Source organism: Curtobacterium sp. NPDC098951 (assembly GCF_044759965.1).
Taxonomy (GTDB): domain Bacteria; phylum Actinomycetota; class Actinomycetes; order Actinomycetales; family Microbacteriaceae; genus Curtobacterium.
Genome location: NZ_JBIWAG010000001.1, coordinates 1 through 109,996 on the forward strand (window position 1 = coordinate 1; position 109,996 = coordinate 109,996).

The following is a 109,996-nucleotide window of genomic DNA, read 5'->3' on the forward strand; positions in this document are numbered from 1 at the left end:
AAGGGGGACCTTGTGGGAGAGTAGGACGCCGCCGGACTCAACGTTGGTAACACCAGGGAACCCCTGACCAGTACTGGTCAGGGGTTTTCTGCGTTTCCAGGCGATGTACGTTCGCCGCCAGAGCGAACCGGATCCGAGCGCGCCAGCCGGATTCTGGTCGGGCTCGTGCAGGAGCCGTGGTGGCCTGCCAGATAGCGGGGGTCGTCGTCCGGGACGGGCAGCGTGGTGTGCACCGGATTGTTCTGCGGGAGTTGACCGTTCTGGTTCGCGATCGTCGGCGATCGCGAACCAGAACGGTCACTCGTGCAGCACGAAGGGCGGACCCCGTCGGAGTGCACGCGTCAGCCCCGCTGGAGGAGGTGGGGGAGGAGCAGGGGCGGAGTCAGCGGAGGAGGCCGAGCTCCATCGCCCGGGTCACGGCGCGCGTGCGGTCGTTGACGCCGAGCTTCTCGAACACGTGCCCGAGGTGCGTCTTCACGGTGGTCTCGCTGAGGAAGAGGGTGCGGCCGATCGCCGGGTTCGAATTGCCCTGCGCGACGAGCTGCAGGACCTCGAGCTCGCGCGGCGACAGGGACGGACCGGGAGCGGGCTTGCCCGTCGTGCGGCGCACCAGGGCGGCCGCGGCCGAGGGGGCGAGTGCCGTCTCACCGCGGGCCGTGGCGCGGAGGCCCGCGAGGATCTCCGACTGCGGCGCCGCCTTCAGCAGGTAGCCGGCGGCCCCTGCTTCGATCGCGGCGAGGATCTGGTCGTCGGACTCGTACGTCGTGAGGATGAGCACCCGGACGTCCGGCGCCCGGGCGAGGATCCGGGCGGTCGCGTCGTCGCCGTTCAGCCCCGGCATCCGCAGGTCCATCAGGACGACGTCCGGTCGTTCGGCCAGCGTGACCGCCACGGCGGCCTCGCCGTCGCTCGCCTGCCCGACCACCTCGACGTCGTCGGCGTCCTGCAGCAGCGCGACGATGCCGGCGCGCACGATCGGGTGGTCATCGGCGACGACGACGCGGATCACCGGGTCACCTCGGACACGGGCTGGGGGACCGCCCGAGAGCGCGGTTCGGCCGCGCTGGGCAGCGTCACCTCGACGACGGTGCCGCGTCCGACCGCGCTGGCGATCGTGCAGGTACCGCCGGCGAGGGCGAGCCGTTCGCGCAGCCCGCGGAGTCCGTGCCCGGCCGTCGGGCGGGAGGCGTCGAAGCCCGCGCCGTCGTCGGTGATCCGCAGGCCGACCCGGTCGGCGGCCACGTGCAGTGCGATCCGCGCCGAGGCTGCGTGGGCGTGCGCGCGGACGTTGGCCAATGCCTCCTGGGCGGTGCGGAGCAGCACCACCTGCGCATCGCGGTCGAGGGCGCAGTCCGCCGCGTCGACGGTGACCGGGACGCCGGTCTCGCGCGTGAAGCGTTCGCCGAGTCGGTGCAGGGCGGCTCCGAGCCCGTCGCCAGCGACCCCGGCGGCACCGGCCGCGACGAGGGTACGGGACTCTTCGAGGGCGGCGCGTGCCGACTCCTCGAGGACGGTGAGGCGTTCGTCGAGCCGGCCGACGCGGTCGGCGGCGAGGTCGCCACGGGCGCGTTCGGTGAGCATGACGATGCCGGCGAGGTTCTGCGCGACGGTGTCGTGGATCTCGCGGGCGAGGCGTTCGCGTTCGCTCGTCACGCCCGCGGCGCGGTTCGCCTCGGCCAGGGAGTCCTGCGTCGCGCGGAGCTCGTCGATGAGTCGGCGTCGTTCGTCGGAGAGCTCGGCGATGCGCGTGATCCAGAGGCCGAGCGCGCAGGCACCCGCGATGCTCACCCCTTCGATGAGGACCGTGCTCACGAGGCCGCTCGGACCGCTGGCGATCTGCAGGCCGATGCCCGCGGCGACGCCGATCGCCACGGACACCGCCACCGAGGTGCGGACGCGGTCGAGCTGGCACCACGCCACCGGGAAGAGGATGCACTGGATGAACGCGGTGCTCGGCACGACTGCGGGCAGGACCAGCGCCGCGAGGACCAGCAGCGGGACGAAGCCGGCGGCCGCACGGCGGTCCTCGTAGCCGCGCCACCCGAACGCCCAGTACGCGACCGCCAGCACGCCGAGCATCGCGAACGCCGGCCACCGGACGGACCACGGCGACCACCCGAGCACGGCGATCACCGCGACGAGGGCGACCGTGACGCCGAACGCCACGTGGAGCCCCCAGTTCCGGTGCGCGGTGATGCGGTCCATCGCCCCAGCATCCCACCCTCCGGCGGCTCCTCGGGAGTTCTCCACAGGGGACATCACGCGTCCTTGCGGTTCCACCGGAATGTCAGCAGGCAGGCCACCGCGCCCACGACCAGCCATGCTGCCAGGACGAGGGCTCCGAGGCCGAGGTGCCACGCGCCTCCCGGCTCGGCCGACGCGAACGCGTCGGGCAGGAAGACCGACCGCATGCCGGACGCCATCCACCGCAGGGGGAAGACGGACGCGACGTTCTGGAGCCAGTCGGGGAGCTGGGTGAAGGGCAGGTACACGCCGGAGATGAACTGCAGGACGAGCACCACGGGGACGATCGTCGCGGTGGCACGTCGGCCCTCGCGGGGGAGCGCCGAGATCGCGATGCCGAGCACGCAGCTCGTCGCGACGCCGAGGAGCATGATGCCGGCGAAGCGTGCCCATGCACCGCCGTCGGTGGGGAGGTCCACGCCGAACACCAGGCTCGCGATCGCCAGCAGCAGGGCCGTCTGCACGATCGTGGTGACCAGCACCATGCCGATCTTGCCGATGAAGTAGCTCACCACCGGCAGCGGGGTGCCGCCCAGGCGCTTCAGCGTGCCGTCGCTCCGCTCACCGGCGATGTCGACGCCGAGGGACTGGGTGCCCGAGAGCAGGATGCCCGTCGCGACGAGGCCCGGCAGGTAGTACGTGGCGTAGTCCACGCTGACGTTCGGACCGGCCTGGATGTCGGGCGCGCTGCTGAACGCCACGGAGAACAGCGCGAGCATGACGATCGGGAAGAGGAAGGTGAAGAAGACGGCGTCGGGCGCGCGGAAGTACGAGCGGAGCTCGTAGCCGATGCGGGCGGCGCCGATGCTGACGGGGTTCGTTGCGGTCATCGTGTTGGCCTTGTCGGTCGTGTTGGCTGTCGTCGCGGTGCTCATCTGTGGCCGACCATTCCGAGGTAGACGTCCTCGAGGGACGGGCGGATGACTTCCAGGTCGTGCATGGGCGATGTCGTGCTCCTGACCAGACCTGCCGGGTCGATGGTGCGTTCGTCGTGCCCCTGGCCCGCGTCGTCGCGCCAGCGCACTCGGGGCGTCCGGGCCTCGGCGCCGCCGATCTCGTCGATCGGGGCGATGTCGAGCAGGGTCCCGTCCGCGATCACCGCCGCGCGGTCCGCGAGGTGCGCGGCCTCGTCGAGGTAGTGCGTGGTGAGGAGGATCGTCGTGCCCTCGCGCTTCACCTCGTCGATGAGGTCCCAGAACTGCCGGCGGGCCTCGGGGTCGAAGCCCGTGGTCGGCTCGTCGAGGAACAGGACCTCGGGGCGCCCGATGATCCCGAGGGCGACGTCGACGCGGCGCCGCTGACCACCGCTCAGACGGCTGATGCGGGTGTTGCGCTGCGACTGGAGCCCCGTCTTCTCGAGGAGTTCCTCGACGCTGCGGTGGCGCGGGTAGAACGTCGTGAAGTGCCGGAGCTGCTCGGCGACGGTGACGTTCGGCGACTCGGCGCTGGTCTGCAGGACGATGCCGATGCGTGCGTTGTGACTGCGGCTCGTGCGGGCCGGATCGTGGCCGAGCACCCGGACCTCGCCGCCCGTGCGGGTGCGGTAGCCCTCGAGGATCTCGACCGTCGTGGTCTTGCCGGCACCGTTCGGGCCGAGCAGGGCGAAGGTCTCGCCGCGGGGGATGTCGAACGACACGTCGGCCACCGCGCGCTTGCCGGTGGCGTACTGCTTCGTGAGGTGGTGGACCTCGATGGCGGGGGATTCGGGCATGGGTCCAGCGTGGCCCTCGGCGGGGCGCGGGGGATCGGCGGGTCCGGTCGTCCGGCATCCTCCGATCGGAGGATGGTGCGTCGGACGGGAGGCGCGGGTCGGCCGGGTCCTGCCTCCGGTTGTCGGCAGGCTGGTTGCGTTCGACAACGGGTGTGATATGTTGCCGGTAGGGGGCGTCGCGGAGGGCGCGACGACGGTGAGGGGGAGACGATGGCTGATCTGCGGGTCTCGTACAGTGCGCTCGACGGCGTGCAGCGCGCCTTGGACTCTGCGTCGATGCCGTGAACCGCTTGTCCAGTTCGTTCCTCGGGTTCGTCGCCGTGGTCGGCCTGCTCACGACGGCGACGGCCTGTGCTTCGAACGGGGGAGACGAGATGCAACCAGATGAGGCGAAGCAGAATGCCGTGGCGTTCCTGCGAGAGACGATGGACCACGAGCCGCTCGCATGGCCCGGGGTTCCGGATCCAGTCGCCACGCGGTGCTCCGACGGGGAGGACGGAGTCCGGTTCCAGTACCTCGTGATGATCGACCAGAAGACCGATCCGAAGGAACTCGCTACTTCGTTCGAGGAGTTCTGGAGGAGGAAGGGGCTCGACGTCCGACCCTCGCACGAAGACTTCGGGAAGTACGGAGTCGCCTATTCGGCAACCGCGCGTGCAGACGGGAAGCCTTGGGGATCGTTCCAGTTCAGTCAGCGTGGCATCAGCCTCTACGTCGACTCCCAGTGCGCCGAGGGCTCGCCGGACGACTACGACGAATGACGTGGGTGTTGTGAGCAGCCCGAGCCGAGCCCTCGTGGCGCTCGCCGGCGCGACCACCCTCGTGCTCGCGGGGTGCAGCACGGCAGGAGCGGGACGAGCAATGACGATCGAAGAGGCACAGGCAGGAGCGATCGTGGAACTCCGATCCACGCTCGCGTTGGCTCCGGACAAGTGGCCGCAAGGGGTGCCGAGGGCAGCCGCGTACGACTGTCGGATCGACGGGGAACGGGCCGTGCAGTTCGGCTACTACGTCGAGGTGGACGCGCCGGACGATCCCCGGACGCTCGTGGCACAGGCAGGTCAGCACTGGGAGCGCGAGGGCTACGAGTTGTCGAAGACCCAGACGGAGATGGACACAGCAACCGGTCAGGTCTACGCCGTGGTGGCGCGAGCCAACGGCAAGCCCCGTGCTTCGATGACGGCCACCAAGGTCCGCGCGCACGTCAACGTCGACTCGCGCTGCGTCCTGGGCGACCCGGACGAGTACCGGTGACGATCAACTCTTCCTGGGGTTCCACGAATGACGGCGGAGCGGCCGCCGGGCCACAGATCACGGCGATCGTCATCGGCCTGCTCGCCACCATCCCGGCGCTCATCGCCGGGATCCGAGCGCTCCGTGATCGAGTCCTCGAGGTGGCCGCATCGGGAGCGACGGTGGTGGCGGGCGTCGGGTTCGTCGTCGTCGTGCTGCTCGTCGTCGTGCCGGCGTTCGGCGTCCTGCCGCTAGCCGCGCGTGACGCGGACGCGTACCAGGAACAGCAGCGGCTGGACGAGCTCGACGACATCGACGCCGGATTCGGGCCCGGATCGGCCGAGGAAGTGGGTCAGAAGATGCAGGAGTGCGTCGACGATGCGCTGCGCTTGCTCGAAGTGGCGCCGAGCACGGCGCGGACGACCACCTGGTCCACGAGCGGCACGACGGCCGCGGGCAATACCTGTCGGGCCTTCCACGAGCGCATCCGGCTCGGGGAGCAGGTCGACCGTTCGAGCACCGCGGAGCGCTTGCGAACGGCGTGGAAGGCGAGGGGCGATCACGCCAGCTTCTTCGAGCGAAACGGCGTCCTCGAGCTCAGCGTCCACCCCGCCGACGCCACTATCTCGTGGATCAGGGCTGACAACCAGCTCATCGTCGAGAGCGACTGCATCCCGTAGGCGGCGCCCTGACGAACGCCGCCGGGGAGGCGCGGGTCGGCGGTGATCCGTGCCTCCCGTCGGACGGCTGGTGCGTCCCGATCCTCGTCGCCGGTCCGCTCGCTGAGTGCGGATGGACGACGTCCGGTAGACCGGACGGGTGAAGGTCGTCGGAGTCGAACAGTTCGGAGGGCCCCAGGCCCTCGCCGTCCACGAGGTCCCGGAGCCGCACGCCGGCGCAGGGTCGGTGCGCATCCGGGTGCAGGCGTTCGCCGTGAACCCCACTGACACTGGCGTCCGCGCCGGGGAGCGGGACTCGTCCGAGGCGTCACCGCCCTACGTGCCGGGGATGGACGCGGCCGGGGTCATCGACGAGGTCGGGCCCGACGTCTCCGGGTGGGAGGTCGGCGACGAGGTCATGGCGATCGCGCTGCCGCTCACCGCCCACGGTGGTGCGTACGTCGAGGAGCTCGTCGCGCCGGTCGGGTCGTTCACGGGGATCCCTCGGGGGATGTCGCTCCCGCTCGCGTCCACCGTGCCGATGAACGGCTTGACGGCGTTGCAGATCATCTCGAGGGCGGGGCTCGCTCCCGGGCAGACGCTCGCCGTGACCGGGGCTGCCGGGTTGCTCGGTAACTACGTCGTGCAGCTCGCCGTCGCTGCTGGGCTCACCGTCATCGCGGACGCCGCGCCGGCGGACGAGGCGCTTGTACGCTCGCTCGGGCCGACGCACATCGTGGCGCGCGGGGACGGGTTCGCTGGTGCGGTGCGAGCGCTCATGCCGGACGGGGTCGATGCGCTCGCCGATGCCGCGGTGCAGCGGGACGCGGTGGTGGACGCCGTGCGGGACGGGGGAGTGTTCCTCGACGTGCGGGGGTGGGGCGGGAATGGTGCTCGCGGCATCCGATTCGAACAGGTCATGGTGTTCTCGGAGTACCGGTCGTTCGACAAGCTCGAGCAGCTGCGGCACGCGGTGGAGAGCGGGACGGTGACGCCGCGGGTGGCGGAGGTGCTGCCGGCCTCTCGGGCTGCGGAGGCGCATGAGCGGCTCGAGGCTAGGGGGACTCGGGGGCGGTTCGTGTTGACGTGGTGAAGTGAGGACAGCGTGATGGTCGGGAGGAGCGATGCCGGCTAGTTCCATGTCTCTCGCTGTTCAGCGGTGGCGTTGACCTTCGCTCATTCGTAGTCGGCGATGTCGCCAGCGCCGCACGCCGACTGCTCGACCAAGCTGACCATGCCGTCTCGTGCCTGCTCGGCGTCCATCTCGCTCCCTTTCGGTTGTTGCGCACATCCAGCCAGCAGCACCGAAGTACTCACCAAGGCCAGGATCGCTGTCGCGGTGCGTGTGCTCACCGGTCGCTGAGCGTCCCGGTGGTCGCGCGGGCGATGTTGTCGAGCGACTCAGTGTTCTTGTCGAAGTACCCGTACTGGCCGGCGTGATCGGTCGCGTTGTTCCAGATCGGATCGTGACGATTCACGCCGTTCATCGTCGGGTCATGCGGAAGACCAGCTGTCGGCAAGGAGGTCGCGCCGAACGCGGGGCTGGCTGGATCTCGGCGAGTCATGCTGAAAGCCTGCCCGATTCCTCGCTCAGTGCACGACGCCGACCAGGTTGCCGTTCCCGGCGGGGGTCGCCGCGATCACGGCGTTCTGCTCGGGAGGGCCGCTGTCGCTGGTTACCTGCTCCCGAGGACCACCGAGCAGCGATCATCGCAGCCGCACGGGTCGGCTTCGATGATGCGGGGATCCTCAGCCGATGACGGTGATGCCGTCGATGAACGCATCGATCTCGGGTTCCACGACGGCGAGGTTCTGCGGGTAGTTCGCGACGGTCGAGATCCGGACGTCCGTCCCGCCCGATTGGAAGACCCACACCACGGCAACCTGTTCGCCGCCCTCGCCGTCGTCGGTCGAGAACGTCCCCCGGCTGCCGACGCCGAGGCCCTTGGCCGTGTGGGGGCGCACCTCGTCGGGCTGGCGCAAGCCGGCAGCATCTCCGAGTCGCAGTAGATCGGCCACCGCCTGTTGAGCATCGCTGCTTGCCTCGATCGGCAAGACCTGCAGCGTCAAGAACGGACCGCCGACCTGACGAAGGAACAGGTAGAGCGCTGCTTCTCCGGGGTTCGGCATCGTCGCAAAGCGTTCCAGAGCGGCGCGCAGCCAAGCGCGGTGCTCTCGTGTCGTTCGCGGCGAACGATTCTCGATGGTACGAGCGGCCGCCTTCGCCCATCGAGCAGCGCTCCGACCGAACTCGTCGTTCGGCCAGACGCGCGGGATGAACGTCCACGCGTCCGGGTCGTGCTGGAAGGAGAGGTCGCCGTTCATCTCGACATCGTCCCATCCGGTTCGACGACCAGGTGCGCGCCGTCGTTCGTGCGCCACTGCACTGAGGCGCACATCGCGTCGAAGAGGACACCGAGCGCTTCGACGACCATCTGCTCGCCAGCGATGTCATCCTCGTGTTCGGGCGCTTTGGCCGCGCTGGCAACGGTGAGACGCAGCATGAGCAACAAGTCCGAACGCTGCGGAATCCTCGTCAGGACCACTCGTGCTCCGATGCTTCGGGCATGCTGCGGGAGGGAATCGGGAGCAGCTGGCTCGTGCTCCCACCAGCGGACTGCGGGAGCACCAGCCACCTGGAGCATCTGTCCTCGATGCTTGGCGAGTTGCGCGAGGAGCAATTCATCCAGATCTCCGCTCGGGGCGGAGTCGACCTCGACGGCTGCGACGACAACGCTGCAGGAGATGTCCGTGCCGGGAATCCCGCCCGCTGGAACGTACGAATCAAGGACGAGTCCCAAGGTGTCTGCCTGCAGCGTCTCCCTGAGCTGCGAACCGACTTCGGTCGTCCAACCTCCGTCCGGGGCGCCGGCACTGAGCACTTCATTGACTGCGGTTTCGGCGGCGATCGTAGGGTCCGTACGCCCTGCAAGGCGAACCCATCCGGCGGGTACCGCGATGCTGTACCGCTCAGGAGTGCGCGTCACTTCGCCGCCGCAAACCCATTCGTGGCGCTGCGGTTCACCACAGCGCTCGCGACGAAAGCCACCACCGAAAAGATGGCGAGTGCGATTCCACACCAGAGCAACGAGTGTGGCCAAGCTTCGACTCCTGGGAACCGTGTTCCGAACACTGACGTCACGAAGGCGCCGAATGCCAGCGCGATCCCGACAACCGGAGTTCCGCGGAGGATGCTCCGATCGTTCCACACGAGGCTGCCGATGAGTCCGACGAGCGCGACGAGCGTCACCACCCAGTAGGGCCATGCCGGTGGTACGGGATCGGGCCACCCGGAATGCTGCTGCCACATGTCGTCGGCGTTGATTCGTTCCGGGAGCACGGTGAGCAAGTAGATCCCAGTCGCCAGGACGACGAACGCTGGCAGCGCAACGGCCACGCGAACGAGGATGCTGACAGGATGCCACATGTGATCCGAACGGCTCATCGTCGAGTCATCGCTCACCACGCTGTACCCAACCTCGGGCTCCAACGCCAGTCGAGGGTATCCGTGAGTCCCAACGCACCCGCGGAGGTCGATGTCATGCCGAAGGTGAAGTTGAACGCGCTCCACGCACGAGCTCTCCCTGCGAGTTGGTTGAGTCGGACAGCGTCACCGACGACCTGCCCGGGAACGGACCGCGCCGTGTAGTTCATGACCTGTGCGATGTCGGGATCACCGAACGCGCGGATCAGCGATCTGTCGCCGAGCTTCGGCCGCGAGCGGGCGAACGTCCGACGCACGGCAGCCATCATCGCGCGTGGGCGGTTGCTGTTGGCTGCCAGTTCGAAGCCCCGGGTCGACAGCACACCCTTGGCCTCCGCCGACATCGCCTTCGCGGCTGCGGATCCCGCACCGAAGGTGAAGCAACCTGCGATCGAGAGCACTGCGTTCGTCCACGAACCGGTTCCCGCGGCCGCGCGGGCTGTATCGACAGCAGCGCCGAGCGCCATCACGCCCACGGCGATTGCCGCGACGATTGCGAGAGGCGGGAAGATCAGGGAGACCAGCGCGAGGCCAGCACCGATGTATCCGAGGTAGTCGCTCACCTTCGACAGCCAGGCGTCGTTCTCCTTCATCCAGTGCTGGAAGACGTTCCAGGCGTTGTCGTGCAAGCCGTCTTCGGTCGCGTCGTCAATGCGTGCGATCGCGATGTCCGCTGCGCGGTCGCGATCACGACGTGCGTCTTCGAGAGCAGCCGTTGCTCGGGCAGCATCTGCTCGGAGTGAGGCGGCGCGCTCCTGCTGCGCTGTCGCCTGATCCTGGAAGTGTTGCAGGTCGTCAGGACTCGTTGTTTGCTCCGCAAGCGCGCTGTAGTGCCGATCGAGGCGTTCAGCCGACTCCAACTCGTCCGCCGTCGCGGCGTTGGACGCGGCAGCGCGCTCCGCGTCGTCGATCGCTGTCTCGAGTGCGGCAGCGTAGTCGACGAGAGCATCTCCGGTGTCCTGGTAGCGCCCCTCTGCCTTGCGGAGCTTCGTCGCCAGGTCCCCGGCCTTCTTCACGAACGCGTCGATGGCGTCACTCGATGTGCCAGCGGTGTCCATGCGCGAGAGCGTGTCGGAGGCGCTGCGGATGTCGGCGGCGATCGTGCGGTAGTGATCGGCCATTGCCCGCACCGCCGACGGATCGCCCTCGATTTGCTGCGCGGGGCTCACTGCGCATCTCCCGCGATCGACTTGGCGAGTTCACGTTCGGACTTGTCGAACGCCTCGTCCAACTTCGAGGCCGTGTCCGCCAGGCCCGCGATCGCTTCACTCAACTGATCACGCATGCCGTCCCACCCGCTCGAGAATGACCTGATCCGGTCAGCGAGAGCCGCATGACCGACCGCGTCAGCGGCCGTGCCTGAGTGCTTGTCTGCATGGTCGAACTCGGACTTCACCGCCCGCAGCTCGCTCCAGAGCGAGTGCAGCGCCGTGCTGTCGTACTGAAGTGTTCCCCGCGACACTGTAGATCTTCCCCTCATGATCGATCGTTGACGACGAACAGAGCCTAGCAGCAACTGACATATCGGTCGGAGCATGAGGTGGCCGTCCGCTGCCGGTGAGGACAGATCGGTGTCGTGCGCCCTGTCGGACGAGCTCGGCTGCGCGGTCTCCGGTTGTGGCAGCGCTCCGTCAGCGCCACCATCGCGCACGACAGGTCCTGCGCCTCGTCGACGATCACAGCGTCGTACCGCTCGAACGGCACCGACGCGATCGCATCGCGCGCGAGCAGGACGATGTCCTCCCAGTCGTGTGCGCGCCGCTCAAGCAGCCCGCGCGAGTACGCCTCGTAGCGGTCCCACACCGCCTGCCGCGTCTCGACGGGCAGCGCGTGCTTGCGCCCCGACACGCGACAGATCGGCGTACTGCTCGAAGCGCGTCAGACCGCGGCCCTTGATGACGTGCTTGATCTCGTCCTCCCAGTAGGAGCGCGAGAAACGCGAGGACCGCAACGGACTGGAGGCGCGGATCGCGTTCCAGGAGTCGTCGAACGCGAGTCGCGCCTCCCGTGCGGGTGCACGGAAGCTGATCCCGCGTTCCTTCAGCGGGCGCGTTGCGAACCTGTGAGCGCTGAGGCGCCGTCATGGTGACCGTGCCCATGTCTTCGGGTGCTGCTCGCTCGTTGCTGCGCGCGAAGTGCCTCGGGATGGTGTGGTGAGGTGACCGCTCAGGCAGCCACGACTCCTCGCCCTGCGACGTACTTCCACCGCTTGCCGAGCGCGTCCGTGAAGGACATGGAGACCAGAGTCCATCGATCGACGACGGTGAAGGGTCTCATGCCCATGTCGTTTCGCTCCAGCTCGGAACAACCGGAGAGCAGCGACCAGGCACGCGCCTTGTGCTCGCGCTTCGTCGGGTAGATCCACTCGGCGTAGGACTGGCCCGGAGGGCAGACCTTGGCGGAGAACGTCACTTCCTTCTCGCCGTTCATCACCGCAGTGGCTTCGACCTCGTGGATCACGGCGTCCGAAGCGTTGCGGATGACGAGGACGTTCTTCCAGTGCGACTTGTCGCTCTGGTCGAGGTTTGAGAAGACGAACGAGACCCACGCGCTGACGCGCGCCGCCTCTCGCTCGTCCCGGTCACTTCTGGCTGCGCGGTCAGCACGCTGCGCGATCAGCAGGCTGCAGATGGAGATGGCGAGGGTCACCGCCACCCCGAACCACGCTGCGAGTGCCTCATTGCTCATGGAATCCCCCGTGACTTGATTGGTACAGGCTTCGGCAACCTATACGAAATATCAGACATTTGCGAGTGAGCCCAACCACAGGCCGGCGCGCGCGCGGGTCATGCCGACGTCCAGCTCGCGGCGCTCACGAGCCGCGACGAACTCGGTGTCGGGCGCCTCGGCCAGCAGCTTCGCCGCCACGTGGGGGAGGAGTACCTGCTTGAACTCGAGGCCCTTCGCCCGCTTGATCGTCCCGACCCGCACGTGGTCGGTGTGCTTGCCGGCGTAGTTCTTGAGCGACACCGATGGCACCCCGGCTGCGTCGAGGACGGCCCGCACCTTGTCTGCCTGCGGATTGGTGGCGGTCAGGATGCCGATGTCGCCGCGCCCGGTCCCGATGAGCCGCAGGACCTCTTCGACCCGAGCGAGCAGGGCAGCATCGTGGTCGGCTCGACTCGTGAAGTGGTGGACTCCGGGTTCCTCACCGGAGCGCGTCACCGCGGACACCGTGTCGCCGGCACCATCGACGCCTTCGATGTCGACGAACTGGTCGTCCGCGACCATCTGCTTCGCGAAGTCGAGGATCTCGGCCGTGTTCCGATGGTTCACGTCGAGGACGACGCCGCGTCCCGCGAGGTTGACCCCCACCTCACCGAGGGTGTAGCCGCCGGGGTAGATCGTCTGTTGGCCGTCACCGATCAGCGTCAATCCGTCCGGACGATCGCCGATCACCGCGTGCAGCAGCGAGACCATCGCACACGAGAGGTCCTGCGCTTCGTCCACGATCACCGCGCTGTACCGGTCGAGCGGCATCTGCCGGACGGCGTCGCGAGCAAGGAGCACAACATCCTCGAAGTCGCACACCCCTCGCTCCCGCAGATTCGCCGCGTAGCGCTCGTACAGGTCCCAGACGGCCTGCCGCACCTCCACCGGGAGGGCGTGTCTCCGACCCACGCGGGCGAGATCGGCGTACTCGTCGAAGCGTGTGAGCCCGCGGCCCTTGATGACGTGGGCGATCTCTTCTTCCCAGTAGCGGCGCGTGAAACGCGCCGCGCGCAGTGGACTGGAGGCGCTGATCAGGTTCCATGCGTCGGCGAACGCACGCTGGGCCTCCAGGGCGTCGATGCGGAACACGACCCCGCGTTCCTTCAGGAGCTGACTGGCGAACGCGTGGACGCCCACGAAGTCGACAAGGCCCATCACGTCGGGGGCGAGCCGCTCGAGCAGTGACTCGAGGACGGCGGGAAGGGTGCGGATGTAGGTGGTGAAGAGGACGCGGCCGCCGGTCGAGCGTGCGAGGTAGGCCGCGCGGTGGAGGCCGACGACGGTCTTGCCGGTGCCGGCGGCACCGCGGATGCGCGCCGGACCGTTGAAACTGCGGCGGACGAGCTTCGCCTGGGCGGGGTCGAGGAAGGCCATCCAGTCCTCGATGGGGGCCTCGAGGACACCGTCGAGGAGCTGGTCCGTGAGCTCGTCGTTGAACGTGGCGATCGTCGTCGCGCACGGTGGCGTCGGCGCGGGGTCGCGGGGCAGGACGGCTGCGGGGACGACGATCTGCGGCGGTGTCGCTGCGTCCTCGCCGATCACGGGGAAGCGGGTGAGCATCGCGGCGAGGATCTCGTCGACGCGTGATGCGGAGAGCCGGGCGCCGCGCTTCGTGATGTGGCCGACGAGGTCGTGCGTGCCGATGACGTCGACGGAGGCGACGCGCGCGTGCATGCGCTTCTGGCCGGCGAGTGCTGCGACGGCGTGGACCTCGCCGGGTGCGAGGCCGATGTCCGCGAGGGCGGCCTCGGTGCTGTACGCGAGGTCGGCGAGGCGGGCGATGTCGTCGGTGACGTCTTCCTGGCCGCGGGTGATGCGGTCGCCGTGGACCGCGACCTCGCGCCAGGCCTTCGTGTCGACGATGAAGACGCCGGCGCGGCCGACGACGACCATGTCGACCTGGGCAGTGCGGCTGCCGGGCCAGCGGCGGTCGGCGAGGAGGTGGTAGCCGATGCCGGCGAGTGGGGCGAGGAGTTGGGCGGTCTCGCTCTCGGTGCGTTCGGCGATCTCGAAGCGGGCTGCTCGTTGTTCGGCGTCGTGTGCCTGGCGGCGGAGCTCCTGTGCGTGGCTGCGTTGGCGGCGTGCTTCGACACCTGCCGATTCCCCGGCGATCGTCATGGTGTTGTCCCTCGGGGAGTCCCTGGTCCTCGGTGCCGCTCGTCGTCCCCGGGACGAGCGGTGTTGAACCATCCTCGTGGGTGGGGAGAGTGGGCGGGAGTACCCGTTGTGGGGGCGATTGAAGGCGTGTCAGTAGTCGCGTGGTGGGCATGCGGTTCGGAATCGACGGGTTTGCTGACACCGTCCCCTGGCCTGGTGACTTGTTGCTGGGGTGCCAGAAGAGCTCGGCTGTGCTTCTCGGACCAAAGTTGTTCGTCGGCGTCAGTGTCGGTCGCGCCATCTCACCGTGCCGATTCCTGGTCCTTCCAGAGCGGTCCTTGTGTTGAAGCCGTCCCGATCGATCTGACTGCTAGCGTGCCCGCATGGCGGATGAGCGGCTACGAGACGAACTACGGCGTTTCGTGGCGGAGCGCGAGTGGGCTCAATTCCACTCGCCGGAGAACTTGGCGAAGAGCATCGCGATCGAAGCTGCGGAGCTCCTCGAGTGCTACCAGTGGTCAGGCGACGCGGACGCCCATCGAGTCAGCGACGAACTCGCTGACGTCCTGACGTACTGCCATCTACTCGCGGATCGTTTGGGGCTTGAGCCGACAAAGATCGTCCGCGACAAACTGGAGATCACCAGAAAGAAGTACCCGGTCGAGACAGCCCGCGGGCGCAGCGTGAAGCATGACCGCCTCTGAGATCGCCGTCCTCGACTTCACTGCAACTTCGCTCGGCGCGTTCGCGGAGATCGAGCCTCGAACGGTGAACTGGCCAGTGGTCTACGTGATCGACGACGAGGACGCCGGCCGTGCGTACGTCGGGGAGACGCTGAACACCAGCGGGCGCATGCGGCAGCACCTCCGCGCCCGCGGTGGCCTGCTCCAGCGCGTGCGCCTCATCATCGACGAGACCTTCAACAAGTCCGTCTGCCTCGATCTCGAATCTCAACTGATCGCTTGGTTGAATGCGGATCAGAAGTACCAGTTGCTCAACAGCAACGCTGGGATCGTGGGCGCCCAGTACTACGACCGAAATTCATACCAAGAGACCTTCAGGAGGATCTTCGCGCAACTTCGCGAGGACGGTCTCTTCGAGCAGTCGCTCGAAGACCTCGAGAACAGTGAGATCTTCAAACTCTCTCCGTTCAAGGCCCTCAACGCGGATCAGACTCGGGTTGTGCTGCGTGTGGTGGAGGACCTCTTCCACGACGTCGAGAACAGAGTGAGTGAGACCGTGGTCGTCCGTGGCGAGCCGGGTACGGGAAAAACTGTACTCGGGGTCTACCTCATCAAGCTCCTCAGAGACATCATCGACGGAACGGACTTTGACGGTGAGCGCGAGTCACTCTTCGCTACGTTCCTGTCGAGCGAGTACCAGGCAATCCTCGGGAAAGGCTTCCGCAGCGGGTTGGTCGTGCCGCAACAGGCGCTGCGCCGCTCACTCCAACGGGTCTTCCAGAGCACCCCCGGTCTCGCGCCGGAGATGGTGCTCTCTCCCTTCGACGTCGGGAAAGCCGACACGCGTTGGGACCTGCTCGTCGTGGATGAAGCTCATCGTCTCGGCCGACGCTCCAACCAGTCCTCCGGTGTTCAGAACCGTGACTTTTCGGAGATCAACCGGAAGCTGCTCGGTGACGATGACCCACGTCACACGCAGCTCGATTGGATCGTTGCGCAGAGCACTCATCGAGTGCTGCTCCTCGACCCTGAACAGAGCGTCCGACCCGCGGACCTCTCGGCGACATCCCAGCGTTCCCTTGTTCGGGACGCCCGCGACACCGACCGATTCCATCCCCTCACGACCCAGATGCGAGTTGCCGCTGGATCGGACTACGTCGGGTTCGTGCGGTCGGTGCTCCGTGGTGAGCGGCGTTCGCCTCCGGACCTGGGTGACTACGACCTCCGCCTGTTCGCTGACCTCGGCGAGATGCATGCCGCCATCAGGAGGATGGACCGCCGTTTCGGCCTCTCGCGCCTCGTGGCGGGATTCGCGTGGGAGTGGAAGAGCAAGAAAGACCGCGACGCCGTCGACATCGCACTCGACGGCGTCGAGCTCCAGTGGAATCGCACGGACAAGGACTGGATCACCTCGACAGGCGCCGTTGACCAAGTCGGTTCGATACACACGGTGCAGGGTTATGACCTGAACTACGCGGGGGTCATCATCGGCCCAGACATCAAGCTTGACCCGAACTCGGGGGAGATCGTGTTCAGCAGGGCGGATTACCACGACAAAAAGGGAAAGCAGAATCTGCCGAAGCTCGGCGTCGTCCTCACGGATGACGACATCCTGCGGTACGTCGCGAACGTCTACTCGGTTCTGCTGACCCGCGGTATCCGGGGAACGTACGTGTACGTCGTCGATCCACTCCTCCGGGAGCACCTCGCTCGAAGCCTCCCGTTCCGATCGGACGGCTGAGGACCGCAGCTGTTGATGTCGGGTTGAGCCCTGACTGGCTCTTTCCCCTCGGCCCCATTAGCCTCACGTGCGTTAGCAAAACGGGCGATCGGGGAAACTGTGCGGGTCTTTTGGGTCAACCAGGGACAGACCTTCGACGAAGAACGGCGTGCAGGAGTCCTTTGGGCACCGAAACGGTCCCGACCCCGCTCTGGGCAGAACGTCGGCACGCCTCGTGCGCACTGGGACCGCATGCTCGAGGCGAGACCAGACGACGTCGTGATGCACTACTCGCGCAATGCGCTTCGGGGGTGGAGTCGTGTCCTGGCGCCGGCCTTCGACGGACCCCCGCCGTTCGACGTCGCGACGCGGGCGTGGTCGGCCGACGGACGTCTCCTTCGCGTCGACCTGCAGGCACTCGAGATCCCGATAGCGCTTGCGGACATCCCCGTGGAGCTCCGGACTGATCGGGACGACACGAGTTGGCCGTTCTCGAAGAAGGGTGCGGTCAAGCAGATCTACCTGTCCGAGGTGAGTGGAGATCTCGCTGATTGGTTGTTGGACGAGGTGGGACTGCGCGTCGATGCCGCACAGGTGCCGTCTTGGCCAGTTGACATCGAGGCAATGACGGGCTTCGACTACCGGGGAGACAGGCAGGTCGTCGTCAACGTTCGCGGGGAGCAGACCCGTCTGAGACGGCGCTTGTTCGGTAGCGAGCTCCTTGCCACCTGCGCGCTGTGTGCGCGCGATCTCCCAGTCTCGTTGCTCGTGACCGCGCACATCAAACGGCGATCGGACACGACGATCGCGGAGCGGAGCCGCGAGGACATCGTGATGGCCGCGTGTTCCTTGGGATGCGATTCGATGTTCGAGCTCGGTTACGTGACCGTGGCGCGCGACGGGACAATCGAGAAGGGGCCCCGCAGAACACCCATGACCGTCGAGCTCGAACTCGCTCTGGCGGCCATCGTCGGTCGAACCTGCGGCGCGTGGAGTTCTTCAACGGAGCGGTACTTTGCGTACCACCGAAGGTGGCAGAAGGCCGCCGCTCGGCGTTACGGTCTCGGCTGATCGACGCGCAACAGGTTCACCGCGGGACGATCGGGCAGAGCCCAGTCGAGGGTAGAGAGGTCGGCCGGGGTCAGCCACTGCAACGCGTCGTGGTCCGTGCTTCCGCTTGGCTCTGCAGTCGTGAACGACACCCGGTAGCACGTGAGGTCGATCATGAGGTCTCCGACCACTGTCACATCGCGCGTGATCAGATCGCCGACCTCAGCCGCCACTCCGAGCTCTTCGCGTATCTCCCGCCTGAGGGCATCGCTTGCTCGTTCGCCGTGCTCGACCTTCCCGCCGGGGAACTCCCAGAGGCCGGCAGATGCTCGCCCGGCCGCGCGTCTGCACGCGAGGATCGTGCCGTCCTGACGAACCGCCACGGCCGCAACCACTTCTACGGTGTCCACAACTCAGGTCTACCCGGTCAGCGGTTGACGATCCATCTCCAACGGGCGAGCTCGGAATCGATCGAGTCCGCGGCCTCACTTGGGTCCTCGTGCTCCCACACCCTGACCACACGCCAGCCTTCCGAGCGGAGTACAGCGGAGTTCGCGGCATCCCTTTGACGATTGGCGAGCAACTTCCGACGCCACAGCTCCGCATTCGCCTTCGGCAGGTGGGCGTGCTCCTCGCAGTAGTGCCAGAAGCAGCCGTCCACGAAGACGGCGATCCGCGCCCGCGGGAACACGAGGTCCGGCCGCACCAGGCACCGGGCGCTGACCCGCCGGTCGACGAAGAACCGCCGACCGCGCCGATGCAGCTCACGACGCAACGACAGCTCGGGGGCCGTGTCGCGCCGACCGAAGCGAGCCATGAGCCGTCGCCGAGCGTCGTCCGCTTCCCATTCCTCCACGCCCCGATCCTCGTCGGGCGGTCAGCGTTTCGAGGATCGAGTCGCTGATCTGTGGAGCAGTGGGTCGCCGAACGGTCCGGTGAGGGAACGAGCGATCATCGAGGGCTACCTGAGGTGGCCGCAACCGGCACATTGAGGGGCGCAGCCGGAGCGACAGGGTCTCCAGGCGAAGCCGCCGACTGCGCCTCGAGATCAGCCCGTACCGACGCCGACACCCCGAACACCATCGTCGCCACGAACCCCACGACGTACGCCACCACGAGCCCCGACCCGTACCCGAGCATCGCCCAACCGTAGCCAGAGGATCCGTTCAACAGCGGGATGAGCGACAGATCCGACGCCCCGATAGCGATCGCCCCGACGGAGTGCCCGAGCTGGTCGAACAGCCCGACGACCCCGCCACCGAACGCCCCGCCGATGCACGCGGTGATGAACGGCCGCCCGAGGGGGAGCGTCACACCGTAGATCAGCGGCTCGCCGACCCCGAGGAACCCTGCCGGCAGCGCCCCACGGATCGTCCGCACGAGCGAGGCGTTCGACCGGAACCGCACCCACAGCGCGATGCACGCACCGATCTGCCCGGCACCACCCATCGCCAGCACGGGGAGCAGCACGGTCCACCCGGTCTGCTCGATGAGCGTCGCGTGGATCGGGATGAGTCCCTGGTGCATCCCGGTCATGACGAGCGGCAGGAAGAGCCCGCCGAGGATGAACCCGGCGAAGGCCCCGCCGTTCGCGAGCAGCCAGGTCGCCGCGGTGCCGATGGCGACGGAGACGACGCCGGCGACGGACATCAGGATGCCGAGCGTCACGGAGCCGGCGACGAGCACGGTCACGGTCGGCACGACGATGAGCGCGATGACGTCGGGCGTGACCTTCCGCATGAATCGCTCGACGTAGGCCGCGAGGATGCCGCCGGCCAGTGCTCCGAGCACACCGCCCTGCCCGGGCGCGAGGGTCTCGCCGAACACGGTCACGTTCGCGACACCGGCCGCGACGATGATGCCGCCGACGGCCCCACCGAGGATGGGCGTCCCACCGAACTCCTTCGCGGCGTTCATCCCGACGAACACGGCGAGAAGGGACAGGAACCCGCTGGACAGCACCGCGAGGAAGGGCGTGACCCCGGGCAACCACCCGAGGTTCGTCAGGATGCCGTTGATCCCTGCGATGAGCCCGCACGCGATGAGCGCCGGGATGAGCGGGATGAAGATCGCCGAGATGCGACGGATGGCACGCATGGTGCGGCCGTCGGACCGGGCACGGGCGGATGCCTTGATCGACGCGCCCCGCGCCGCCAGCTCCTCGGGCGACACCGAAGCCGAGGACGCACCCGGAACAGGAGCAGCACGCAACGACTCGAGCGAGTCAGCCACCCGGTCCACCAACCCCGGCCCGAGCACGATCTGCAGGTTCGACCCGGCGGCGATCGCGGCCATGACCCCGTCGGTGGCCTGCAGCGCCGGCAGGTCGACCGAACCGGGGGACGCCACCTCGACCCGCAACCGGGTCATGCAGTTCTCGACGTCGGCGATGTTCGAGGACCCGCCGACGGTGTCGAGGATCTGTTGTGCGAGTTGCTGTGCATCGGCCATTGATGGTGCTCCTCGGGGGAAAGGAATCGGACTGAGAAGGGAAGGAGTCAGGAGATGACGGCTCGGAGCGACCCGTCGGCAGCAGCGAGCTGCGCCCGGACGGACGGAGCGGACGACCCGGTGAGGATCATCGCGATGGCCGTCTTGACCTCGCCGTCGGCTGCATCGAGAGCCGCGGCGACGTCAGCGGAAGCAGCCCCGGTCACGTCCTGCACGAGCGAGAACGACCGGGCGACGAGCTTCTCGTTCGTCGCCCGCACGTCGACCATGCGGTTGCCGTACGTCTTGTTGCTGCGAACCATCGCGAGCGTGGTGAGCATGTTGAGGACGAGCTTCTGCGCGGTGCCCGCCTTCAGGCGGGTCGATCCGGCGATGAACTCGGGACCGACGACGACGTCGATGGCGATGTCGGCCTCCCGCCCCGCGGCCGAGTCGGGATTGCACGCGACGGAGACGGACAGGGCGGACCTGCGCCGCGCCTCCAGGACGGCCGCGATGACGTAGGGCGTCCTGCCGGACGCGCTGATCCCGACGACCACGTCGTCAGCCGACAGGCCGAGCGCGTCGAGGTCACGGACGGCGGCTGCTTCGTCGTCCTCGGCGCCTTCGACGGCGGTCGTGAGGGCGACGTCGCCGCCGGCGATGACGCCGACGACCTGCGAGGGATCGGTGCCGAAGGTGGGTGGGCACTCGCTGGCGTCGAGGACGCCGAGCCGGCCCGGTGTGCCGGCGCCGACGTAGATGAGGCGGCCGCCACGTCGGAAGGCTGCGGCGATCGAGTCGGCGGCGAGGGCGATGGCCGGGAGGCACGGCTCGAGTGCCGCGGGCACGCTGCGGTCAAGCGCGTTCATGCGTTGGGCAGCTTCGAGGGTGGAGACGAGGTCGATGTCGTCGAGGGACGAGTCGGTTGCCTCGGTCGCGAGGTGCCGCAGCTCGTCGCGCAGGTCGTGGTGGTGCATGGTGCTCGATTCAGGGACGGTGGTGCGTGCGGACCGCGTGGCGGCTGCGTGCGAGGAGCGTGCGGGAGCGGTCGTCGGTGCGCTGGGCGACGACGATGAACAGGGCGTCGACGATGGCGAGCTGGCTCATCCGGCTGCCCATCGCGGCGGGGCGCAGGTCGCTCTCGGCGCCGGCGACGCCGAGCAGGACGTGGTCGGCGTGGTGGGTCAGCGGCGAGGTGGCGTGGCCGGTGATCGCGACGACGGTGGCCTCGTGCATCTTGGCCTCGGTGGCGACCTCGAGCGCCTCGACCGTGGTGCCGGAGTGGCTCGTGATCACGAGGACGTCCTTCGGGCCGAGGACGCTCGCGAGGGTCAGGGCGTTGTGCGGGTCGTCCGCGATCGAGCTCGCGATGCCGATGCGTTCGAGCTTCAGGTGCAGGTCGCGGGCCACGATGCCGCTCGCGCCGACGCCGTACAGGACGACGCGTCGGGCCTCGCTGATGCGGACCGCGGCGGCTTCGAGTGCGATCGGGTCGAGCGTGGCACGGGTGTCGCTCATCACGGCCCGGACGTCCTCGGTGACCTTCGCGATCACGGTGGCGACGTCGTCGTCGACACTGACGCCCGCGTGGATCTCGGTCTCGCGTCGTTCGTGGATGCCCCGCTCGACGGCACGGGTCATGCTGCGCTGCAGTGCGGCGAAGTTCGCGAACCCGAGGTGCTGGGCGAAGCGCGAGACGGTGGCGGGGGAGACGCCGGCGCGGTCGGCGAGCTCGGCGGCGCTCGTGGTGGCCGCGGCGCCGGGGTCCTCGAGGACGGCGTCGGCGATCGCGCGCATGCTCGTCGGCATGCTCGCGGACTGGGTCCGGACGAGGGCGAACGCGTCGGCGCGCTCGGACCGCTCTGTGATCGTCATCCCACTATGAAAGCGTCTTTTCTCATGCAGCGCCAGTGCTGCAAGTTACTTTCGTCGGTGCGTCGGTGCGTCGGTGCGTCGGTGCGTCGGTGCGTCGGTCCGTCGGCGCGTCGGCGCGAGGGGGCGTGGCCTCGTGGGCCGGTGACTCCGCGCGAGCTCGGGTCGGGGAGTAGGGCGAGCATCGACAGGCGGAATCGGCTCGTGCCCCCGCCCATGACCTCGCGGTTCGGTGATGACAAGCTCCCGCATTCAGGATTTCAACTGCTGACATATTGCACTATGCTGGCTGAGCGTTGATGATGAAGGGGGGCAACGTTGGGGGATCTGACGATCGATGCGTCGGTGATGCACTCGGTGGCGTCGAAGGCAAAGAACGCCGCGGCGGAGTTCGGTTCGGAGCGTGCGCTGTCCGGCGCGGATGGCGGGTGCTTCGGCTCCGTCGGCGTGGCGTCGGCGTTCACGACGTCCGCGCGAGCGCAGGACGCGATGGTCCGCTCGCTCGGTGATGACGCGGACACGCTGAGCCAGTTCGTGCGGGACGCCGTTTCGGAGATGGAGCAGGCGGACGCGGGTCTGGCGGCGAGGCTGCGATGACCGCCGATCCGACAGCGGGTGACCCGGACGGGATCCGTCGGCTTGCGCGCCTGCACACGGAGCACGCAGACGCGGTCCGTGCGGGGGCTCGGCACGTGGTGGATGCTGCTGCGGCGGCGCAGTCGGGTTGGACCGGGAGGGCGCAGGAGCGGTTCGTCTCGGTGGCGGCGACGGTGCCGGCGAGTGCGCAGCGCATCGCGGCGCGACTCGACGAGGCTGCGTCGGCCTTGGACACGTACGCGATCGAGGTCCAGCGGATCCAGGACGAGGCACACCGCGTGCAGACCGCTCAGCAGGCCGCGGCCGATGACGTTGCGGCGAACGCCCGCGCGATCCGCTCAGCGACCGAGGCTGCCGAGAGCGCGGAAGTGGTGGAGTCTGACACGACGAAGCTGCATCAGCTGCAGAACGGAGCGGCGAGCCTTGCCGGGCTGCAGGGGCGGCTGTCAGCGCAGTGGGACGAGTTGGTGACGCGGCGCGAAGCTGCCGATCGACAGGTTGCCTCGGCTCTGGAAGCACCGGAGGTCGTCGGCAAGCTGCAGTCCGCGGCTGCTGTGGCGAAGATGGGTGACGGGCAGTTCCTCACCTGGCTCGGCTCGCTCGACAAGGAGTCGATCGCCGCGTTGCAAGACGATCCAACCATCGCCGCACGCTTGGCGCGCGTGGACGCGAAGGACGTGGCGCTGTGGTGGAACGCGATGTCCGGTCTGGACGGTGCGCACTCCGCTGAGCAGGATGCGTTCGTCGCGGCGATCCCGGCGGCGCTCGGGAACTTGAACGGGGTCGCCTACTGGGCGAGGGCGCGAGCGAACTCGACCGTGCTCGCGGACAAGCTCTCCGAAGCGAAGCAGAAGACGTCGTACTGGGAGAAGCAGTTGAAGAGCGCTTCGAGCCCCGCGGCTGCGGCTGCTGCGAGAGCACAGCTCCAGACCTGGCAGCGGCAGCGCGACGGGTACCAGAACATTCAGAATACGTTGAAGACGAAGGCCGTCTCGCTCATCTCGCTCGTCGATGACAGGCCGCCGTTGGCGCAGATCGTCGTCGGTGACATGGACACCGCGGCGCACGTGACGTACGTCGTGCCCGGCATGAACACGGCGACGTACCAGGACGGGACTGTGAGTAACTATGCGACCATCGCCGATGGGATGCGCAGTCGCCAAGCCGCGGTAGGCGGTGTCGTGCCCACTGACGTCGCGGTGGTGTCATGGATCGGTTACCACGGGCCGATGGCCGACGACCTGTCGTTCGCCTCGGTCGTGGCGAACGGACGCGCCCGTACGGGCGCTGACGCCCTCGCCGCCGATCTGAATGGCTTCGACGCGGTTCGTGCAGCGTCGGGTCGGGGCGCTGACCTCTCAGTCGTCGCGCACTCCTACGGCACCAACGTGGCCACCATCGCATTGACGAAGACCCACGCTGACCACGTCGTACTCCTCGGTTCCGCAGGGGTCACGGACGTCGCGCCGAACGCCGAGGCACTGCAGGTGCCGAAGGGCGAGGTATTCGCAAGCCAGGGTGCGAAGGACGGGTGGGCGATCACGGGGCAGAACCTGTCGGGCCGTCAGGATCCCACGGACCCGTCCTGGGGCGCCCATGACTTCAGCTCCGAGACACAAGGGTCCGGCGCTGACGAGTTGCACGGCGTCACCCATCACGGCCCGTACGACGGCCGCGAGGGCAACGATCACGGGCGGTACTCGTACTTCGACAACAACACGACCTCGCAGTACTACACAGCGAAAGCGACGATGGGACTGGGCGATGAGATCCCGGAAGCCGGCGCCCCGTTCGATCGTATGCGACAGCAGACGGAGGACAATTGGTTCATGTACCAGTGGCAGACAGGACTCACCGGTGACCCCACGCTCTAGACGCTTGACCCAAATGGGCGGATTGATCGCCGCCGCCGTGCTCCTCTTGACCGCATGCTCCGACACTGGTCCGCATGCTCCTGCCAGTAAGGACTCCTCGATGACACCCGAACAGTCCCACGAGAACGTGATGAGCATCTTCCGAGCGGTGAAGTCGGTCGTCGGAGCGGAAGGCTGGGACGAGGGAACAGTATCCGGATGGAACGACTGTTCATCGAACGGCGACGCCGCCGCTCAGTTCACACTCACGGCCATCCGCAAGCATCCACTTCCCGCTGCACCCGAGGTGGTGACCCGCGGTGTCAAGAAGGCATTGCAGGCAGACGTGGGGTTGGACGGTGTTCCGGTGCAGCATGACGACACGCTGCGTCCGCCGCGCACCGTTGTCTCCTACCCCAACGGCTACAACGGCGGGACCGCCGCGGACGGGTTCGGCGTGGAGTTCCAGTCAGGCACAGACTTTGCCAGCCTCCTCGTGTGGGGACATTGCGTACCGGGGGAAGTGCCGGACCTCGGCACCCCTCTGAATCCGCGCCCCACCGATCTCCCGTAGTGCAACTCGGCGCAGTGGTCAGGCGCAGATCACCGATGGGCGGACCTCGACGCTTCGCCGCGCTCGCAGTAGCAGTCGTCGTCGCCACCTTCGTCGCATCGTGCGGTGCGGGCCGCCCGCACGATCCCGCCAGCGTTGACGCGACGATGAACATCGAACAGTCCCACCAAGACGTTCTCAACGTCGTCGCCGCGGTCCAGGGCGTCGTCGGGACGGATGGTTGGGCTGACGACGATGCGGGCTGGAACATCTGCAGCAGCGGCGGGACTGCCGCTGCGCAGTACACGTACGCGACGACGCGCAAGCTTCCATTGCCTGGTACTCCTGACGACGTCGCGGGGAAGGTCGCGCAAGCACTGGACGCGATCGGCTACGAAGGAGCGCGCGTGCAGCACGAAACGACGCTGACATCAAAACGCACGGTGATCGGGTACCCGAACGGCTACAACGGAGGTACTGCACCGGACAAGTTCGGTATTCAGTTCGGGGTCAACGACGGATACGCCGACCTCTCGGTGTACGGACACTGCGTGCCCGGCAACGTGCCGAAGCTCGGCAGCTCCTTGAATCCTCGACCTACCGACCTCCCGTGATGCGGCTCACCACCCCACGCCGACGCGGCGCTCGTTACGAAGCTCGGGCAGTCCCCGTGCGGCGCCGTGTGTCGGAGATCCAACATCGTGGCCGAGGCGCTTTCGGGCTCGCGATCGCGATCTCTGCGGCTCTCGTCGTGACCAGCTGTTCGGGCGCGGACCCGTCCGCCGAGGCGACCAAAGACTCGACATTGACCCCGCAACAGGCTCATCGGAACGTCAACGACGTGTTCGACACGATCAAGGGCGTGGTGGGTGAGGACGGATGGGACGACGACTTCGACTCGTCATGGGATTCCTGCCCGGCACCGTCCGGCACCTCGCAGTTCAGCTTGTATGCAGCGCGCCGGTTGCCCCTGAGCGACTCACCCGATGCGGTGACGAAGCGGGTCGCCGCTGCGCTCGAAGCCTCCGGCTACGACGATGTGCGTGTCCAGCACGACACGACTCTGCAGCCACCGAGGACCGTGATCGGGTATCCGAACGGGTACAACGGCGGCACCGCGCACGACGGATTCGGAATTCAGTTCCAGTCCGGCACTGACTACGCGGCGACGATCATCTCCGGCCACTGCATCCCCGGCGAGCCGCCGAAGCTTGGAACCCCGCTGAACCCGAGTCCCACGGATGTGCCGTAGTGCGATACGCCGCTGCGAGCCTTCGGAAGGGTCGGTGGGTCGCGGGTGCGTTCAGCGCACTCGTCGCGATCCTCATCACCGGCTGCTCCGACACGGAACCTCACGCCCCAGCGAGCAAGGACTCATCCATGACGGTGCAGGAGTCACATCAAAACGTGCTCGACATCTTTGCCGCGATCACGTCGGTCGTCGGAGAGGACGGTTGGGCCGAGGGGACCGAGTCTGAATGGAACGGCTGCTCCTCGCAGAGCGGAGCGGGCGCGCAATTCATGCTCACCGCGATCCGGAACCAGCCGCTCCCTGGCACGCCGGAGGATCTGACGAAGCAGGTCGCAGAGACGCTCGAATCGAAGCTGGGCATGAAGGGCATCCGAGTCCAGCACGATGAGACGCTGTCGCCTCGCCGGACGGTCATCGGGTATCCGAACGGCTACAACGGCGGGACCGCTGCCGATGGGTACGGGCTGCAGTTCCAGACCGATCCTGGTTTCGTCGGCGTCATCATCTACGGGCACTGCGTACCCGGGGGCCCGCCCAAGCTCGGGACGCCGTTGAACCCCCGCCCTGCCGATCTCTGGCAGGAGCGGGCGTCGGTTCACGTTCGAGTGGCAGACAGGACGGACCGGTGAATCGAGATACTCGTCGTTGGCTTCCGACAACGACCGTGGTCGGGATCGCCGCGCTGCTCATCAGCGGCTGCGCGGGAACGGGTCCGCACACACCTGCTGAGAAGGACTCTTCCATGACGGTCGCACAGTCCCACCGAGACGTGCTGAACATCTTCGCGGCGGTTCAGTCCGTCGTCGGGAAGGACGGCTGGAGCGATGAGCAGCCAGCCTGGTTGATCTGCGGAAGCGGTGGCCATGATGCGGCTCAGTACACGTACTCGGCCACTCGCAAACTGCCTCTCCCCACCACTCCGGACGAGCTGGCGAAGCGCGTCGCCGATGCTCTCGACGAGATCGGCTACGGCGGAGCTCGGGTGGAGCACGATGACACGCTCACCCCGCCGCGACCGGTCATCGCGTACCCGAACGGCTACAACAGGGGAGCGGCTGCTGACGGCTTCCTCGTGGAGTTCCAGGCCTTCGATTCCTACGCTGATGTGTCGATCACGGGACATTGCGTCAGCGGAAAGGCTCCGAAGTTCGGGACGCCGTTGAACCCTCGGCCGACCGACCTTCCGTGAGCATGGCGCAGCGGCCATCGACGCGGCAACGGGAGAGGACTGTTCGTCATGGAGATGAGAAGCACCAGTGATGGCACGCCGTAGGTGCTTGGCCGTCATCGTCGCGCTGCTTGGGTCCAGCGCAGCCTTGCTGACCTCGTGCGCCGACAACGGTCCGCATGCTCCGGCGAGTGAGGGCTCCTCCTCGACCCCCGAGCAATCACACAAGAACGTGCTGGACATCTTCGAGGCGGTGAAGTCGGTCGTCGGCGAAGACGGCTGGGAGGCGGGAACGCAGTCGAATTGGCTCGGGTGCTCCTCGAACGGCGAGGACGCCGCACAGTTCTCGCTCGTCGCCATCCGGAAGCATCCGCTGCCCGCAGCACCCGATGAGGTGACTCGAGGTGTCGCGAACGCGTTGAAGACCGACGCGGGGTTGGACGGTGTTCCCGTGCAGCACGACGACACCCTGCGTCCGCCACGGACGGTCGTTTCGTACCCCAACGGCTACAACGGTGGGACTGCGGCAGACGGGTTCGGCGTGGAGTTCCAGTCGGGCACGGACTTCGCGAGCCTCATCGTGTGGGGACACTGCGTGCCCGGGGAAGTACCGGACCTCGGCACCCCGTTGAATCCCCGCCCCACCGATCTCCCGTAGTGCAACTCGTCGCAGCCGTCGCACGTCCGTGAGCAGGAATGGTCGGATCGCAACGGACGACCCGACCACTTCTGCTCACCAAGCAGTCGGCCTCAGGCGCGCCGGTACCGCGTCGCCGGCTTGCCCGGCCCGACTGCCGCGCGCGACCCCGTGTCGACGAGCAGCGGCAGCATCGCCCGGCGTACGAAGCTCGCAAGGAGGCCACCCCGAACGCCACGATGTCGTCGTGCCCTGCACGGGTGGCCGAGCCTGCGTGCGGACGACCTGGTCGCGCTGAGCGAGCAGGCGCTCGCGACGCACTGAGCCGTCGCGCGCTCGAGCGGTGGCGGCGGAGGATGTCGTGGGGGGATCCTCCGCCGTCACCGACGAGGCTGGGGCGAGCCGCGCCTCCAGTCCGTCTGTTCAGAGGGCGCTGCGCGCCCGCTCCACCGCCTCGATGAAGCGAGGGATGCCCCACAGCAGGAAGGTCGGCTCGATCCCGGTCCGCAGGGTGATGCGGACCTTCTTGCGCAGGCCGTTCGATACGTCGTCGAGTCGAGCGATCTCCTCGACGGGGATCCCGAAGTCGGAGCGGGCGAAGTTGAGCGGGTGGGCGGTGAACCAGAGGACCTCGGGCGTGAGGGTGAGGCGCCCGCCGACCTCGATCCGACGGCTCGGGCGGGAGCTGGTCGGGGGCGCGTAGCCGGGGATGATGTCGGACGCGCCGGAGTTCTCGTCGTCAGCGAGGTAGGTCGCGATCTTCTTGAGCAGGACCGTGGAGGCGTCGGTGTACGGCACGGCTACGCCTCCGCGGTCGTGCTGTCGGCGGTCGGGCGCGCTGGTGCAGTGTGTTCCCCCCCCCATGCGGTCAGCCTACGAGGCCGGTGCGGGGAGGCCGGGAGGCGCGGATCGCCTCGACGACGCGACGTGCGTCGCGTGGGTGGGTCGCGCCTCCTGGCCCGTGATCAGGCGGCCGTGCGCTGGCGGAAGACGCCCGCGCGGACCAGCCACACGTAGAGGAGGCAGCCGATGCAGACGTCGAAGACGGCGTTCAGGAACGCGGCGACGAGCGCGATAGCGGCGCCCATCGTGGCGGCGTACGGGACGCCGACGAACGCGAGGACGAGGGCGAGGGCGGTGATGACGAGGCCGACCTGCTGGGCGAAGGTCGGGGGCTCCGGGGCCTCGAGTTCGGCGGGCGGGGCGAGTCTCGGGCGGACGAACCGGCGGAACAGGGTGCCGTACGGGTGGCGGCGGATGCCGGCGATGCCGCCGATGGCGAAGAGGACGACGATCGCGGCGAGCAGCACGATGCCGGCCGCCCACGTCGCGGGGATCAGGGTGAGGACGATCGTCGCCGCGAGGAGGACGGTCGTGATGGCGGCGCCGAACCTCGGGGAACGGGGGTCGATGCCGCGGGCGGGGTCGTTCGTGGCGGTCATGGGGACTCGTCTCCGGGGGTCGGTGCTGCTGCTGTCAGGACGGTGTCGAGGGCTGCGGTGAGCTCGGCCGGTCGGGGCGGACCGCCGAACCGGGTGTGCACGGCGCGACTCCGGTCGAGGAGCAGGACCGTGGGGGTCTGCATGACGGCGAAGCGGCGGGCGAGCTCGGGGCGCTCGGCGAGGTCGATCTCGAGGCGGCTGACGCCGGGGTTGGCGGCGGCGACGGCGTCGAGCTGACGACGGGTGGCCGGGCAGCGGGCGCACGTCGGCGTGGAGAACTGGACGAGGGTCGCGTCGGTGCCGAACGCCTCGGAGGGGGCGAGGTCGGCGGTCGCCGGGTCGGCGGCGGTGGTGGACGTGTCACGAGGCCGCGTCCGGCGGGCTCGACCGGTCCGGGCACGCAGGAGCAGGCCGAGGACTGTGGCGAGTGCGAGGACTCCCACGAGGACGGCGACGGCCGAGGCGACGGTCATGCCGTGACGGTACGTCCTCCGGTGGCTGTCGGGCACCGAGATGACCGCGTGTGACGGGCCGCGGCGCGTGGGCGTCGGGCAGCGGGCGGGCGGCGGGAGCCGGTTCGGGCGGGCGGGCGGGACGGCGACGGTCGCGTCGGTGCGTGCCGGCGCGGGCACGGAGCGGAGTCCGGGGACGGTACCGGCCCTAGCATCGGGAGCATGGTCGACGACGTGACGCCCGGACGGTACCGGCACTTCAAGGGTGGGGAGTACGAGGTCGTGCTCGTGGCCCGTGACGTCGAGACCGAGGAGCCGGTCGTCGTCTACCGGGCGCTCTACGGCGAGCGGGGACACTGGGTGCGGTCGCTCGCGGACTTCACGGCGTGGGTGTCGCGGGACGGGTACGAGGGGCCGCGGTTTGTCCGGACGGGCGGTGTCGGCGGGCAGCCCTAGGCTCGCAGGGCACCGATGAGACGGGGGAGACGCATGCAGATCGGCGGCGACGGGCAGGTCCTGCTCAGCCCGAGCGACCTCTCGACCTGGGCGGCGTGCGAGTGGGCGTTCCTCCGACGCCTGGACGCCAAGCTCGGCCGGGGCGAACCGCTGCCCGAGGTCCACGACGACATGCTCGAACGGACCGCACGGCTCGGCGACCAGCACGAGCTCGACTACCTCGAGATCCTCAAGGGCTCGCACCAGGTCGTCGAGTTCGACCGTCCGGCACCGGCCGACTACGCCCGCGCCGCAGACGAGGCGCTCGCAGCGATGCGCGACGGCGCGGACGTCCTCTACCAGCCGACGTTCCACCGCCCCGCGGTACCGGACGCCCCCGGCTTCATCGGGTTCGCGGACTTCATCATCCGCAACGACCGCGGCGCGTACGAGGTGTACGACACCAAGCTCGCCCGCCACGCCAAGATCAGCGCGCTGCTGCAGCTCGCCGCCTACGCCGAGCAGATGCAGGCGCACGGCATCCCCACGGGCGAGCAGGTGCACCTCGTGCTGGGCGACCGGACGACGACCACGCACGACCTCGCCGACATCGCCCCGGTGTACCGGACGCAGCGCGCCGAACTCCAGCGGGTGATCGCCGAGCGGATGGCGGCGGACGACGAACTCGCCTGGGGCGACCCGCGCTACGGCAGCTGCGGCCGCTGCCCGATCTGCACGACCCAGGTCACGGACCACCGCGACCTCGTGCTCGTCGCCGGCATGCGCCTCGACCAGCGGACGAAGCTCATCCGGGCCGGGGTGCGGACCATCGACGAGCTGGCGGACCGCACCGCGGCCGTCCCGGCCATGTCGCGCGGAACGCAGGCCAGGCTGGTGCGTCAGGCGCGCCTCCAGGTCGAGTCCGAGACGAGCGGTGGCCGCGCGCCGGTCTTCGACGTGGCGGACCCGCGCGCCCTCGACGCGATCCCGGAGCCCGACGCGGGCGACGTCTTCTTCGACTTCGAGGGCGACCCGCTCCACACCGAGGACGGCGTGCACTGGGGACTCGACTACCTCTTCGGGCTGGTCGACCCCGAGGCCCGCTTCACGGCGTTCTGGGCGCACACGATCCGCGACGAGCGGCAGGCGCTCGTGGACTTCCTGGCGTTCGTCGAAGCCCGACGCGAACAGCACCCGGGCATGCACATCTACCACTACGCGGCGTACGAGCGGACCCACCTGCTCTCGCTCGCGGCGCGTCACGGTGTGGGGGAAGACGCCGTCGACGACCTGCTCCGGGCCGGTGTCCTCGTCGACCTCTACCCGATCGTCCGCAAGGCACTCGTCGTCGGCAGCCGCAGCTACTCGATCAAGAAGCTCGAGCCGCTGTACATGGGGTCCGACCTGCGCCTGAGCGACGTCACGAACGCGGCCGACAGCATCACCGCCTACGTCGACGCGATCGAGGAGCTCCGGAACGGCGACCGAGCGGCCGGGCAGCACATGCTCGACGAGGTCGCCGACTACAACGCCTACGACTGCCGCTCGACCCTGCGCCTGCGCGACTGGCTGCTCTCGCTGCGCGCTGCGTCCCCGGCGCCGATGGTCGACGACGCGGTCGAGCTGTTGCCGCCGATCCCGGTCGACCGCGAGCCGAACCCGGTGTACACGGCGCTCGCCGCCACGCTCGACGGGGTCGACGCCCTCGACCGCACGCCCGACCAGACGGCGCTGGCGCTCGCCGCAGCCGCGATCGACTACCACCGCCGCGAGGCGAAGACCTTCTGGCAGGACCACTTCGACCGCCTCCGCAACCCGGTGGACGACTGGGCGGACACCCGCGATGTCCTCGTCGTCGAGCGGGCATCGGTCGAGCGAGACTGGGACACGCTGCCGCGTGCCCGCTCGCAGTCACGTGAGCTCCGGTTGTCGGGGACGCTCGCGCCTGGCTCGCGGCTCCGGCCTGGAGGCACGCCCTACCTCGTCTACGACGACCCACTCCCGCCGTCGATCACCGCTCCGGCACCGGGATCGAAGGGCGCGTCGGCTCGCGCGGTCGTGCTGGACGCGTTCGACAACGGCGAGGCGTTCGAGGTGATCGTGAAGGAGAGCCTCCCGGTGGGCGGGGGCGAGCCGCACCACGACTTCCCGGTCGCCCTCGCACCGGCAGCTCCGCCGCGCGCGAAGCCGCAGCCCGAGGCGATCGCGGAGTGGGGCCAGCAGGTCCTCGACGCGTTGCCGGCGATGCTGCCGGATCCCGCGTTCGACCTGCTCCGTCGGGTCCCGCCGCGGGGTCCGATCGTGCCCGTGCAGGGCGATGACACGGTGTCGGCGGTGGTGGCGACGCTGCTGGGCCTCGACCGGTCGTACCTGGCGATCCAGGGGCCTCCCGGGACGGGCAAGACCTACGTCGGCTCGAACGTCGTGGCCCGGCTCGTCCGCGAGCACGGCTGGCGCGTCGGGGTCGTCGGCCAGTCGCACGCGACGAGCGAGAACTTCCTCGACTCGGTCGTGCGCGCCGGCGTCGCACCCGACCGCGTCGTGAAGGTCCCGAAGACCGGCGCCACGGACGAGGACGTCGAGTCGGCCGAGTGGACCGCCGTGAAGAACGGCGCCGCGATCGCCGCGTTCTTGTCGTCGTGCGCCGAGACGGGCACGGGCGGTGTCGTCGGCGGCACCGCGTGGACCTTCGCGAACGAGTCGACGGTCGCCCGTGGCTCCCTCGACCTGCTCGTGGTAGACGAGGCCGGGCAGTTCTCACTCGCGCCGACGATCGCCTCGTCGGTGGCGGCGACCCGGCTGCTCCTCCTCGGCGACCCGCAGCAGCTCCCGCAGGTGTCGCAGGGTTCGCACCCCGAACCGGTCGACGAGTCGGCGCTCGGGTGGCTCGCGGACGGTCAGCACGTGTTGCCGGACGCGTTCGGGTACTTCCTGGCGCGGACACGGCGGATGGAGCCCGCCCTGACCGCCTCGGTCTCCGCCCTGTCCTACGACGGGCAGCTCGCCTCGATGGTCTCCGGCCGACACCTCGCGGGCATCGACGCCGGCGTGCACCCGGTGCCGATCACGCACGTCGGCAACACGACGTCCTCGGTGGAAGAGGCCGCCCGCGTCGTCGAGCTGGCCCGGGACGTCGTCGGACGTCGCTGGGTCGACGGTGACACCGAACGGGTGCTCACGGACGAGGACGTCATCGTCGTCGCGCCCTACAACGCGCAGGGCGCGGTCATCCGCGAGGCCCTCGACCGCGCAGGACTCCGGGGGACGCAGGTCGGCACGGTGGACCTGTTCCAGGGTCGGGAGGCCGTCGTGTCGATCGTGTCGCTCGCGGCGTCGAGCGCAGCGGACATCCCACGAGGGCTCGACTTCCTGCTCATGCCGAACCGGTTGAACGTGGCGCTGTCCCGGGCGAAGTGGGCGGCGTACCTCGTCTACTCGCCGGCGCTGGCGACCGGCCTGCCACCCTCGATCGCGGGGCTGTCGCTGCTCTCCCGGTTCATCGAGCTCGTCGGGCCCGCTCCGAGCGTCCGTTAGGCGCCGGGGTCGCTCCGGTCGGGGTCCTCGTCGGTCGACGGGACGCCGTTCTGCATCTGCGCGCGCATGGTCGCCAGGACGTCCGCGTGCAGGAAGTTGGCGTCCGCGGCGCTCGTCGGGTCGACCACGATGCCGAACTCCTCCGGCAGGGCCGTCACGAGCTCGGACATCGGGACCGGCCGTCCCTCGGTGTCGGGCAGGCCGGCGGCGAGTTCGGCCGGGTCGGTGAACACCGGGACGAACGGCTTGTCCCGGATGACCACGTGCGCGACGCTCCCACCGTCCGGAGTCCCCTCGGGCCGCCACGGCACCCACGCGGCGCTGCGCAGGAAGCCTGCGGGCGAGGTCGCCATCCGCCGGCGCAGTTCGGCGGCCGCGGTCGGCGGGGCGTTGTCGACGCCGCGACCGAAGGCCGATCCCGAGTGGTCGTTGGTGCTCATGCGGTGCTCTCCTGACGATCGACGACCATGCTGTCACGTCCGACCGGCTCGTCCGGACGGCGTGCGGCAGGCGCGGACTGGACGGGAGGGGCGATCGTGCGGGGCTGTTGACCGTTCTGGTTCGCGGAAGCCGGGGATCGCGAACCAGGACGGTCACGAAGCCGGAACGAAACCACTCCGCCGGACGCAGCCGCCGGCCTCAGCTCGACGAGATCGCCGCCGTCGTGGCCGCGGTGCTCGCCATCAGGGCGGCCGTGATCGCCGCCGCCTGGATGTCCTCGAGCACGGCCTTCACGGCGGGGCTGGCCCAGCTGCCCGAGGTGATCTCCTGCAGGCGGGCCCGGTCGACCGCGCCGAACTGCTTGCGGAGCGTGTTCGTCGCGTCGAGCAGGCTGATCACCGCCGCGGCGAACGGTGTGGGTTCGGCGCGTCCGGCCAGGACGTCTCCGATGCTCGCGCGGAGCAGTGCCTCGGGTCCGCCGTCCCGCTCGGGGTACTTCGTCGTGGGGAAGATGCCGAGGGCCTTCCCCTGTTCGAGCGTGATCGCGCCGCGGGCGATCAGTCCGGCGAACACGTCGTCCCGCAGTGGTCGCTTGGCGATGCGGGTGACCCACCACTTCGCCGGGCGGGGCTTGTCGGCGGCTGCGATGGTGCCGACCACGCCGTCGAGGACCGGGTCGCCGGTGGCCGCACCGTTGACGACCCGGACGAGGCCGTCCCGCAGTGAGACGACCCGGCGCAGGGCGAGGTCTGCGAGGACGGCTCCGGCGAGCCCGTTGTCGAGCGTCTGGACGTCCGTCGACCAGCGCCCGTCGGCCTCGACCTGGAGCAGCGCGAACGCCTGCGGCACGGAGAGTTGCTCAGCCATGTCCGCAGCCTGCCACGCGTGGCGGGGGTGCGCCGCGCCTCCAGGCCGATGCCCAGCGCACGCCGAGGCGGGCGCGCGCCGGGCCGCGTGACTCAGTACGCGGCGGACTGGCCGCCGTCGATCGGCACGACCGTGGCGTTGACGTACGAGGCGTCGTCGGAGAGGAGGAACGCGACGACCGCGGCGATCTCGGGAGCCTCGCCGTAGCGCTTCGAGGGGTTGACCTGGATGAACTCCTCGGCGGCCTTACGCGGGTTCTCCGGGTCGAGCTGCTTCATCGAGTTCTCGACCATCGGCGTCCAGATGGCACCGGGGGCGATCGCGTTGATGCGGATGCCGTGGCGGCCGTACTCGACGGCCGAGTTGCGGGTGAGGCCGACGACGCCGTGCTTCGCCGCGGCGTAGCCGGACTGGTTGCCGATGCCGCGGATGCCGCCGACGCTCGCGGTGTTGACGACCATGCCGGAGCCCTGCTCGCGCATGACCTTGAGGACCTTCTCGAGGCCGAGGAACACGCCACGCAGGTTGATCGAGACGACCTTGTCGAACTCGGCGGCGGTGAACGACTCGGTGGGGTTCTGCTTGCCCTCGATGCCGGCGTTGTTGAAGAAGCCGTCGATGCGGCCGAAGCGCTCGGTGGTGGCGGTGACGTACGCCTCGACCTGCGCCTCGTCCGAGACGTCGGCGACGGTGGTGAGGACCTCGGCGTCGGGCGTCGCCTCGAGGACGGCGGCCGTGGTGGCTTCGAGGCCCTCGGCGGAGACGTCGACGAGCGAGAGCGACGCGCCCTCGGCGGCGAGGCGGACGGCGGTGGCGCGGCCGAGGCCGGAGCCGCCGCCGGTGATGAGGACGACGCGGTCGGCGAAGCGGGCGGTCGACGTGCTGGTTGCGGTCATGGTGTGGAGGCCTCCTGCGGTCTTCGACGGTGAAGGGCTCGGGGTCCGCGGTGGAGCAGCGAGTCCGAACGATGCGTTCGCATCGACGGAAGATAGGCTACACCTGTTGTCCAGCTGTCCCCTCAGCAGTTCCTGAGGATCCGGGTCATCGCGTCCCGCTCCGCCGGGGTCACCCAGAGTCGGTAGCTCGACTTCACCGACACCTGGTGCTCGACGTAGGTGCAGCGGAACGCCTTGTCCGCCGGCAGCCACGTCGCCGCGTCGCCCGACCGCTTCTGCGAGTTCGAGTGACCGTCCACCGCGAACAGGTTCTCCGGGTCGTTGGCGAGGGCCTCCCGCTCCCGCTGCGACAGCTGCTGGGCGCCGGTCCGCCACGCGTTCTCCAGCGCGACGACGTGGTCGATCTGCACGAGCGTGGAGGTCGTGTTGCCCCGGACGAAGTCGATCCTCGCCCCGGTGTACGGCGACACGAGGGTCCCGGAGAGCACCCGGCACGGACCCTGGCGGCTGATCGCCGTGAGGTCCCGCGCCAGCACGTCGTTGCGGGTGTCGCACCCGTTGTGGTCGACGTCGAGCCAGGCCGTGCCGAAGTCGGCGACCCGGTCGTACCCGGTGGCGGGCGCCTTGCCCTTGACGGGCAGTGCCCCGAGCTGCGCCCGCGCGGTGGCCGCGTCCGCGCGGGCCGCGGCCGTACCGGTCGGCTGCGCTCCGTCCTGCGAATGCGCTCCGTCCTGCGAATGCGCTCCGTCCTGCGGCTGCGCCGGACTGGAGGCGCGGCTCGTCCCCGTCGCGCCGGGTTCCGCCTCGATGGTGGGCGCGTCGGACGGCGCGGAGGCGGTGGACGGGCCGGGAGCAGCCTCGGCATCGGGTGCCAGGACCCCGGCGGTGTGGAGCGCGTACCCGCCGACAGCGAGTGCGAGGAGGACGAGGACGGACGTGAGACTCGTGCGGGTGCGGCGTCGACGGGACGTCATGCGGGGGTGGGACTCCTGGTGGTGCGGTGGTGCGGGCCGGACGGCCTCGTCGATGATGGCGGACACCTCGGACATCGCCCCGGACCCCGGCGGAGGGTCGGCCGCCCGGCCCGCCGGAGTAGCGTCCACGAAGTGGGCACCGCACTCCTCGTCATGGACTACCAGAACAGCATCGTCGAACGACTCGGCACCGACGAGGCCCTGGCTGCGGCGACGGCAGCGGTCTCGGCCGCCCGTGAGCGCGGCATCCCGGTGGTCTTCGTGCGCGTGGCGTTCCGGCCGGGCGCACCCGAGGCCGCGCGCACGAACAAGATGTTCGGCGGGATGCGGGAGCGCATCGGTGCCCAGGCTCCGGGGGCGACCGACGTGCACTGCGCGTTCGGTGTCGGGGACGACGACCTCGTCGTGACGAAGCTCCGCGTCAGTGCCTTCGCCGGGTCGGACCTCGAGGTGCTGCTCCGCGGCCTCGAGGTCCGCGACCTCGTGCTCGCCGGGATCGCCACGAGCGGCGTCGTCCTCTCGACGCTGCGCCAGGCGGCGGACCTCGACTTCGGGGTGACGGTCCTCTCGGACGCATGCACCGACGGCGACGCGGAGGTCCACCGCGTCCTCACCGAGAAGGTCTTCCCGCGGCAGGCCGAGGTCGTCACCGTCGCCGAGTGGACCGCCTCGCTCTGAACCGTTCCGCGGGCACGGCGTAGACACGACGCATGACCGATTACGCGAACCCGTCCGTGTCCGTCACCGGTGGGTCGATGCCGCTCCTCGGCTTCGGCACCTGGCAGATCCCCGACGCTGAGGCGCCCGCCGCCGTCGGCGAAGCCCTGGCCGCCGGCTACCGCCACATCGACACCGCGACCGGCTACCGCAACCAGCGCGGCGTCGGGAGGGCGATCGCCGACTCCGGACTCGCCCGCGACGAGGTCTTCGTGACGACCAAGCTGCCGCCGGACAACGCCGACCGCGTGCGGCAGACCATCGAGGAGAGCCTCGACCAGCTCGGCCTCGACCACCTCGACCTCTGGCTCGTGCACTGGCCGCCGAACGGCGAAGCGCGTCCCGACGTGTGGGAACAGGTCGTCCAGGCGCAGTCGGACGGCCTGACCCGTGCGGTCGGCGTCAGCAACTACTCGCTCGCCCAGATCGACGAACTCAACAGCGCCACCGGGGTCACCCCGGCCGTGAACCAGATCAAGTGGAGCCCCGTCGAGTACGACCGCGCCGTGGCCGACGGGCTCGCGTCGCGCGGGGTCGTCCTCGAGGGCTACAGCCCCTTCAAGGCGAGCAACCTGCAGGACCCGACGCTCGTCGACATCGCCCGGTCGCACGACGCCGACAGCGCCCAGGTCATCGTCGCCTGGCACGTCGCCCACGGCTTCGTCGTCATCCCGAAGTCGTCGAACCCCGAGCGCATCCGGTCGAACGCCGCCGGTGCCCGGATCGAGTTGTCCTCCGACGAGGTCTCGGCGATCGACGCCCTCGCCCGCTGACCCGTGCTCGCGCGCCTCGCGCGCTGACTCCCTGACGGGAGGCTTACGGGAGGCGCGGTGCGGGCCCGACCCGCGCCTCCCGTCCCGCGCGGCGTGGGTTCCGCCGCCTGATGGCGGGGTCGCGCCCTTGTCACACCGCGCACGGTGCAGAGTTCGCCAGCGAGTGCGCGGCCGGCGGGTCGCACGGCGCTGCGCACGGTGCGAGGTTCGCCATACGGTGCGCGGCTGCCCGCTTGGTGCGCGCCTACGACCTCGCACCGAGCGGGCAAGCCCGCACGTGTTGACGGAGGCCGCACCGTGCGGTGCCCGCCGCGGTGCTGCGCACCGTGCGGCGTTCGCTGGCCGGTGCGCGTTCGGCGGGTTGCGCGGTGCAGCGCACGGTGCGAGGTTCGCCAGCTGGTGCGCGGCTGCCCGCCTGGTGCGCGCCTACAACCTCGCACCGAGCGGGCGAGCCCGCACCGGCTGACGGACGCCGCACCGTGCGGTGCCCGCCGCGGTGCTGCGCACCGTGCGGCGTTCGCTGGCCGATGCGCGGTCGGCGTGTCGCGCGGTGCTGCGCACGGTGCGAGGTTCGCCAGCTGGTGCGCGGCTGCCCGCCTGGTGCGCGCCTACGACCTCGCACCGAGCGGGCAAGCCTGCGCCGGGTGACGGACGCCGCACCGTGCGATGCCGCGCCCGTCCGCGCGGCCGGCGCCCACCCCGGCACCCGGCCGACGCGCCGTCGCCCCGGCGCGCGTCAGCCCAGCAGCGAGCGGATGTCGTCGGCCGTCAGGTCCTCGGCGAAGAGGGCGTCGTCGTCGATCATCGTGCGGAACAGCTCGGCCTTCTTCGCCGCGAGCGCGAGGACCTTCTCCTCGATGGTGTCCTCCGCGATGAACCGCTGCACGTTCACCGACCGGGTCTGCCCGATGCGGTGCGTCCGGTCCACCGCCTGGTTCTCGGCAGCGGGGTTCCACCACGGATCGAGCACGAACACGGTGTCCGCCTCGGTCAGGGTCAGCCCGAAGCCTCCGGCCTTGAGGGAGATGAGGAACGCCGGGGCGGTGCCGTTCCGGAAGCGGTCGATGACCTCGGGGCGCCGCCGGGTCGAGCCGTCGAGGTACTCGTACCCGACACCGCGGCCGTCGAGCGCCGTGGCCACCATCCGGAGGAAGGAGGTGAACTGGCTGAACACGAGGGCCCGGCGCCCCTCGGCCGCGAGCTGTTCGAGTTCGTCGAGCAGCAGGTCGAGCTTCGCCGAGGGAACGCCCCCGGACGCGTCCGACGCGTCCGACGACACCAGCGCCGGCGACAACGCCAGCATCCGCAGCAGCGTCAGGGACCGGAAGACGATCATCCGGTTCCGAGCGAGGTCGTCGATGAGGTCGAGGACCTTCAGCCGCTCCCGGTTCAGGGTGCGCTCGTACAGGGCGCGGTGCGCGGGGTCGAGCGTCACCCGGACGACCTGCTCCTGCTTCGGTGGCAGGTCGGCGGCGACGCTCTCCTTCGTCCGCCGGAGCATCAGCGGCCGGATCCGTCGACGGAGCCGCTCGGTGAGCTCGCGTCGGGCCGCCCCGCGCAGGTCGGGGGAGCCGAGCGGCTTCACGTAGTCGTCCCCGAACCGGGACCACGACGACAGCAGCCCCGGCGCGACGATGTGGAACAGGGCCCAGAGGTCGGTCAGCCCGTTCTCGAGCGGCGTCCCCGTGATCGCGAACTTCACCGGCGCCCGCAGGTCCACCGCTGCCCGGTGCGTCTGGGACTGCGGGTTCTTCACGAACTGCGCTTCGTCGAGCACGAGGGCCGCCCACGGCAGGTCGGTGTACGCCGGGGCGTCGAGCCGGAGGAGCGCGTAGGACGTGACGACGACGTCGGACTCGGCGGCGGTGCGCGCGACGAGCGACGGGTCCTTGAGCGAGGTCGACTCGATCGTGGTGACCCGCAGCGACGGTGTGAACCGGGCCGCCTCGACCGCCCAGTTGCCGACGACGGAGGTCGGCGCCACGACGAGGAACGGCGGCGCGCCGGGGCCCGTGCGGGCGGCCGCGATCATCGTCAGCACCTGCAGCGTCTTGCCGAGGCCCATGTCGTCGGCCAGCACCCCGCCGACGCCGTGCTCCAGCAGGAACGACAGCCACGCGTACCCGGCGTGCTGGTAGGGACGGAGTTCGGCGTGCACGGTGTCGGGCACCGGGACAGCTGCGGGGGGTGTGGCACCGAGCAGCCCGGACGCGATCGCCTGCCACCGTTCGTCGTGCGAGGTCTCGTCGGCGAGCTGGTCGAACTCCGACCACAGTCCGGCCTGGAGCGGGGTGACCGTCATCGGCTGGTCGGGTTCCCACTCGTCGAGGTCGCGGGCCTCGTCGATGAGTTCCTTGAGCCGGTCGAACGCCGGGTCCGCCAACGACAGGTAGGAGTTGTCGATGAGCTTCATCCGCCGGTCCCGCTTCGCGAGCGCCCGGAGCAGCGGCGTGAACGGCACCTGCTTGCCGTTGACCGTCACGAAGATGCCGAGGTCGAACCAGTCGTGCTTGTCCGACGGCATGGTCGTGACGCGGATGTGCGGCCGGCCGCTCAGCCGTTCGTAGTCGACGCGTTCGCCCTGCACGACGGTGCGGACGCCGAGTCCCGGCAGCTCCGGCAGCAGCTCGTTCGCGAAGACCGCGACGTCGGCGCCGTCGATCGTGCCGTCCTCGAACCACGCGAGTCCGCCGCCGGGTCCGGTCACGACGTGGTCGGCCGAGGGGCCGGGAGGCGCGGCTCGGCCACTGTCGTCGGCCGCGGTCTCCGGGGCGCTCGCGTCCGCGGCGGGGCCGTCGTCGATCGCCGGCCCGCCCGTCGCGGCGCTGCCGCCGCCGTCGGCTGCGGCCGGCGGCACCGGGTCGTCGGCGGCGCGCAGCCCGGCGAGGTCGGGGAGCGGGCCGTGCAGGGCGACGGGGTCCTTCCGGCCGTCGACGTGCCAGCGCCACTGCAGGTGCGCGCGGTCGTCCGTCCGCGGTGCCCGGGCCGGTTCGAACGTCACCGTGAGCACGAGCTCCGGCGGCGTCCGTTCCGGGAGCTCGACCGACCCGTCGGCGCTGACGAGGCCGAGTGCTCCACGCAGCCGGGGCGACCAGTCGGCGAGGAACTCCGGAATCTCGGGCTCCGGCACCGTGATCCGCGAGCCCTCGACGAGCATCCGTCGCTGGTCGTCCGGCACCGGCGCCGGGGTCGGGGCGAACGCGACGTGGAACTCGGGGCTCTCGCGGAAGACGTAGACGCCGTGGTCGCCGATCGTCCGGGCGGTCCCCGGTGCCGCAGGGCGAGCGTCGAGGACCGCGCTCGCGCCGATCACCAACGCGCCGTCGTGCCGGGCGACGTCGAGCAGCACCCGGGCCTCGGCACCGAGCACGGCCCCGCCCTCGCGCTTGCCGGTGACGAACGCGATGCCGAGTCCCGGTGCCTGCGCGAGGAGCGGCCAGAGCAACGGGCTCGCGAAGTCGTCGAGGTGGATCCAGTCGGCTTCCCCCGGCAGCCCGGCGAGGGCTCCTGCACGGTGGAGCGCGGCGAACTGGACGAACCACGCGTGCTGCTCGGGAGCGAGCCCGAGCCGGTTCATCGAGTAGGGGAGCGTGCCCCACGTCAGCTGCCCGCGCACCCAGTTGCCGGCGTCGCTGCGGGTCACCGGCCGGACGCCGAGTCGCACCGACCGCGAGGCCGTGGGGAGCGCACGACCGGCCGCCCGCGCACGCGAGGCGAGCCGGGCGGAGACCGCGTCACGCAACTCGAACTGCAGCCCCATGGGGGTGCCCTGCGGCTCGGCCACCTGCGCGTCGTCACCGGCGAGGCGGGCGAGGTCGTGCCTCCAGTCCGAGGGCGGCGGAGCCGGCTGTTCCGGCTTCGGGCCGGCCGCTGCGGCGAGGGCTCGGGCGTTGACCGTGAGGAGGGCAGCCGCGACGTGCTTGCAGTCGCCGCCCAGCGGGCAGGTGCAGGTGCTGCGGACCGGGCGGACGAACTCGCCGCGCGCCGGGGTGGTCTCGACGCGGAGTTCGTAGGGGTCGTCTGCGGAGCCGGACACGACACCGGTCACGGTGCCGTCGTCGTCGTGCCAGACGACGTCGTCGACGAGGCCCGCACGGACGAGGTCGCGCGCACGGCCGAAGGCCTGCGGCCCGACGAAGCGGATGACGTCGACGGCGTCGATCATCGGAGCGGCTGGCACGGGTCAATCGTGCCAGGTGCCACCGACCTCCGACGCCCGTCGGTTCAGCGGATCGACCAGGTGCTCCCCGCGTTCAGCTGCAGGACGGACGGACCCTTCGACAGGGTGATCCGCTTCGAGAGGTCCTTGCCGGAGCCGTTGTCACTCGCGGGGATGGTCTCGTAGTCGTTGCGGAGCAGCGTCTCGCGGAGCATGCAGGTCGCGACGCGGGTGTTCGTGCAGCGGAACTGTCGGGTGGCCGTCGCGCCCCAGTAGAGCATCACGTCGTCGCCGTGACCGGAGGCGGTCAGCGCCGGCGCGCTGGACACCTGGCTGAACTCCAGCGTCCACTGCCCCTTCGCCTCGACCTCGAGCGCCGCTGGCTTGCGCCACGAGTCGGTGCCGTACGCGACGCGGCCGGCGTACTTGCCGGACAGGCCGATCCGGATCGACCCGGTCGGCCCGCCCTTGCTGTTGAGCTCCTTCACGAAGAAGTCCGCGTCGGAGGAGTTCATGTCCTTCGTCGTCGGGGTGAACGTCGCGAGGATGATCCCGCTCCGGGCGTTCTGCGGGAGCACGATCGTGGCGTTCCGGCTGCCCGACTTCGTGAACGGCGTGAACGTGCCGTACTGGTGGTCGTACTGCGCCTTCATCGCGGCGGGCATCCCGGCCGCCTGTGCCGGTGCGACACCGACGAGCGACGACACGACGGCGGCGACGCTGACGACGAGGGCGGCGGCGATGGTGGTGCGGCGCATGGGGCTCCTCGGGGTCAGTGGCCGTCCACGATCGTGGCGCGGGGCGTCCTCGGGCGGCAGACCCCGTCCGGGGGCCGCTGGCCCGTCGCGGGACCGCGATACTGGACGGGTGACGACACTGCGAGGAGAACTGCGCTCGACCGCGACGACGGAGGCCGAGGGCAGCGGCGAGAACATCGAGGCGGCGCGGACGGCGGCGGTCGAGGCCCTGGACCTGCACGGGTTCGAGCTGCAGCAGGTGAACGCGGTCACGAGCAAGGCGACCGGGGAGACCACCGTGCGTGCGATCGCCCGTTCCCGGGAGACGCGCCCGCACGAGGCGACCGGCCCGAGCTACGAGGCGGCGCTCGAGGCGTTCCGCGCGTCGGTCCCCGAGGGGTGGCAGGCGCAGAACGTGCGGGAGATCCGGGCGTAGCGGGCGGGCCGCGCCTCTGGCCGGTCCGGGTCGCGTCTCCTGGCCGGTCAGTGTCGATCCCGTTCTGGGGGCGTCGGGCGCGGGGTGATCGGTGCAGGATCGAGGGCATGCTGCAGTCACTCGTCTACATGAGTTCGGCCACGGAGCCGTTCGACGACGACGCGCTCGAGGACGTGCTCGCACACGCCCGGGAGCGCAACACCGCCGACGGCCTCACCGGGCTCCTCGTGCACCGCAACGGTCGGTTCATGCAGTTGCTCGAAGGGCCGTACGACCAGGTGCTCGCGACGTACCAGCGGATCCTCGCGGACGACCGGCACGACGAGGTCCGGCTCCTCGCCGAGGAGTCCATCCACACCCGGCGCTTCCCGGAGTGGTCGATGGCCTACGACCGCGACACCCCGGGCGCTCCGACCCCCGAGGGCTTCAGCGACTTCCTGACCGCGGGGGACCAGAGCGCCGACAATGGGCGGTCCCGGGAGCTGCTGCGGTGGTTCCGGAACCACCCGATGGCCGACCCGACGGCGGCGAAGGGGAAGCACCGGCGCGAGGCGTAGCGCCGCCCTGCACCGGCCGCGGGGCCGGCGGATCGCTGCGCGTCAGGCGATCGTCTTGCCGGTCATCTAGCCCATCGGCTTGCCGGTCGTCTTGCCGGTCGTTTCGCCGGTCGCGAGCTTGCTGTGCCGACGGGAGTAGCCGAAGTACACGCCGAGGCCGATCGCGAACCACACCGCGAAGCGCACCCACGTCTCCCACTGCAGGAACGTGACGAGCCACAGCGACGCGACGACGCCGATGATCGGGATCACCGGCATGAACGGCAGCCGGAACTGTCGGTCGAGGTCGGGCTGGCGGTAGCGGAGCACGATCACGGCGGAGCAGACCACGACGAACGCGAGCAGGATGCCGATGTTCGTCAGCTCGGCCACGACGCCGATCGGCAGGACCCCGGCGAGCACCGCGGACGCGATGCCGAGGATCCAGGTCACGCGGGTCGGCACGTGGCGCTTCGGGTCGGTCTTCGCGAACCACTTCGGCATCAGGCCGTCCCGGCTCATCGAGAACCAGACGCGGCTCGCGCCGAGCATGAAGGTCACGAGCACGGTGATGATGCCGACGATCGCGCCGATCGCGATGATGTTGGCGACGCCGCCGAGCCCCACGGACGCGAACGCCGACGAGAAGCCCGAGGCCGGGTCGATGTCGGTGTAGTTCTGCATCCCGGTGAGCACCAGGGTCGCCAGGACGTAGAGCACCATCGCGATGCCGAGGGACAGCAGGATCGCCTTCGGCATGTGCTTGCGGGCGTCGACCGACTCCTCGGCCGCGGTCGACATCGCGTCGTAGCCGAACACCGCGAAGAACACCGTCGCGGCGCCCGTCATCACGCCGCCGAACCCGAACGGGAAGTACGGCGAGTAGTTCGCGCTGTTGATGTGGAACAGGCCGAGCACCACGATGAGCACGACGAGGCCGACCTTGATGCCGACGGCGACGAGCTCGAACCGGGCGGCACTGCGGATGCCGCGGGTGAGGACGAACGCGGTGAGCAGGCAGAGGATGATCGCGAAGACGTCGATCACGTGGCCGTCGCCGGTCCCCGGGGCGCCGAGCATCCAGGCGGGCAGGTCGACGCCGAACTGGCCCACGAGGAACCCGACGTAGCCCGAGATGCCGATCGCGACCACCGCCACGATCGCGGTGTACTCGAGCAGCAGGTCCCAGCCGATGAACCAGCCGACGATCTCGCCGAGGACCGCGTAGCCGTACGTGTACGCGCTGCCGGCCTTGGGGATGAGGCCCGCGAACTCGGCGTACGACAGGGCGGCGGCGGCGCTCGCCACCCCGGCGACGAGGAAGCTGATGAGGACGGCGGGCCCGGCGACGCCGTTCGCCACGGTGCCGGCGAGGGTGAAGATCCCGGCGCCGATGATGCCGCCGATGCCGATCGCGGTGAGCTGCCAGAGGCCGAGGTGCCGTTTCAGGCCGTCCTCGCCTCCGGTCTCGTCGTCGATCGTGTCGATCGGCTTCCGTCGGAAGAGGGTGCGTGTCGTCGTCGTCACGCGCCCACTCTGCACCCTGGGCGCACTCCGCGTCCGCCCTCGCCACCGGACCGGGTCCGGCCCGGGGAGGCCCCGGCGACGTTTCGCGCTGGGCGACAGCTCACGCGGTCGGCCGCCCGTGAACTGTCGCCCAGCGCGAGAGAACGCGCCCCGCGCGCCCGCGCCCCGCACCCTGCGCCCTCCGCCAGCGTGACCGCGCGCCGGGGGCGAGCCGGCGGGGCGGGGGTGGGCCGCGCCTCCGGGCCTGGGGGCAGGGAACCGGCGTAGACGGGAACCATGCGTCGACCGAACCGTACCGAGCCCGCCCCCGGCCAGGAGTCCGTGTGGGACTACCCGCGGCCTCCAGCCGTCGAAGCGGTGCACGACCGTGTGGTGGTGCGGCTCGGCGGCGAGGTGGTCGTGGACACGACCGACGCGGTGCGGGTGCTCGAGACCTCGCATCCGCCGGTGTACTACGTGCCGATGGCCGACCTCGAGCTTCGGCCGGCCGAGGGGTCGAGCATGTGCGAGTTCAAGGGCCGCGCACGGTACTTCGACGTGATCGGCGGGGACGTCGTCGCGCCGCGGGCCGCCTGGAACTACCCGACGCCGGAGCCGGGGTACGAGCAGCTGCGCGACCGGGTGGCGATCTACCCGTCGGCGATGGACTCGTGTGAGGTCGGCGGCGAGGTCGTCCAGGCGCAGGAGGGGGACTTCTACGGGGGCTGGATCACCTCGCGGGTGGTCGGGCCGTTCAAGGGGGCGCCGGGCACGCTCGGGTGGTGAGAGGTCGGCGGCTGGCAGGCGCGGCGGGCGGGCTGCGGCGGTCCGGGCGCGGCGGTGCTGCGGCGGCTGCGGCGCGGCGGTCGCTGCTGCAGTCCCGGCGCGGCGGTCGCTGCTCAGCGGTTGGCGTACGGCGTCCAGAACGGTGACGGGAACGCGCCGCCGGTGACGACGACCAGTAACTGCCACACGAGCATCACGAGCCCGACCACCCCGAGCACGATCCCGATCCACGACCACACCCGCACCCCGCGCTGGGTCCGTCGTGCTATCGAGAGGGCACGCCAACCGCTCGCGATGGTCACGACACCGAACACGGCGCCGAGCACGGCGTGCCGTCCCATCGAGGCGGCCGGCACGATGAACCCCATGTAGAGCGCCACCGGACCGAGCAGGGCGGCCAGGACGGCGGGAGCCGCGGGCGGCTCGTGGTCGCGGGAGGCTGTTCCCATGCGTCCGAACCTAGCGGGACGCGCGGGGGCTGTCCGACGCGCGGGTGCGCACCTCTGGTCGCCGGGAGGGGCACGATGGACCCATGCGATCCTTCCTCCGCGTCCTGCTCGGCCTCGCGCTCGTCTTCGCCGGGACGAGCCACCTCACCTTCGCCCGCCAGGACTTCCGCGCCCAGGTGCCCGAGTTCGTCCCGCTCGACGAGGACACCACGGTGCTGGCCTCCGGGATCGCGGAGATCAGCCTCGGCAGCGCGCTGGTGCTCGCACCCCGTCGCTCGCGTCGCCTCGTCGGGAACGTGGCGGCCCTGTTCTTCACGGCGATCTTCCCCGGGAACATCTCGCAGTGGCTGAACCGCCGCGACGCCTTCGGCCTCGACACCGACGTCAAGCGCATCGGCCGCCTGTTCGGGCAGCCGCTCCTCATCGCCTGGGCGCTCTGGTCCACGCGCGGGCAGCGGTAGGCATGCAGGCCCCCGTGGTCGCGGATCCGCTCGGCTCCGGCCCGGCGGCGTTCGGACGGGAGGCGCGACACCCCCTGGCAGGCGGCCGTCGCGTCGCGGACGTGGTCGCGACGGTCGTCCTGCTGGTGGTGCTGGCCGCGGAGTCGGTGGTCGCCGGTGGCGGCATCGTGTTCCTGTCGCTCGCGTTCAGTTCGTGCGGCGCTCCGGGCAACTCCTGCGACGAGACGCTCGGCGGTGCGGTGGTCTATGCCGGGCCGGTGCTCGTCGCCCTCGTGCTCGTCGCGGCGCTGGTGGTCTGCGTGCTGCGGCTCGTGCGGCGTCGGCTGTCGTGGCCGTTCGCCCTGGTCGGCATCGCGGCGGTGGTGGCGGTGTTCTTCGGCGCGATGCTGCTCGTGGACAGCGCGATCTCCCACGGCATCTGAGGACGTTCCTCCACAGGCGGCCGCTGAACCGCGGCCGTCCACAGATCGCGACCGGTCGCCCAGCGACGGGGGCGATCCGGCGACGCTGAGGGCATGCCAGACACCGACATGCTCGACCGCCTCATCCGCACGACCGTCCGCACCGACGACGACGTGGTGGACCTCGTGACCGCCCTCGTCGAACGCCCGATCACCCGCCAGTGCTGGGTCCTCTTCCTCGACGAACACGCCGTCCCGGTGTCGTTCGTGATGCCGATCTCGGACCTGCCGTGGGAACCGGACGAATACGTCGAGGACTTCGCCGCGCTCGTCGGGGACGTCCTCGTCCAGGTCGCCGCGGCCGAGGTCGTGCTCGTGTGGGAGCGACCCGGCGAATCCCGACTCTTCCCGGTCGACTGGGAGTGGGTCGACGCGTGTGCGTGCGCGTTCGAGGAGCACCACGTCCGGCTCCGCGCGCAGGTGGCGGTCCACACCGGGGGCATCGCGATCGTGTCCCTCGACGACGTCGAGCCGGTCGATCGTGCCGTGCCCCCGGCGCCGGTCGACGACGACCCGCTCCCGCTCGCGTCGTGACGGGGCGGTCAGCCCTGCGGCGCAGTGTCGGGCACGGTCTGCCCGGTGAGGCCCTCGACGACGGCCTTCGCCTCGGGCCAGAACTTCGCGTAGTGGTCGGGGTCCGAGTTGATCTGGACGGCGTGCGCCATCTGGGTCGGCGTCATCGTCTTCCACCCCGGGGTCTTCACGAGCTTCGTGTAGAACATCGTCGCCGCGGTGTACGGGTCCATCCGCTGCTCGTACGTGCCCCAGGCGCCGTTGTCGCGCTGCTGGAAGAGCCCGCGGCTGTCGGGTCCGGCGGCGTCCCCGTGGTCGAGGTTCACCAGGCTCGATTCCCCGATCGCGGTCATCACGCCGACCGACTGCGTGTGCGGCCCGATGCCCATGGCACGGGCGGCGCTGATGACGTACGCGGCGTTGACCAGGCGGTCCTGGCAGAATCCGGCGACGGGTCCGGCGGGGACGACGATGCCGCCGACGGTCCTCGACGCGACGTCGGGGCAGGTGGGCGTGGGGTCCCCGGTGACCGACCGGGCGGCGCCGGAGAGCGAGTTCACCGCGATCACGATGACGACCACGACGCCGATGCCGATCGCGACGACGCCCGCGCCGAACACCGACGCGAGCGTGATGCCGACGCGGCGCATGGCGGGTCCTCTCGGGCGGGGCGGGTCAGGCGGAGCACGAAGATGCTACGTGCGCCGCCTGGGAACCGCACCCGCCCGATCGGGGGTGTCGCGGGACCGGTCGGTCGGCGGCTCAGGCGTCTCGGTGGTCCCGGTCGGTGCGCGGCGCCGACTCGTCCGGGTGCTGGACCTTCGTCGGTTCGGTGACCAGCCCGGTGGGCGCCTTCTCGGCGCGCTTCCGACCGTGGGTGAACCACGTCACGATCCAGAGCAGGATCCCGAGCGCGAGCAGGGCGCCCGCGATCTCGTACTGCTGCGGATCACGCCCGGACGAGAAGGGCAGGACGAGCCACAGGCACGTGACGACACCGATGATCGGCACGACGACCCCCGCGCGGAAGTGCTTGTGGTCGACCTTGTCGCGGCGGAGCACGAGCACCGACAGGTTCACCACGGCGAACACCGACAGCAGCAGGAGCGAGGTGGTACCGCCGAGCACCACGACGATGGGGGAGTCGGGGTCGAGCGACACCCACCCGATCAGCAGCAGCGAGATGAGGGTCGTGAAGACGATCGCGGTGGACGGCGTGCGGCGCGTCGGGGAGACCCGGGCGAGGAAGCCGGGCAGGACGCCCTGCTTGCTCATGCCGTACAGCAGTCGCGACGCCATCATCATGTTGATCAGGGCGGTGTTGGCCACGGCGAACATCGAGATGAACGGCAGCAGGTCGGCGATCGGGAAGTCCGGCGCCGCGGTCTGCACGACGGTGACCAGCGGCGTCTCGTTGCCGGCGAGCTCGCCGATCGGCACGACCGCCACGGCGCAGATCGACACGAGCACGTAGATCACGGCGGTGATGCCGAGGCCGGTGAGCATGACCTTCGGGAAGATCCGAGAGGGGTCCTTCGTCTCCTCGGCCATGTTCACCGAGTCCTCGAAGCCGACCATGGCGAAGAACGCCAGCGAGGTGGCGGTCGACACGGAGAGCAGGAGCGTCTTGTCCTCCGGCGTCTCGAACATCACCACACGCGAGAAGTCCGCGTTGCCGCCGGCGATGGCCCAGAACCCGATGAGGATCACCATCACGAGACCGGACAGCTCGACCAGGGTGAGCACGACGTTCGTCTTGACGCTCTCGCTCACACCCCGGAAGTTGATGGCCATCACCGCGAGCATGAAGCCCATCGCGATGAGCATCACGACGCCGTTCGGCAGCTCCAGCCCGAACCCGGCACCGAGGTTCGCCGCGAAGGCCCGCGACGCCGTCGACGCCGATGTGATGCCCGAGCACATCACGATGAACGTCACGATGAAGGTGACGAAGTGGATGCCGAACGCCTTGTGGACGTACAGGGCTGCTCCGGCGGTCTGCGGGTACTTCGTGACGAGCTCGAGGTACGAGAACGCCGTCAGCAGGGCCACGGCGAACGCGATGAGGAACGGGAGCCACGCAGCCCCGCCGACCTCGGCTGCGACCTGACCCGTCAGCGCGTAGACGCCCGTGCCGAGGATGTCCCCGACGATGAACAGCAGCAGGAGTTTGGGACCGATGACCCGCCGGAGCTCGGTCTGCTCCTGCTGCGGGCGCTCTGTGTTGGTTGTGGCCATGCGTCAGCCTGTCCCGTTCCGCGCCATCCTGTCCAGTCTCACAGGCGAATCGGCGCGGATCGCAACACGGATGTGTCACCCCCGACACGAGACGCCGGGCGTGTCCGGGCACCGACGGCTACGCTCCGGGCCATGTACAGCGAGTCGAACACGACCGAGGAGTCCGTGGAGTTCGCGGACTTCAACGCGAAGCTGCTCGTGCTCGACGTGCTCTGCTACGACCTGGACGTCCTCGACCCCTACGACGGCGATGACGACGAGACCGACGAGGACCTCGACGTCGAGGGGCAGGACGACCGTGCCCGCGAGTACTACGACGACCTCGAACTCCTGCCGTCGCAGCTGTCGCTCGTCACGGAGCTGACGGTCGACTCCGACCTCGAGGTCCTGCAGGACGTTCACCCGGGGTGGGACGGCTCCGACGACCGCTACGACCCGCAGAACTGGGACGACCTGCTCGACCTGCCCGCGCTCGGCACCGTGTACGCCGCGGCGCCGCTGCCGGCGCACGTCGTCGAGCGGCTCGCCGCGAAGGGCGTCGAGGTCCGCTCCGCCTGAGCGGGGCCGCTGCCGCTGCCGCTCCGGCAGTGAGCGGCGTCCCGCAGCGCCCGGTCAGCGGCGGAGCGCCAGGACCTGCTCGGTGAACTGCGCGGCCCCGCCCTGCGCCGGGTGCCGCACCGCCACGGCGTCGATCCCCGCCACCGCCAACGCCCCCTGGGCCTTCCGCCCGACGGCGACGACCCGGACGTCGTCCCGGGCCGGCCCCGCCCGCAGCGCACCGAGCAGCGCGAGCGCGACCGGGGCGCCGTCGCGGACCTCGGCGGGCCGCGGCGTCCGGTTCGTCAGCCGGTCCGGCGCGGCGAACGGGTGGTGCGGGAAGATCGCCCACGTCATCGGCAGCGCCCCGCGCCACGACGCCAGCGCGGCCTGCACCACGCGCGACGACGCCTCCCACGGGGCGGTCGGCTCGGGCGGGACGAGGTACCCGGCGCCGAGCTCCCGCATGCTCGTGAACGGCACACCGGTGTTCGTCATGCCGCGCCACCCCGGGGCCTCGGCGACGAGCACCGTGTCCGCCCCGGCCCCGACGGTCGTGAGGTACCGCTCGAGGTTCGCGCGCCGCAACCGCCCGGGAGCGGTCCCGACGTCGTACAGCGCCTCGGCGTCGTCCGCGACCGGCACCGCGTCGAGCGCCGCCCAGAACGCGTCGAACCGGTCGCCAGTGGTCACGAGCGTCCCAGCACCCGGCGGTACACGTCCTCGAGCCCGGCGGCGGACCGCTCCCAGCTCAGCCGCTCGGCGTGTTCCCGGCCTGCGGCGGCGAGCGAGGCCGAGTACGACGCGTCGGTCAGGATGCGCTCGGTCTCCGCAGCCCAGACAGCCGGATCGCGGGACTCGAGCACCACCCCGGTCTCGCCGTCCACCACGGCCTCACGGAGTCCACCGGCGGCGGCGGCCACGACCGGCACCCCGGACGCCGAGCCCTCGAGCGCGACGAGACCGTACGTCTCGGAGTGCGACGGCACCAGCACGGCTGCCGCGCCGCGGAACAGGATCGCCAGGTCGGCCCGCGACTGCGGACCGACGAACGTGACGCGGTCGGCGATGCCGAGTCGGGCCGCGAGCCGACGCAGTTCGTCCACGTAGTCGCCCGCTTCGCTCGAAGCGTCCCCGGCGATGACGAGGGTGGGTCGCGCCTCCTGGCTGATGGCGGCGATCGCCTCGATCGCCAGGTCCAGCCCCTTCAACGGCTGCACCCGTGCCGCGGCGACCACGTAGGGGACGTCCGCGCGACGGGCGCCGGCGGCCGACGGTCGGAACACCGATCCGTCCACCCCCGGTGGCACGATCCAGATGTGACCCGACGCGCCGCCGAGGCGCGTCCGGACCGTGTCGGCCTCGGCCGAGGACACGACGACGACCGCGTCCGAGTCCTGCGAGAGCATGCGCTCGCCGGCCATCCGGCCCGCGGACTCCGGCCGCTCGCCCTCGGACAGCGGTGTGTCGCTGTCGGCCGCGATCGAGTGGAAGGACTGCACGTGCGGGATGCCGCGCTCCCGGGCCACGGGCAGCGCCGCCACCCCGGAGAACCAGTGGTGCGAGTGGAGGACGTCGTACGGGCCGAGGTGCTCGAGCTCGTGGCGGAACGGCTCGATGAACGCGTCGTGCTCACCCTTCGGCACCGGTTCGGCGGGCCCCGCCGACAGGAACCGCAGGCAGACGCCCGGCACGAGCGAGACCGAGTCCGGCTGCGTCGGCGACGAGCGCCGCGTGATGATGTCGACGTGGTGGCCGCGGTCGGCCAGCGCCTCGGCCTGGTGGCGGACGACGACGTTCATGCCGCCGACCTCGCCGGAGCCGGGTTCGTCGCCGGGGGAGGTGTGCAGCGACACCAGCCCGATGCGCAGGGGTTCGGTGGTGGTGCTCACCGCGCAAGCCTAGCCGCGCGTCGGCCGCTGCGACGGGCGCGCGGGTGCCACCACGACGGGCCGTCGGCCCGCCTCGTCCACGGCGTCGGACGGGAGGCGCGGATCGCCTCCCAGGATCTGCACCCGCTCGTCGCCGTGCTGCTCCCAGAACGCGGCCGTCCAGGCGCACAGCGCGCCGTCGAGCAGGTCCTCCCGGTGCTTGTGCGTCGGCCCGTGGATCCCGGAGGAGTCCGCCAGCGCCCGGGTCAGTGGATGCGTGTCGAGCCGGAGCGGTGGGTCCAGCGGCGTCTCGCGAAGCCGGCGCACGAGTTCGTCGAACGCCGCCGCCCGTCGAGCCCGGGCCGTCGCCGGCGGGACCGTGAGGTCGAGCCGCTTGTAGCGCGGCCGCTCGATGTCGTAGCCGAGCTCCTCGACGCCGACGAGCGTCGTGTACGGGTAGCACTCGAACATCGCCGGCCCCGTCCGCTCCCGCATCGCCGCCGTCGATGACACGTACCCGACGCCCAGGGCCGTCAGCCGCTCGAGGAGTCGGGCTCCGGCGCTCGCCGCGGATGCGAGGTTCGTCGGGTTCGCCGCGACCATCCACCGGCCGTAGCGCTGGCCGACCTGCCGTTCGGCCTCGCGGATGCCCGTCGGGTTCGTCACGACGAGCGAGGCGTCCACGGCGATGAGGGATCGCTCGCCGAGGTGTGCGGCGATCCAGTCGGTGACGGCGTCGACGCCCCGGGCCCAGCCCGCGTCGGTCACCCGGCCGCCGGCGTCCATCGCGACGAGGCCGGTCTCGTTCGGTGCACGGGTCGCGGTGCCGAGGCCCCACGCCAGGTCGACCCCGAGGTACGCGTTCACCCGTCCATCGTGCACGCCGAGCGGGCGCGACGTGCCGCGCGCGGTCCGCCGAGCGGGCGGAAGATGCCGCTCCCGCGCGTCGAGCGGGACGTATTCTGCCCGCTCGGCGAGGCAGGCAGGCAGGCGGGCGAGGCGGGCGGGCGAGGCGGGCGGGACAGGACGGCAGGCGCGCGGCTGGGGCCGGGCGCGGGCCCGCCCGTGTACGGTCCGCTGCATGGCGAGCGAAGCGACGACGCTGACGGTCCCGGGGCCCGACGGCGACCGGGAGGTCCGGATCAGCAGCCCCTCCCGCGTGCTCTGGCCCGACGCCGGGATCACGAAGCTCGACCTGGCGGAGTACCTCGTCGCCGTCGGTGCCGAGTTCGTCCGGGCGAACGGGGACCGTCCGATCTCGTTGCAGCGGTTCCCGGGCGGCGTCGACGGCGAGCAGTTCTTCTCGAAGAACCCGCCGAAGGGTGCCCCCGACTACGTCCGCGCGGTCACGGTCACCTACCCGAGCGGTCGGCAGCACCCGCAGCTCGTGGTGGACGAGCCGGCCGTCGCGGTCTGGGCGGCGCAGATGAACACGGTGGTCTTCCACCCGTGGGCCTCCCGTGCGGAGGACGCCGACCACCCGGACCAACTCCGCATCGACCTCGACCCGCAGCCCGGCACCGACTTCCATGACACCGTCCCCGTCGCCCACGAGCTGCGGAAGGTGCTCGACGAGGTCGGGCTGACGGCGTGGATCAAGTCGAGCGGGAACCGCGGGCTGCACGTCTTCGCGCCGATCCACCCCGAGCACGAGTTCCTCGACGTCCGGCACGCGGTGATCGCCGCGGCGCGCGAGCTCGAGCGTCGGATGCCCGACCGGGTGACGACGGCGTGGTGGAAGGAGGAGCGCGGCGAGAGGGTGTTCGTCGACTTCAACCAGGCGAACCGCGACCGGACGATGGCGGGCGCCTACAGCCCGCGGGCACTGGCGCACGCCGCGGTGTCGACCCCGATCACGTGGGACGAGCTCGACGACGCGGACCCGACGACGTTCACGGTCCGGTCGGTCCCGGATCGCCTGCGGACCACCGGCGACCCGTGGGAGGGCATGCACGACGACCCCGCGAGCATCGCACCGCTCCTGGCGTGGTGGGAACGCGACCTGGCGAACGGCGAGGGCGAGCTGCCGTTCCCGCCGGACTTCCCGAAGATGCCGGGGGAGCCGTCCCGCGTCCAGCCGTCTCGCGCCAAGAAGCACTGACGGACGCGCCAGGAGCTCCTGACGGACGCGTCAGACCGTGGCGCAGTCCTCGGCGCGACCCTCGGGCTCGGCGACCCGGGTGGTGTGCGTGGGGAGCGAGACGCTCGCCGTGTGCAGACGCGTCAGACGGGACCACGTCCCGCGGTGGACGTCGCTGATGCCGTCGATGATCATGTCCCGCTCCCGTCTGTTCGATGCGGATGCGTCCGCATGGATCAATTTACCTAGTTAGCCTAACTACATCAATGTGTGAGCGTCAATCGGACATGAGGACGGCGTCGAGGTCGTAGGCGGCCGGGACCTCGAGCTGGTCGAAGCCGCACGACGCGGCCTCGCGGTCCGGACGCCACCGTTCGAACTGGACCGTGTGCCGGAAGCGGTCGCCCTCCATCTGGTCGTACCGGACCTCGAGGACCAGCGACGGCACCAGCCGGACGAACGACGTGTCCCGACCCGACGAGAACCGCGACCGTTCCCCGTCACCGGTGAGGAGCCTCCCGTCGTCGTCCCGGAGGACCACCGGGTCGAGCTCGTCGACCAACTCGGCCCGGCGCTTGTCCGAGAAGGCGGAGACGCCGCCCACCTGGCGGAGCTCGCCGTCCTCGCCGTACAGCCCGACGAGCAGGGAGCCGACGCCGGTCCCGCTCTTGTGGACCCGGTAGCCGATCGCCACGACGTCCGCGGTCCGGTGGTGCTTCACCTTGAGCATCGTGCGCTTGTTCGGCTCGTAGGGCTTCGCGCGGGGCTTCGCGACGACACCGTCGAGCCCGGCGCCCTCGAACGTGGTGAGCCAGTCGCGGGCGAGGTCGACGTCGAGGGTGGTGCGCGTGACGTACAGCGGGTCGGACATGTCCTGCGACAGCGAGTCGAGCCGCGAGCGACGCTCGTCGAACGGCAGGTCCAGCAGCTCCTCGCCGTCGACCGCGAGCAGGTCGAACGCGACGAACTGCGCGGGGGTCTCGGCGCTGAGCGTCGCGATGCGTGAGGCCGCGGGGTGGATCCGCTGCGACAGCGCCTCCCAGTCGAGCCGTTCCGCCCCGGCGGTCCCGGAGCGCAGGATCACCTCGCCGTCGAGCACCACCGGGTGCGCGCGGCCGCCGAACTGCGCCCGGAACGCCGCGACGAGCTCCGGGAAGTAGCGGGTGAGCGGCTTCGCTCCTCGGCTGCCGATCTCGACGTCGTCGCCGTCGATCGTCACGATGCCGCGGAAGCCGTCCCACTTCGGCTCGTAGCGCAGGCCACCACGGACGCTGTCGGGGTCGGGCACGGTGGCGACGGCCTTGGCGAGCATCGGTGCGATCTCCATGCGCCCTGTCTACTCGGGTGGTCGCGTCCGTCCGGCAGGGCCGGTCCGGTGTCCCGTTACCACGGGCCTGGAGGCGCGGCTCGGCCCGTCCGCGCCGGCCCGGTCGCTAGGGTGGTCACGTGACGACCGTGCCCCCGCCGGCAGCGCCGGCACCGGAACCGATCAGCCCCGTGCAGGCCGCCGCGTTGCAGGCCGGCGTCCTGCCGCCCGTCGAGGCGGTCCGGCCGGGCATCTGGACGCTCGCGGTGCCGTTCCGCTTCGGTGTGCCCGACGCGACCCTCGTCTACGTCGTCGAGGGCTCCGACGGCGCGCTGACCCTGATCGACCCGGGGTGGACGGCCGACGACGACCTCGACGCCCTCCGCGACGGCCTCAGCGGGATCGGCCGGTCCCTCGACGAGGTCGGGCTCGTCGTCGTGACGCACCTGCACGCGGACCACCTCGGTGCGGCCGCCGCGATCCGCCGCGCCGCCGGTGCCCGGGTCGCGATGCACCGGCTCGAGGTCGACGCGCTCCGCCGTGAACGCGAGGACGCCGCGGCGAACGACGCCGACATCGCGACCTGGGGACTGCCGGAGCGCCTGCGCGCCGGCGTGGTCGAGGCCTGGGGGAGCGGCCGGCGGATCGGACTCGGGCGGACCGCCGAGCCGTTCGCCGACCTGCTCCTCGAGGACGGCGACGTGCTGCCGGTCGCCGGGCGGACGATCCGGACCCTCTGGACCCCGGGGCACACCGCGGGTCACTGCTGCTTCGTGGACGAGCCCGACGGGCTGCTCTTCACCGGCGACCACGTCCTGCCGCGCATCAACTCCGGGATCGGTCTGGGCGGCCGGACCGACGCGAACCCGCTCGGCGACTACCTGGCGTCGCTCGGACGGCTCGACGGGTACGCCGACCTCGAGGTGTGCCCGGGCCACGAATACCGCTTCCGCGACGTCGTCACGCGTGCCCGCACCCTGGCGCGGCACCGCGAGGAGCGGTCGCAGCACGTCGCCGCGGCACTCGACGCCCTGTCCTCGCCGACGCTCTACGAGGTGGCGTCCCTGGTGCCGTTCAGCGGCGGGATCGAGTCGATGACAGGGTTCCTGCTCGCCAGCGCCCTGACCCAGACGGCTTTCCACGCGGAACTGCTCGGCCGCGCCGACGAGGTCCGGCCCGCCTGACGCGGCCGGGCGCGGTCCGCGGAGCCGTGGTTTCCACCGCCCTCGCACAACGCAAGTGCATCCGCGCCGTGGATTCCCACGGCGCGGATGCACTTCGGTCGTGCGGGACGCGCGGCCTGACCGCGGCCGGGCTCAGCCGAGCGTCGCGGCGAGGCGCTCCAGCGTCGTCCTCGCGTCGGCGAACTCCGCGGCGGCGTGGTCGGCGAGCGGCGCCAGGTCGGGCAGCCGGTCCGCGAGGGTCGCGCTCACGGTGATCGGGTACGGCTTCATGCCGAGCGCCGTCCCGAGGATGAGCTGCAGGACCGGCGAGCCGTGGTCCCAGCCCTCGGTCGGGGTGCCGGCGTCGTAGGTGGCGCCACGGCTGACGACGGTCACGACGGGCCGACCGGCGAGCGGCTGCACGTCGCCCGCGAGGACGCCGGGCACGTGGACGCGGTCGATCCAGGCCTTGAGGGTCGACGGCACCGTGTAGTTGTACAGCGGCGCACCGACCACGACGACGTCGGCGCCGAGGAGTTCGTCCATGACCTCCTGTCGGCGAGCGTCGTCCGCGGGCGCGACCACCTCGTCGTCGGTGCGGTCGGCGGCCGCCCAGTGCAGCGCCGAGGTCTCGAGGTGGGGGAGCTGGTCGACGTGCAGGTCGCGTCGGACGACGGTGTACTCCTTGCCGCGTGCGCGCCAGGCGTCCGCGAAGGCCGCGGTGAGGGCGCGGGAGCGGGAGTGCGCGAGGTCGGCCGAGGAGTCGATGTGCAGGAGGGTGGGCATGGTCCCCACGCTACCGAGCGACGCACGCCGGATGACGGGAACGGCCCCGCCGCGCCGGTGCGGGGCGAGGCGGGGCCGAGGTGGGCCTCCCGTCGGTCACGCGGGTACGCGAGCGACGAGAGGCGTCCGGTGTCAGCGCTGGGTGTGACGGCGGCGCAGTGCGCGCGCACCGATCAGGCCGGCGCCGGCGAGGACGAGGGCGAGGGCCCACGGCAGGGCTCCCGTCGCCTCGGAACCGGTGTAGGCGAGCTGACCCTTGGCGGTGGTGGGCGTGACGACCGCCACCGTCGGGGTGGTCGGGCGCACGTCGACCGCGAACGAGAGCGGCTGGAGCGCACCGCTCGACACCGTCAGCGTGTGGATCGACGCGTGCGGGAACGTGACGCCGTAGACGCCCTGCCCCTCGGCGCCGTTCTCCTCGTACGGGGCGACGACGTCACTGGCGACGTTCGAGGTGACGGTCGGGACGAACGTGGGGTTGCCCTCGTCGTCGAAGTCCGTCGCGTCGTTGCCGAAGCGGTCGACGGGCGAGCCGGACACGACGAGCGTGCCGCCTTGCGCCACGGTGGGACGGCCGGTCGGCGTGAGGGTGAGCTCCTCGGGGAAACCGTCCTCGTCGGTCGACAGGTCGACGGTGTAGATCGTGCCGTCCGGCTGGATGAGCCAGATGCGCTTGTCCCGGGCGGTGATCGACTTCTCGTCCAACGTGAACGCCGTGATGCCGAACGCGGCGGCGTGGTCGACGGTCAGCTCGACGTACTGCGTGGTCGAGACGTCGCCGCTCGTGGCCGTGACGGCGAAGTCGTAGAACGACGCGAGGGTCGCGGTGCCGCTCAGCTCGCCCGTGGTCGGGTCGAACGTGATGCCCTCGGGGAGCTGGTCGTCGACCGTGTAGTCGCCGTCCTCCTCGAAGCCGTACCCGACCGCGATGGAGTCGGCCTGCGACTTGGACTCGACGATGGAGTCAGCGGAGTCCTCCTCGTCGCCGTAGAACCAGTCCAGCTCGTAGGTCGGCGCCGGGTAGCCCTGTGCGCGGAACGTGTACGAGAACGCGTCGCCGGCCGTGGCGTCGAGGTACAGCGGGTCGTCGATGTCGGTGCCCTCGGCGACGGGCGTGCCGTCGGCGTCGACGAACACCGGGTCCTGTGTGACGACCGCGGTCGGGTCCGAGGTCACCGATCCGCGGCCGCCGCCCGGCAGGTCGCCGGTCACGGTCACGACGAGCTGCTTGCCGGCCTCGACCGGATCGACCGTGTAGGTCTGGGTCTTGGCGATCGTCGTCGGCGTCGGGCCGGCGTCGGCCTCGGTCCAGACGTACTTGAAGGAGCCGTCCTCGTCGAACCCGGTCGTGTCCGCCGTGAGCTCGGACCCGACCTTCGCGTCGCCGGAGACGGTGACCGTGGGGTCGGCGGCCAGGGGGGTGACGGGAGCGTCCGTCGATGCTGCCCGCGGAGCGGTCGGCGCGGTGGTGGACTCGGGCGTGCTCGGCGCGGTCGTCTCCGGGGATGCCGGCTCGTCGGTCGGCGTCGGGTCGGTGGGCGCGTCCGTCGGCGTGGGGTCGGTCGGCTCGTCGGTCGGCGTCGGGTCCGTGGGTGCGTCGGTCGGCGTCGGGTCGGCCGTCGCGGTCTGCGTCGGGACCGACGTGTCGGTGCCCTCGGCGTGTGCTGCCGTCGCGGTCGCGATGCCGAGACCCGTCGTCAGCGCGATGAGCGCGGCGGTGGTCCCGAGCGCGCAGGCGCGTCGGACGGTGGAAGTGCTGCGGCGCACGTGTTCCCCCAGGTGTTCAGGTCCGGTCCAGTACCGGATCGTAAGAATCTGCCGAGAATCCTCGGCCTGATCGGATCGTAGGGGTACGCGCGCGGGACGGCGACGTCCGAACCCGAAATGTGACCTGGCTTGGGGGTGCGTGCGGAACACCGCAGGCAGGGCGCCGGACGGCTCCCCGCCTGCGGTCGGGGTGGACGGTCAGTGCGTCGCGTGCGCCACCGAGACGGTGAACGACGTGTGCGCGTGCTCCTGGGTCACGGTGAGACGGTGCGACCACGCCCCGCTGATCGTGATCGTGTCCTCGGCGCCGGTCCGGGTGACGTGGTCCGACGTGATGTTGCTCGTGACCGTGGACGGGTCGCCGCCCTCGTCGGGGGCCTTGATGACGTTGCCCTCGGCGTCGACCGCGACCCCGGAGACGACGAACTGCTCGAGCCGGGTCGCGGGGACGGACTTGACGATCGTCGCCTTGCTGGTGGGGGTCAGTCGCTGGTGGATGACTCCGTTCGGGGCGATGTACCAGATCGGTGCGGTGGTGTTCGGCTGCGAGACGTACGTCCGCACACCGACCGCTGCCCCCGGCTTCACGGTGAGCTGCACGTACGCGTGGGCCTCGACACCGTCACGGAGCGCGACGACCTGGAAGTCCCAGATCCCGCTCTCCACCCCCGTGCCGGACAGGACGCCGGTGTTCGTGTTCACCGAGAAGTGGTCCGACGCGCGCGGTGAGTCGGCGGTGAGCCCCGGGCCCTCGTCCATGGCGTAGGCGACCGTCCCCGCCTTCGCGTTCGTGGTGAAGGTGTGCGAGAAGGCCTTCCCCGCGGTCGCGGTGAGCGCGATCGGGTGGGCGGCGGAGGAGCTCTGCGTGAAGGCGAGCGGAGCGGGCGTGGCGGCGGCGACGTGCTGCGTCGGCGACGGCGTCGAGGCGGTCGCGGCGCTCACCCCGAAGACGGCGCCGCAGCCGGCGGCGACGACGGCGGCGGATGCGGCGACGGTGACGAGCGCCGCGCGACGGCGCGACGAAGTGGTGGTGTTCATGGTTCCCCTGGTCGTTCTGGTGCAGGGCGGCGATCCGCTCCTGTCAGCGACGACCGTACGTCCGGACGGCGTCCTCCGGGTGGCTTCCAGATTGCGGTTCCATCACGGAAGCATTCCGGTTCACTCAGGTCCTGACCTGGGGTTTCGTTCAGGTGGGGTCGCAGGACAGGAGGCGCGGTGCCAGCTGGCACCGCGCCTCCCGTCCCACGCGATGACGCGGTCTCAGGCGCGACGACGACGCAGCCGGTGGACCAGCAGGCCGCCGCCCGCGGCGAGCAGGCCGAGCGCCCAGGCGAGGGGACCCGAGGTCTCCGCGCCGGTGTACGCGAGGCGGCCGGAGCCCGTGGTCGTGGTGGCTCCCGTCGTCGCGGCGGTCGGGGTGACGTCGAACCGGATGTCCTGCGTGCGGTCCTGGTACGCGACGGTCACGACGTGCGGCGACGCGTGCTCGAACGTGACCCAGGTGCCGGCGGTGCTCGGGTCATCGACGATCCGGTCACTGGCGACGTCGCTCGTGACGGTCAGGTCGTCGTGGTCGGCGACCGCGTTCCCGTAAGCGTCCACCGGCACCGCGAGCACGAGCATGCGCTGCCCCTGTCGTGCGGGCACCGCGTCGACGACCGCAGAACCGCCGTCCGGGGTGATGTGCGTGATCGTGTCGCCGTCGATCGACCACGTCTCGGACTCCGGGTCCCGGTCGGACGGCAGGACCGCGACGACGAGCTTGGAGAAGGCCGCGGGGGAGACGGTGACCTCGACGTTCGCGACGGCCTGCTCCCCACCGCTCGTGGCGACGACCTGGAACCGGAACGACGTCGCCGCCGTGCCGGTCCCGGTCAGCACGCCCGTGGCCGGGTCGACGGCGAGGTCGAGCCCGTTCCGCGCGTAGGTGTCGTCGAAGGGCTCGCCCTGGACACCGCGGAGCTCGTAGCGGACGTCCGACGGGTCCGTCGCTCCCGTCACCGCGAACGTCCGCGTGAACTCCTCGCCGGCGGTCGGTGTGATCGCGATCGGGGCGTCGGCGGACGACGGGTCGACGAAGGCGAACGGCACGTCGGTGACGACGACGGTGAAGGAGGTGGAGACGCCGCCCTCGGAGACCGTCACCGTACGGGAGCCCGCCCCGGAGAACGTCACCACGTTCGCGCCGTTCGGGTCCCACACGGCACGGTCTCCGGCGGCGGTGCTCGTGACGGTGGAACGGGGGTACTCGTCGTCCTGGTCGCTGCCTGTGACGCGGTTGCCGAAGGCGTCGACCGCGAGGCCGGCGAGGGTGAGCGACTGCCCGTCGACCACGGGGACCGAGGGCACGATCCGCACGCGGCCCTGGCCGACCGCCTGCTCCCAGATCGTGCCGTCGGGCTCCACCTGCCACAGGCCCGAGGAGTCGGAGGTCGAGGCCGAGAAGGTGACCCCGACCGGGGCGCCGGGCTCCACCGTGAGCTCGACGTACTCGACGGCGGTCTCGGAACCGCTCGTGGCGACGACCTGGAACGTGTAGGTCCGGAGGGCGTACCGCGGCGAGCCGGACAGCGTGCCGGTGGTCCCGTCGAACGAGAAGTCGGCGTTGAAGTCGCCCTGGCCGATGACCGGGCTGCCGCCCGGGCCACGCACCGCGTACGTCACCGTCCCCGACCCGCCCGTCGCGGTGAACGTCCGGGACACGGTGTCGCCCGCGGTCGCGGTGAGGACGAGCGGGGCGTCGGCGGTCGTGCCCTCGGGGAAGGCGAGGGCGGCGGCGGTGGACTGCTCCGGAGCGTCCTCGGCCGGCGCGCTCGCCGTGGGTGCGCTCGCGGGGGGAGTCGTCCCCGTCTCGTCGGCGGTCGCCGACGTCGTGTCGGCCGCCGCGCCTCCCGTGCCGGCGGACGTGCCGGTCGTGACGGTGGTGGCGGACGTGGCCGGTGTCGGAGCCGCGTCGGCGATCGCGCTCGACGCGCCGATGCCGAACGCCGAGGAGGCGGTGACGATGGCGACGGCTGCGCCGATGGCGGCGCCGCGTCGGACACCGGCGGTGCAGGACTGCTTCATGGGATCCCCCTGGATGCTGTTCGGGACACCGGGAGGTGCCCTCATCCTGGAGGTGTCGCGGCACGGGCGATCCTGACGACCCGGTCCGTCTCGGTCCGGTGACGACGACGGGGCGAACGGTCGGTCGCGCTCGGGTCGGTCGCGCTCGGGTCGGTCGCGCTCGGGTCAGTCGCCGACGGTGGCGGCCGCGCGCTCCAGGGCGTCGCGGAGGGCGCGGACCGCCGGCGACGAGGACCCGGCCGTGCGGACCACCGTGAAGATCGTCCGGCGCGGCCGCTCCGGGAGCTCGACCAACCGGCAGGTCGTCGTCCGACCCGTCCACATCAGGTCCGGCATGAGGCTCACGGCGTTGCCGGACTCGACGAGGCGGATCTGCGTCTGCAGGTCGGCGGTCTCGTAGCGGACGTCGGGCTCGAAGCCCCACCGCCGGCAGACCTGCTCGGCGAAGTGCCGCGAGGCCGTGCCCCGCGGCTCCATGACCCACGGCAGCACCTCGGCGTCCTCGATCGACGACACCGGCGCGAGCGCGGTGTCGAGCGGCGGCAGCGCGAGCCGGACGGCATCGGTCGTGAGGTCCTGGCGGTGCAGCCCGGGCAGGTGCGGCGCCGCGTGCGCGGGGTACTGCTCGGCGATGACCATGTCGAAGTCCCGCGCCCAGGTCTCGTGGAGCGCCGTCTCCGGTTCACGCTGCACCATCTCGATGCGGACGTCGGGGTGCGCGGTCGCCATGGCGTGCAGCGCGTTCGGCATCAGCGCGAGGGCGGCGGACTGGAACACCGCGACGCGGATGCGTCCCTGCACCGTCGGCATCGTGCCCTCGACCTGCGACTGCGCCTGTTCGAGCACATCGAGGACGTGACCGGCGGCCTGCACCAGGACCTCGGCCTGCGGGGTGAGCTGGAGTCGCCGTCCGGCCTTGCGGAGGAGCGGGACGCCGGCCTCGCGTTCGAGGGCGCTGAGCTGCTGCGACACCGCCGACGGGGTGAAGTTCACCGCCTCGGCGACGGCCGCGATCGTGCCCCGGATGGAGAGCTCCCGGAGGAGGACGAGACGGCGGACGTCGAGCACGAGTTCACGGTAGCGGAACTTACGGGTATCCATCACCAACCGTTGCTTCCGCTGATGGGTCGAGCGCTCCACACTGAACCCATGACGACCCTGCACGAGCACCCGGCCACCGATCACGACGCCCTCGCGGACCAGTCCGTGGCGCTCGTGCGACAGTGGCTCGCCGAAGCCGAGACCCACCCGGTCGACGGCTCGGCGAAGCAGCTCGCAGGCGTGCTCGCCGACCCCGCCGGCCTCGACTTCGCCGTGGGGTTCGTCGACGGCGTCGTCCGCCCCGAAGACCTCGGCGTCGCCGCCCGGAAGCTCCGCGCGATCGCCCCCGGAGCCCCCGGCTTCCTCCCCGCGGCGCTCCGCGGACTCGTCCGGCTCGGCGGCGGCATGGCCCCGGTCCTCCCGGGGGTCGTCGTCCCGATCGCCCGACGGGTCCTCCGCACCATGGTCGGCCACCTCATCGTCGACGCGACCGACGCCAAGCTCGGCCCGGCCATCGCGGGGATCAAGGGCGACGGGGTCCGCCTGAACGTGAACCTGCTCGGCGAGGCCGTCCTCGGCGAGGGCGAGGCCGCCCGGCGCCTCGAGGGCACGCACAAGCTCCTGGCCCGCGACGACGTCGACTACGTGTCGATCAAGGTCTCGTCCACCGTGCACCCGCACTCGCCGTGGGCGTTCGACCACGCGGTCGAGGACATCATCGCCAAGCTCCGCCCGCTCTTCCGCCGTGCTGCCGCAGCGTCGCCGCAGAAGTTCATCAACCTCGACATGGAGGAGTACAAGGACCTCGACCTCACGATCGCGGTCTTCACGAAGCTCCTCGACGAGCCCGAGTTCACCTCGCTCGAGGCCGGCATCGTCCTGCAGGCGTACCTGCCCGACGCGCTCGCCGCGATGGAACAGCTGCAGGAGTGGTCCGCCGCACGACGTGCCCGTGGCGGCGCCGGCATCAAGGTCCGCCTCGTCAAGGGTGCGAACCTGCCGATGGAGCAGGTCGAGGCGTCCGTGCACGGCTGGCCCCTCGCGACCTGGCACACCAAGCAGGACTCCGACACCAACTACAAGCGTGTGCTCGACTGGGCGCTGACCCCCGCGCGCATCGAGAACGTCCGGGTCGGCGTCGCCGGGCACAACCTGTTCGACGTCGCGCACGCCTGGCTGCTCGCCGGTGAGCGCGGGGTGCGGGACGGCATCGAGTTCGAGATGCTCCTCGGCATGGCGCAGGGGCAGGCCGCCGCGGTGAAGAAGACCGTCGGCTCGCTCCTGCTCTACACGCCGGTCGTCCACCCGCAGGAGTTCGACGTCGCGATCGCCTACCTGATCCGCCGCCTCGAGGAAGGGGCGTCGCAGGAGAACTTCATGTCCGCGGTGTTCTCCCTCGTTTCCTCGCCCGCGCTGTTCGCCCGCGAGGAAGCGCGCTTCCGGGCCTCCCTCGAGCCGCTCGCCACGCCCGAAGGCCTCGCCGCTCCGGCCTCCCACCGTGTGGCCGACCGCTACGCCGCCGTCGAGCGCCCGCGCGTCGGCCACTTCGAGAACACCCCGGACAGCGACCCGTCGGTCGCATCGGTCCGGTCGTGGGGTGACGCCGTCACCGCGCGGGTTGCGTCCTCGACGCTCGGCACCGCGGCCGTCCAGGAGGCGCGGCTCGACTCCGCCGCGCAGCTCGAGTCCGTCCTCGGTCGCGTCCGCGCCGCCGGCGCCACCTGGGGAACGTGGTCGGGTGGCGCCCGGGCCGCCGTGCTGCACGCCGTCGGCGACGCGCTCGAGGCGAACCGCGCCGCCCTCGTCGAGGTGATGGCGTCCGAGACCGGCAAGACCATCGACCAGGCCGACCCCGAGGTGTCCGAAGCGATCGACTTCGCACACTTCTACGGCGAGCTCGCCGCACAGCTCGACGACGTCGACGGCGCGTCCTTCACCCCGGCCGCACTGACGCTCGTCGCACCGCCGTGGAACTTCCCGGTCGCGATCCCCGCCGGGTCTACCCTCGCCGCGCTCGCCGCCGGGTCCGCCGTGGTGCTGAAGCCCGCGCCGCCCGCCGAGCGCTCCGGTGCCGTGCTCGCCTCGATCATCGAGACCGCGCTCGACGCCCACGGTGCCCCGGCCGACGTCCTCGCGTTCGTCCAGGTGTCGGAGAACGACCTCGGGCAGCAGCTCGTCGCCTCGCCGCTCGTCGACCGGGTGATCCTCACGGGCGCGTACGAGACCGCCGAGCTCTTCCGCTCGTTCCGGCCCGACCTGCCGCTGCTCGCCGAGACCTCCGGCAAGAACGCGATCATCGTGACGCCGTCGGCCGACCTCGACCTCGCGGTGAAGGACGTCGTGGCGTCGGCGTTCGGGCACGCAGGCCAGAAGTGCTCAGCAGCGTCGCTCGTCGTGCTCGTCGGGTCCGTCGCCACCTCGCGGCGCTTCCGCTCGCAGCTCATCGACGCCGTGTCGTCGCTCACCGTCGGCTACCCGACCGACCCGACGACCCAGATGGGCCCGGTCATCGAGCCCGCTGCCGGCAAGCTGCTGGACGGCCTCACGACGCTCGGCGCGGGGGAGTCCTGGGCCGTCCGGCCCGCGAAGCTCGACGACCCCGGCAGGCTCTGGAGCCCCGGTGTCCGCGACGGCGTCCGACGTGGCTCGGCGTTCCACCGCACCGAGTACTTCGGCCCGATCCTCGGCATCATGACGGCGAAGACCCTCGACGAGGCGATCGACATCGTGAACGAGGTCGACTACGGCCTGACCTCCGGCCTGCACTCGCTCGATCAGGCCGAGATCGGGACCTGGCTCGCTCGCATCGAGGCGGGCAACCTCTACGTCAACCGCGGCATCACGGGCGCGATCGTCCGCCGCCAGCCGTTCGGCGGGTGGAAGAAGTCGGCGGTGGGTGCCGGGACCAAGGCCGGTGGCCTGAACTACCTGCTCGGGCTCGGCTCGTGGGCGCCCGCCGAAGCCACGTCCGGCTCGTCCCCGTCGGCACCGGTCGCCGCGTTCGTCGGCGCCTCGGGTGTTGCGTCGCCGTCGCTCGACCGGGCCGTGGCGTCCGACCAGCAGGCCTGGTCGTCCCTGTTCGGCACGGCGACCGACGTGTCGGCGCTGACCGCCGAGCGGAACATCGCCCGGTACCTGCCGTACCCGGCGGTCCGGGTGCGCCTGGCCTCCGCTGCGGAAGACGCGGTGACCGACCTCGTCCGGGTCGTCGCGGCATCGGTCCGAGCCGGCACCACGATCGACGTCTCGACCGTGTCGACGCTGCCGCCGGTGGTCGCCGCCGCGGTCAAGGCGCTGCCGAACGTGCGGTCGCTGACGCAGTCGCACTCCGACGCGGCGTTCGCTTCGGCGGTGGCGAGTGGTCCGTCCGGGCGCGTGCGGCTCGTCGGCGGGGACACGTCGGCGCTGTACTCGGCGATCGGCGGACGGCCGGACGTCGCGGTCTACGGGGAGCCGGTGACCGAGGCCGGGCGCCTCGAGATCCTGCCGTTCGTGCGCGAGCAGGCGGTGTCGATCACGGCGCACCGCTTCGGTACGCCGAACCACCTCACGGACGACCTGATCTAGCCCGGCGCCCGCCGACGCCTCCAGGCGACTCCACTCAGTGGGTTGGGTGCGTGGCGCGAGGGGCGAGTTCGATCGGACAGACGGGGCAACGGGTCTCCGTCGCAGACCGTGTCGGCGCTGCGCTGGTCCTCCCATCGCAGGGTGGATGGCTCGCGCTCGCGCTGGCCCACGGCGGCATCTGGTGGGCGACCTGGGTGATCCTTCTCGGCGCACTGGTCGCCGTCGTGATCTGGACCTTCGCGACGGCCAGGCGTTCGGGTCGATCGCCTCGATCGCCTCTGCTGCTGGCCGTCGTGGCGCTGATGCTCGGCTGGATCGTCTCCGCGATCGTGCTCGGGGGCGCGACCTGACCGCTTCGGATCGCCGAACCACCTGACGGACGACCTGATCGGGCGCGAGGCACGGCGTCCCGCGTGTCCCGCAGGCGCTGCGCGCCGTCTGCCCGGCGGCACGTCGACTGCGGGGACGATCCGCGCCTGGCGGCGTCAGGCGGTCACGGTCCCCGGTGCAGGAGTAGCTCGATCAGGGTCAGGCCGGGACCGACGATGAAGAGGCAGCCGATCACCCTGATGAAGCCCGGCGTGAGGATCGAGGCCGCCCAGTGGTCGCCCTGCATCTGTTCCAGCTTCCGGCCCCAGCGGGCGAACTGCTTCGGGAACACGAGCAGCACGACGCCGTACGCCATGAGGAAGATCGAGATCCAGAACCATGAGCCCACGGGTCGACCCTACGGCTGTCCGGTCGCCGCATGGTCGGGGCGTCCGGTCAGGTGGGGCGCGTTTCGTCGGTGTGGTGCCGGACCCTTCCGGCCACGTCCTGAGGAGCACCTGCCGTGACCGAACCGTTCGCACGACCCACCGCACTCGCACACGTCCGCGTCACCGTGACCGACATCCACCGGAGCAAGGCCTTCTACCAGCAGCTGCTCGGGACGGAGCCCGCGATCGACTTCAGTGACCAGGTCGACGAGCCCGGCGTCCGCGAGGACCGGGAGCGCTTCTACGGCGGCAGCGTCTTCCGGCTCGGCGACCAGGTGTTCGGGCTCCGGCCGGTGGCGCCGGCGGGCCAGCGCTTCGACTCGGAGACCGTCGGCCTCGACCACGTGAGCTTCGTGGTCGGTTCCGTGGATGAACTGCACGAGGCGGCCGCTCGACTCGATGCCGCCGGTGTCGAGCACGGCGAGGTGACCGACCTCGGTGACGCGGGCATGGTCATCCTGTCGGTGCAGGACCCCGACGACATCAACCTCGAGCTGGCGGCACTGAAGGGCTGACGCGAGCTATCCTCGACGCATGCGCATCGTGCGGGTCATCGGCCGGGGGATCGGCTTCGTGCTGCGAACGATCGCGAAGGTCGTCGGGACGTGGAACGGCCACGACCCGGCGGGTGAGGACCTCGCGGTTCGGCTCAACAACCCTCGCCGCGGGGACTACCGCCCCTGACGGCGCCCGCTGCCGGGCCGGCGCACGCGGTCAGTCGGCGGCGACCGACGCCGGGGCGCTCATCGTGGCGGCGACGAGTTCGCGGAGGGACTCCGGCAGGGGGACCGGTCGACGGTCGCCCTCGCGGTCGATGACGACGTGCACGAACTCGCCGGTCGCGAGCAGTGTCCCGTCCGACTGCCGGAAGAGGCCGAACTCCCACGACAGGCTCGTCCGGCCGAGGTGCTTCGAGCGCATGCCGATCTCGATGACGTCGGGCCACACCGCCGACTCGACGAACCGGCAGCTGGACGACACGACCACGGCGATCCAGTCCGACGTGAACGGGTCGAGACCGGCCGCCTCGCGGAACCAGTACGTGGCCGCGTTGTCCATCGCGCTGTAGTAGATCGTGTTGTTCACGTGGCCGAACATGTCGTTGTCGTTCCACCGCGTCGGGTACGTCCGGACGAAGGGGTAGTCGTCGATGGTCATCGGGCTCCTGTCGCGAGAAGGGACGTCGTGGTGGGGCGGAGGACGTACTCGAACGTGGCGCGTGCGCGTTCGGGGTCTGGCGTCTCTCCGGAGATGAGGTCGGCGTAGGTGAACGACTCCGAGATGCGCACGAGCAGTCGGGCCAGTTCCTCGGGGGAGAGCGGGCTCGGGTCGAACGTCCCAGCCGCATGCTGCTCCTCGACGAGGCTGGTGACCCGGCGGACGAACCGGCTCTGCACGTCGCTCTCGGTCGTGGTGAGCAGGCGGAGCGCCCGGGCGGGTTCGCGGGTCAGGAACGACCGGAAGTAGGGCGCCTCGATGAGGTCCGCCGTGAAGCGGTCGAGCACGTCGACGATGCGCGCCGCGCCGGACGGGGCGGCCGCGGCGGCAGCCGCGTCGAAGGTCGGGACGGCGAGCGACCACAGGATCTCGGACAGCAACCGGTCACGGTTGCCGACCCAGCGGAACAACGACGTGCGGTCCACGCCGAGCGAGGTGGCCAACGCGCCCATGTCGATGCGTGAGCCGGCGATGAAGGTGTGCCGTGCCTCCCGGAACGCGCGCAGCGCAGAATCCGATGTGTACAGGTGATCCTCCCTTGCAACGTTTCCGAGAATGATGCATCGTGGACCTCATGTCAACGCTGACGCCCACCACCGCGCTGCTCGAGTCCGACTTCTACCGCTTCCAAGAGGGACTGACCGAGCAGGAGCGCGAGTCACTCGGGCGACTCCGCAGCTACCTCGAGTCCGAGGTGCGCCCGATCGCGGACGAGTACTGGGCGCGCGCCGAGTTCCCGATGCAGGTCATCCGGCCGCTGTCGGAGCTCGGCATGTACGGCCCGGGCATCCCGCTCGTCCGGCAGTTCGAGAACTCCGCGGTGTACCGCGGGTGGGCGGCGCTCGAGCTCGGGCGCGTCGACGCCAGCGTCGCGACGTTCATCGGGGTGCAGTCCGGCCTCGCGATGAACTCGATCGCGGTCGCCGGCAGCGACGAGCAGCAGCAGGAGTGGCTGCCGCGCATGGCCGCCGGCGAGATCGTCGGGGCGTTCGGGCTGACCGAGCCGCTGTCCGGCAGCGACTCTGCTCGTGGCCTCCGCACGACGGCGCGGCGTGAGGGCGACACGTGGGTGCTCGACGGCGAGAAGCGGTGGATCGGCAACGCGACCTTCGCGGACGTCGTCGTGGTCTGGGCCAAGGACGTCGCCGACGACCAGGTGAAGGGGTTCCTCGTCACGACGGACACCCCGGGCTTCACCGCGACGAAGATCGAGGACAAGATCGCGCTCCGGGGCGTGCAGAACGCCGACATCGTCATGACCGGGGTGCGGGTGCCCGAGGCGCGTCGGCTGCAGCGCGCCGAGTCGTTCCGCACGACCGCCGAGGTGCTCCGGCTCACCCGGACCGAGGTGGCGTGGCAGGCGATCGGCATCGCGGTCGGTGCCTACGACGCCGCGCTCGAGTACGCCCGCACCCGGATCCAGTTCGGCAAGCCGATCGCCGCGCACCAGATGGTGCAGGACCTGCTCGTGAAGTCGCTCGCGAACATCACCGCCTCGATCGCGCTCTGCACGCAGGCGTCGGCCATGCAGGACGCGGGCACCGGGGGCGACGAGCACTCGGCGATGGCCAAGGCGTTCGCGACGTCGAAGATGCGCGAGACCGTGGGCTGGTGCCGCGAGGTGCAGGGCGGCAACGGGATCGTGCTCGACAAGGGCGTCGCCCGGTTCTTCGCGGACGCCGAGGCGATCTACTCCTACGAGGGCACGCGCGAGGTGAACACACTCATCGTCGGGCGGGCGATCACGGGGCAGGCCGCGTTCGTCTGACGCCGGTGCCGATGCCGGCGTCGGTCCTGTGCTGGCGGCGGTTCGGGTGCGGTTGTCGAACGACACGACCCATGTCGTACGACGACGAGCGTGTCGTTCGTTGCGCCTGCAACTGTTGCGGGCGCGCGGCTGCGACGGTGCCGACGTCGTACGACATCGACGATGTCGTTCCGGGTCGGCGCCTTCCACTGACTCCGCCCCGCGCGCCCGGCCCCGCTACCCGAGCAACTCCGGGCGCCGCCACTCGCCGCCGAGCACGTGTTGCTCGAGGAACGCGAACACCGTCTCGTACCAGACCACGGCGTGCTGCGGCTTGAGCACCCAGTGGTTCTCGTCCGGGAAGTACAGGAACCGGTGCGGCATCGTGCCGTCCTCCGCCGCGTGGTGCTCGGCGAGCTCGGACCAGAGCCGCAGCCCCTCGCCGATCGGCACCCGGTAGTCCTTGTCGCCGTGGATGACGAGCATCGGTGACGTGATGTCCGCGACGAAGCGGTGCGGGTCGTTCTCGTGCAGACCGGTCTCGTCGAAGATCGACTGCCAGTACTGGGACATGTCCGTGGTGCCGTTGAACTGGTCGAGCGCCCACAGGCTCGCGTGCGTGACGATCGCCCGGAAGCGGTCGGTGTGGCCGGCGACCCAGTTCGCCATGTAGCCGCCGAACGACCCGCCCATCGCGGCGGTGCGGGTCTCGTCGACGTCGTCACGGGCGACGACCGCGTCGGTGACCGCCATGAGGTCGGTGTAGGGCGCCTGCCCCCACGCGTTCCACCCGCGGTTGATGAAGTCGAGCCCGTACCCGGTCGACAGCGCCGGGTCCGGCAGGAGCACGGCGTACCCGCGCGCCGCCGCGAGCTGCGGGTTCCACCGCCAGGACCACTGGTTCCACGAGTTGAGCGGACCGCCGTGGATCCAGAGCAGGAGCGGGTGCCCGGCGGCACCGGGTTCGTCGTTCGGCAGCAGCAGCCAGCCGCGGACCCGGGCGCCGTCGGCAGCGGTCGTCTCGACCTCTTCGAGGTGACCGGGGACCTCGGGCAGCGGCGCCGGGGTCGCGAGGGGCGTCACCGTGCCGTCCGCGTCGATCCGCACGGGGTGCAGGGGCGCGGCCCAGGAGGCACGGAGCGCCACGACCGTGCCGCTCGCCGCCGCCACGCGCAGGCTCGAGTACGCCCAGTCGTCGTGGGTCAACTGTTCGACGGCGCCGCCGTCGAGGGGGAGCCGGAACACCGGCGCGCGGCCGTCGTGGTCCGCCGTCGCCAGGAGCGCACCGTCGTCGTGCGCGAACACGAGTTCGCTCGGCCACCGGTCCCACTCGGTCGCGATGCGCCGTGCGTCCGAGAGCGTGGATCCGTCGAGCCGGGCGACCCAGATCGCCTGCTCGGTCGCACCCCGGGGCGTGAACCGCTCGGTCCGGACCCACGCGAGGGTCCGACCGTCGTGGCTGATCGTCGGCATCTCGTGGTCGACGTCGACGTCGTCGAGCAGGACGGTCCGGGTGCCCGACGCGACGTCGAACGCGACGATCGTCGAGCGCGAGCCGCGCGCTTCCTGCACACCGACCGTGGCGACGACGGTCGAACCGTCCGGGGTGACGGCTCCGGCGACGTGCTCGAGCGAGCGGCCCGGGGCGGGCGTGACGTCGGAGAGCGCCGGGAGGTGCGCCGGGTACGTGTCGGCAGCGGTATCGGCGTCGGCTTCCGTGCCGTCCTCGGTCGTGTTCGTCGACACGTCGCGGGTGGTCGACGCCTCGGTCAGGGTGGCGAGGTCGAGCGTGAGGACGTGCGTCTCGTCGGGGCCGAGGTCGTGGTCCCAGAAGCGCACCGGGTACGTCTCGTGCAGGATCGCCCGCACCTTCCGGTCCTTCCGCCGCCCACGGAGCGCGGCATCGGCGGCGACGACACCCGTGCGGTCCGTGCCGGCACCCGGCAGGAGCCCCGCGGTCACGGCGACGGTGTCCGCCTGCGATGCGGTGCCGAGGACCCCACCGATCCCGCCCGCGAGCTTCGTGACCGGTCGTGCCTCGCCACCACCGGCCGGCAGGACCCAGAGCTGCGGGGCGTCGCTGTCCTCGTCGCCGTCGCCGTCGGGGCGTCCGGACACGAACAGCAGGTCGCCGGTGCGGGTGAACGACACTCCGCCCTCGCCCTTGGCCGAGCGCGTCAGCCGGACCGGAGCGGCCGACTCGTCGGTCGTCGTCGCAGGGACCGCCCAGACCGACCGCCGGTACCCCGTGCCGTCGGCATCGAGGACGCTGACGGTCAGGGCGACCCGCGAGCCGTCCGGACTCAGGGCGATCCCGTCCACGCGGGGGAGGGCGGTGTACTGGTCGAGGTCCGAGAACAGCGTCGTCATGCACCCACGCTAGCGGCGCTCCCCGCCGCGGCGGCGGTCACCGGCCGGTCTGTGGAGAACTCACGCCCAGAACGCGGCGATGCCCTCGGCGACGGCGGTGCCCTGCGTGCGCCCGGCGTCGGCCGCGGGCGCCTGCGTGGACAGCGAGAGGGAGTTCGTGCCGAAGGCCTGCTGCGAGGTGCTGTCCGCGATGACGACCTCGACCGAGCTGCCGGCCGCCCGGAGCTCCTCGACCGCGACGTCGAGCCACGGCCCGAGCGGCGACGGCCCCTCGGGACCGCAGGCGATGACGAGGACGCGTTCGTACCCGGCGGCGACGTCCGCGTTCGTGGCCGATCGCATCCCGCCGTCGACGTAGGGGCGCCCCTCGATCGTGACCGGCGACCAGACGAGCGGCACCGAGCAGCTGGCGGCCACCGCGCGCGCGAGCGGCACGCCGTCCGCCGCGGTGAGCACGCGGAAGGTGCCGTCGGTCGCGTCGATCGCGGTGACGGCGAGGGGCTTCGGCGGCCACTCGGTCGACGGCAGGGTCTCGGCGAAGGTCGCAGCGCGCTGGTCGTCGGTCTGGCCGGTCGTCGTGCGCTGGGCGAGCCGGCCGAGCCGGGCACGGGCGTCCTGGTCGGAGGTGGCGCCGTCGAGCACGGCGCCGATCCGCTGCTGGAAGTCGTCGCCGTCGATCGGGACGGGCTCCTCGTAGGTCGTCGGGACGGCGGCGTGCTGCTGGTCGTACGCCTGCTGGACGGCGCCGGCGCGGACGAAGGTCCCGACGACGCTGCCCGCGCTCGACCCGACGACGAGGTCCGCTGCGTCGAGGTCCACCCCGGCGTCCTGCAGGGCCGACAGCACCCCGAGTTCCCACGCGATGCCGGCGACGCCACCACCGCCGAGGACGAGTGCTCTGGTTCCGGGCGCTGGTGTGGTGACGTCGGTCATGCGTCCTGCTTACCAGGTGCGGACGACGCGGAGGACCGCGCGACGCGACCTGTGGAGAGCGACCGGGCGCGGCACCGGTCGTGCGCACGGGCGGACGGGCGGACGGGAGGCGCGGTGCGGGCCCGCACTGCGCCTCCCGTCCCCTGGTGGGTGCGCTGGGTCAGACGCCCGCGGTCGAGCGGATCCAGCTGGCGGACTGGGTGAGGACGGCGTAGTTCGAGCCGGCGTGGGTGTTCGCGCCGGGGTCGGCCACGTCGCCGGTGGAGCAGACGCCGACGACCTTGCCGTTCACGACGAGCGCGCCGCCGGAGTCGCCGTGGTTCGAGGCGCCGGTGACGCCCGTGACGTGCTGCGCCCGGCCGCCGTACGCGTCCGTCGAGCTCCCCGTGAGGTTCACCGTCGCCTGGTAGAGCCCCGTCGTCGGGACGCTGTTCGCGCGGTTGCCGTAGCCGAGGATCGTGCCGGTGCCGGAGCTCTTGGTGGTGTACGCGAGGTCGAGCTGCGCGTAGGACGACAGCGTCTTCGGCGTGCTCAGGTGGACGAGCGCGATGTCGCCGGACGGCGCGGAGTAGAGCCGGTCCGCCGCGGTCGCGGTGCCCCGGTTCGTCGTGCTGTTCGAGTGGTAGACGTTCATCGCGGTAGTGCCGTCGACGCAGTGCTCTGCGGTGAGCACCCACGAGGCGTTGAGCTGCTCGCCGGTGCACCCGTAGGTGCCGGTGCCGCCCTGCTGGAAAACGAGCTGCACCTCCCACGGGGTGCTCGGTGCCTGCTCGCCGCCGATGACCTGCGGCGAGACGGTGGCGGCGTTCGCCGCGGTCGCGCCGAGGCCGCCGCCGAGGAAGGTGATGGCCGCCGTGGCGGCGAGGGCGAGGGCCCTCAGGTTCTGTCGCTGCTTCATGGCCCGATCGTGCTCGCCCCCTGTTCGGGGGTCAAGTCAGCGTTGCAGGGGACAACAACGTCACCCTGTGGACAACTCCGTCGGCGTCGGTGGGGTGTCCTAGCGTCGTCGTCATGACAGGGGACGGGAACACGACGGGCCGCGGGCGGCGCCGGGCCGGAGCGGTGGTCTGGCCGATCGTCGTCGCGACGGCGCCCACCGCCGCCTTCCAGCTGCCGAACCTCGTCGCGGCACCGGGGGTGCGGGTCTCGCTCGTCGTGTTCGGGCTGGTGGTGCTGACGGCCGCGGTCGTCGTGCAGGTCGTCCGTGCCCGTCGGGCCGAAGCGTCGGTGACGGCCGCGGCGGCCGTGGCGCGGTCGACCGAGCTCGAGCAGGGCACCGCCGTCCGGTACGCGTTCGGCCAGCTCGCCTCCCGGCTCGCCCGCTTCGCCGAGGTCCGGCGGCGGGACCGCTGGCAGGAGCTGCCGGCCTTCGCTGACCGGGTCGCGGTGGCGCTGGCCTTCTACCTGCTCCCCGGCGTCCCCGACGTGAGGGCGAACGTCTACCAGCTCTCCGAGGACCTGCACGCGCTCGAACCGATCGGGCACGGGGGAGCGGAGGACACGGCCGGCGTGTTCCGTGCCGGCACCCCGTACGGCGACCGCAACCTCGACTGGGTGTTGGTCGGCGGCGGGCCGCGGGTCGTCGGTGACCGTGCCGCCGACGTCGACGCCGACGACGACCTGCCGGGGTTCGAGCCGCGCTACCGCTCCTACGTCTCGGTCGTGATCCGGTCCGAGGAGTACTCGTTCGGCATGCTCACCGTGGACTCGCCGGCCCCGGACGCGTTCACCGACTTCGACGCCAAGTACGTCGCGCTGATGGCCTCGTTCATGGCCATCGCGTTCTCGCTCGCGACCCCGTTCCCGGACCGCGACCGCAACCCCAGGAAAGGCCCGTGATGCGCACGCGATTTGTCGGACGCTCGACGTACGATCCCCACATGACCATCGTGACCCCCGAACCGAAGCCCTTCGGTCGGTCCCGGGTGTACACCCCGAACTGGACCGACGACACGACCGACGCCGACTACGAAGACCTCGAGGTCATCGCCGCGAACATCGAGCGCGAGCGGGTCGCCGCCCGCCGCCGGTTCGAGGCGCGCCTCGCCGCCGCGCTCGCCCGCTGATCCGGCCTCGCGGCGCCGACCACCGAAGCGCTGCGTCCGCCCGGCCCGGGCGGACGCAGCACTTCGTCACTCCGCGCTGACGTCGATGAGCACCTTGCCGACGGTGTCCTGCTCGACGGCGTCGTGCGCCGCCGCCGTGTCCTCGAGCGCGAACCGCACGAGCGGCAGACCCTGGTCCTCGCCGACCGGCAGCACCCCGTCGCGGAGTGCCGCGGTGACGTCCTCGGCCGCCGCCGACAGCGCCTCGTCGCCGATCGTGTACAGCAGCAGGAACTGGTACCGGGCGTTGATGCTCATGTTCGGCCGGATCGGCAGCGTCGCCTCGTCGCCGCCGTTGTTCGCGTAGATCGAGACCACGCCGTGGTTCGCCAGCACCTCGGCGACCAGCGCGGCGTTCTGCGGGATCGACACCTCGACGACGATGTCGACGCCGTCCGGGGCGATCGCACGGATCTGCGCCGAGGCGTCCTCAGCGCGGTAGTTCACCGTGTGGTGCGCGCCGGCCGCGGTGGCGAGGGCGGCCTTGGCGTCCGAGCTGATCGTCGTGATCACCGTCGCACCGGCCCACCGCGCGAGCTGGATCGCCGCGTGCCCGACGGCCCCGGCGCCGCCCGCGACGAGGACGGTCTTCCCGTTGAGCGCCCCAGGTGCGAGGCGGTCCGGGCCGTGCTCGTGCGTGGTGAGGGCGCGGTGCGCGGTCATCGCCGGGACGCCGAGCGAGGCGCCGATGTCGAACCCGGTGCCCTCCGGCAGGCGGACGGCGCGGGCCGCGGGCACCACGGTGTACTCCTGTGCCGTACCGGTCGGACGGCTCGCCGCGGCCATGTACAGCCAGACGTGGTCGCCGACCGACAGTCCGTCGACGCCGTCACCGACCGCGTCGACGACCCCGGCGCCGTCCTGGTTCGGCGTGATCTCGGGGAACGGCAGGTCGTCGCCGTACGTGCCGCCCTGTCGTGCCTTCCAGTCGGTCGGGTTGACCCCGGAGACAACCACGCGGACCCGGACCTCGCCGGGGCCGGGCGTCGGCACCGGCCGCTCCTCGAGGGTCAGGACGGACGAGTCACCGGGCTTCGTGTAGACGACAGATCGCATGCCCCCAGGCAACCACCGACGTGCCGCCGAGATTCCGCGGACGGTCAGCGAACCCGCGCGTCGTACTCCTCGCGCGAGACCGCGACGGCCTCCATGTGCGACGTCGCCCAGTCCTCGAGCGGCTTCAGTACCTCGCGCAGGGAACGCCCACGATCGGTCAGCTCGTACTCGACGTGCGGGGGGATCTCGGGGAAGACGGTCCGCGTGACGAGTCCGTCGCGCTCGAGTGCCCGCAGGGTCTGCGTGAGCATCTTCTGCGAGACGCCCTGCACGCGTGCCGCGATCGCCGAGTACCGTGCGGGGCCGTCGGCCAGGGTGCCGATCGTCAGGACGCTCCACCGGTCGCCGATGCGGTCGAGCAGCTGTCGCGAGGGACATTCGGCGGCGTAGGGGCTGTACTCGAGCGCTGACATGGTGTCCTCCGTTACGCACTGTGAGGTGCCTACTTACTCAAAGAGAGTAACGCTTGTACGGTGAGTGTCAACGATCCACGAAAGGACTGCTCCATGACCAGCATCGTCGTCTTCGGTGGCACCGGCTACGCCGGCTCCGCCATCACCCGCGAGGCCCTCTCCCGCGGCATCGCCGTCACGGCCGTCGCCCGCGACACCTCCAAGCTCGAGCCGGCCGAGGGCCTGACCCTCGCGCAGGGCGACGCCTTCGACAGCGACTTCGTCGCCGAGGTCACGAAGGGCACCGACGTCGTCGTCGTGTCGCTGCACGCGGTCCAGGCCGACGGCAGCGAGCTCAAGGACCGGTTCCAGCCGTTCGTCGACGCCGCCGCTGCCGCCGGAGCGCGCCTCGGCATCGTCGGTGGCGCCGGTTCGCTGCTCGTCGCCGAGGGCGGCCCGGCCCTGTTCGACACCGCGGAGTTCCCGGACGCGTTCAAGGGTGAGGCGAAGAGCCACGCGGCGATCCTCGAGGCACTCCGCGCATCCGACACCGAGGTCGACTGGTTCTACGTCAGCCCGGCAGCGGCCTTCGGCGGCTACAACCCCGGCGAGCGTCGCGGCACCTACCGCACCACCGACGAGGTCCTGCTCACCGACGCCGACGGCAACTCGGACATCTCCGGCGAGGACTACGCGATCGCCTTCGTCGACGAGATCGTGACGCCGGCACACCACCAGGCGCGCTTCGGGGTCGCCTACTAGGCGGTTCGCTTCGCCTCCGCACAACGGAAGTCACCCGGAACCGCGCCATCGCGCGGTTCCGGGTGACGTTGCTTGTGCGGCGGCGGGGCGGCGGGGCCACGGCGCGGCGGAGCACGCAGCGGCGCGGCCCCGACCGCGACGTGCGTGCGGGCGGCAGCGCGCTCGGTGCGGAACCACGGAACCGACATGGAACCAGGCGGCCCGCCTGGTTCCACGTCGGTTTCGTGGTTCGACGCCACACCGCGGCGACGGGGCAACGCGGCACGCGCGCGCGACGCGACCACGTGCGGACGGGAGGCGCGGTGCGAGCCCGCACCGCGCCTCCCGTCCGGCGGATCAGCGGTGGCCGACGATCGACGGCACCGGCATGTGGTGCCGCATCCGCACGGCGAGGTGCAGCCCGCCCCGGCGGGCGAGGACGAGGCCGACGACGGCCGCGGCCGCGGCTGGGACGCCTCCGGCGACGACCATCCCGACGTGGGCGCCGAAGTGGTCCACCACCTGCCCCATGAGCGGGCCGCCGATCGCCTGTCCGCCGAGCAGCACGAGGACGTAGAGCGACATCACGCGGCCGCGGATCGCGACGTTCGAGGACAACTGCACGAGCGAGTTCGACGCCGTCTGGAAGAGTAGCTGGGACATGCCGACGGCGACGAGGGCGACGGTGAACGGCGCGATCGCGGGGATCGAGCCGGAGACCACGAGCAGGATCCCGGTCCAGAAGACCCCGCCGACGATCGTGCGGAGCCGGACCGTGGCGCGGCGGGTCGAGAGCAGCGCGCCGGCCAGGGCACCGATCGCGACCGCGGAGTTGAAGACGCCGTAGCCCCCGGCGCCGACGTCGTACACCTCGGACGCGAACGCCGACAGCAGGACCGGCATGGTGAGCGCGAAGACCGAGAAGAACGCCACGAGGATGACCGGCACGATGATGGTCGGTTTCCGGACGGCGTAGCGGAGGCCCTCGACGAGCTGCCCCTTCCCACGGGGTGCCGGGGGCGTGCGGTGGAGCTCCGAGACCTTCAGGAACCCGAGCGTCACCACCACGGCCACGCAGGCGATCGCGTTCACCCCGAACGACCACCCCGCGCCGACGGCCACGAGCAGCGCGCCCGAGAGCGCCGGGCCGATCATGCCGCCGAGCTGGAACACCGACGAGTTGACGCTGATCGCGTTCCGCAGGTGCTCGTGGCCGACGATCTCGGTGACGAACACCTGCCGGGCCGGGTTGTCGATGACGGTCACCATGCCGACGAGGAACGCGATCGCCCAGATGTGCCACGCCTGCACGACGCCGGTCAGCGTGAGGACGGCGAGCAGTGCGGACAGGACCGCGAACGAGCCCTGCGTGATCATCATCAGCGCGCGCTTCGAGAACCGGTCGACGAGGACCCCGCCGAGCAGCCCGAACAGCAGCATCGGCGCGAACTGGCACGCGACCGTGATGCCGACCTGCGCGACCGAGCCGGTGAGCTGCAGCACGAGCCAGTCCTGCGCGATGCGCTGCATCCACCCGGCGGTCATCGCGACCAGGTTGGTGGCGGTGAACAGTCGGAAGTTCGGCACCGACAGGGCGATGAGGGTGTGGCGCCACGGCGGTCGGGTCGCCTGGATCGGCAGCGGTTCGGTGGGCGGGGGGAGGGTCGTCGGTGACGCGCTCACGGTGGGGGATCTCCGGACGTCGGCTGCGGAACTGGTACCCCAACGAAACTACGTGGTGCGGCGTCATTCGATACCCCTATGGTGGCTATCACTCCATTGCGATGTCGAATGAGGTTGCCGTGCTCGATCCGGTTCTGCTGCAGACGTTCCTCGCGGTCGCCGAGACCGGGAGCTTCACCCAGGCCGGTGCGCGGCTCGGCATCAGCCAGCCCACGGTGTCCCAGCACGTGCGGCGACTCGAGACGGCGGTCTCCCGCACCCTCGTGGCGCGGGACACCCGGGGCGTGGCGCTCACCGACAACGGGGACGCGATGGCCGGGTTCGCGCGGACGATCCTCGCGGCGCACGCCACCGCGGACGCCTACTTCTCCGGGGCGGCGACCCGCGGGCGACTCCGGTTCGGTGCGGCGGACGACCTCGCGATCACCCAGCTACCGCGGATCCTGCGGGACTTCCGGCGGCTGCACCCGCAGGTGAACCTCGAGCTGACGGTGAACCAGTCGTCCCCGCTCCTGCGCCGGGTGCACGCGGGCCAGCTCGACCTGGTGTTCATCAAGCAGACCGCGGGGGAGTCCGCCGAGGGGACCCGCGTCGCCACCGACCAGATGGTCTGGATGGCGCAGGACGGCATCGCGCTCGAGCCCGGGGAACCGGTGCCGCTCATCGCGTACCAGGCGCCGAGCATCAGTCGGCAGATGGCGATCGACGCGCTCGAGGCCGCGGGCCGCACGTGGCGGATCACCTGCAACACGCGTGACGTCAACGGTGTGCTCGCCGCCGTCCGGGCCGGGATCGGTGTGGCGGTGTTCCCGCACTCGCTCATCCCGGCGGACCTCGTGAAGGTGTCGCAGCGGTTGTCGCTGCCGGACCTGCCGGCGGTCGACTACGTCCTCATCGCGAACCCGACGGTGCAGCGGGAGCCGATCGACGCGCTGACGAACGCGATCCTGTCCCGCGGGGTCGTCCGGGCGGTGTGACGGGCGTGGCGTCGTGCGCCCGCGTCGTCCGCCCGGGTCGTCCGCGGGGGCGTTTCGTGAGCAGGAATGGTCGGGTCGGTGACGCGAACCCGACCGTTTCTGCTCACGAAGTACGCGGGGTGCGGGGTGCGGGGCGCGCGGCGCGCGGCGTGGGGCGCGGGGCGCGCGGCGCGGCGCAGCCAGCGCGGCCCGCTACGGCGCGAGCGTCGGGACCGTCCCCGTACCGGTGAGGTCCGGCAGCGTCACCCCGGCGATCGCCAGCACGGCGGTCGCGACCGCCCACACCAGCACGAGCGTGCCGACCCCGCCGAGCACGGCCCCGAGGAGCGCGACCGGCCGCTGCCAGGTCGCCCCCGGCCGTCGCAGCGTCAGGATCGAGAGCACGAGCGCGAGGACGCCGAGTGCCACTCCGACAGCGTGCACCGTCGCGGGGGCCGTGAACCACCACGCCGCGAGACCGAGCGTCGCCAGCCCGGCGACGGCCCCGAGGGCCGCGGCCGGAGTCGTCCCGAGACGCTCGGACGACGTGGTCCGGTCCGCGGACGTCGCGCGTGCGGTCCGAGCTGACGGGAGGCGCGGCTCGGCTCCGCCACGGACCGTCCTGGGCGTCGTGGTCGCCGGCACCGCGGAGGGCACCGCGTCCGCGTCGCTCACCGGGGTCGTGGCCGACCGGGTGCGGGTCGGCCGCGAGGACGTCCGGGTCCGCGGGGCGCGCGGCTGCTTCGTGCGGCCCCGTCCCGGGCGGTCCGCACCACGGCGCGACCGGTCGGGGTCGCGCGTCGGCAGCTCGATGAGCGGGAGTGCCTCGGTCGGCGGGAGCGCGTCACCACGGGGGCCTGAGGTCGTCGTGACCCCCGGCGTCGGCGGGGCGATCACGGCGTCGAAGGCCGGTGCCGGCGTGGGTGCTGCCGGGGAGACGGCGGCGGGGCGCTGGTGGGCGAACCGTGCTGGGGTGCGGTAGCCGATCGGTCCGGAGGGCTCCGGTTCCGACCCCTCGACGACGACGTGCTCGAGGCCGGGCACCGAGAAGCGGGGCTGTCCGACGCCGGGCACCGTCGGGCTGACCGGGGCGGCGACGGGCGCGGCACCCCCAGCACCCCCGGCACCCGCGGCTCCGGCGGCACCTGCGGCTCCGGCGGCACCGGCGGCACCCGCGGCACCCCCGGCACCCGCGGCTCCGGCGGCACCCGCGGCTCCGGCGGCACCCGCGCCTCCGGCGGCACCCGCGGCACCCGCGACGTCGATCGGCGAGACCGGGGCCGGGCCGACCGCGGCCGCGTCGAACGGGACGGTGTGCACCGTGGGGGACGTGGGTGCCGGCGGCAGGAGGTGCTCCTCCGGCGGGAAGTCGGGCACCACGACGGCGTCGTCGCCGAGCGTCGGTGCCGGGGCAGCAGCGGGGAGCGTCGTGCCGGGCGCGACCGACTCCGGGACGGGGGCCGGGGCGACGGGGGCGGGGCGCGCCTCCAGGCCGTCCGTCGCGTCCTCGGGGGGAGCCGTGACCCAGTCGGGGACGGCGCGACGCGGCCGGTCCTCGTCCGGCATGCGGTGCGATGCCACTGCGGTGTTCCCTCCGTAGGCTGATCCATCGTCAGTTCTAACGGCAACGCGTGCGGCTGTCGCAGCCCCAGTTCCGGGGTCGCCGGTACGGTCGGGTGATGACCGGAATCGAACACCGTCCACTCGGGCCGTCCGGGCTCGTCGTCTCCACCGTCGGCATCGGCTGCAACAACTTCGGCCGACCGGGCACCCAGACCGAGACGCAGGAGGGCACGGACGCCGTCGTCCACGCGGCCCTCGACGCCGGCGTCACCCTCTTCGACACGGCCGACGTCTACGGCGGCCGCCCCGGACTGTCCGAGGAACTGCTCGGCCGGTCGATCGCGGGTCGCCGTGACGAGGTCGTCCTCGCGACGAAGTTCGGCATGGACATGCGGGGCGCCAACGGACCGGACTGGGGTGTGCGGGGCTCGCGGCGCTACGTGCGGCTCGCCGTCGAGTCGTCCCTGCGGCGCCTCGGCACGGACTGGATCGACCTGTACCAGATGCACGGTCCCGACAGCGTGACGCCGATCGAGGAGACCCTGTCGGTGCTCGACGACCTCGTCCGCGAGGGCAAGATCCGCTACGTCGGCCACTCGAACTTCGCCGGGTGGCAGATCGCCGAGGCCGAACTGACCGCGTCGATCGCCGGCACCACGGCGTTCGTCTCCGCGCAGAACGAGTACAGCCCGCTCGCCCGGGGCGTCGAGGACGAGGTGCTGCCGGCGGTCCGGGCGTACGCGCTCGGGTTCCTGCCGTACTTCCCGCTCTACAACGGCCTGCTGACGGGCAAGTACACGCGGTCCGGCGGGCCCTCGGACGGACGTCTCACCCGGGCGAAGCCGCAGCTGCTGCAGGACGCGCCGTGGGAGATCGTCGAGGCGTTCCAGCGGTTCTCGGACGAGCGCGGGGTCACGATGCTGCAGGCGACCTTCGCGTGGTTGCTCGCGCAGCCGGGGTTGTCGAGCGTCATCGCCGGGGCGACGAAGCCGGAGCAGATCCGGCTGAACGCCGAGGCCGGGAGCGCGTGGGAGCCGTCCGAGGACGACCTCGCCGAGATGACGCTCGTGTTCGACGGCGCCTGACCGGCCGCGCGCCGGGCGCACCGGTGGGCGTCCTCACGCGCTGGCCGACAGTTCACGGGCGGACGTCGCGTGAGGCGTCGCTCAGCCCGTGAGGACGGTCGTCGTGCGGGACAGGAGGCGCGGTGCGGGGCGGCACCGCGCCTCCCGTCGAGCAGGCGGTCGCGACCTACATGTCGCGGTAGCGCTTCGCGGACGCGAGGGCCTCGCGCAGCTCGGCAGCGGTCAGCCGCGGTCCGTACCCGGGGGTGTCCCGCTGGATGCGCCAGCCCTCGGCGAGCGGCCCCGCGTCGACCACGTCGAACCCGAACTGGTCGATGAGGTCGGTCACGACGCGCTTGGCCTCGGCGTCGTCCCCGGCCACCACGAGTGCGCGGCGGTCCGGCGTGCCGGCGGGCGAGGCGTGCCCGGTGAGGTCCGCGGCGCCGATGTGGTTGAACGCCTTCACGACCCGGGCGCCGGTCAGGTGGTCCTGCAGGAGCTCGGCCGTCGTGGTCGTCTCGTCGTCGAGCGCCGCGATCTGCCCGTCACGCCCGGGGTAGTAGTTGTTCGTGTCGATCACGACCTTGCCCATGAGGGGCTCGACCGGGATGCTCTCGATCGCGCCGAGCGGGACCGTCACCACGACGACCTCGCCCGCGGCCGCCGCCTCGTCGCGCGTCGCCGCGCGGGCGCCGTCGCCGAGCTCCGCGACGAGGTCCGCCAGGGTCTCGGGGCCGCGGGAGTTCGCGATCACCACCTCGTGTCCGGTCCGCACCGCCAGCCGTGCGAGCTGGGATCCGATGTTGCCTGCGCCGATGATGCCGATTGTCGTCATGGTGCCGAGCAACGTCCGGAGCGGTCCCGGACATTCCCGACCGCCGACCCCGCCGCCGCCGAGGGTGCATGATGGCCGCATGGACCACGAGTTCCGCGACGAAGCCGACCAGGACCGCTACGCGATGTACGTCGGCGGGGAACTCGTGAGCGTCCTGGACTACCGCGAGAACGGCGACGCGATCGCGTTCCCGCACACGTACACGGTGCCGAAGCACCGCGGGCACGGGTACGCCGCCGAGCTCGTCGACTTCGCGGTCGCCGACGTCGAGGCGAACTCCACCAAGCGCATCGTCCCGATGTGCTGGTTCGTCGGCAAGTGGTTCGACGACCACCCCGAGAAGGCAGACCTGCTCAGCCGCGGCGCTGCGGACTGAGCCGGACCGAAGGGCGCCGCGCATGCCGACGATCACCCCGTTCCTCTGGTACGACGACCAGGCCGAGCAGGCTGCGGAGCGCTACGTCGCGCTGTTCCCCGACAGCCGCATCGACAGCGTGAGCAGGACCCCGGACGGGCGGACCCTCGTGGTCGAGTTCACGCTCCTCGGCTCGCCCTACCGTGCGATGAACGGCGGTCCCGGGCACGAGCACACGGACGCGGTCTCGTTCCAGGTGGACGTCGACGACCAGCAGGAGCTCGACCGGATCTGGGACGGCCTGCTCGCCGACGGTGGCCGACCGAGCCGCTGCGGGTGGCTCTTCGACCGCTGGGGCGTGGCGTGGCAGGTGACCCCGTCGATGATGGGCGACATGATGACCGGCTCCGGCGACCCCGCGGCGAACGCCCGCGTCTTCGAAACCATGCTGCAGATGGAGAAGCTCGACATCGCGGCCCTGCAGGCCGCGGCGGCGGGTCGCTGAGCCGGCCCGATCCGTACCCGCCGGTATGGTGGCGGGACCGAACACCGCCGGCAGCGACCGGCACTGACAGGCTGGAGTCACGGCGATGAGCGAACCGAGGCCGGATGTCCGCAACAGCGACATCGGACGGGCCTACACGGAACTCGCCCGCATCACCCGGCGCGCGAGCATCCGGGCACGCGGCTCGGAGTCGATCCTGAGCGTCGTCGACCAGTCCCTCGTCGACTTCGTCGTGCAGCACGAGGGGTGCATGGCGATCGACATCGCCCGGTACCTGCGGCTGAACCGCTCCACGATCTCGCGGCAGCTGTCCGGGCTGCTCGCGGCCGGGCTCATCCGGACCGTCGACGGCGGCACCGGCAACGCGAAGCCCCTCGTGGCAACCGACGCGGGGCGGGCCGCACTCGACCGGTCCGTGCAGCTGCACCGTGACGCGCTCGACGAACGGCTCGCCAGCTGGTCGGACGACGACATCGCGCTGCTCGCCGGGCTCCTCGAACGGCTCGGCGCCGCGGACGAGGCCGGGCTGCCGATGCCCGGCCGCCCCGCCACGTCGTGACGACCTCGTTCGTCCTGCTCTCGGACACGCACCTGCCGAAGCGCGCGAAGGACCTGCCCGCCGGGCTCTGGGCCGACATCGACGCCGCCGACCTCGTGGTGCACGCCGGCGACTGGGTCGACCTCGCGACGCTCGACGCCGTCCAGGCCCGCTCGGTCCGCTTCGAGGGGGTCCGCGGCAACAACGACGGCCCCGAGTTCGACGATCGCCTGCCGCTCGAGGCGCACTTCGCCGTCGAGGACCTCCGCTTCGCCCTGGTGCACGAGACCGGTGCCGCGACGGGCCGTGAGCGTCGCATGACGGCCGCGTACCCGGACGTCGACGTGCTCGTCTTCGGCCACTCGCACATCCCGTGGGACACCGTCGCCCCGTCGGGGCTCCGCCTGCTCAACCCGGGATCGCCCACGGACCGTCGCCGCCAGCCGGACCACACGTGGATGCGCGGCGCGGTCGACGGCCGCGACCTGACGGTCGAGCTGGTGCGGCTGCCCCCGGCGACCCGCTGACGGACGGGAGGCGCGGGTCGGCCCCGACCCGCGCCTCCCGTCCGCCCCCACGCACGTCCGGACCCGCCTGCGGCCCTCCCCACCGGCGGGCCGTCGCGCCCAGCGACACGTCACGGCCCGTCGGGCGCGTGACGTGTCGCTCAGCCCGTGACCACGGCGTCGGCGATCGCCGTCGGCATCCGGAAGAACGCCGCCTCCCACGCGGTCGACGTGCGGAACGCGCGCGTCATGGCGCCGCGCTCGGCGGGCGTCGCCACGGCCGCGAGGCGTTCGACGCGCGCCGTCGCCTCCGCCGAGGCCTCGGCGAACGCGGGGGCGCCGTACGCGCCGATCCAGTCCGCGAACGGGTGGTCCGCCCCGACCGTGCCGATCTGCGTGCCCACCCAGGCGTAGACGCGGAAGCACGGCAGCACCGCCGCGGCGAGCACCCCGGCGGACCCGGAGTCGGCAGCCGCCTGCAGGTGCGCGAGGTAGCCGGCGCAGACCGGGTGGACGGGGTCCTCGGCGTGCGACCCGGCGAGCCGTCGGTGGTGGAGGTCGCGCGCCTCGTCAGCGCAGCCCTGGGCCGATGCCTGCCAGAACGCGGCCTCGGCCCCGGTCGTCCACGAGCCGAGCAGCGCCAGGTGCCGCTCGTACGCGCGGAGGTAGTGGACGTCCTGCGCGAGGTACGCGGCGAAGACCTCGGGGTCGAGGGTCCCCGCCCGCATGCCGACGAGGAAGTCGCACGCGATCGTCTCGTGCAGCACCCCGGCGACGTCGTCCCACCAGCGGTCGGTCCACCGCGGCTCCGGCAGTGCCGCACGGACGAGGGCACCGTGGTCGACCGGTCCGTTGCCGGTCCCGACGTCGAGGGCGTCCGCGCCGCGGAGGGCCGCGGTGAGCCAGCGCTTCGCCGTGCCGATCGCGAGCTCCCAGTCGCCGTCGCGGGCGGCCAGCGTCGCGATCGCGCTCGACAGCGAGCACCCGGTGCCGTGCGTGTTCGTGGTCCGGACCCGGGGTGCGGTGAACCGCCGGAGGACCCCGGCCGGACCGACGAGGACGTCCTCGGCGGTGTCGCCTGCGTCGTGGCCGCCCTTCGCGAGCACGAGGACGTCCCAGGCGCGGGCGATGGCGAGGGCCTGGCCCTCGGGGGTGTCCGTTTGATGCGGCCGGAGCGACCGATCTGGCCGGTCTCGTCGCTCGTCCGGTCCGTGCAGCGTGGCCAGCTCGGCGAGCACCGCGAGTTCCGCCCGGTTCGGCGTCACGAGGTCGGCGAGACCGATGAGAGCCACCATCGCCTGCGAGGCGTCCTCGTCGAGCAACCGGTCCCCGCTCGTCGCGACCATCACGGGGTCGACCACCACGACCGGCGGGCGGTGCTCGCGGAGCCACTCGGTCACGACCCGCACGACCTCGGCAGTGCCGAGCATCCCGATCTTCACCGCGTCGATCGTGACGTCGTCCGAGACCGCGTCGAGCTGCTCCCGCAGGAACCCGACGTCCGGCACGTGCACCGACCGCACCCCGTGCGTGTTCTGCGCGACGAGCGCGGTCACGACCCCCATGCCGTAGCCGTCGTGCGCCGCGACGGCCTTGAGGTCCGCCTGCATCCCCGCCCCACCCGTCGGGTCCGTCCCGGCGATGCTCAGGACACGCGGGATGCGCGGCGGTTGCGGGGTGTGCGGGGCGTGCCGGGGGCGCGCGTCTGCGCCGTTCACGCGTCCGCCCCGTGGTGCGCCCGGTCGGACGGGAGGCGCGGGTCGCCCCCGGCACGTCGGCCGTCGGCACCGGACCAGGCCGCGACGAGCGCGGCGGCGGCGGAGCCCGGGTCGGCCGCCGCGCAGATGCCGGACACGACCGCGACGCCGGCGGCCCCCGCGTCACGCAACGGTCCGACGTCGTCGAGCGTCACCCCGCCGATCGCCACGCACGGCAGGTCCGTGCCGCGTGCGAGCCGGGCGAACCCGGCGTGCCCGAGGGCCGGCGGGTGGTCGGCCTTCGTCGCCGTCGGGTGCACGACCCCGACCCCGAGCAGGTCGACGGTGCCGCGGGGGAGTGCGGCCACGGCCGCGAGGTGCTCCGGGCTGTTCGCGGTCAACCCGACGTGCGCGCCGGGACCGAGCAGGGCACGGGCCGCCGTCACCGGGACGTCCGACTGGCCGAGGTGCACCCCGGCGACGCGGTGCCCGGCGTGCCGAGCCGCGAGGGCGACGTCCAACCGGTCGTCGACCACCACCGTCGCCCGGTCACCCACGGCGTCCGCCACCGCCGCGGTCAGCGCCAGCAGGTCCCGCGCCGACGCGTGCTTGTCGCGCACCTGCACGATCCGCACTCCGCCGTGCACCGCAGCCCGGACGACCCCGAGCACGCCGATGCCGTGCCGGTCCGACAGCACGGGGTCCGTCACGAGGTACACCCCGAACCCGCCGGCGCTCACGCGGGCACCGCCGGGGACTCGACCGTGATCCGTGCCGTGCGCACGACGTCCTCCGGCGAGAGCGACGCCAGACGGTCGAGGAACAGCGGCTGGAACGTGCCAGGCCCGCCGGCCTCCCGCGCGGCGAGCTCGGCCGCGATCGTGTGCACCGCAGTCGCGGCGACGGCGGCAGCCCCCGGGTCGTCCGGCGAGACGGCCGTGAACGCGGCGACCACGGCACCGAGCGCGCACCCGCCGCCGGTGATCCGCGTCAGCAGCTCCGTGCCGTTCGCCACCCGCACCAGGCCCGTGTCCGGCGCGACCAGCAGGTCGACCGGACCGGACACGGCCACCGCGGCCACGCGCCTCCTGGATCCGCTCGGGCCGGACACGGCGTCGACCGCAGCCGCTCGCGCGTCGTCGGGACCGACCGTGCTGTCGACGCCGCGACCACCGGCCGAGGCACCGAGCACCGCGAGCACCTCCGAAGCGTTGCCCCGCAGCACCGACGGACCGAGCGCCAGCAGGTCGCGGGCGAGCGCCGTCCGGACCGGCAGCGACCCGACCGCGACGGGGTCGAGGACCCAGGGCGTCCCGGCGTCGACGGCCGCCGCGGCCGCCTCGAGCGATGCGGCCCTCGGCTCCGCGTGCGGGGTACCGGTGTTCACCAGCAGGGCGTCGGCGACCCGGGCGAACGGCCCGGCCTCGGACACGACGTCGACCATCGCGGCCGAGGCGCCGAGGGCGAGCAGCACGTTCGCGGTGACGTTCTGCACCACCGTGTTCGTGATGCAGTGCACCAGGGGACTCCGGGCGCGGACGGCCTCGAGGAGCGTGGCGGTCCGATCGGCCCAGTCCGGGTCGGGACCCCCGGCGGGCGGGGTGGGTACGGGCGCAGCAGTGTGCATGGACGATCCCTTCGCGAGTACGAGCTCGAGCAGGTTCGACGGGTGTGATCTCAGCCGCCGGTCGCGGCACCCCGTGTCTCGAGCGACACCGTACACGAACTGCTCCGTCGTCCCCGGTCACATGACGGGTCCCGTGTGACAGGGTTGACGGGTGCCAGACACCACGCCTCCCGGGCCCCCACCCGGCCCCCGCGATCCCGGCGACGCCTGGGCGGTCGGACCCGACGGCACCAAGGCCTGGGGACGGTTCGGTGCGGCCGGACTCCTCGTCGACGACGGCTCCGGCCGGGTGCTCCTGCAGCACCGCGTCGAGTGGAGCCACCACGGCGGCACCTGGGGGATCCCCGGCGGAGCCCGACACCAGGGCGAGGACGCCGTGACCGGCGCGCTCCGCGAGTCCGCTGAAGAGGCCGGCGTCCCCTTCGACGGTGTCGACCTCCGGCACACCGCGGTGCTGGACCTCGGGTTCTGGACCTACACGACGGTGGTGGGGCGCGCCTCCCGTCCCTTCGAGCCGGTGATCGCGGACCGCGAGAGCCTCGAACTCGCCTGGGTGCCCGTCGCCGACGTCGAGGACCTGCCCCTGCACCCCGGGTTCGGCGCGTCCTGGCCGGCGCTCCGGGCACGGATCGAGACCACCCCGCACGTCGTGGTGGACGCCGCGAACGTCGTGGGCAGCGTGCCCGACGGCTGGTGGAAGGACCGACCCGGGGCGGCGTCGCGGCTGCTCGGGTCGGTCGAGGCGCTCGCCGCAGCGGGGGTGCCCGCCGACCGGTTGGCCCTGCCGTTCGACCGGTGGTGGCCGCGGTGGACCGTCGTGCTCGAGGGCGAGGCGCGCGCCGCCGACCCGTCCGGTGCGCCTGGTGTTCCCGGTGCTGCTGGCGTTGCCGACGCGGCGGCTGGCCGTGCCGTCGCTGCCGACCAGGTGTCCGTCGTGCGGGCGCCGGGGTCGGGTGACGACGCGATCGTCGAGGCCGCACGGGCGGCGGTCGCCGTGGCCGACGCCCCGGTCGTCGTGGTGACGGCCGACCGAGGCCTCCGAGCCCGCGTCGAGGACCTCGGCGCCGTCGTGCACGGGCCGTCCTGGCTGCGCGACCAGTTCTGACGTGAGGTGCCGGGCGCCCGCTCGCGCCCCGTGCGCGCCGGCGCCTGCGCACGGTGCGGTGTCGTTCGTCCCGTGCGGTGTCGGCGGCCCGGTGCGGTGTCGTTCGTCCCGTGCGGTGTCGGCGGCTCGGTGACGGCCTGTGTCGTCGCACCGAGCGGTCAACCGCGCACCGGGTGGCGGAGCCCGCACGGTGCTGCCCGCGCCGGCCCGCTCGCGCACGGTGCGGTGTTGTTCGTGCCGTGCGGTGTCGGCAGCTCGGTGACGGCCTGTGTCTTCGCACCGAGCGGTCAACCGTGCACCGGGTGACCGAACCTGCACGGTGCTGCCCGCGCCGCTCCGCTCGCGCACGGTGCTGTCCGCGCTGGCCCGCCTGCGCACGGTGCTGTCCGCGCTGGCCCGCCTGCGCACGGTGCGGTGTTGTTCGTGTCGTGCGGTGTCGGCGGCCCGGTGACGGGCTGTGTCGTCGCACGGAGCGGTCAACCGTGCACCGAGTGACGGACCCCGCACGGTGCCGCCCGCGGCCCCGCCCGACCCGCCGCACCGGCCCCGACCGACCGCCCCGCGGCGCCTGCCCCGACCGACCGCCCCGCCGCGCCTGCCCGCGCCCGCCCCCTACGCCGGAACGCCCCGCCGCGACGACACCAGGATCGCCACCCACGACACCATCCCGAGCCCGACGACCACCCACAGGATCGTCGGCACCGCCACGACGTTCGCCACCGCCGCGATGACCGCCGGCGCCAGGAACCCGGCGTACGCCGCCGCGTAGAACACCCCGGTCAGCCCGGCCAGGTCGCGCGGTCCCGCGATCCGCTGCACCTCGAGCAGGCTCGACACGAGCCCGATCCCGATGCCCAGGCCGATCACCACGTTCGCCGCGAGCCCGATCACCACGGACTGCAGCTGGATCGCCACGACGACGACCGCGATGCCTCCGGTCATGAGCGCCACCGCGACGAGCAGCCCGCGGGCGGACAGGAGCGAGGTGAGCCGGCCGGCGAGGGGCTGCACCGCGCTCGACACCCCGAGCGCGACGACCGTGGCGGCGGTCGCGAACACGAGCCCCCACTGCCCGGTCGCACCGGCGAGCTTCGTCGGCAGGTACCCGTAGCCGATCGCGGCGGAGCCGAAGATCCACGGCGCGGCGACGAGCACGACCCGGGTGAACCGGCGGTGTCCGGCGCTCGGCACGGCGAGCTGCCTCCACCACGGACCCGGCAGGCCTCCGGTGCGGCTGGTCTCGGGCGTCCGCCACACGATGACCGCGAACGGGACCGCGACGCAGATGTGCACGAGGAACGGCAGCACCTCGGGGATCGGGCCCCACTGCGCGATGAGGCCGGCGACGAGGGCACCGGACGCCGACCCGAGGGTGAACGCCAGCGACGCGCGGCGGGCACCGGACCCGGCGTCGGCGGACGGGTCGAAGCGGCGTTGCGAGAGCTCCTTCACCCAGCTGTTGCCGACCGCCATCGCGATCCCGACGGTGACCCCGGAGAACAGGCGTCCGGCCATCAGGAACCCCGCGCCGAGCGGCCCGAACGCCAGCAGCCCGCTGCCGACGACGGCCGAGACGATCCCGACGAGCATGAGCGGGCGGCGGCCGTGCCGGTCGGACAGGGACCCGGCGACGAGGAGTGCCGGCGCGAGTCCGAGCACGTACACGCCCAGGAAGACGTTCACGAGCAGCGACGAGTAGTGCGCGCGCTCCTCGTACATGAGGAGCAGCGGCGAGAACTGGTTCCCGCCCCACGAGCACACGAACACCGCGCCCCAGACGGCGACCCACGGCAGGACGCGGGCGTTCGGGACCGCGAGCGAGCCGGTGGTCGGGACGCTGCCGGTGGTGGCGCTCACAGCGCGCCCCGGTGCGATGCGACGTGGGCGCCGAGGACCTCGGCGTACCGCGCGGCGTCCCCCGCGTCGAGCGCGGCGGCGAGGGCACGGTGGTCGTCGAGGGACGCCTGCAGCTGGGACGGCTGGAGCCGCATGAGGTGGTGCCGCAGCCGCTGTTGCCGGTCGCGCAGGGTCCGGGCGAACATGACGGCGATCGCGTTCCGCGACGCCTCGATGACGGCACCGTGGAACTCCGCGTCGACCTCGATGAACCGGTCGACGTCGGCGGTCGTGACCGCCTGCTCCTGCTCCGCGAGCATGGCCTGGAGGCGCGGGGCGACGTCCGACACGCGGCCGTCGGTGACGACGCGGGTCGCCGCGGTCGACTCGATCGCCTCCCGCATCTCGAGCACGTCGGCCGCCTCGCTCGGGGACATCGGGCGGACGACGGCACCCTTCCGGGACTCGAGGGTGAGCAGGTCCTCGGCGGCGAGCCGCAGGAACGCCTCGTGCACGGGGGTCCTCGACACGCCGATCTCCAGGCAGAGTGCGTTCTCGCTGATCGCCGTCCCGCCCGGGAGGTCCCCGCGGATGATCGCGCGCTTCACGTGGTCGTACGCCCGCTCGGACGCCGCCGGGCCGGTGATGGTCGTGCTCGGAGTGCTCACGGAGGACGATCCTACGCCTTGCATGCAACGGTGCATGCACTGCTGTCACACGCTGTTCACGCGTGGACCGGTACATCGGCGCCCGGAGCCGGATACGCTGGGCCACCACGTCAACGGAGACGTACAACAGGAGGTTCCGATGGAGCGGATCACCAGGGCCGACGATCGCGTGCACCGCCCGGCAGGGCCGTGGACGCCGACCGTGCACCGGCTGCTCGCCCACCTGCACGAACAGGGGTTCGTCGCGGCACCGGAACCGATCGAGCTCGGGCACACGCTCGAGACCGTTTCGTTCGTCCCCGGCGAGGCGGGGGAGTACCCGTGGACGGCCGACGTCGCGAGCGAGGCAGCCCTCGTCACGACCGCCCGGCTGCTGCGGCACTACCACGACGCCGCGGCGACGTTCCCGCGCGACGACGACCGCGACCTGTGGTCCCAGGCGGAGCGGTACCCGGCCGAGACGATCGTGCACGGCGACTTCGCCCCGTACAACTGCGTCTACGACGGCATCGCCGCGGTCGGGCTCATCGACTTCGACACGGCGCACCCCGGGCCGCGGGTGTGGGACGTCGCGAGCGCCGTCTACCGGTTCGCCCCGTTCACCACCGGCGAGGTCGAGGGGTCCACCGCGCCGTCGCTCGACGAACGACTCGACCGTGCCGCCGAGTTCTGCCGCGCCTACGACCTCGACGCCCGGTCGCGCCAGGTCCTCGCCGAGACGATCATCGCCTCGCTCGTCGCCCTCGTCACGACGATGGAGACCGAGGCGGCCGCGGGCAACCCGAAGTTCGTCAGCGACCTGCACCACGGCCACGCCGACCTGTACCGGGCCGACGTCGCGTACATCGAGCGGCACGCGGCCGACATCAGCGCCGCCGTCGCCTGACGGTGGTGCTGGGCATGCTGGTGCCGTGACGACGACCCCGGCCCGACTGCGCGCGATGCGACTCGCGGCGCAGGGGATCGCCGCGCCCGGACACGGTACGACCGCGGTGGTGGAACGCATGCTCGCCGTGCAGGGCCAGGACCTCGCGCAGGTGACCTGGGCCGTCGGGGTCCGGGCTCCCGGGTCGACCCGCGACGACGTCCGTGCAGCGTTCGACCGTGCCGAGATCGTCCGCTCGTGGCCGATGCGCGGCACCCTGCACGCGATGCGGCCCGACGACCTGCGACTGCTCCTCTCGCTCACCGCCGAGCGGACCATCCGGTCCATCGCCCGGCGAGCGGCCGAACTCGGCATCGACGATGCGGTCCTCCGCACCGCACGGGACACCACGGCCGACGTGCTCTCGGGCGGCCGGTCGCTCGTGCGCGACGACCTGTTCGACGCCTACCGCGCCGCCGGCCTCGACCCGGCCGGCGGCCGCGGCTACCACGTGCTGCTCCGCCTGTCGCTCGAGGGGATCGTCGCGTGGGGTCCGACCGCCCGGGTCGCCCAGGGGCTCGTGCTCCTCGACGACTGGGCACCCGCCGCCACCGACCTGCCCGACCGCGACGAGGCGCTCCGCCGCGTGCTGGTCGGGCACCTGCGCGGCCGGGGCCCCGCGACCGAGGCCGACACCGCTGCGTGGACCAAGCTGCCGCTCGGCGACGTCCGGCGTGCCCGTGCCGTCGCCGGTGACGCCGTCGAGGACCTCGGCGACGGCCTCCTCGCTCTCGCCGACCGGCCCGACCCGGGTGGCGTGCCGACGGCGCACCTCCTCCCGGGGTTCGACGAGTACCTCCTCGGCTACGCCGACCGCACCGTCCAGCTCGATCCCGTGCACGCCGACCGCGTCGTCCCCGGCGGCAACGGCATCTTCCTGCCGATGGCCGTCGTCCGCGGCCGGGTCGTGGGGACCTGGAGCCGATCCGAGCGCACCCGGGACGTCCGCGTCACCGTCACGCCGTTCGAACCGCTCGACGCGGCGGCCCTCCGCGCACTCGAGGCGGCCGCCGGCCGCTACGGCGCGTTCCTCGCGACCCCCGTCTCCTTCGCCGTCGCCGGACCGTCCTGATCCCGCACGCGGTCGACGACACCCCACCCGTCGATCGACCGGTGCCGGGTCGCGGACCGATGCCGCCTGCCGGGCGCGCGCCGCGCCTCCAGGCAGCACCCAGCCGCCACGCGGCGGACTCCGACGCTCCCTCGGGTAATGTCGCAGGGCCATGACCGACAGCCCGGCCGACGCCACCCCGTACGAAGTCCTCGGCGTCCCCGCGTCCGCCGACGACGACGAGCTCCGCCGCGCCTACCGTCGCGCAGCGCGCGAGTCCCATCCCGACCTCGGCGGCGACGCGCGCCGCTTCCGCCAGGTGCAGATCGCCTGGGAGCGGATCGGCACCCCCGCCGCACGGCGCGCCTACGATGCCGGATCGCAGCGTGGTGGCCAGCAGGGCGCGTCCGGCCCGTCCGGTTCGTCGGCCTGGAGGAAGGACACCGGTCGCGACGCCTACGCACCCCCGGCGGCGCGTCGCGACACACGCCCGCGGGCCCGGTCCCACGGACACCCCGGCGGGCGGTCGCGCGAGGTCTTCCTGCAGGCCGAACGCGAGTGGGTCGGCCTCGGGGACCCCATCGAGGACCCCTACGACCCCACGCTCATCCGCTCCGCCCCGCGGCACATCCGGCGGCTCCTCGCCGAGGCGCTCGCCGAGGAGGCCACGGCGTCGATCGTCTCCGAGATGGGCATCGGCGTGACGGTGTGGCACGACCTCGACGCCGGTGCCGAGGGCAAGCTCGACCACGCCGTCCTCACCCCGAGCGGCCTGTGGGCCGTCGAGTCGATCGACTGGGGCGCTCCGGTGCGCATCGAGCACGGCGAGATCGCGGGGGAGACCCTCGCGGACGGCGAGCGTCCCGTGAAGGAGCTCGTCCGGGCCGCCCGCGCCGTGCAGAAGCAGACCCGGGTGCGCTTCACCGGGCGCCTGCTCGTCGTGCCGGACTCCGCCGTCGACGAGGACGTCCAGCTCGTCGGCTCGCCCCGCAAGCCCACCGCGCTGGTGGTCCGCCGCAGTGCGCTCGGCCAGGTGCTGAAAGGCGTGTGGTCGCCGGAGGGGCACGTCGACGTGTTCGAGGTCCGCGACCGACTGCAGCAGACCGTCCGGTTCGTGTGATGCCCGAGCCGGTGGTGGTCCTCGTCGGTGGCTGGGAGCACCAGTGCTGCGGGCTCCCCGTCGAGATCGGTGACGTCGTCGAGTACGGCGTGGTGTCGGCCGACGGCGCGCGGCGCTTCGCGGAGATCCGGCACGACACCGTGCCGAACCAGCGGATCCGAGGGCGTGTCACCGAGCTGTTCGCCGTCGGACGGGACGGCCGCGTCGCGATCGACCGCGTGCCGAGTGGTCGAGCACTCCGTGGCTTCGACGATGACGACGACGGACACCTCGAGGCCCGGTGGACCGGACAGCCCGTCACGGTCGAGTGGGATGGGGACCCGGAGTTCGAGGTCGTCGTCGATCCCGACGGCAAGCGGAAGCGTCAGTAGCCGCGGAGCTTCTCGAGGTCGCGGCGCTCCCGCTTGCTCGGACGCCCGGCGCCGCGGTCGCGCATCGGGACGAAGCCGGCCTCCTCCTTGGGGAGTCTCGGCGGGGTCCTGTCCTCGAAGTGCTTCGCCGCCTCGGGAGCACTCGTCCGCTTGAGGATGATGCCGGTGACGACGACGATCCGGTCGAACCCGTTCTGGCGCACCCGCACCTCGTCTCCGGGGCCGATCGGTTGCGCGGGCTTCGCGCGCTCCCCGTTCACCCGGACGTGCCCGGCCTTGCACGCGGCGGTCGCGGCGGAGCGGGTCTTCGTGATCCGCACCGCCCAGATCCAGCTGTCCACGCGAGCCTTGGCCATCCCCACACTCTAGGGCGGACCGGCCGTACGCTGGCGGTGTGGGAGACGGTGCCGGGCAGGACGCGATCGCCCGGGCGCTGGCGCTCGCGGTGCTCCGGGACGCGGCGATCGGCGACCGGCTGGTCGTCCGGGCGCTCGACGGCGCGGGGGCGCGGGACGCGCTCGGGACGCTCGTCGGCCGTACCGACTCGTCCGTGCGGGTCGACACCCGCCGAGGCCTCGTCGACGTCGCACTCGCCGACGTCGTCGCCGCGAAGCCGGTCCCGCCGCCGCCCGCACCGCGGCACCAGCGCCGCTGACCTCGCACCGTGCCGCCTCGGCCGGCCGCTGCGGCGTCGGCGGCAGCCCCGCACGGTGCGGCCTCGGCCGGCCGGTGCGGCGTCGGCGGCAGCCCCGCACGGTGCGGCCTCGGCCAGCCGGCGCGGCGCCGACCGCTCGGTGCGGGCTTGTAGCGCGGCACCGGGCGGTCAACCTCGCACGGGCTGACGGAGCGCGCACCGTGCGGCAGGCCGCGCGGGGGCCCGCGCGGGGGCGACCGCTCGTTTCGCACGGTGCGGTCTTGGCCGGCCGGTGCGGCGTCGATCGCTGGGTGCGGGCTTGTAGCGCGGCACCGGGCGGTCAACCTCGCACGGGCTGACGGAGCGCGCACCGTGCGAGGGGCCGGGCGGGCGCCTACGCGAGGGCGACGGCACGATCCGCACGGTGCGGCCTTGGCCGGCCGGTGCGGCGTCGATCGCTGGGTGCGGGCTTGTAGCGCGGCACCGGGCGGTCAACCTCGCACCGGCTGACGGAGCGCGCACCGTGCGGCAGGCCGCGCGGGGGCCCGCGCGGGGGCGACCGCACGATCCGCACGGTGCGGCCTCGGCCGGCCGGTGCGGCGTCGACCGCTGGGTGCGGGCTTGTAGCGGGGCACCGAGCGGTCAACCTCGCACGGGCCGACGGAGCGCGCACCGTGCGACGGGCCGCGCGCACCCCCGCCCGCGCACGCCCACCCGCCTGCACCCCACCCCGCACCCCACCCCGCCCCGCCCCCCCCCGGAACCGGGCGACCCCGGCGAGCCGCCGCCGCCCCCGCGCCGGCCCCGACGTAGCCTCGAGCCATGGCCGTCCCCGTCCCGCTCGGCACCGAGGACCGCACCGCCCGCCTGACCCTCCGCCGCCCCGACGCGTGGCGCCGCGAGGACTCGGCCCAGGCGGACCTGCGCGTCACCGGCGACGACGTCGTGCTCACCGTCCGCTCCCGTCCGAGCGACCGCACCGTCGCGGAGGAGCACACCAGCCTGCTGGAACGCCTCCCGGGCTCGGTCGACGGACTCCGGCTCATCGGCTCGGACCCGTGGACGACCACGGGCGCACCGGCACGGCTCGTCGAGTACGTCCGACCCGACGAGGACGGCGACGTCGCGGGAGCGCACCTGCTCTTCGTCACCGGGCGGCACCGCGTGGACCTCACGATCGAGCGGCCCCTCGCCCGCATGCTCGCCACCGACGACCTCGTGTTCGCCGTGCTCGACAGCGTCCGCGCCACCGAGCCGGCGCCGTCGCGGGTGCAGCGCGACCTCGAGCCGCTGCCGGACGCCGCGCCCGCGGCCGACCTCGAGGGCACCCACCTCGGCACCGAGGCACTCGCCACCCTGCGCTCCCTCGCGGGCCGTCGGTGGAACCCCACACTCCTCCGCACGCCGGCCGGCCGCGAGCTCATCGAGTCCGGCCTGGTCGGCCGGCTCGGCACCCTCCCCGAACCGACGCAGGCGCTCCTCGCGCCGTGGGAGGGCGACGCCCAGCCGGTCACGCTGGAACAGCGGCTGCCCGACGGGCGCACCACGCGCCTCCAGGCCTGGTCGGAGACCGTCGTGGACGGGACGGACGAGACGGGCGCGGTGATCGCGCAGCTGCCGGTCGAGCGCGTGGTCGCGATCGTGGCCGGGAGGCTCGGCATCGGTCCGGCATGGACCTTCCCGTTCCGCACGGGGTCGCTCCCGGCGGACCTGCTCGCGCGCCGGACCTCCGGGTCGGAGGCAGCAGCCGACCTGCCGACGGCGACCGCCGAGGCGGACCCTCGGCTGGCGCGCTTCTGGGCGGCTTCGTGGACGGTGTCGTCGCTGCGTCGACCGGGCAAGCCGAACCCGATCGTGGTCGTGCGCGCCGCGGGGCAGGGCTTCGCACGGGTCGGACGCACGGAAGCCGGGGAGACCGTCTTCACGACGGACTCCCCGGCGAACGTCTACCGGTCGGTGGTGCGGGCGCTGCTCGGCTGAGCCGCTCCCGCTCCCGCTACGCGGCGGGGCCGGCGGTCAGGGTGACCGTCACGGTCTTCGCGGCGCCGGTGCTGTCGGTGTAGCCGACCGTCACCTTGTCGCCGACCGAGTGCGACTGGATCGCCGAGGTCAGGGCGTCCGAGCTCGCCACGGCCGTGCCGTCGATGCTCGTGATGGTGTCGCCGGCGGCGAGACCGGCCGACGCGGCACCCGAGCCCTCGACCGTGCCCGCGACGGCGACGCCGCCGGTCGAGGCGGTCCCGCTGACCTCGACCCCGAGGAACGCCGGCAGCCCGATGGTGATGGTCGACGAGGACTCGCCCGCGAGGATCTTGTCCGCGATCGACTTCGCCGTGGTGATCGGGATCGCGTACCCGGTGACGTCCGCGGTGCCCGACGAGGCCGCGGTCGCCATGCCGACGACCTCGCCCTCGCTGTCGAGGACCGGACCGCCGGAGTCGCCCGAGACGATGTCCGCGGCGACCTCGATGAGGCCCTGCAGCGACTCCGTGCCGGTGCCCGACTCGCTCTGCACCTGGATGTCCTGGTCGGTCGCGGTCACGGTGCCCTCGGCGGCGACGAGGTTGCCCGTGCCCTCGGCGTTGCCGACGTCGGTCACGGTGTCGCCGGTGCTCGGCTCGCCGTCGTCGTCGAGCGTCACGGTGGACAGCCCCGACGCGCCCTCGAGCTTGAGGACCGCGACGTCGTGCGTCGCGTCGGTGCCGACGACGTCCGCCTTGTACTCCTTGCCGGTCGTCTCGTCGGTGACCGTGATGCTCGTCGCACCCTGGATCACGTGGTTGTTCGTGAGGATCGTCCCGTTCGACGTGAGGATCATGCCCGTGCCGGCCGCCTGCGACGACTCGTCGTAGTTGAGGACGGTGTTGATGGTCACGACGCCCTTCTTCTGGGCGCTCGTCGCCGCGGTCGCGGCGGACTGCGTGCTCGTGCCGCTGCTGCCGTCGCTCGAACCGGTGCCGTCTCCGGGCACCGTGAAGCCGTTGGTGCCGCTGCCGTCGGTCCCGGAGCCCGTGCCGGACCCGGTGCCCGGCAGCGTCGTGGTGCCCTGCGACTGGCTCGAGGTGGTCGTCGTGTGCTGCGAGGACAGCCCGAGCGCGGTCCCGCCGGCGGCACCGACGATCGCGAGCGCGGCGATCCCGGACCCGATCATCAGTCCGAGGCGACGGGGGCGCTTCGTACCGTGGTTCGTGGGGGCGAACCCGTGGTTCGCCGACGCCACACCGTGGTCGGCGGTCGCGGCGCCGTGCACCCAGCCGTGCTGGAAGCCGGGGAGTGCCGGGCTGCCGATGCGGAACGGACCGCGGCCGTCGGGGGTGTACCCGTAGGGGCCGGAGCCGTCGGGGCCGTAGAGGTACGGGCCGCTGCCGTCGAACGCGTACGCCGAGCGGAGGGTCGACGGGTCGGCGTGCGGTGCCTCCCACGTCGCCCCGGCCTGCGGCTGCGCAGCGTCGGTGCGGGCGGTGCCGTTCTCGTCGGCGGCGGGGTTCGGGGTCTCGTTCATCGGTGCTCTCCGGTCGTCCCTCGACGGCCCGGTCGGGCGTCGATGGGTACGAGTACAGGCCCGGTTCCCATGACGAACCTATGAACGGACCCTGCGGCTGCTCACGGCTTGCTCGGGGGTCGCCGTACGGGCTGATCGGGGTCGACGTGCGGGATCGTCCGTTAGGGTTGCCTTACTTCCCATGCGTTCGCCGTCGCCCACTCCTCCCGCGCCCAGCTCCGTGCCCCGCCTCGTCGGTGCCACCGTGCTGGCCGTGGTCGTCCTCGTCGTGGCGGTGGCGCTCTCGGTGGCCTTCGGGTCGCGTCCGATCCCGCTCGGCACGGTGCTCGACACCGTGCTGCACCCGGGGCGGAACGACGAGATCGGCCTGATCGTCCTCGGCAACCGGGTGCCCCGCACGGTCGTCGGGCTCCTCGCCGGATCCGCGCTCGGGGTCGCCGGCGCGGTCATGCAGGGCGTGACGCGGAACCCGCTCGCCGACCCCAGCGTCCTCGGGATCAACTCGGGGGCCGCCCTCGCGGTGGTCGCCGGGATCGCGCTGTTCGGGATCAGCGGCACCGCTGCCTACCTGCCGTTCGCGTTCGGCGGCGCCGCCCTCGCCGCGCTCCTCGTCTACGGCATCGCCGCCGTCGCGCGCCGCGGCCTGTCGCCGGTCGGGCTCGCGCTCGCGGGGGCCGTCGTCGCCGCCGCGCTGTCGTCGATCACCACCGCGGTGCTCGTGACGAGCCAGAGCCTGCTCGACCAGCTCCGCTTCTGGCAGGTCGGTGCCCTCGCCGGCAAGGACCTCGGCACCGCCGGCGTCATCACGGTGCCGGTCCTCGTCGGGCTCGTCATCGCGTTCGGTCTCGGCCGGTCGCTCAACACGCTGGCGCTCGGCGACGAACTGGCCGCCTCGCTCGGGCAGCGGGTCGTGCTCGTCCGTGCCGTCGGGGGCGTCGTCACCGTGCTGCTCGCCGGGTCGGCGGTCGCCGCGGCCGGACCGATCGCCTTCATCGGGCTCGCCGTCCCGCACGCGGTGCGTCGGCTGAGCGGGCCCGACCACCGCTGGACGATCCTCCTGTCCGCCGTCGTCGCGCCGGCCCTTCTGCTGGTCGCCGACGTCATCGGGCGCGTCGTCGCCTACCCGGGGGAGCTGCAGGTCGGCATCGTGACCGCACTCATCGGTGCACCGGTGTTCATCTGGCTCGTCCGGTCGCGGGCGGTGAAGGGGCTGTGACCGCGGTGCGCCCGACCGCTCGTCGCCGCGAGGCCCTCGTGCTCGTGGCCGTGCTCGTCCTGCTCCTCGTCCTCGTGCTCGTCGGGCTCGGCGTCGGCGAGATCCCGCTGTCGCCCGTGCAGGTCGCGAGCGCGCTCGTCGGGCACGGCGACACGATCTCGGACTTCGTGATCGGACAGCTCCGCGGCCCCCGGGTCGCCGGCGCGATGCTCGTGGGGGCGTCGCTCGGCGTGGCCGGTGGCATCGTGCAGAGCGTCGTCCGCAACCCGATCGCGAGCCCCGACGTGATCGGCATCACCTCGGGGGCGAGCGCCTCGGGTCTGACGGCCATCGTGCTGTTCGGCGCGAGCGGCGGGACCCTCTTCTCGGTGGTGCTCGTCGGCGCAGTCGTGGTGTCGCTCGTGATCGCCGGACTCTCCTGGCGGCGGGGGATCACCGGCAACCGGGTGGTCCTCGTCGGGATCGGCGTCGCGGCGATCTGCCTGAGCATCACCGGGTGGATGCTCACGAGCGGCACGGTCACGCAGGCCGGCACCGCGCTCCTCTGGCTCTCCGGCAGCCTGAACGCCGTCGACCGGAACCTCGTCGTCGTGCTCGCCGTCGCGTTCGTCGTGCTCATGGTGCTCGCGCTGCTGCAGTCCTCGCGACTCACCGTGCTGACCCTCGGCGACGAGGTGGCGTCCTCGCTCGGGCTCCGACCGAACCGCGCGAAGGTGCTCCTGCTGCTGACCGCCGTGTGCCTGACCGCCGCCGCCGTGGCGACCGCGGGACCGGTGTCGTTCGTCGCGCTCATGGCCGCCCCGATCGCCCGACGGCTCGTGGGTGGTGGGCGCGTGGCGCTCGGCGCGACCGCGGCCGTCGGTGCCGTGGTCACCCTGGCGAGCGACCTCGTCGCCCAGTTCGCCATCCCCGGGAACGCCCTGCCCGTCGGGGTCGTGACCGGGGTGATCGGGGCGCCGTACCTGCTCTGGTTGCTCGCGCGCGGTCGCTGAGCGGTGGGTGTTCCCGGTACGTTCGCTGTACGCGTTCCCCCGAGTTGTCCCCAGCCCCGTTCGGGGCTGGGGTTCGGTGGGTCGTTTCCGATACGCTTGTGCGCCAAGAGGAGGAGGTCCACGATGCCAGATCCAGTGGTCCCGCAGCCGGACGGTCAGAAGACCCCTGAGCAGCGGCTGGTCGACACCACACTGACCTTCAGCATGGACATGGGGGCGGCGCTCACTGCCGAGTCCGGTGTGTCCGCCGAAGAACGTGACGCGATCAACGCGCTGCCCTCCGGGTCGGCGCTGCTCGTGGTCCGTCGCGGGCCGAACGTCGGTGCGCGGTTCCTCCTCGACTCGGACGTCACGACGGCGGGGCGACACCCCGACGCCGACATCTTCCTCGACGACGTGACGGTGTCGCGCAAGCACGCCCAGTTCCTCCGTCACGGCACGAGCTTCAGCGTCAAGGACAACGGGTCCCTCAACGGCACCTACTTCGACGGCGTCCGCATCGACGAAGCACTGCTCACCGACGGGTCCGAAGTGCAGGTCGGCAAGTTCCGCCTGACCTTCTACGCCTCCCGGGTCGACCTGGCGCGCCTGGCGAACGCGTAGTGGCCGCACGGTCCGCCGCGGCCCGGGCGGGGTCCGCGGTCCCGGACCTGCTCACGATCGGGCAGGTCCTCGCTCGCCTCAAACCGGAGTTCCCGGACCTGTCCAGCTCGAAGCTCCGGTTCCTCGAAGAGCGCGAGCTGGTCACGCCGATCCGGACGGCGAGCGGGTACCGGAAGTTCTCGGCGGCCGACGTCGAACGCCTCCGGGTCATCCTCGGCCTCCAGCGCGACCACTACCTCCCGCTCAAGGTCATCAAGGACTACCTGGCCGACCTCGACGCCGGGCGCGAACCGGTCCTGCCCGGCGGCGGGGACGCCCCGAAACCGTCGATCCTCGGCCGCGAACGGCGGTACACCCGTGACGAGACGGTCCGGGCCGCCGGGGCGTCGCCGATGCTCCTCGCCGACGCCGTGTCCGCCTCGCTGCTGCCCGCTGCCGACACGTACGGCGACGACGCGGTCTCGGTGCTCAAGGCGCTCGTCGAGCTGCAGCGCACCGGGATCGAACCACGACACCTGCGCACGATGCGCAGCGTCGCCGAGCGCGAGGTCGGGCTCATCGAGTCCGCGCTCATGCCCGTCTCGCGGCGCGGCGACGCGACCTCGCGGGCGAAGGCGACCGAGCTCGCGCGGGAGATCGCCGGCCACCTCGAGGTGATCCGGTCGAACCTGATCCGCACGGCGATCGGGCGTCTCGACGCATGACGCGCGTCGTGGCTCGTCCGTCCTCGACCGCTGGTGCGCGTCGGTGGGTGGGGCGTATCCTCGACACGCCGGACGCGCCGAGTCGGATGTCCCGCGCCGGAGCGGTTCGAGTCGCTACCGTGGACCTCGGAACAACTCTCAACCCGTCATTGAACGTTCAGTTGGGAGCTCGATCGTCGTGGAAGGCAGCCTGATGAGTGGGAACGACACCCCCGGGACCGAGTCGGAGATGACCCGGTACGACCTCGGGCTGCTCTTCACCGACGGCCTGCCCGAGCACGACGAGCAGAACGGCTACCGCGGCACGGTCGCAGCCCGCGCCGCCGGCATCTCCTACCGCCAGCTCGACTACTGGGCGCGCACCGAGCTCGTCGAGCCCACGATCCGCGGGGCCGCCGGCTCCGGGTCGCAGCGGCTGTACGGCTTCCGCGACATCCTCGTGCTCAAGCTCGTGAAGCGACTGCTCGACACGGGCATCTCGCTCCAGCAGATCCGCACCGCCGTGAACCAGCTCCGCGAGTCCGGCGTCTCGGACCTCGCCCAGACGACGCTCATGTCGGACGGGGCGTCGGTGTACCTCTGCACCTCCGACGACGAGGTCATCGACCTGGTCTCGCGCGGCCAGGGCGTGTTCGGCATCGCGGTGGGCAAGGTCCTGCGCGAGGTCGAGTCGTCCCTGGTCGAACTCGACGCCACGCCGGCGGCCGACCCCGACGACGAGCTCGCCGCCCGCCGGGCTTCGCGCGCTTCCTAGTCCCGCGCCCGGGGCGCCGGGTCCGGGCCGGCGGGACCCGCGCAGCCGACCGCGGCGACGCCGAGCGGGCGAAATACGTCACACTCGGCGACGCGCAACGGCAGTTCGTACCCGGGCGGCGAACCGCCAGCGGCGTGTCGCGCCCGTTCGACGGACGAGCGGCCCGTGGCCGTCCGCGCAGGGCCTAGCGGAGCTGCGCGTCGGGGCGGAGGTGAGCCGCGCCTCCTGGCCGTCGACGCAGGCGCTGGGCCACCGGAGCTGCGTGTCCGTCGAGGCGGAGGTGAGCCGCGCCTCCTGGCAGCCGACGCAGGCGCTGGCCGGACGGGCCGCGCGCGTCCTGTGTCGCGGACTCCGCGTCGAGCGGTCGGGACACGCCGCGTGTCGGACGTCGAGCGGGCAGGATCGACCGCTCCGGCGTCCCGAGCGTGACGGAGAAGGCCCGCTCGGTGGGGGCACAACGGGCGAGTCGTGCCGAGCCGGCCAGGCACGCCGAACGGTCGGGACACGCCGCGTGTCGGACGTCGAGCGGGCAGGATCGGCCGCTCCGTCCGCCCGAGCGTGACGAAGAAGGCCCGCTCGGCGAAGCCGCGCGCGCCGCGCGGAACGCACCGCACGGCCACCGCACGGCCCCCGCGCGCGCAGGCGGAGCGCCCTAGGCTGCGCCGCCCTCGGCGTACGGGCCGATCTTGCCCGTGCGCATGATGCGCTCGAGCAGCTGGTCGAAGTTCCGCGCCATCTCCTGCGCCGACTCACCCGGCCACACGTGCAGGGGCTTCGCCGCACCCTGCGCCTGCTGCAGCGAGGTCCGCTCGGGCAGCTGCGGCGAGAGCACGAGCGGGCCGAACATGTCCCGGAGCTCCTTGATGCGGAACTGGTGCTCGAGCGACTGCACGCGGGCACGGTTCACGATGATGCCGAGGGGCTGCAGGCGGGGGGAGAGGCCGCGACGGATCTCCTCGATCGCGCGGAGTGCACGGTCGGCGGCGGCGACGGAGAACAGGCCGGGCTCGGTGACGACGGTCACACGGTCGGACGCGGCCCACGCGGTGCGGGTCAGGGCGTTCAGCGACGGCGCGCAGTCGATGAGGACGAGCTCGTAGTCCTGCTCGACGTTCGCGAGGGCCTCTTCGAGCTTCCAGATGTCGCGGATGGACGGGTGCGGCCCGTCGAAGTTGATCGCGGAGGGCGACCCGACCATGACGTCGATCTTGCCCTGGGAGCCCTTCGTCCAGCCCGAAGGGGCGATCGCCTGGCGGACGATCTTCTCCTTCGGGTTCTCGAGGACGTCGGCCACGTTGAGGTGCCCGGAGATGTTGATGTCGAGGCCGGTCGAGACGTCCGACTGCGGGTCGAGATCCACCACCAGCGTGCGCAGTCCCTTGGCGAACGCGGCCGAAGTCAGGCCGAGCGTCACCGTCGTCTTGCCGACACCACCCTTGAGGGAGCTCACGCTGAGTACATGCACGGTCAGCAACGTTACCGCCAGTAGGGTTGTCTCACCTCAACCCGGGCTGAAAGGGACCTCGTGTTCGACAAGATCCTGGTCGCGAACCGTGGCGAGATCGCCATCCGTGCGTTCCGCGCGGCGTACGAACTCGGTGCGCGCACCGTCGCCGTCTACCCGTACGAGGACCGCAACTCCCTGCACCGGTTGAAGGCGGACGAGGCGTACCTGATCGGGGAGCGCGGGCACCCGGTCCGCGCCTACCTGGACGTCTCCGAGATCGTGCGTGTCGCGCGCGAGTCCGGAGCCGACGCGATCTACCCCGGGTACGGCTTCCTGTCCGAGAACCCGGAGCTCGCCGCCGCCGCGGCCGCTGCCGGCATCACGTTCATCGGCCCGGGCGAGCACGTGCTCGAGATGGCGGGCAACAAGGTCACCGCGAAGGAGCACGCGGTCGCGGCCGGCGTGCCCGTGCTCGCGAGCACCCCGGCGAGCCGCGACATCGAGGAGCTCCTCGCCGGTGCCGACGCGATCGGCTTCCCGGTGTTCGCCAAGGCCGTCGCCGGTGGCGGCGGGCGTGGGATGCGCCGGGTCGAGACGAAGCCCGAGCTCCGCGCGGCGCTCGAGGAGGCGATGCGCGAGGCCGACAGCGCGTTCGGCGACCCGACGATGTTCCTCGAGCAGGCAGTCATCCGCCCGCGCCACATCGAGGTGCAGATCCTCGCCGACGCGACCGGCACCGACGCCGGCACGATCCACCTGTTCGAGCGGGACTGCTCGGTGCAGCGCCGGAACCAGAAGGTCGTCGAGATCGCCCCGGCGCCGAACCTCGACCCGTCGATCGCCGCAGCACTGCACCGCGACGCCGTCGCCTTCGCCCGGTCGATCGGCTACGTGAACGCCGGCACGGTGGAGTTCCTGCTCGACACCGAGGGGGAGCGGGCCGGCCAGCACGTCTTCATCGAGATGAACCCGCGTATCCAGGTCGAGCACACGGTCACCGAAGAGGTCACGGACGTCGACCTCGTGCAGTCGCAGATGCGCATCGCCGCCGGGCAGACCCTCGCCGACCTCGGCCTGTCGCAGGACCGCGTCCGCGTCCACGGTGCGGCGCTCCAGACGCGCATCACGACCGAGGACCCGACCCAGGGCTTCCGACCGGACACCGGCCGGATCACGACCTACCGGAGCCCCGGTGGCGCGGGTGTCCGTCTCGACGGCGGAACGGTGGCGACGGGCGCGCAGATCAGCCCGCACTTCGACTCGATGCTCGCGAAGATGACCTGCCGCGGACGGGACTTCCCGGCGGCGGTCGCCCGGGCGAAGCGTGCCCTCGCGGAGTTCCGGATCCGCGGCGTCTCGACGAACATCCCGTTCCTCCAGGCCGTGCTCGAGGACCCCGACTTCGACCGCGGTGACATCTCGACGAAGTTCATCGAGGAGCGCCCGCAGCTGTTCGGCGGCCACGTCTCGAAGGACCGCGGCACGAAGGTGCTGAACTGGCTCGCCGACGTCACCGTCAACAAGCCGAACGGCGAGCGACGCCCGCAGACCGTCGAACCGAGCGAGAAGCTCCCGACGATCGACCTCGGTGCCCCTGTGCCCGAGGGGCAGCGCGACCGGCTCCGGCTGCTCGGCCCGGCGGAGTGGGCGAAGGCCCTCCGTGGCCAGACCGAGCTCGCCGTCACCGAGACGACGATGCGCGACGCTCACCAGTCGCTCCTGGCCACCCGCGTCCGCACGAAGGACCTCGTGGCGGTCGCGCCGTACGTGGCCCGGCTCACGCCGCAGCTGCTCAGCGTCGAGGCCTGGGGCGGTGCCACCTACGACGTCGCGCTCCGGTTCCTCGGCGAGGACCCGTGGGAGCGGCTCGCGTCGCTCCGCGAGGCGATGCCGAACATCCCGATCCAGATGCTGCTGCGCGGCCGGAACACGGTCGGCTACACCCCGTACCCGACCGAGGTGACGGACGCCTTCGTGGCCGAGGCCGCCGCGTCGGGCGTCGACGTGTTCCGCGTGTTCGACGCGCTGAACGACGTCAGCCAGCTGCGTCCGGCGCTCGAGGCCGTGCTCGCGACCGACACGGCCGTCGCCGAAACGGCCCTCTGCTACACCGCCGACCTCCTCGACCCGTCCGAGGACCTCTACACGCTCGACTACTACCTCCGCCTCGCGGAGCAGATGGTCGAGGCCGGTGCGCACGTCATCGGCATCAAGGACATGGCCGGCCTGCTCCGCGCCGGCGCGGCCGAGCAGCTCGTCACCGCCCTCCGGGAGCGCTTCGACCAGCCGGTGCACGTGCACACGCACGACACGGCGGGCGGGCAGCTCGCCACGCTCCTCGCCGCGGCCCGTGCCGGTGCGGACGCCGTCGACGTCGCGGCCGCGCCGATGGCCGGTACGACGAGCCAGCCGAGCATGTCCGCGCTCGTCGCCGCCCTGGCGCACACCGAGCGCGACACGGGTC

At 71.7% G+C, this 109,996-nt stretch carries 116 protein-coding genes and 1 riboswitch (1 of these 117 cut by a window edge); of the genes, 55 read left to right on the top strand and 61 right to left on the bottom strand.

Features of this window, described 5'->3' with window-relative positions; all coding sequences use genetic code 11:
* Positions 1 to 382: 382 nt before the first annotated feature.
* The 4 genes from ACIQUC_RS00005 to ACIQUC_RS00020 are packed head-to-tail and all read right to left on the bottom strand — an operon-like array spanning position 383 to position 3,955.
* Positions 383 to 1,009, bottom strand: coding sequence for a response regulator (locus ACIQUC_RS00005; RefSeq protein ID WP_402261771.1), 627 nt, complete (start codon positions 1,007 to 1,009; stop codon positions 383 to 385).
* Entirely contained in the window at positions 1,006 to 2,205 is a 1,200-nt protein-coding gene (locus tag ACIQUC_RS00010) for a sensor histidine kinase (RefSeq protein ID WP_402261774.1), read from the bottom strand. Before ACIQUC_RS00010 ends, ACIQUC_RS00005 begins: the two co-directional genes overlap by 4 nt.
* A 53-nt stretch (positions 2,206 to 2,258) precedes the next feature.
* A complete protein-coding gene (locus ACIQUC_RS00015; RefSeq protein WP_402261777.1) occupies positions 2,259 to 3,074 on the bottom strand; it encodes an ABC transporter permease in 816 nt (271 codons plus the stop codon).
* A gap of 41 nt (positions 3,075 to 3,115) precedes the next feature.
* Entirely contained in the window at positions 3,116 to 3,955 is an 840-nt protein-coding gene (locus ACIQUC_RS00020) for an ABC transporter ATP-binding protein (protein ID WP_402261780.1), read from the bottom strand.
* A 290-nt stretch (positions 3,956 to 4,245) separates the two neighbouring features.
* On the opposite strand from ACIQUC_RS00020, the gene ACIQUC_RS00025 reads away from it, so the two are divergent.
* The 4 genes from ACIQUC_RS00025 to ACIQUC_RS00040 all read left to right on the top strand — a co-directional run bounded on the left by ACIQUC_RS00025 (position 4,246) and on the right by ACIQUC_RS00040 (position 6,940).
* Complete coding sequence (locus ACIQUC_RS00025; RefSeq protein WP_402261783.1) at positions 4,246 to 4,716, top strand: hypothetical protein; 471 nt, start codon at positions 4,246 to 4,248, stop codon at positions 4,714 to 4,716.
* A 100-nt stretch (positions 4,717 to 4,816) separates the two neighbouring features.
* A complete protein-coding gene (locus tag ACIQUC_RS00030; protein ID WP_402261786.1) occupies positions 4,817 to 5,209 on the top strand; it encodes a hypothetical protein in 393 nt (130 codons plus the stop codon).
* Complete coding sequence (locus tag ACIQUC_RS00035; RefSeq protein ID WP_402261789.1) at positions 5,206 to 5,868, top strand: hypothetical protein; 663 nt, start codon at positions 5,206 to 5,208, stop codon at positions 5,866 to 5,868. Before ACIQUC_RS00030 ends, ACIQUC_RS00035 begins: the two co-directional genes overlap by 4 nt.
* Before the next feature lie 139 nt (positions 5,869 to 6,007).
* Positions 6,008 to 6,940 carry an NADP-dependent oxidoreductase gene (locus tag ACIQUC_RS00040; RefSeq protein WP_402261792.1) on the top strand — a complete coding sequence of 311 codons (933 nt, stop codon included), beginning with the start codon at positions 6,008 to 6,010 and terminating at the stop codon, positions 6,938 to 6,940.
* An 83-nt stretch (positions 6,941 to 7,023) separates the two neighbouring features.
* Here ACIQUC_RS00040 and ACIQUC_RS00045 read toward each other — a convergent pair whose 3' ends face one another.
* From ACIQUC_RS00045 to ACIQUC_RS00090, 10 genes are all read right to left on the bottom strand, one after another.
* On the bottom strand, positions 7,024 to 7,200 hold the full coding sequence (locus ACIQUC_RS00045) for a hypothetical protein (RefSeq protein ID WP_402261795.1): 177 nt from the start codon (positions 7,198 to 7,200) through the stop codon (positions 7,024 to 7,026).
* Entirely contained in the window at positions 7,197 to 7,325 is a 129-nt protein-coding gene (locus ACIQUC_RS00050) for a hypothetical protein (RefSeq protein ID WP_402261798.1), read from the bottom strand. The genes ACIQUC_RS00045 and ACIQUC_RS00050 overlap by 4 nt, the downstream gene beginning before the upstream one ends.
* Before the next feature lie 271 nt (positions 7,326 to 7,596).
* Complete coding sequence (locus tag ACIQUC_RS00055; protein ID WP_402261801.1) at positions 7,597 to 8,172, bottom strand: hypothetical protein; 576 nt, start codon at positions 8,170 to 8,172, stop codon at positions 7,597 to 7,599.
* Positions 8,169 to 8,948 (bottom strand): hypothetical protein, encoded by a 780-nt coding sequence (locus ACIQUC_RS00060; RefSeq protein WP_402261803.1) that lies wholly within the window; start codon positions 8,946 to 8,948, stop codon positions 8,169 to 8,171. The genes ACIQUC_RS00055 and ACIQUC_RS00060 overlap by 4 nt, the downstream gene beginning before the upstream one ends.
* Positions 8,831 to 9,310: a hypothetical protein gene (locus tag ACIQUC_RS00065; RefSeq protein WP_402261806.1), complete on the bottom strand. Its 480-nt coding sequence runs from the start codon at positions 9,308 to 9,310 to the stop codon at positions 8,831 to 8,833. Before ACIQUC_RS00065 ends, ACIQUC_RS00060 begins: the two co-directional genes overlap by 118 nt.
* The gene (locus ACIQUC_RS00070) at positions 9,307 to 10,500 is read right to left on the bottom strand and encodes a putative T7SS-secreted protein (protein WP_402261809.1); all 1,194 of its coding nucleotides are present in this window, start codon (positions 10,498 to 10,500) and stop codon (positions 9,307 to 9,309) included. The genes ACIQUC_RS00065 and ACIQUC_RS00070 overlap by 4 nt, the downstream gene beginning before the upstream one ends.
* Complete coding sequence (locus ACIQUC_RS00075) at positions 10,497 to 10,727, bottom strand: hypothetical protein (RefSeq protein WP_402261812.1); 231 nt, start codon at positions 10,725 to 10,727, stop codon at positions 10,497 to 10,499. The genes ACIQUC_RS00070 and ACIQUC_RS00075 overlap by 4 nt, the downstream gene beginning before the upstream one ends.
* Positions 10,728 to 10,837: 110 nt before the next feature.
* Entirely contained in the window at positions 10,838 to 11,179 is a 342-nt protein-coding gene (locus ACIQUC_RS00080; protein ID WP_402261814.1) for a hypothetical protein, read from the bottom strand.
* Positions 11,180 to 11,497: 318 nt separating this feature from the next.
* Positions 11,498 to 12,019: a hypothetical protein gene (locus ACIQUC_RS00085; RefSeq protein WP_402261817.1), complete on the bottom strand. Its 522-nt coding sequence runs from the start codon at positions 12,017 to 12,019 to the stop codon at positions 11,498 to 11,500.
* A 51-nt stretch (positions 12,020 to 12,070) separates the two neighbouring features.
* Positions 12,071 to 14,161, bottom strand: coding sequence for a UvrD-helicase domain-containing protein (locus tag ACIQUC_RS00090; RefSeq protein WP_402261820.1), 2,091 nt, complete (start codon positions 14,159 to 14,161; stop codon positions 12,071 to 12,073).
* Positions 14,162 to 14,523: 362 nt separating this feature from the next.
* Between ACIQUC_RS00090 and ACIQUC_RS00095 the strand changes: the two genes are divergently transcribed.
* The 3 genes from ACIQUC_RS00095 (at position 14,524) to ACIQUC_RS00105 (ending at position 17,614) form a co-directional block, all read left to right on the top strand.
* A complete protein-coding gene (locus ACIQUC_RS00095) occupies positions 14,524 to 14,844 on the top strand; it encodes a nucleotide pyrophosphohydrolase (RefSeq protein WP_402261822.1) in 321 nt (106 codons plus the stop codon).
* The gene (locus ACIQUC_RS00100; protein ID WP_402261825.1) at positions 14,831 to 16,564 is read left to right on the top strand and encodes a DNA/RNA helicase domain-containing protein; all 1,734 of its coding nucleotides are present in this window, start codon (positions 14,831 to 14,833) and stop codon (positions 16,562 to 16,564) included. The genes ACIQUC_RS00095 and ACIQUC_RS00100 overlap by 14 nt, the downstream gene beginning before the upstream one ends.
* A gap of 258 nt (positions 16,565 to 16,822) precedes the next feature.
* Complete coding sequence (locus ACIQUC_RS00105) at positions 16,823 to 17,614, top strand: hypothetical protein (RefSeq protein ID WP_402261828.1); 792 nt, start codon at positions 16,823 to 16,825, stop codon at positions 17,612 to 17,614.
* Here ACIQUC_RS00105 and ACIQUC_RS00110 read toward each other — a convergent pair.
* The 5 genes from ACIQUC_RS00110 to ACIQUC_RS00130 all read right to left on the bottom strand — a co-directional run bounded on the left by ACIQUC_RS00110 (position 17,599) and on the right by ACIQUC_RS00130 (position 21,901).
* A complete protein-coding gene (locus ACIQUC_RS00110; RefSeq protein ID WP_402261830.1) occupies positions 17,599 to 18,003 on the bottom strand; it encodes a (deoxy)nucleoside triphosphate pyrophosphohydrolase in 405 nt (134 codons plus the stop codon). The two genes, ACIQUC_RS00105 and ACIQUC_RS00110, sit on opposite strands and share 16 nt — an antisense overlap.
* A 17-nt stretch (positions 18,004 to 18,020) precedes the next feature.
* Entirely contained in the window at positions 18,021 to 18,449 is a 429-nt protein-coding gene (gene vsr, locus ACIQUC_RS00115) for a DNA mismatch endonuclease Vsr (protein ID WP_402261833.1), read from the bottom strand.
* A 95-nt stretch (positions 18,450 to 18,544) separates the two neighbouring features.
* Positions 18,545 to 20,044, bottom strand: a complete 1,500-nt coding sequence (locus tag ACIQUC_RS00120) for a PTS transporter subunit EIIC (protein WP_402261836.1) — start codon at positions 20,042 to 20,044, stop codon at positions 18,545 to 18,547.
* Between the two features lie 47 nt (positions 20,045 to 20,091).
* Positions 20,092 to 21,003 (bottom strand): N-acetylmuramic acid 6-phosphate etherase, encoded by a 912-nt coding sequence (murQ, locus tag ACIQUC_RS00125; protein ID WP_402261839.1) that lies wholly within the window; start codon positions 21,001 to 21,003, stop codon positions 20,092 to 20,094.
* Between the two features lie 10 nt (positions 21,004 to 21,013).
* Positions 21,014 to 21,901: a MurR/RpiR family transcriptional regulator gene (locus ACIQUC_RS00130; RefSeq protein WP_402261841.1), complete on the bottom strand. Its 888-nt coding sequence runs from the start codon at positions 21,899 to 21,901 to the stop codon at positions 21,014 to 21,016.
* Positions 21,902 to 22,216: 315 nt separating this feature from the next.
* Here ACIQUC_RS00130 and ACIQUC_RS00135 point away from each other — a divergent pair, with 315 nt between their 5' ends.
* The 8 genes from ACIQUC_RS00135 (at position 22,217) to ACIQUC_RS00170 (ending at position 27,979) form a co-directional block, all read left to right on the top strand.
* Positions 22,217 to 22,495 carry a hypothetical protein gene (locus tag ACIQUC_RS00135; RefSeq protein ID WP_402261844.1) on the top strand — a complete coding sequence of 93 codons (279 nt, stop codon included), beginning with the start codon at positions 22,217 to 22,219 and terminating at the stop codon, positions 22,493 to 22,495.
* A complete protein-coding gene (locus ACIQUC_RS00140; RefSeq protein WP_402261847.1) occupies positions 22,492 to 24,369 on the top strand; it encodes an alpha/beta hydrolase in 1,878 nt (625 codons plus the stop codon). Before ACIQUC_RS00135 ends, ACIQUC_RS00140 begins: the two co-directional genes overlap by 4 nt.
* Positions 24,370 to 24,469: 100 nt before the next feature.
* Positions 24,470 to 24,922, top strand: coding sequence for a hypothetical protein (locus ACIQUC_RS00145; RefSeq protein WP_402261850.1), 453 nt, complete (start codon positions 24,470 to 24,472; stop codon positions 24,920 to 24,922).
* A gap of 146 nt (positions 24,923 to 25,068) precedes the next feature.
* Positions 25,069 to 25,515 (top strand): hypothetical protein, encoded by a 447-nt coding sequence (locus tag ACIQUC_RS00150; protein ID WP_402261853.1) that lies wholly within the window; start codon positions 25,069 to 25,071, stop codon positions 25,513 to 25,515.
* Positions 25,512 to 26,153, top strand: a complete 642-nt coding sequence (locus ACIQUC_RS00155) for a hypothetical protein (protein WP_402261856.1) — start codon at positions 25,512 to 25,514, stop codon at positions 26,151 to 26,153. The genes ACIQUC_RS00150 and ACIQUC_RS00155 overlap by 4 nt, the downstream gene beginning before the upstream one ends.
* A gap of 128 nt (positions 26,154 to 26,281) precedes the next feature.
* A complete protein-coding gene (locus ACIQUC_RS00160; protein ID WP_402261858.1) occupies positions 26,282 to 26,782 on the top strand; it encodes a hypothetical protein in 501 nt (166 codons plus the stop codon).
* Between the two features lie 113 nt (positions 26,783 to 26,895).
* The gene (locus tag ACIQUC_RS00165) at positions 26,896 to 27,342 is read left to right on the top strand and encodes a hypothetical protein (protein WP_402261861.1); all 447 of its coding nucleotides are present in this window, start codon (positions 26,896 to 26,898) and stop codon (positions 27,340 to 27,342) included.
* 88 nt (positions 27,343 to 27,430) lie between these two features.
* A complete protein-coding gene (locus tag ACIQUC_RS00170) occupies positions 27,431 to 27,979 on the top strand; it encodes a hypothetical protein (RefSeq protein WP_402261864.1) in 549 nt (182 codons plus the stop codon).
* A gap of 402 nt (positions 27,980 to 28,381) precedes the next feature.
* Here ACIQUC_RS00170 and ACIQUC_RS00175 read toward each other — a convergent pair whose 3' ends face one another.
* The 3 genes from ACIQUC_RS00175 to ACIQUC_RS00185 form a co-directional block, all read right to left on the bottom strand.
* Entirely contained in the window at positions 28,382 to 28,756 is a 375-nt protein-coding gene (locus tag ACIQUC_RS00175; RefSeq protein ID WP_402261867.1) for a hypothetical protein, read from the bottom strand.
* A 167-nt stretch (positions 28,757 to 28,923) separates the two neighbouring features.
* On the bottom strand, positions 28,924 to 29,400 hold the full coding sequence (locus ACIQUC_RS00180) for a DUF4395 domain-containing protein (RefSeq protein WP_402261870.1): 477 nt from the start codon (positions 29,398 to 29,400) through the stop codon (positions 28,924 to 28,926).
* Positions 29,397 to 29,873 carry a thioredoxin family protein gene (locus ACIQUC_RS00185; protein WP_402261873.1) on the bottom strand — a complete coding sequence of 159 codons (477 nt, stop codon included), beginning with the start codon at positions 29,871 to 29,873 and terminating at the stop codon, positions 29,397 to 29,399. Before ACIQUC_RS00185 ends, ACIQUC_RS00180 begins: the two co-directional genes overlap by 4 nt.
* A 201-nt stretch (positions 29,874 to 30,074) precedes the next feature.
* On the opposite strand from ACIQUC_RS00185, the gene ACIQUC_RS00190 reads away from it, so the two are divergent.
* Both ACIQUC_RS00190 and ACIQUC_RS00195 read left to right on the top strand, forming a co-directional pair.
* The gene (locus tag ACIQUC_RS00190; protein ID WP_402261876.1) at positions 30,075 to 30,308 is read left to right on the top strand and encodes a DUF1653 domain-containing protein; all 234 of its coding nucleotides are present in this window, start codon (positions 30,075 to 30,077) and stop codon (positions 30,306 to 30,308) included.
* Between the two features lie 33 nt (positions 30,309 to 30,341).
* Entirely contained in the window at positions 30,342 to 33,821 is a 3,480-nt protein-coding gene (locus tag ACIQUC_RS00195; protein ID WP_402261879.1) for a TM0106 family RecB-like putative nuclease, read from the top strand.
* Here the strand turns inward: ACIQUC_RS00195 and ACIQUC_RS00200 are convergent.
* The 4 genes from ACIQUC_RS00200 to ACIQUC_RS00215 all read right to left on the bottom strand — a co-directional run bounded on the left by ACIQUC_RS00200 (position 33,818) and on the right by ACIQUC_RS00215 (position 37,065).
* The gene (locus ACIQUC_RS00200; RefSeq protein WP_402261882.1) at positions 33,818 to 34,261 is read right to left on the bottom strand and encodes an SseB family protein; all 444 of its coding nucleotides are present in this window, start codon (positions 34,259 to 34,261) and stop codon (positions 33,818 to 33,820) included. The genes ACIQUC_RS00195 and ACIQUC_RS00200 overlap by 4 nt on opposite strands.
* Positions 34,262 to 34,460: 199 nt before the next feature.
* Entirely contained in the window at positions 34,461 to 35,129 is a 669-nt protein-coding gene (locus ACIQUC_RS00205; protein ID WP_402261884.1) for a GPP34 family phosphoprotein, read from the bottom strand.
* A 92-nt stretch (positions 35,130 to 35,221) separates the two neighbouring features.
* Positions 35,222 to 36,025, bottom strand: a complete 804-nt coding sequence (locus ACIQUC_RS00210) for an SDR family oxidoreductase (protein WP_022906679.1) — start codon at positions 36,023 to 36,025, stop codon at positions 35,222 to 35,224.
* A 122-nt stretch (positions 36,026 to 36,147) separates the two neighbouring features.
* Complete coding sequence (locus ACIQUC_RS00215) at positions 36,148 to 37,065, bottom strand: DUF1524 domain-containing protein (protein ID WP_402261887.1); 918 nt, start codon at positions 37,063 to 37,065, stop codon at positions 36,148 to 36,150.
* A 66-nt stretch (positions 37,066 to 37,131) separates the two neighbouring features.
* Here ACIQUC_RS00215 and ACIQUC_RS00220 point away from each other — a divergent pair, with 66 nt between their 5' ends.
* Positions 37,132 to 37,677, top strand: coding sequence for a cysteine hydrolase family protein (locus tag ACIQUC_RS00220; RefSeq protein WP_402261890.1), 546 nt, complete (start codon positions 37,132 to 37,134; stop codon positions 37,675 to 37,677).
* A 32-nt stretch (positions 37,678 to 37,709) separates the two neighbouring features.
* On the top strand, positions 37,710 to 38,489 hold the full coding sequence (locus tag ACIQUC_RS00225) for an aldo/keto reductase (protein WP_402261893.1): 780 nt from the start codon (positions 37,710 to 37,712) through the stop codon (positions 38,487 to 38,489).
* Positions 38,490 to 39,225: 736 nt separating this feature from the next.
* Here the strand turns inward: ACIQUC_RS00225 and ACIQUC_RS00230 are convergent.
* On the bottom strand, positions 39,226 to 42,669 hold the full coding sequence (locus ACIQUC_RS00230) for an SNF2-related protein (protein WP_402261896.1): 3,444 nt from the start codon (positions 42,667 to 42,669) through the stop codon (positions 39,226 to 39,228).
* 44 nt (positions 42,670 to 42,713) lie between these two features.
* Positions 42,714 to 43,406 carry a hypothetical protein gene (locus ACIQUC_RS00235; RefSeq protein ID WP_402261899.1) on the bottom strand — a complete coding sequence of 231 codons (693 nt, stop codon included), beginning with the start codon at positions 43,404 to 43,406 and terminating at the stop codon, positions 42,714 to 42,716.
* A gap of 109 nt (positions 43,407 to 43,515) precedes the next feature.
* Between ACIQUC_RS00235 and ACIQUC_RS00240 the strand changes: the two genes are divergently transcribed.
* Both ACIQUC_RS00240 and ACIQUC_RS00245 read left to right on the top strand, forming a co-directional pair.
* Positions 43,516 to 43,821 carry a hypothetical protein gene (locus tag ACIQUC_RS00240; protein ID WP_402261902.1) on the top strand — a complete coding sequence of 102 codons (306 nt, stop codon included), beginning with the start codon at positions 43,516 to 43,518 and terminating at the stop codon, positions 43,819 to 43,821.
* A 107-nt stretch (positions 43,822 to 43,928) separates the two neighbouring features.
* On the top strand, positions 43,929 to 44,378 hold the full coding sequence (locus ACIQUC_RS00245) for a BLUF domain-containing protein (protein WP_402261904.1): 450 nt from the start codon (positions 43,929 to 43,931) through the stop codon (positions 44,376 to 44,378).
* Positions 44,379 to 44,444: 66 nt separating this feature from the next.
* Here the strand turns inward: ACIQUC_RS00245 and ACIQUC_RS00250 are convergent, their stop codons facing one another.
* Positions 44,445 to 45,884, bottom strand: coding sequence for an amino acid permease (locus ACIQUC_RS00250; protein WP_402261907.1), 1,440 nt, complete (start codon positions 45,882 to 45,884; stop codon positions 44,445 to 44,447).
* Between the two features lie 276 nt (positions 45,885 to 46,160).
* Here ACIQUC_RS00250 and ACIQUC_RS00255 point away from each other — a divergent pair, with 276 nt between their 5' ends.
* Positions 46,161 to 46,649, top strand: a complete 489-nt coding sequence (locus tag ACIQUC_RS00255; RefSeq protein ID WP_402261910.1) for a DUF427 domain-containing protein — start codon at positions 46,161 to 46,163, stop codon at positions 46,647 to 46,649.
* 113 nt (positions 46,650 to 46,762) lie between these two features.
* Here the strand turns inward: ACIQUC_RS00255 and ACIQUC_RS00260 are convergent, their stop codons facing one another.
* Positions 46,763 to 47,098, bottom strand: a complete 336-nt coding sequence (locus tag ACIQUC_RS00260; RefSeq protein WP_402261912.1) for a hypothetical protein — start codon at positions 47,096 to 47,098, stop codon at positions 46,763 to 46,765.
* Between the two features lie 83 nt (positions 47,099 to 47,181).
* On the opposite strand from ACIQUC_RS00260, the gene ACIQUC_RS00265 reads away from it, so the two are divergent.
* The 3 genes from ACIQUC_RS00265 (at position 47,182) to ACIQUC_RS00275 (ending at position 48,554) form a co-directional block, all read left to right on the top strand.
* Positions 47,182 to 47,559, top strand: a complete 378-nt coding sequence (locus ACIQUC_RS00265; RefSeq protein WP_402261915.1) for a hypothetical protein — start codon at positions 47,182 to 47,184, stop codon at positions 47,557 to 47,559.
* Positions 47,560 to 47,561: 2 nt separating this feature from the next.
* Positions 47,562 to 47,981 carry a DUF6264 family protein gene (locus ACIQUC_RS00270; RefSeq protein WP_022905861.1) on the top strand — a complete coding sequence of 140 codons (420 nt, stop codon included), beginning with the start codon at positions 47,562 to 47,564 and terminating at the stop codon, positions 47,979 to 47,981.
* Positions 47,982 to 48,074: 93 nt separating this feature from the next.
* On the top strand, positions 48,075 to 48,554 hold the full coding sequence (locus ACIQUC_RS00275; RefSeq protein ID WP_402261918.1) for a hypothetical protein: 480 nt from the start codon (positions 48,075 to 48,077) through the stop codon (positions 48,552 to 48,554).
* An 8-nt stretch (positions 48,555 to 48,562) separates the two neighbouring features.
* On the opposite strand, the gene ACIQUC_RS00280 is transcribed toward ACIQUC_RS00275, so the two are convergent.
* Positions 48,563 to 49,183, bottom strand: a complete 621-nt coding sequence (locus ACIQUC_RS00280; RefSeq protein ID WP_402261920.1) for a hypothetical protein — start codon at positions 49,181 to 49,183, stop codon at positions 48,563 to 48,565.
* Positions 49,184 to 49,295: 112 nt separating this feature from the next.
* The gene (locus ACIQUC_RS00285; protein WP_402261922.1) at positions 49,296 to 50,771 is read right to left on the bottom strand and encodes an APC family permease; all 1,476 of its coding nucleotides are present in this window, start codon (positions 50,769 to 50,771) and stop codon (positions 49,296 to 49,298) included.
* A 132-nt stretch (positions 50,772 to 50,903) separates the two neighbouring features.
* Between ACIQUC_RS00285 and ACIQUC_RS00290 the strand changes: the two genes are divergently transcribed.
* Positions 50,904 to 51,329 carry a DUF6892 domain-containing protein gene (locus tag ACIQUC_RS00290; RefSeq protein WP_402261925.1) on the top strand — a complete coding sequence of 142 codons (426 nt, stop codon included), beginning with the start codon at positions 50,904 to 50,906 and terminating at the stop codon, positions 51,327 to 51,329.
* 54 nt (positions 51,330 to 51,383) lie between these two features.
* Here the strand turns inward: ACIQUC_RS00290 and ACIQUC_RS00295 are convergent, their stop codons facing one another.
* From ACIQUC_RS00295 to ACIQUC_RS00305, 3 genes are read right to left on the bottom strand one after another with little or no spacing between them, the layout of a single operon-like run.
* Positions 51,384 to 52,001, bottom strand: coding sequence for a hypothetical protein (locus tag ACIQUC_RS00295; RefSeq protein WP_402261928.1), 618 nt, complete (start codon positions 51,999 to 52,001; stop codon positions 51,384 to 51,386).
* Complete coding sequence (locus ACIQUC_RS00300; RefSeq protein ID WP_402261931.1) at positions 51,998 to 53,200, bottom strand: glycosyltransferase; 1,203 nt, start codon at positions 53,198 to 53,200, stop codon at positions 51,998 to 52,000. The genes ACIQUC_RS00295 and ACIQUC_RS00300 overlap by 4 nt, the downstream gene beginning before the upstream one ends.
* Positions 53,201 to 53,209: 9 nt before the next feature.
* Entirely contained in the window at positions 53,210 to 54,046 is an 837-nt protein-coding gene (locus ACIQUC_RS00305; RefSeq protein ID WP_402261934.1) for a DUF429 domain-containing protein, read from the bottom strand.
* A 214-nt stretch (positions 54,047 to 54,260) separates the two neighbouring features.
* Here ACIQUC_RS00305 and ligD point away from each other — a divergent pair, with 214 nt between their 5' ends.
* The gene (gene ligD / locus ACIQUC_RS00310; RefSeq protein ID WP_402261936.1) at positions 54,261 to 55,280 is read left to right on the top strand and encodes a non-homologous end-joining DNA ligase; all 1,020 of its coding nucleotides are present in this window, start codon (positions 54,261 to 54,263) and stop codon (positions 55,278 to 55,280) included.
* Between the two features lie 30 nt (positions 55,281 to 55,310).
* On the opposite strand, the gene ACIQUC_RS00315 is transcribed toward ligD, so the two are convergent.
* Both ACIQUC_RS00315 and ACIQUC_RS00320 read right to left on the bottom strand, forming a co-directional pair.
* Positions 55,311 to 55,454 (bottom strand): hypothetical protein, encoded by a 144-nt coding sequence (locus ACIQUC_RS00315; protein WP_402261939.1) that lies wholly within the window; start codon positions 55,452 to 55,454, stop codon positions 55,311 to 55,313.
* An 82-nt stretch (positions 55,455 to 55,536) separates the two neighbouring features.
* Positions 55,537 to 56,586, bottom strand: coding sequence for an ATP-dependent DNA ligase (locus ACIQUC_RS00320; RefSeq protein ID WP_402261942.1), 1,050 nt, complete (start codon positions 56,584 to 56,586; stop codon positions 55,537 to 55,539).
* Between the two features lie 119 nt (positions 56,587 to 56,705).
* Between ACIQUC_RS00320 and ACIQUC_RS00325 the strand changes: the two genes are divergently transcribed.
* Entirely contained in the window at positions 56,706 to 57,749 is a 1,044-nt protein-coding gene (locus ACIQUC_RS00325) for an MBL fold metallo-hydrolase (RefSeq protein ID WP_402261944.1), read from the top strand.
* 132 nt (positions 57,750 to 57,881) lie between these two features.
* Here the strand turns inward: ACIQUC_RS00325 and ACIQUC_RS00330 are convergent, their stop codons facing one another.
* From ACIQUC_RS00330 to ACIQUC_RS00350, 5 genes are all read right to left on the bottom strand, one after another.
* Complete coding sequence (locus ACIQUC_RS00330; protein WP_402261947.1) at positions 57,882 to 58,514, bottom strand: FMN-dependent NADH-azoreductase; 633 nt, start codon at positions 58,512 to 58,514, stop codon at positions 57,882 to 57,884.
* A 132-nt stretch (positions 58,515 to 58,646) separates the two neighbouring features.
* Positions 58,647 to 60,281, bottom strand: a complete 1,635-nt coding sequence (locus ACIQUC_RS00335) for a putative Ig domain-containing protein (RefSeq protein ID WP_402261950.1) — start codon at positions 60,279 to 60,281, stop codon at positions 58,647 to 58,649.
* Between the two features lie 198 nt (positions 60,282 to 60,479).
* Complete coding sequence (locus ACIQUC_RS00340) at positions 60,480 to 61,319, bottom strand: hypothetical protein (RefSeq protein ID WP_402261952.1); 840 nt, start codon at positions 61,317 to 61,319, stop codon at positions 60,480 to 60,482.
* Between the two features lie 222 nt (positions 61,320 to 61,541).
* Positions 61,542 to 63,347 (bottom strand): hypothetical protein, encoded by a 1,806-nt coding sequence (locus ACIQUC_RS00345; protein ID WP_402261955.1) that lies wholly within the window; start codon positions 63,345 to 63,347, stop codon positions 61,542 to 61,544.
* Between the two features lie 165 nt (positions 63,348 to 63,512).
* Positions 63,513 to 64,415, bottom strand: a complete 903-nt coding sequence (locus tag ACIQUC_RS00350) for a LysR family transcriptional regulator (RefSeq protein WP_022908118.1) — start codon at positions 64,413 to 64,415, stop codon at positions 63,513 to 63,515.
* Between the two features lie 81 nt (positions 64,416 to 64,496).
* On the opposite strand from ACIQUC_RS00350, the gene ACIQUC_RS00355 reads away from it, so the two are divergent.
* Both ACIQUC_RS00355 and ACIQUC_RS00360 read left to right on the top strand, forming a co-directional pair.
* Positions 64,497 to 67,955 carry a proline dehydrogenase family protein gene (locus tag ACIQUC_RS00355; protein ID WP_402261957.1) on the top strand — a complete coding sequence of 1,153 codons (3,459 nt, stop codon included), beginning with the start codon at positions 64,497 to 64,499 and terminating at the stop codon, positions 67,953 to 67,955.
* Positions 67,956 to 68,149: 194 nt separating this feature from the next.
* A complete protein-coding gene (locus ACIQUC_RS00360) occupies positions 68,150 to 68,305 on the top strand; it encodes a hypothetical protein (RefSeq protein WP_402261960.1) in 156 nt (51 codons plus the stop codon).
* Between the two features lie 143 nt (positions 68,306 to 68,448).
* Here the strand turns inward: ACIQUC_RS00360 and ACIQUC_RS00365 are convergent, their stop codons facing one another.
* Entirely contained in the window at positions 68,449 to 68,673 is a 225-nt protein-coding gene (locus ACIQUC_RS00365) for a hypothetical protein (protein ID WP_022908120.1), read from the bottom strand.
* 114 nt (positions 68,674 to 68,787) lie between these two features.
* Here ACIQUC_RS00365 and ACIQUC_RS00370 point away from each other — a divergent pair, with 114 nt between their 5' ends.
* Together ACIQUC_RS00370 and ACIQUC_RS00375 are read left to right on the top strand one after the other, a co-directional pair.
* Positions 68,788 to 69,228 (top strand): VOC family protein, encoded by a 441-nt coding sequence (locus tag ACIQUC_RS00370; protein WP_402261962.1) that lies wholly within the window; start codon positions 68,788 to 68,790, stop codon positions 69,226 to 69,228.
* Between the two features lie 19 nt (positions 69,229 to 69,247).
* Complete coding sequence (locus ACIQUC_RS00375) at positions 69,248 to 69,397, top strand: hypothetical protein (RefSeq protein WP_402261965.1); 150 nt, start codon at positions 69,248 to 69,250, stop codon at positions 69,395 to 69,397.
* A gap of 30 nt (positions 69,398 to 69,427) precedes the next feature.
* Here ACIQUC_RS00375 and ACIQUC_RS00380 read toward each other — a convergent pair whose 3' ends face one another.
* The gene (locus ACIQUC_RS00380; RefSeq protein ID WP_402261968.1) at positions 69,428 to 69,871 is read right to left on the bottom strand and encodes an acyl-CoA thioesterase; all 444 of its coding nucleotides are present in this window, start codon (positions 69,869 to 69,871) and stop codon (positions 69,428 to 69,430) included.
* A complete protein-coding gene (locus tag ACIQUC_RS00385; protein WP_022908124.1) occupies positions 69,868 to 70,383 on the bottom strand; it encodes a QsdR family transcriptional regulator in 516 nt (171 codons plus the stop codon). Before ACIQUC_RS00385 ends, ACIQUC_RS00380 begins: the two co-directional genes overlap by 4 nt.
* 122 nt (positions 70,384 to 70,505) lie before the next feature.
* Between ACIQUC_RS00385 and ACIQUC_RS00390 the strand changes: the two genes are divergently transcribed.
* Positions 70,506 to 71,699 carry an acyl-CoA dehydrogenase family protein gene (locus ACIQUC_RS00390; RefSeq protein WP_402261971.1) on the top strand — a complete coding sequence of 398 codons (1,194 nt, stop codon included), beginning with the start codon at positions 70,506 to 70,508 and terminating at the stop codon, positions 71,697 to 71,699.
* Positions 71,700 to 71,915: 216 nt separating this feature from the next.
* On the opposite strand, the gene ACIQUC_RS00395 is transcribed toward ACIQUC_RS00390, so the two are convergent.
* The 3 genes from ACIQUC_RS00395 to ACIQUC_RS00405 all read right to left on the bottom strand — a co-directional run bounded on the left by ACIQUC_RS00395 (position 71,916) and on the right by ACIQUC_RS00405 (position 75,879).
* Positions 71,916 to 74,048 (bottom strand): S9 family peptidase, encoded by a 2,133-nt coding sequence (locus tag ACIQUC_RS00395; RefSeq protein WP_402261974.1) that lies wholly within the window; start codon positions 74,046 to 74,048, stop codon positions 71,916 to 71,918.
* Between the two features lie 60 nt (positions 74,049 to 74,108).
* Positions 74,109 to 74,981: a patatin-like phospholipase family protein gene (locus ACIQUC_RS00400; RefSeq protein ID WP_402261976.1), complete on the bottom strand. Its 873-nt coding sequence runs from the start codon at positions 74,979 to 74,981 to the stop codon at positions 74,109 to 74,111.
* A gap of 160 nt (positions 74,982 to 75,141) precedes the next feature.
* The gene (locus ACIQUC_RS00405; protein WP_402261979.1) at positions 75,142 to 75,879 is read right to left on the bottom strand and encodes a S1 family peptidase; all 738 of its coding nucleotides are present in this window, start codon (positions 75,877 to 75,879) and stop codon (positions 75,142 to 75,144) included.
* A 113-nt stretch (positions 75,880 to 75,992) separates the two neighbouring features.
* Here ACIQUC_RS00405 and ACIQUC_RS00410 point away from each other — a divergent pair, with 113 nt between their 5' ends.
* A complete protein-coding gene (locus ACIQUC_RS00410; protein ID WP_402261982.1) occupies positions 75,993 to 76,820 on the top strand; it encodes a GAF domain-containing protein in 828 nt (275 codons plus the stop codon).
* A 41-nt stretch (positions 76,821 to 76,861) separates the two neighbouring features.
* Positions 76,862 to 77,047, top strand: coding sequence for a hypothetical protein (locus tag ACIQUC_RS00415; protein WP_022907754.1), 186 nt, complete (start codon positions 76,862 to 76,864; stop codon positions 77,045 to 77,047).
* Between the two features lie 66 nt (positions 77,048 to 77,113).
* Here the strand turns inward: ACIQUC_RS00415 and ACIQUC_RS00420 are convergent, their stop codons facing one another.
* Together ACIQUC_RS00420 and ACIQUC_RS00425 are read right to left on the bottom strand one after the other, a co-directional pair.
* Positions 77,114 to 78,142, bottom strand: a complete 1,029-nt coding sequence (locus tag ACIQUC_RS00420; protein WP_402261985.1) for an NADPH:quinone reductase — start codon at positions 78,140 to 78,142, stop codon at positions 77,114 to 77,116.
* A 44-nt stretch (positions 78,143 to 78,186) separates the two neighbouring features.
* Positions 78,187 to 78,555, bottom strand: coding sequence for a helix-turn-helix domain-containing protein (locus ACIQUC_RS00425; protein WP_022907752.1), 369 nt, complete (start codon positions 78,553 to 78,555; stop codon positions 78,187 to 78,189).
* A 93-nt stretch (positions 78,556 to 78,648) separates the two neighbouring features.
* On the opposite strand from ACIQUC_RS00425, the gene ACIQUC_RS00430 reads away from it, so the two are divergent.
* Entirely contained in the window at positions 78,649 to 79,296 is a 648-nt protein-coding gene (locus tag ACIQUC_RS00430; RefSeq protein WP_402261989.1) for an NAD(P)-dependent oxidoreductase, read from the top strand.
* Positions 79,297 to 79,632: 336 nt separating this feature from the next.
* Here ACIQUC_RS00430 and ACIQUC_RS00435 read toward each other — a convergent pair whose 3' ends face one another.
* Complete coding sequence (locus ACIQUC_RS00435) at positions 79,633 to 80,958, bottom strand: MFS transporter (RefSeq protein ID WP_022907750.1); 1,326 nt, start codon at positions 80,956 to 80,958, stop codon at positions 79,633 to 79,635.
* Between the two features lie 119 nt (positions 80,959 to 81,077).
* Here ACIQUC_RS00435 and ACIQUC_RS00440 point away from each other — a divergent pair, with 119 nt between their 5' ends.
* The gene (locus ACIQUC_RS00440; RefSeq protein WP_402261992.1) at positions 81,078 to 81,935 is read left to right on the top strand and encodes a LysR substrate-binding domain-containing protein; all 858 of its coding nucleotides are present in this window, start codon (positions 81,078 to 81,080) and stop codon (positions 81,933 to 81,935) included.
* A 192-nt stretch (positions 81,936 to 82,127) separates the two neighbouring features.
* Here the strand turns inward: ACIQUC_RS00440 and ACIQUC_RS00445 are convergent, their stop codons facing one another.
* Positions 82,128 to 83,495, bottom strand: a complete 1,368-nt coding sequence (locus ACIQUC_RS00445; protein ID WP_402261994.1) for a hypothetical protein — start codon at positions 83,493 to 83,495, stop codon at positions 82,128 to 82,130.
* A 98-nt stretch (positions 83,496 to 83,593) separates the two neighbouring features.
* Between ACIQUC_RS00445 and ACIQUC_RS00450 the strand changes: the two genes are divergently transcribed.
* Entirely contained in the window at positions 83,594 to 84,562 is a 969-nt protein-coding gene (locus tag ACIQUC_RS00450; protein WP_402261996.1) for an aldo/keto reductase, read from the top strand.
* A 166-nt stretch (positions 84,563 to 84,728) separates the two neighbouring features.
* Here ACIQUC_RS00450 and ACIQUC_RS00455 read toward each other — a convergent pair whose 3' ends face one another.
* On the bottom strand, positions 84,729 to 85,376 hold the full coding sequence (locus ACIQUC_RS00455; protein WP_402261999.1) for an NADPH-dependent F420 reductase: 648 nt from the start codon (positions 85,374 to 85,376) through the stop codon (positions 84,729 to 84,731).
* 79 nt (positions 85,377 to 85,455) lie between these two features.
* Between ACIQUC_RS00455 and ACIQUC_RS00460 the strand changes: the two genes are divergently transcribed.
* The 4 genes from ACIQUC_RS00460 to ACIQUC_RS00475 all read left to right on the top strand — a co-directional run bounded on the left by ACIQUC_RS00460 (position 85,456) and on the right by ACIQUC_RS00475 (position 87,301).
* Positions 85,456 to 85,752 (top strand): GNAT family N-acetyltransferase, encoded by a 297-nt coding sequence (locus ACIQUC_RS00460; RefSeq protein ID WP_402262002.1) that lies wholly within the window; start codon positions 85,456 to 85,458, stop codon positions 85,750 to 85,752.
* Positions 85,753 to 85,774: 22 nt separating this feature from the next.
* Complete coding sequence (locus ACIQUC_RS00465; RefSeq protein WP_402262004.1) at positions 85,775 to 86,236, top strand: VOC family protein; 462 nt, start codon at positions 85,775 to 85,777, stop codon at positions 86,234 to 86,236.
* A gap of 85 nt (positions 86,237 to 86,321) precedes the next feature.
* Positions 86,322 to 86,795 carry a MarR family winged helix-turn-helix transcriptional regulator gene (locus ACIQUC_RS00470; protein WP_187290518.1) on the top strand — a complete coding sequence of 158 codons (474 nt, stop codon included), beginning with the start codon at positions 86,322 to 86,324 and terminating at the stop codon, positions 86,793 to 86,795.
* Positions 86,792 to 87,301: a metallophosphoesterase family protein gene (locus ACIQUC_RS00475; RefSeq protein WP_402262007.1), complete on the top strand. Its 510-nt coding sequence runs from the start codon at positions 86,792 to 86,794 to the stop codon at positions 87,299 to 87,301. The genes ACIQUC_RS00470 and ACIQUC_RS00475 overlap by 4 nt, the downstream gene beginning before the upstream one ends.
* Positions 87,302 to 87,441: 140 nt before the next feature.
* Here the strand turns inward: ACIQUC_RS00475 and thiD are convergent, their stop codons facing one another.
* The 3 genes from thiD to thiM form a co-directional block, all read right to left on the bottom strand.
* Positions 87,442 to 88,998 (bottom strand): bifunctional hydroxymethylpyrimidine kinase/phosphomethylpyrimidine kinase, encoded by a 1,557-nt coding sequence (thiD, locus tag ACIQUC_RS00480; RefSeq protein WP_402262010.1) that lies wholly within the window; start codon positions 88,996 to 88,998, stop codon positions 87,442 to 87,444.
* Entirely contained in the window at positions 88,995 to 89,717 is a 723-nt protein-coding gene (gene thiE / locus ACIQUC_RS00485) for a thiamine phosphate synthase (protein ID WP_402262012.1), read from the bottom strand. Before thiE ends, thiD begins: the two co-directional genes overlap by 4 nt.
* Positions 89,714 to 90,604, bottom strand: coding sequence for a hydroxyethylthiazole kinase (thiM, locus tag ACIQUC_RS00490; RefSeq protein ID WP_402262014.1), 891 nt, complete (start codon positions 90,602 to 90,604; stop codon positions 89,714 to 89,716). Before thiM ends, thiE begins: the two co-directional genes overlap by 4 nt.
* Positions 90,593 to 90,688, bottom strand: a riboswitch (TPP riboswitch). It overlaps the preceding gene by 12 nt.
* A 67-nt stretch (positions 90,689 to 90,755) precedes the next feature.
* Here thiM and ACIQUC_RS00495 point away from each other — a divergent pair.
* On the top strand, positions 90,756 to 91,709 hold the full coding sequence (locus ACIQUC_RS00495; RefSeq protein WP_402262017.1) for an NUDIX domain-containing protein: 954 nt from the start codon (positions 90,756 to 90,758) through the stop codon (positions 91,707 to 91,709).
* Positions 91,710 to 92,321: 612 nt separating this feature from the next.
* Here ACIQUC_RS00495 and ACIQUC_RS00500 read toward each other — a convergent pair.
* Positions 92,322 to 93,566: an MFS transporter gene (locus ACIQUC_RS00500; protein ID WP_402262020.1), complete on the bottom strand. Its 1,245-nt coding sequence runs from the start codon at positions 93,564 to 93,566 to the stop codon at positions 92,322 to 92,324.
* Positions 93,563 to 94,213 (bottom strand): GntR family transcriptional regulator, encoded by a 651-nt coding sequence (locus ACIQUC_RS00505; protein WP_402262023.1) that lies wholly within the window; start codon positions 94,211 to 94,213, stop codon positions 93,563 to 93,565. Before ACIQUC_RS00505 ends, ACIQUC_RS00500 begins: the two co-directional genes overlap by 4 nt.
* A 139-nt stretch (positions 94,214 to 94,352) precedes the next feature.
* Here ACIQUC_RS00505 and ACIQUC_RS00510 point away from each other — a divergent pair, with 139 nt between their 5' ends.
* The 4 genes from ACIQUC_RS00510 (at position 94,353) to ACIQUC_RS00525 (ending at position 97,680) form a co-directional block, all read left to right on the top strand.
* Complete coding sequence (locus ACIQUC_RS00510) at positions 94,353 to 95,099, top strand: phosphotransferase enzyme family protein (RefSeq protein ID WP_402262026.1); 747 nt, start codon at positions 94,353 to 94,355, stop codon at positions 95,097 to 95,099.
* Positions 95,100 to 95,124: 25 nt separating this feature from the next.
* Positions 95,125 to 96,210 (top strand): winged helix DNA-binding domain-containing protein, encoded by a 1,086-nt coding sequence (locus ACIQUC_RS00515; protein ID WP_402262029.1) that lies wholly within the window; start codon positions 95,125 to 95,127, stop codon positions 96,208 to 96,210.
* Between the two features lie 151 nt (positions 96,211 to 96,361).
* Positions 96,362 to 97,309 (top strand): J domain-containing protein, encoded by a 948-nt coding sequence (locus ACIQUC_RS00520; protein ID WP_402262032.1) that lies wholly within the window; start codon positions 96,362 to 96,364, stop codon positions 97,307 to 97,309.
* Positions 97,309 to 97,680: a DUF6578 domain-containing protein gene (locus tag ACIQUC_RS00525; RefSeq protein ID WP_022905196.1), complete on the top strand. Its 372-nt coding sequence runs from the start codon at positions 97,309 to 97,311 to the stop codon at positions 97,678 to 97,680. Before ACIQUC_RS00520 ends, ACIQUC_RS00525 begins: the two co-directional genes overlap by 1 nt.
* Here ACIQUC_RS00525 and ACIQUC_RS00530 read toward each other — a convergent pair.
* Positions 97,674 to 98,036 carry an RNA-binding S4 domain-containing protein gene (locus tag ACIQUC_RS00530; RefSeq protein WP_022905197.1) on the bottom strand — a complete coding sequence of 121 codons (363 nt, stop codon included), beginning with the start codon at positions 98,034 to 98,036 and terminating at the stop codon, positions 97,674 to 97,676. The two genes, ACIQUC_RS00525 and ACIQUC_RS00530, sit on opposite strands and share 7 nt — an antisense overlap.
* Before the next feature lie 38 nt (positions 98,037 to 98,074).
* Here ACIQUC_RS00530 and ACIQUC_RS00535 point away from each other — a divergent pair, with 38 nt between their 5' ends.
* Positions 98,075 to 98,335, top strand: coding sequence for a hypothetical protein (locus ACIQUC_RS00535; RefSeq protein ID WP_402262035.1), 261 nt, complete (start codon positions 98,075 to 98,077; stop codon positions 98,333 to 98,335).
* An 801-nt stretch (positions 98,336 to 99,136) separates the two neighbouring features.
* Positions 99,137 to 100,294 (top strand): hypothetical protein, encoded by a 1,158-nt coding sequence (locus ACIQUC_RS00540; RefSeq protein WP_402262038.1) that lies wholly within the window; start codon positions 99,137 to 99,139, stop codon positions 100,292 to 100,294.
* 16 nt (positions 100,295 to 100,310) lie between these two features.
* Here ACIQUC_RS00540 and ACIQUC_RS00545 read toward each other — a convergent pair whose 3' ends face one another.
* A complete protein-coding gene (locus ACIQUC_RS00545) occupies positions 100,311 to 101,816 on the bottom strand; it encodes a S1C family serine protease (protein ID WP_022905200.1) in 1,506 nt (501 codons plus the stop codon).
* 220 nt (positions 101,817 to 102,036) lie between these two features.
* On the opposite strand from ACIQUC_RS00545, the gene ACIQUC_RS00550 reads away from it, so the two are divergent.
* The 5 genes from ACIQUC_RS00550 to ACIQUC_RS00570 all read left to right on the top strand — a co-directional run bounded on the left by ACIQUC_RS00550 (position 102,037) and on the right by ACIQUC_RS00570 (position 106,085).
* On the top strand, positions 102,037 to 103,032 hold the full coding sequence (locus tag ACIQUC_RS00550; RefSeq protein WP_402262041.1) for a FecCD family ABC transporter permease: 996 nt from the start codon (positions 102,037 to 102,039) through the stop codon (positions 103,030 to 103,032).
* Complete coding sequence (locus ACIQUC_RS00555; RefSeq protein WP_402262044.1) at positions 103,029 to 104,024, top strand: FecCD family ABC transporter permease; 996 nt, start codon at positions 103,029 to 103,031, stop codon at positions 104,022 to 104,024. Before ACIQUC_RS00550 ends, ACIQUC_RS00555 begins: the two co-directional genes overlap by 4 nt.
* A 123-nt stretch (positions 104,025 to 104,147) precedes the next feature.
* A complete protein-coding gene (locus tag ACIQUC_RS00560; RefSeq protein ID WP_042723592.1) occupies positions 104,148 to 104,627 on the top strand; it encodes an FHA domain-containing protein in 480 nt (159 codons plus the stop codon).
* A complete protein-coding gene (locus ACIQUC_RS00565; protein ID WP_022905968.1) occupies positions 104,627 to 105,331 on the top strand; it encodes a MerR family transcriptional regulator in 705 nt (234 codons plus the stop codon). The genes ACIQUC_RS00560 and ACIQUC_RS00565 overlap by 1 nt, the downstream gene beginning before the upstream one ends.
* Before the next feature lie 193 nt (positions 105,332 to 105,524).
* Positions 105,525 to 106,085 carry a MerR family transcriptional regulator gene (locus ACIQUC_RS00570; RefSeq protein WP_070418635.1) on the top strand — a complete coding sequence of 187 codons (561 nt, stop codon included), beginning with the start codon at positions 105,525 to 105,527 and terminating at the stop codon, positions 106,083 to 106,085.
* Positions 106,086 to 106,737: 652 nt separating this feature from the next.
* Here ACIQUC_RS00570 and ACIQUC_RS00575 read toward each other — a convergent pair.
* The gene (locus ACIQUC_RS00575; protein WP_031262009.1) at positions 106,738 to 107,550 is read right to left on the bottom strand and encodes a ParA family protein; all 813 of its coding nucleotides are present in this window, start codon (positions 107,548 to 107,550) and stop codon (positions 106,738 to 106,740) included.
* Between the two features lie 60 nt (positions 107,551 to 107,610).
* Between ACIQUC_RS00575 and ACIQUC_RS00580 the strand changes: the two genes are divergently transcribed.
* On the top strand, positions 107,611 to 109,996 hold the 5' portion of the coding sequence (locus ACIQUC_RS00580; RefSeq protein WP_402262050.1) for a pyruvate carboxylase. It continues 1,025 nt past the right edge of the window; only the first 2,386 of its 3,411 coding nucleotides appear in the window; the start codon lies at positions 107,611 to 107,613; the stop codon falls past the right edge of the window.

What these genes read in the sequence shown, in the direction of transcription:
- ACIQUC_RS00010 (WP_402261774.1), bottom strand. Translation starts at nt 2,205, where the DNA reads ATGGACCGCATCACCGCGCACCGGAACTGGGGGCTCCACGTGGCGTTC.
- ACIQUC_RS00015 (WP_402261777.1), bottom strand. Translation starts at nt 3,074, where the DNA reads ATGACCGCAACGAACCCCGTCAGCATCGGCGCCGCCCGCATCGGCTAC.
- ACIQUC_RS00020 (WP_402261780.1), bottom strand. Translation starts at nt 3,955, where the DNA reads ATGCCCGAATCCCCCGCCATCGAGGTCCACCACCTCACGAAGCAGTAC.
- ACIQUC_RS00030 (WP_402261786.1), top strand. Translation starts at nt 4,817, where the DNA reads ATGACGATCGAAGAGGCACAGGCAGGAGCGATCGTGGAACTCCGATCC.
- ACIQUC_RS00055 (WP_402261801.1), bottom strand. Translation starts at nt 8,172, where the DNA reads ATGAACGGCGACCTCTCCTTCCAGCACGACCCGGACGCGTGGACGTTC.
- ACIQUC_RS00085 (WP_402261817.1), bottom strand. Translation starts at nt 12,019, where the DNA reads ATGAGCAATGAGGCACTCGCAGCGTGGTTCGGGGTGGCGGTGACCCTC.
- ACIQUC_RS00090 (WP_402261820.1), bottom strand. Translation starts at nt 14,161, where the DNA reads ATGACGATCGCCGGGGAATCGGCAGGTGTCGAAGCACGCCGCCAACGC.
- ACIQUC_RS00095 (WP_402261822.1), top strand. Translation starts at nt 14,524, where the DNA reads ATGGCGGATGAGCGGCTACGAGACGAACTACGGCGTTTCGTGGCGGAG.
- ACIQUC_RS00100 (WP_402261825.1), top strand. Translation starts at nt 14,831, where the DNA reads ATGACCGCCTCTGAGATCGCCGTCCTCGACTTCACTGCAACTTCGCTC.
- ACIQUC_RS00120 (WP_402261836.1), bottom strand. Translation starts at nt 20,044, where the DNA reads ATGGCCGATGCACAGCAACTCGCACAACAGATCCTCGACACCGTCGGC.
- murQ (WP_402261839.1), bottom strand. Translation starts at nt 21,003, where the DNA reads ATGCACCACCACGACCTGCGCGACGAGCTGCGGCACCTCGCGACCGAG.
- ACIQUC_RS00130 (WP_402261841.1), bottom strand. Translation starts at nt 21,901, where the DNA reads ATGACGATCACAGAGCGGTCCGAGCGCGCCGACGCGTTCGCCCTCGTC.
- ACIQUC_RS00140 (WP_402261847.1), top strand. Translation starts at nt 22,492, where the DNA reads ATGACCGCCGATCCGACAGCGGGTGACCCGGACGGGATCCGTCGGCTT.
- ACIQUC_RS00145 (WP_402261850.1), top strand. Translation starts at nt 24,470, where the DNA reads ATGACACCCGAACAGTCCCACGAGAACGTGATGAGCATCTTCCGAGCG.
- ACIQUC_RS00150 (WP_402261853.1), top strand. Translation starts at nt 25,069, where the DNA reads ATGAACATCGAACAGTCCCACCAAGACGTTCTCAACGTCGTCGCCGCG.
- ACIQUC_RS00160 (WP_402261858.1), top strand. Translation starts at nt 26,282, where the DNA reads ATGACGGTGCAGGAGTCACATCAAAACGTGCTCGACATCTTTGCCGCG.
- ACIQUC_RS00165 (WP_402261861.1), top strand. Translation starts at nt 26,896, where the DNA reads ATGACGGTCGCACAGTCCCACCGAGACGTGCTGAACATCTTCGCGGCG.
- ACIQUC_RS00180 (WP_402261870.1), bottom strand. Translation starts at nt 29,400, where the DNA reads ATGACCGCCACGAACGACCCCGCCCGCGGCATCGACCCCCGTTCCCCG.
- ACIQUC_RS00185 (WP_402261873.1), bottom strand. Translation starts at nt 29,873, where the DNA reads ATGACCGTCGCCTCGGCCGTCGCCGTCCTCGTGGGAGTCCTCGCACTC.
- ACIQUC_RS00190 (WP_402261876.1), top strand. Translation starts at nt 30,075, where the DNA reads ATGGTCGACGACGTGACGCCCGGACGGTACCGGCACTTCAAGGGTGGG.
- ACIQUC_RS00195 (WP_402261879.1), top strand. Translation starts at nt 30,342, where the DNA reads ATGCAGATCGGCGGCGACGGGCAGGTCCTGCTCAGCCCGAGCGACCTC.
- ACIQUC_RS00200 (WP_402261882.1), bottom strand. Translation starts at nt 34,261, where the DNA reads ATGAGCACCAACGACCACTCGGGATCGGCCTTCGGTCGCGGCGTCGAC.
- ACIQUC_RS00205 (WP_402261884.1), bottom strand. Translation starts at nt 35,129, where the DNA reads ATGGCTGAGCAACTCTCCGTGCCGCAGGCGTTCGCGCTGCTCCAGGTC.
- ACIQUC_RS00210 (WP_022906679.1), bottom strand. Translation starts at nt 36,025, where the DNA reads ATGACCGCAACCAGCACGTCGACCGCCCGCTTCGCCGACCGCGTCGTC.
- ACIQUC_RS00225 (WP_402261893.1), top strand. Translation starts at nt 37,710, where the DNA reads ATGACCGATTACGCGAACCCGTCCGTGTCCGTCACCGGTGGGTCGATG.
- ACIQUC_RS00235 (WP_402261899.1), bottom strand. Translation starts at nt 43,406, where the DNA reads ATGCGCCGCACCACCATCGCCGCCGCCCTCGTCGTCAGCGTCGCCGCC.
- ACIQUC_RS00245 (WP_402261904.1), top strand. Translation starts at nt 43,929, where the DNA reads ATGCTGCAGTCACTCGTCTACATGAGTTCGGCCACGGAGCCGTTCGAC.
- ACIQUC_RS00255 (WP_402261910.1), top strand. Translation starts at nt 46,161, where the DNA reads ATGCGTCGACCGAACCGTACCGAGCCCGCCCCCGGCCAGGAGTCCGTG.
- ACIQUC_RS00260 (WP_402261912.1), bottom strand. Translation starts at nt 47,098, where the DNA reads ATGGGAACAGCCTCCCGCGACCACGAGCCGCCCGCGGCTCCCGCCGTC.
- ACIQUC_RS00265 (WP_402261915.1), top strand. Translation starts at nt 47,182, where the DNA reads ATGCGATCCTTCCTCCGCGTCCTGCTCGGCCTCGCGCTCGTCTTCGCC.
- ACIQUC_RS00270 (WP_022905861.1), top strand. Translation starts at nt 47,562, where the DNA reads ATGCAGGCCCCCGTGGTCGCGGATCCGCTCGGCTCCGGCCCGGCGGCG.
- ACIQUC_RS00275 (WP_402261918.1), top strand. Translation starts at nt 48,075, where the DNA reads ATGCCAGACACCGACATGCTCGACCGCCTCATCCGCACGACCGTCCGC.
- ACIQUC_RS00280 (WP_402261920.1), bottom strand. Translation starts at nt 49,183, where the DNA reads ATGCGCCGCGTCGGCATCACGCTCGCGTCGGTGTTCGGCGCGGGCGTC.
- ACIQUC_RS00285 (WP_402261922.1), bottom strand. Translation starts at nt 50,771, where the DNA reads ATGGCCACAACCAACACAGAGCGCCCGCAGCAGGAGCAGACCGAGCTC.
- ACIQUC_RS00290 (WP_402261925.1), top strand. Translation starts at nt 50,904, where the DNA reads ATGTACAGCGAGTCGAACACGACCGAGGAGTCCGTGGAGTTCGCGGAC.
- ligD (WP_402261936.1), top strand. Translation starts at nt 54,261, where the DNA reads ATGGCGAGCGAAGCGACGACGCTGACGGTCCCGGGGCCCGACGGCGAC.
- ACIQUC_RS00315 (WP_402261939.1), bottom strand. Translation starts at nt 55,454, where the DNA reads ATGATCATCGACGGCATCAGCGACGTCCACCGCGGGACGTGGTCCCGT.
- ACIQUC_RS00320 (WP_402261942.1), bottom strand. Translation starts at nt 56,586, where the DNA reads ATGGAGATCGCACCGATGCTCGCCAAGGCCGTCGCCACCGTGCCCGAC.
- ACIQUC_RS00330 (WP_402261947.1), bottom strand. Translation starts at nt 58,514, where the DNA reads ATGCCCACCCTCCTGCACATCGACTCCTCGGCCGACCTCGCGCACTCC.
- ACIQUC_RS00340 (WP_402261952.1), bottom strand. Translation starts at nt 61,319, where the DNA reads ATGAACACCACCACTTCGTCGCGCCGTCGCGCGGCGCTCGTCACCGTC.
- ACIQUC_RS00345 (WP_402261955.1), bottom strand. Translation starts at nt 63,347, where the DNA reads ATGAAGCAGTCCTGCACCGCCGGTGTCCGACGCGGCGCCGCCATCGGC.
- ACIQUC_RS00355 (WP_402261957.1), top strand. Translation starts at nt 64,497, where the DNA reads ATGACGACCCTGCACGAGCACCCGGCCACCGATCACGACGCCCTCGCG.
- ACIQUC_RS00375 (WP_402261965.1), top strand. Translation starts at nt 69,248, where the DNA reads ATGCGCATCGTGCGGGTCATCGGCCGGGGGATCGGCTTCGTGCTGCGA.
- ACIQUC_RS00380 (WP_402261968.1), bottom strand. Translation starts at nt 69,871, where the DNA reads ATGACCATCGACGACTACCCCTTCGTCCGGACGTACCCGACGCGGTGG.
- ACIQUC_RS00385 (WP_022908124.1), bottom strand. Translation starts at nt 70,383, where the DNA reads ATGGGCGCGTTGGCCACCTCGCTCGGCGTGGACCGCACGTCGTTGTTC.
- ACIQUC_RS00390 (WP_402261971.1), top strand. Translation starts at nt 70,506, where the DNA reads ATGTCAACGCTGACGCCCACCACCGCGCTGCTCGAGTCCGACTTCTAC.
- ACIQUC_RS00395 (WP_402261974.1), bottom strand. Translation starts at nt 74,048, where the DNA reads ATGACGACGCTGTTCTCGGACCTCGACCAGTACACCGCCCTCCCCCGC.
- ACIQUC_RS00400 (WP_402261976.1), bottom strand. Translation starts at nt 74,981, where the DNA reads ATGACCGACGTCACCACACCAGCGCCCGGAACCAGAGCACTCGTCCTC.
- ACIQUC_RS00405 (WP_402261979.1), bottom strand. Translation starts at nt 75,879, where the DNA reads ATGAAGCAGCGACAGAACCTGAGGGCCCTCGCCCTCGCCGCCACGGCG.
- ACIQUC_RS00410 (WP_402261982.1), top strand. Translation starts at nt 75,993, where the DNA reads ATGACAGGGGACGGGAACACGACGGGCCGCGGGCGGCGCCGGGCCGGA.
- ACIQUC_RS00415 (WP_022907754.1), top strand. Translation starts at nt 76,862, where the DNA reads ATGACCATCGTGACCCCCGAACCGAAGCCCTTCGGTCGGTCCCGGGTG.
- ACIQUC_RS00420 (WP_402261985.1), bottom strand. Translation starts at nt 78,142, where the DNA reads ATGCGATCTGTCGTCTACACGAAGCCCGGTGACTCGTCCGTCCTGACC.
- ACIQUC_RS00425 (WP_022907752.1), bottom strand. Translation starts at nt 78,555, where the DNA reads ATGTCAGCGCTCGAGTACAGCCCCTACGCCGCCGAATGTCCCTCGCGA.
- ACIQUC_RS00430 (WP_402261989.1), top strand. Translation starts at nt 78,649, where the DNA reads ATGACCAGCATCGTCGTCTTCGGTGGCACCGGCTACGCCGGCTCCGCC.
- ACIQUC_RS00450 (WP_402261996.1), top strand. Translation starts at nt 83,594, where the DNA reads ATGACCGGAATCGAACACCGTCCACTCGGGCCGTCCGGGCTCGTCGTC.
- ACIQUC_RS00455 (WP_402261999.1), bottom strand. Translation starts at nt 85,376, where the DNA reads ATGACGACAATCGGCATCATCGGCGCAGGCAACATCGGATCCCAGCTC.
- ACIQUC_RS00460 (WP_402262002.1), top strand. Translation starts at nt 85,456, where the DNA reads ATGGACCACGAGTTCCGCGACGAAGCCGACCAGGACCGCTACGCGATG.
- ACIQUC_RS00465 (WP_402262004.1), top strand. Translation starts at nt 85,775, where the DNA reads ATGCCGACGATCACCCCGTTCCTCTGGTACGACGACCAGGCCGAGCAG.
- ACIQUC_RS00470 (WP_187290518.1), top strand. Translation starts at nt 86,322, where the DNA reads ATGAGCGAACCGAGGCCGGATGTCCGCAACAGCGACATCGGACGGGCC.
- thiM (WP_402262014.1), bottom strand. Translation starts at nt 90,604, where the DNA reads ATGCACACTGCTGCGCCCGTACCCACCCCGCCCGCCGGGGGTCCCGAC.
- ACIQUC_RS00510 (WP_402262026.1), top strand. Translation starts at nt 94,353, where the DNA reads ATGGAGCGGATCACCAGGGCCGACGATCGCGTGCACCGCCCGGCAGGG.
- ACIQUC_RS00520 (WP_402262032.1), top strand. Translation starts at nt 96,362, where the DNA reads ATGACCGACAGCCCGGCCGACGCCACCCCGTACGAAGTCCTCGGCGTC.
- ACIQUC_RS00525 (WP_022905196.1), top strand. Translation starts at nt 97,309, where the DNA reads ATGCCCGAGCCGGTGGTGGTCCTCGTCGGTGGCTGGGAGCACCAGTGC.
- ACIQUC_RS00530 (WP_022905197.1), bottom strand. Translation starts at nt 98,036, where the DNA reads ATGGCCAAGGCTCGCGTGGACAGCTGGATCTGGGCGGTGCGGATCACG.
- ACIQUC_RS00540 (WP_402262038.1), top strand. Translation starts at nt 99,137, where the DNA reads ATGGCCGTCCCCGTCCCGCTCGGCACCGAGGACCGCACCGCCCGCCTG.
- ACIQUC_RS00545 (WP_022905200.1), bottom strand. Translation starts at nt 101,816, where the DNA reads ATGAACGAGACCCCGAACCCCGCCGCCGACGAGAACGGCACCGCCCGC.
- ACIQUC_RS00560 (WP_042723592.1), top strand. Translation starts at nt 104,148, where the DNA reads ATGCCAGATCCAGTGGTCCCGCAGCCGGACGGTCAGAAGACCCCTGAG.
- ACIQUC_RS00570 (WP_070418635.1), top strand. Translation starts at nt 105,525, where the DNA reads ATGAGTGGGAACGACACCCCCGGGACCGAGTCGGAGATGACCCGGTAC.